Genomic DNA, 115,343 nt, shown 5'->3' on the forward strand with positions numbered 1-115,343 from the left:
CTCATCCATCATCAGGTTGAGCGACCATTCATCCAGCACCACATGGTGGAACAGCAGCGACAGCAGCTGCTGGCCGTTGTCCGCATCGCGCAGCAGCGTGACGCGCAGCGGCAGCTCGGCGGCCAGATCGAACCGGTGCTGGCCGGCGTCGGCCAACAGGGCGGAGGCGTTGCCCGCCGGCGTCTCGTGAGAGAAGCGGAACCATGAGTAATCCGGCAGTTCGGCGGCCGGCACCACCACCTGCACCACCTCGCCCTGCTGCTCGACAAAGCGTGAACGCAGCACGGTATGGCGAGTCATGACGTCGATAAACGCCTGATGCAGCGCCGTTTCATCCACCGCATCGAAGAAGCGCAGAGAGAACGGCAGGTTGAAAATCTCGTCATGGCCGAAGGCTTCATACACCTTCCACAGCGATTCCTGCGCCAGCGACAGCGGCGCCTGCGCGCGATCATGATCGTCGGCGGCGGCCACCGGGGCATTCGGCTGCGCGACGTTCAGACGTTTGGCGTAGCCCGCCAGCCCGCGCGCCGTCGGATGGCTGAACAGATCGTTAATGTTGATTTCGATCTGATGCAGGCTCAACAAGCGGCCGATCACCCGGGTGGCGACCAGCGAATGGCCGCCGCGATCGAAGAAGTCTTCATCCAGGGTCATTTCCGGCGCCGCCAGCGCCTCACGGAACTCCTGCAAAATCAGCGGTGCAACGCTTTCGTCTGCGTCACCGTTCGCCGCCGGCGCGGTAATCGCCGGGGAAGCGGCCTCAGCCGCTGGCAAGGCGACGGCAATTCGCTGCCCGGCCAGGAAGGCGCTGAACTGCTCCAGCAGGAACGGCGCCGCGTGCGGAGACAGACGCGGGTCGGTGACCAGCTCCAGCGTCAGCGCTTCCGCCTCGGGCAAGCCCAACAGCAGCGCCAGTTCAAACGGCGTATGCAGCGGCGGCAACAACAGGCGTTCGGCGTGAACGCCTTCCATGCACCAGTCCGCAGCCAGATCGTCACGCCAGGCCACCAGCAGCTGCGCCCGCTGCGGATCCGGCTGTTCGGCCACGGTCTGCGCCAGCAGCCGCTGCCCGACGTCGCCCTCGCCATGCAGCACGGTCAGGCGCATCAGCGGCGGCGCCGTCAGGCCAAGCTCCAGGCCGACGAACTCCGCCGTTTCTGCGGCCGGCACGCACAGCTGCACCGCTTGCCCGCCGGCCTGTGCGGCGACGAACTCGGCAAACCGCGCCGCCACCGCCGCCAGCAAGGCCCGCGGCGTGTCGTTGGCGGGCAACAGCGAGCGATCAATGCGCGTGACCACGCGCGCGCCCACCGGCGGCAACGCTGCAGCACGCGGCACCGGGCTGCGGTAATCCTGCAGCGAGACCGCCTGGCGCGCCCAGGGCAGTTGCGGCTCCGTGGTTTCCGCCAGCTCGACCGGCTCCGCCGCGAAAGGCAGAGGCATCACATCCCCGTTGTAACGGGCGGACAGCATCGCCGGCAGGTGGCGCCAAGGCAGCGTTTCCGCCAGGATGTCATGCAAGACCACGCCCAAAATCACGTCATCACCCGGCGTGAGCAACAGCAAGCCGCGCAGCGGCGCTTCGTTTTCCAGTTCAAACGGCGTTGCCTGCGCCTGCAGCAGGCAACCCATGGCGTGTTGTTCGTCCGCCACCTGACGCAGGCTCAGCGGCAACGGCGCCGAGCCGGCGGGGCGTTTAACCAGCCCGTTTTCGTCATCAAAAACATAGCGCACGTCCACGCCCGGCGTCTCCCGCACCAGCGCCTGCAGCGCCGCCGCCAGCCGGGCGATATCCACTTCCCCCGTCAGGCGCCAGGCCAGCGCCCGCTGCCCGCGTGCGTCACCCTGCTGCAGATGGGCGAACCATGCCCGCTCTTCGGCTTCGCTTACCGGCCGCTCGCCGTTGGCCGACGCCGCGCCCAGCGCCTGAAACGCGCTCTCCAGCCGCTGGGCCTCTTCATCGCTCAGAATGCTGTCAAAATCACCGATCACTGCGTTATCTCCTTTGCCCGGCCGTGCCGGGATAGCGCACAAAACGGGGGACATGCGTCCCCCGTCACCGCGATAGCGTTAGAAAGTCAGCTCAACCGCCGCGCCGATCAGGCGGCCGCGCTGGAGCGTCGCCGTGTAGATGTCATTGCTTCGGATCATCTCGCGGCGGTCGGAGTCAAACAGGTTCTTCGCATACAGCGTGGCGCGGCCGTAGTCGAAGGTGTAAGCCAGTTGGGCGTTGGCCGTCCAATAGGAGCCGATGCGCCCGCGCGAGTCGTTGTCGTATTGCGAATAGTAGGAGTCGGTGAACGCCACGTTGCTGCTCAGCTCCCACCCTTTCAGGAACTGATACTTGGCCCCCATGTTGGCGGTGTAAGCCGGCGCGCGCGCCAGCTCATGCCCTTCCACGCCGCTGCCCGAGAACTTTTTGATGTCGGTTTTCAGCAGGCCGAGGTTGCCGAACAGCTCGAAGTCCCAGCGCGGCTGCCAGGTGGCGCCGATTTCCGCCCCGTAGGTTTCCACCTTGTCGGCGTTGCGGATCACGCTGGAGTTCTCACCCAGCGAGTACGGCAGCTGCATGTCTTTGTAATCGTTGTAGAAGATGTTACCCGTCAGCACCACGTTGGCGTCTTTCAGGTGATGACGGGTGTACAGCTCGTAGTTCCAGACATACTCGGAACCGTAGGTGTAGCTGACCACCGGCGTGCCGATCGTGATGCCGCCACCGCCGGCGTTATAGCCGCGTGCGATCTTGGCGCCGTAGGTTTGGGTATCCGTCGGTTTCCAGGCCACGTCCAGCTTCGGCAGGAACACGGTGTAGGTTTCATCGAAGTCGATGCGCACCGCCTGGCTGCCGCCGTCGCGGCGACGCTGTTCGCGTTCCAGACGGCTGGCGGCGGTCACGTCCACCTGCGGCGTCAGCGCATAGGTCAGCTCGGCGAAAGCCGAATGGGTATCGGTTTTATCCTTGAAGGTCGAGCCGCCGAAAATGTTGACGAACTCATCCTGCGTGCCGTGGAAATAACGCAGCCCCGCCAGCCCGTGCAGACGGCTGTCCGCGCCGCCGAAGCGCACCACCGGCTCCACGTGAACTTCCTGGCCGTCGATCTCGGCATATTGGATGTTGTAAGCGGTAGGACGGTTGATGTTGAAATCGGTGTAGATAACGCGGTTTTCAAACGTCAGCGCATCGGAGGCCTCCCAGGCCAGATCCCAGATAGTGCTGTTCATGTTGCTTTTGAACACGGCGCGGCGCGGATCGTGACGCGGATTGGTCGGATGCGGCTGCGGGTTGAGGCTTTCGTTTTGCGGCGCGGTGCTGCCGAAGTGGTTAAAGGTCAGCTTGGTGGTCAGATCGCGCAGGCCGGCCGGATTGAACAACAGCTTGGCGCGGGCGGTGGTGGCTTCCACTTCACGCGGATCGCCCACTGGCGCATAGGCCGGCAGGTCAGCCTCGCTGCGGCGGCGCTGGCGATCGACGCTGACGCGGAACGCCAGCTGATCCTCCACCAGCGGGCCGGACGCCATGGCGGCCAACTGTGACGAGTGCTGGTTGCCGGCTCCGCCCTTGAAGGCGCTTTCCCATTCGAAGGTCGGGTCTTTACTGGCCATGACGATGGCGCCGGCGATGGCGTTGCGCCCCTGGATGTAGCTTTGCGGGCCGAGGAACACTTCGACGCGATCCAGATCCCACAGCGACTGCGGGCCGAACGCCTGTTCGTTATAGGTCAGCGAACGGCCGTCCAACGACAGATTGAGGCGCGGGCGGGTGCCGCTGAGGAAAGCATTGGCACCGACGTTCGGGCCGGAACCGTCGATACCGCGCACGGTCGGCAGTTCGTTGCCGATGCCCAGATCCACCACGTTGGGGGTCATGCGCAGCAGATCGGGGATCTGCACCGCGTCGGGCATCGAGGCGATGCGGTTGCTGTCGAACACCTGCACGCTGGAGCCGGTGTCGAAAATGGAACGTTTGATCTTCTCACCGGTGACCAGCAGCGTTTCCGCGTCCTGGTAGGTTTCGTTGCTCTTCGTTTCCGCCGCGTTGACGTTACCGATCGCCAGTGAACACACGCCTAAAAATACCGAGGAAAATGCCCCAATGGCTCTTAACCCCGCCTTTTCCCCGTTTCCTACGCTTTCATGCCGTTGAGCCGCAAAATGCTTGCCCATAGATGTCTTCTCCTTTCATCCCAGAGGTGCACAAAATTTGATTTTTTTTTACACAACCTACATCGACACTCACACAGACCATGACGCTGCGGCCTTCCCGGCCTTGCTGTTGCTTATCCCTGCGGCAAACCCATGTCTTTCGCGGCCGAACGGGCGCGGCCCGTCCACGGCCAAGCCGCCGGCGGAGCGGCCGACGGCTTGTATAAAAACGTAAAATAATGTTAAGAATGATAATATTTTGCATTTTCTAATGCAAATCATTATCAATAAAGGTGTGAGAGCGGCCACGATAACCGCCAGAAAACCTTATACTTTCGCAGGTAAAACAAGCGCTGCAATAACAGCCAATAATTACAATGCTAAGAATAATATGAATAAATTATTCACACCCAACCCCATGCCTGCCCGTTACAGCTAAAACCCCTTATAGATAGCACCCTCGCGTCAAATGGATCAAATAATAATAATTTTCATTCCTATTAACATTTGGATATATTCTTGCAGTCTCGTTGGCTGAATCAAAATGGATACCCGATGAAAGCTTTGACCACGATGCAGGCCGCCTATTGGGTTGGCCGACAGTCCGCTCCCCCTCTGGGCGGCATGGCCGCCCATCTTTATGCGGAATTCGACGGCGGCGAGCTGAACATCGCCCGGCTGCGCCAGGCCGTCGAGGCGTTGTACCTGCGTCATCCGCTGTTACGCCTGCGCATTACCGACGATGGCAGGCAGACGATCGCACCTCCCGGCTCCCGGCATACTTTGCATCTCGACGACTGGCGACACACCGATGAAGCGACGCTGGCGGCCGCGCTCGCCGCCAAACGCCGGGCGAAAAGCACCCAGCTGCTGCCGCTGGAACAGGGCGTTCCCTGCGACATCAGCCTGAGCCTGCTGCCGGAAGGGCGCAGCCGCTTGCACGTCGATCTCGACATGATCGCCGGCGATGCCATGAGCTTTCGCCTGCTGATGGAGGATCTGGCGGCGTTTTATCACCAGTGTCCGGCGGCGCCCTCCCATGACGCGCCGCCGGCCTACTTCGATCACCTAGAACGACGCGACGCCGACGAGGCGCTGCGTCAGCGGCGCGAACGCGGCCAGCGTTGGTGGCGTGCTCGCCTGGCGCAGGTGCCGCCGGCGCCGCGCCTGTTGCGCACGCCGGACCGCTGCCGCAGCGATCGTTTGGCCATACAGCTGAATGCAGAAGAAAGCCGCGCGCTGGAGAGTGTGGCCAAGCGGCACCACACCTCCCTCTCGACGCTGTTTCTGGCGCTGTTCGCGCTGGCCGTCGGCCAGGGGTGGAACATGACGCGCTTTCGGCTCAACGTGCCGCTGTTCCACCGCGAGAGCGAACGGGAGGACGCACATCGCCTCATCGGCGATTTCTCTAACCTGGTGCTGCTCGGCGTGGAACTGAACCCGACGGAAAACCTGAACGCCTTCTGCCGGCGCCTGATGACGCAGCTGGCGGAGCTGATCGAGCATGCGGATTACCCCGGCGTCAGCGTGATGCGCGATCTGTCGCGCCTGCACGGCAGCCTGCAGCCTTCGCCGGTGGTGTTTACCGCCGGTTTCGGCATCCGCGGCAAAACGCTGTTTTCCGAACGGGTCGCCAACACCTTTGGCCGTCTCGGTTGGGTGATCTCTCAGGGGCCGCAGGTGGCGCTGGATGCGCAGGTCGCCCACGTCGACGACGGCATTCTGATCAACTGGGACGTGCGGCTGGACGCGTTCCCCGAGCAGGTGCTGCCGCGCCTGCTGGCCTGTTACCGGGCGCTGCTGCACCTGGCCGCGCGGCAATCGGGGGCATTCGATCGCCCGCTGTCGCAGCTGCTGGCGCAATGCACGCCCGACGCGCTGGCGCAGCAGGCGCCGGTGCGCCAGGTGCTGCACCGGCTGCTGGCGCGGGTGGCTCCCGAGGCCAGTGTGCGCGACCACGACGATATCCGCCGGTTGGCCTTGCCGGATGCCGGGGTGAACGCGCTGCTGACGGTGCTCAACAAGTATCTGGCGGCGGCGCTGACGGCGCAGGATCTGACGGCGCATCCCTCCCCGGCTGCGCTGGCGGCGTTGATCTGCCAACGGTCGCCCGAGGCAGGAAGGCATGCGAAAACGCTGCTCGCCGCGCTGGCGCCGCAGCACTGAGATCGGTTTCCGGGCGCACGGCGCCCGGCTCGTTTTAATCGGTTAGCGACTATAGGGAAGTACCATGGAGACAGCTTTAACCGCACTGCAGCAGGCCTATCTTCTGGGCCGCAGCGATCGATGGCCGCTCGGCGGCGTGGCGATGCACGACTTTCGCGAATACCGCGCCCGGCAGCTGGACGTACCGCGCCTTGAAGCGCGCCTGACCGAGCTGGTACAGCACTACCCGGCGCTTCGCACCTGCATCGATGTGCAGCGCGGCACGCAGCACGTACGCCCGGAGGTGACGCTGCATCTGGATCGCCACGATCTGCGCGCCCTTGATGGCGAAACGTCGCAGCGCCAGGTCGAACAACTGCGCGAGCGTTACTCCCACCAGCGCCACGATCCGAGCCAACCGCTGTGGCGCATCGCCGTGATCCAACTTGCCGAACAGCAGGATCCGACGGGATCGCCGTACGATACGCTGATCTTTACCAGCTTTGATGCCTTGATCCTCGACGGCCAGGGGATCTCCACCGTGATCGCGCGCCTGTTCGACGATCGCCCTCTGACGTCGACCGCCGCCGCACTGCCGCCCCCCGCCGCATCGGCGGCGCAGCGCCAGGCCGATGCCGCCTACTGGCGTGAAAAGCTGCAAGATGTCACCACCCCGTCGGCACTGCCGTGGCGCGCCCCGCTCGCCAATCTCACCTCATCACGCTATCGCCGCGCCACCCTGACGCTGCCACGCGATACGGTAAAACAGCTTGGCCGCCTGGGATCGCCGCATGCGCTGCTGCGCAACAGCCTGCTGTCGGCGCTGGTCCTCGATACGCTGGCCCACTGGACCACCGACGGTGAGCTGTGCGTCGGGGTGCCGGTAGCGTTCCCCGCCGCCGATGGTGCCCTGGGCAACGCCTCCAGCTTCGTGGCGGTGCGCTATTCCCGTCACGGTGAAGACTTTATCCAGCGCGCGCAAGCCCTGCAGGACGATGTGCTCGGCGCGCTCGACCACCTGACGTTTTCCGGCGTCGATCTGGCGCGGCAGTTACTCGGCCAAAGCCAGGGCGGCCCGGCGCTGCCGGTGATCCTGACCAACTGTCTGGGTTGGGAAACGCTGCCGGCCGAGGCGCCGGTGCGCTTTCACGACGGCCTGACCCAAACGCCGCAGGTCGCCATCGATATTCGCCTGACGCTGGACAGCGAAAAAAACCTGCAGCTGTGCGTGGACTACGCCGAACAGGCGCTGCACGGCGAGCAGGTAGAAGCCATGCTGGCGGCGTTGCAGCGACGCATCCTGCGCAGTTGCCAACGCGCCGACCTGGCGATCGCGCCGCGAGATTTCATCGATCTGGCGCATTACCGCCACAACGACAGCGAAGCGAATTACGCGCCTTATCCTTATCTGGCGCAGCTGGCCGAGCGGCTGTTTGGCGCACAAAACGGCGGCAACGCGCTGATCTGCGGCGAACAGACGCTGACCTACCGCGAACTGGGCCAGCGGATCGCCACGGCGATCGCCAACCTGCAAAGCCGCGGCGTGCAGCCGGGCAACGTGGTGGCGTTGTATCTGCCGCGCAGCCCAGAACAGATCATCTTCAGCCTCGCCTGCGCCCTGCAGGGCGTGATCTGGGTGCCTATCGATATCAACTCACCGCCGGAACGCACCGCCTACCTGCTGGAGAACTGCCGGCCAACGCTGGTGGTGCACGGCGGCGATCTGGAGACGCCGATCGGCGTGACGCCGGCGATCCTGCTGGCGCCGACGGATCGCGCGCCTGCGCTGCCGGATGAACAGACGTTGGTGGAACGCAGCGCCAGCCTGGCCGCAAGCTACTACCTGTATACCTCCGGCACCACCGGCAAGCCCAAATGCGTGGTGCTCAACAACCGCGCCACCGCCAACGTTATCCACCAGACCCAGCAGCGCTGGGCGGTCACCGCCGACGACGTGTTCATTTCCGTCACGCCGCCGCACCATGACATGTCGATGTTCGATCTGTTCGGTTCGCTGTGCGCCGGCGCTACGCTGGTGCTGCCGGCGCCGCATCAGGAAAAAGACGCCATCAGCTGGAACCAGCTGGTGGAAAAACATCGGGTCAGCCTGTGGTGTTCGGTGCCGGCCATTCTGGAGATGCTGCTCACCTGCAAAACGGCCGACAGCCTGCGTTCGCTGCGCCTGGTGGCGCAAGGCGGCGACTACATCAAGCCGGCGACGGTGCAAACCCTGCGAACCCTGCGCCCGGATCTCGCGCTGTTCTCGCTCGGCGGGCCGACCGAAACCACCATCTGGAGCATCTGGCACCCGATCGCCCCGCAGGAGAGCGGCACCGTGCCTTACGGCCGCCCGCTGCCCGCCAACCGTTATTTCATCTGCCATGACGACGGCAGCCACTGCCCGGCCGGCGTGGTCGGCCGCATCCATACCGCCGGGGTGAACCTGGCGTTGGGCTACCTGGAGCAGGGGGAGCTGAAGCAGCACGATTTCATCACCCTCGAAGGGCCGGACGGACAACCGCTGCGCGCTTTCCGCACTGGCGATCAGGGCTACTACCGTGCGGACGGCAACATCATGTTCGCCACCCGGGTGAACGGCTATGTGAAGATCCGCGGCGTGCGCGTCTCGCTGCCGGAAATCGAAGACGTGCTGCGCCGCCATCCGGCGATCCTGGATATGGTGGTGGTGGATTATCCCAGCGGAGAGAACAACGAGGCGGCGCTCGGCGCCCTGTATCTGACCCGCGACGGCAAACCGCTGCCGCTGTCCGAGATCCGCGCCTTCGCCACCGGCTATCTGCCCTGTACCCATATTCCCACGCGCTTTATCCATGCCGAGGCGCTGCCGCTGTCCGCCAACGGTAAAACCGATCGCCATCGCATCCGCGCCGACCTGAGCCACCAGCAAACCGCGCCGGCGTTGAACGCCTGCGCGGCCCCGCCGCCGAACGCGCCGCTGGCGCGCAGCGCAGAGATCCTGACCATTTACTGGCAGGCGATCGGCGTGACCCCACGCCCGGAATGGGGGGAAGAGACGGCGTTTATCGCCATGGGGCTGAAGCTGCCGCATATCAAACAGGTGGCCTCACGCCTCAATGACGCTTTCGGCACCCGTCTGGTAAGCAGTTCGCTCTTGCCGTGCAAGAACGCGCGCGAAGTGGCGGCGTTGCTGGCCAGCTGAAGTCCTGCCACTCGGGCGGGAGCACCCTCCCGCCCGCACTTTCTCAGGCGGGCAACGCCGTCAGGGCCGCCAGCGGTTGCTCCCAGGCTTCCCGCTGCAGCGCACGCAACAGAAATTCTTGCAGCGCCTCGCCATAGTCCAGCGCATCCTCCGTCGGAAACTGCTCCAGATAGATATCGATATCCACCTGCAGATCGCGGGCGTCGGTGCGGCCACGATAAGTCAGGTTGAAACCGTCGCCCGAGCCGCCGGCCAATACGCTGCGCGTACCGCTGCAGCCGGTAAAACGGGGCGTATCGAAGGGTTGCACGTTGATGAAAGGGGAAATAAAGAAGCGCGAGTCCGGATCCACGCCGCGATCGGCGGCCAGTTGGCGCAGGCGGTAGCCGGCGTGGCTGCGCAGCTCCCGCAGCTGCTGCGTCAGTGTGGTGAGAAAGCTCCCCAGCGTCTCCGCTTGCGGCGGTGACACCAGCAGCGGCAGGGTATTGACCGCCAGCGAAGGCACGTTGGTGGCGGCATGCCCACGGCGATTCAGCGCCGGCATCCACATCGGCAGCGTATCGCCCTGCCGGGTACCGCGCGGCATCACCTGAAACAGCCAGGCCGCCGACAGCGCCACCAGCAAGTCGGGCCAATTGATGCCGCTGCGTTCCGACTGCTGCGCCAGACGTTGCGCGACTTCTGTCGGCAACCGACGGTTGACGCTCAAGCGTCGCACGCCATACTCCCTGCCGCCCTTGCGCACCGTCGGCAACGCCTGCGACGGCGGCAGATAGCTCTGCCAAAAGCGCCGATCGCGCTCGCATCGCTCAGAACCCGCGTAGGCCAGCTCGGCCTGTTGAAAGACATTAAAGGCACCCAGGGGCATACCCGCGCTACCCTCACCCAGATAGTGCGCGTATAACGCGGCGCAGCGGTGTTCGATCAGGGCCATACCGAAGCCATCAATCAGAATATGGTGCGCACGCACGTACCAGAGGTAGCGCTCCGGCTCCAGTTTGAGCAGCCAGGCTGCGGCTAGCGGTTCGCTGTGCAGCGCCCGGCGCTGCGCGATATCTTCGCGCATCAGGCTTTGCGCCGCCTGCCAGGGATCGCCGTGCGTTTGCAGATCGATGCGTTGCAATGGCGGTGTGCACTGTGGATCGTAACGTAACGACGGAGGAGCGTCCCCATGCCGCTCACCAAAGCGCAAGGCAAACGCCTGCGTCTCGGCGAGAGTGGTGGCGATCGCCCGGCAGAGCGTCTCTTCCTCTACCGCGCCACACAGTTCGGTGCAATGTGCGACGGTGGACAGAGTCTGCCCAGGGTGCAAGGTGTGTTCTTCCCAGAAATCAAGCTGCGCTGGCGCCAGCGGCAACCATTCAGAGGCCAAAGCGGTGTCCGACATGTTACCTACCTTTGATAAGCCTGAATAAAGACGCCGAACGGGCGTAACCCCACCGTTCAACGGCTTTGCGTGTCTCCATACATCATCAAATGAAAATGATAATAACATCTATTATCATTTCTATTAATTTGGTAACACTTTAGATTCTGTTAAGCGGGGATGCAAGTCGCGCAGTAGGACAGAGAAAAGAAAGTGGCCGGTTGAAGAGCCATAAAAACAAAACGCCCCGGCACAACTGCCTGGGGCGTTTTCAACGTCGGCGATACTCGGTAATTAGGCCTGGTTGGCCGGCTTCACCTTCTGCGCCAGGAACTCCGTTTCGTAGGCCAGCGCCTTCTTGCGATCAAACTGGTGCTCCCATTTGGCGATCACCAATACCGCCAGCGCGTTACCCACCACATTCAGCGCAGTGCGCGCCATATCCAGGATACGGTCCACGCCGGCGATGAACGCCAGGCCTTCCAACGGAATGCCGACGCTGCCCAGGGTGGCCAGCAGCACCACGAACGAGACGCCCGGCACGCCGGCGATCCCTTTCGAGGTCACCATCAGCGTCAGCACCAGCACGATCTCCTGCCCCAACGACAGCTCGATGCCGTACAACTGGGCAATAAAGATGGCGGCGATGCTCTGGTACAGCGTCGAGCCATCCAGGTTAAAGGAGTAACCCGTCGGCACCACGAAGCTGGTGATCGACTTGGGCGCGCCATAAGCCTCCATCTTTTCGATGATGCGCGGCAGCACCGTTTCCGAACTGGCGGTGGAATAAGCCAGGATCAGTTCGTCTTTCAGGATGCGGATCAGCGTCCAGATGCGCAGGTTGCACAGCCGGGCGACCGCCCCCAGCACCACCAGGGCGAAGAACGCAATGGCGAAGTACACCAGCACCACCAGCTTGGCCAGCGGCAGCAGCGAAGCGAAACCGAAGTTGGCTACCGTGACCGCAATCAGGCCAAACACCCCGATCGGCGCATAGCGCATAATCATGTGGGTGACTTTGAACATGCTCTCGGACACCGCCTTGAACACCTTCAGCAGCGGCTCTTTGGTCTCTTTCGGCAACGACGACAGCCCCAGACCGAACAGCACCGAGAAGAAGATAATCGGCAACATGTCACCCTTGGCCATCGACGAGAAGACGTTCGACGGGATCAGCGACAGAATGGTCGCCACCAGACTGTGCGAACCGCTTTGCACCTGTTCGGTGGTTTTCTCGTACTGCGAAATGTCCACCGTGGTCAGCGTCGACATATCGATGCCGTGGCCGGGTTGGAAAACGTTGGCCAAGGTGAGCCCCACCACGATGGCGACGGTGGTGATCACTTCGAAGTAGATAATGGTTTTCAATCCGATGCGGCCCAGCTTTTTCGCATCCCCCACGCCGGCAATACCGACGATCAGCGTGGAAATAACGATCGGCACCACAATCATCTTGATCAGACGAATAAAGATATCACCCGCCGGGCTGAGAATATTACTCACTAGCCACTCACGAGATTCGGTCTGGTTGTGCAATACCGCGCCAACAATAATACCCAGTACCAACGCGATCAGGATTTGCCAAGCCAGGCTAATTTTTACACTTTTCATACCCAAAAAGTCCTCAAAGACTCTTTGCGCCGTACAAAGTCGCAACACGGCGAAAAGAATACTTAATCATTTATTACAGGCTTATGTTAATTCAGTGGAAGCGTTCACCTGCCCTGGGTGCGACGCAGTATAAATCTGTATCATCCGGGCGGCATGCTCTGCAAGCCTTGATTTGTCAGGCTTGAGCGCTGAATCGAATCACAAAAATTTCGCGTAACTATTTCAAATGGCATAATTGCTTGTTATTAAAAACATAATTTTTCATATAATGAAGTACATAACCGCGCCGACGACGATTTTTTGAACGCGATTAAAATGCGTTATTCTTCGTCCATTCTGCATATTTAATCCGCATCATATGTTTATATTTTGTTACTCAAAAGTCAAATAAATGAGAATTGGCCGAGTGACACTTTCGTCCATAAATGCAGCGCCACTTTATATTTCGATTAAAAATCGAACGATACCGCAGGATGAATGCCACAGGATATTTCCCGAGTTTTCATCAGGAATTAAGCGTTAATAAAACGTTATTTCACGCGGTGCAGTCCATCGTTATATCGTGCTAATGCCAACTTAGAATATTAATAGCGAAAAACAACCCAAAAAGATTTATAGCGAGAAATAATGGCGGCCCTGATCGTATCTATTAATTTCGCGGCAGTTGAGTCCGTTTTGGTTTATTCTTTTTTGTTCTTTATATAAGTGTTTTTGGTTAAAAACGTGGGTTTATGAGGATTTAAGCGCCAAAGAGATAGATACGCCCTGCAAATGCGACAGAACGATTACAAATCAATATCTTTGTTGCGTGATCTGCCGCGCAAAAAAGAAACAAAGAATCGTAGCAAACTATACTTAACCTTCAGTTGACATATCATTAACAACTTCAAGGAGAAAAGCTATGAGCCAACTGCATAAACACGCTATTCCTTCTGCAATTGCAGAACGCGCCCTGATTAATCCGGCACAATACCAACAGTATTATCAACAGTCGGTTCAAGACCCAGAGGCTTTCTGGGGTGAGCATGGCAAAATCCTGGATTGGATCAAACCCTATACCAAAGTTAAAAATACCTCGTTCGATCCGGGCCACGTCAGCATTCGCTGGTTTGAAGACGGCACGTTGAACCTGGCGGCCAACTGCCTGGACCGCCATCTGGCCGAGCGCGGTGACCAAACCGCCATTATCTGGGAAGGCGATGACCCGACCCAATCCAAAAAGGTGACTTACAAACAGCTGCACCACGATGTCTGCCAATTCGCCAACGTGCTGAAACAGCTCGGCGTTAAAAAAGGCGACGTGGTGGCCATCTATATGCCGATGGTGCCGGAAGCGGCGGTCGCCATGCTGGCCTGCGCGCGCATCGGCGCCGTACATTCGGTGATCTTCGGCGGCTTCTCGCCGGAAGCCGTCGCCGGGCGCATTATCGACTCCAACGCCAAACTGGTGATCACCGCCGATGAAGGCCTGCGCGCCGGCCGCGCCGTGCCGCTGAAAAAGAACGTCGACGATGCGCTGAAAAATCCCGGCGTGGTCAGCGTGGCCAACGTGGTGGTATTCAAACGCACCGGTAAACCGGGCTACTGGCAGGAAGGGCGCGATCTGTGGTGGCATGAGCTGACCCAGGGCGTCTCCGCAGACTGCCCGCCGGAAGAAGTGAACGCCGAAGATCCGCTGTTCATCCTGTACACCTCCGGTTCGACCGGCAAGCCGAAAGGCGTGCTGCACACCACCGGCGGCTACCTGGTCTACGCTGCGATGACCTTTAAGTATGTGTTCGACTACCACGACGGCGACATTTACTGGTGCACCGCCGACGTGGGCTGGGTCACCGGCCACAGCTATCTGCTGTACGGCCCGCTGGCCTGCGGTGCCACCACGCTGATGTTCGAAGGCGTGCCTAACTATCCGGGCGTCAATCGCCTGTCGCAGGTGATCGACAAACACCAGGTCAACATTCTGTATACCGCGCCGACCGCCATTCGCGCGTTGATGGCCGAAGGCGACAAGGCGATCGAAGGCACCCGACGCGATTCGCTGCGCATCATGGGCTCGGTCGGCGAACCGATCAACCCGGAAGCCTGGGAGTGGTATTACAACAAGATCGGCAACGCGAGATGCCCGATCGTCGACACCTGGTGGCAAACCGAAACCGGCGGCTTCATGATTACCCCGCTGCCGGGCGCCACTGAGCTGAAAGCCGGTTCCGCCACGCGGCCGTTCTTTGGCGTACAGCCGGCGCTGGTCGATAACGTCGGCACGCCGCAGGAAGGCGCCTGCGAAGGCAACCTGGTGATCGTCGATTCCTGGCCGGGCCAGGCGCGCACCCTGTTCGGCGATCATGATCGCTTCGAGCAAACTTACTTCTCGACCTTCAAAGGCATGTACTTCAGCGGTGACGGCGCCCGCCGCGACGAGGACGGTTACTACTGGATCACCGGCCGCGTCGACGACGTGCTGAACGTCTCCGGCCACCGTCTGGGCACCGCCGAGATCGAGTCCGCGCTGGTATCGCACCCGAAAATCGCCGAAGCGGCGGTGGTCGGCATTCCTCACAACATCAAAGGCCAGGCGATCTACGCCTACATCACGCTGAACCACGGCGAAGAACCGACGCCGGAGCTCTATACCGAAGTGCGCAACTGGGTGCGCAAAGAGATAGGGCCGATCGCTACACCGGATGTGCTGCACTGGACAGACTCGCTGCCCAAAACGCGCTCCGGCAAGATCATGCGGCGCATCCTGCGCAAAATTGCCGCCGGCGACACCAGCAACCTGGGGGATACCTCCACGCTGGCGGATCCGGCCGTAGTCGACAAGCTGTTGGAAGAAAAACAATCAATGAAAGTGCCGTCATAATTTACGCCGCTTCAGGCCGCTCATTCGGATAACGCGCCGTTGAGCGGCCCTGGCGCGGCGTACTCTCTCAATACCGACTGGAGACACTCTGATGAATGACACCATTTATCAAGGGATTGAAGAAAACCCGCGCTTTAAAGAGCTGGTGAGAAAACGCGGCCGGTTCGCCTGGCTGCTTTCGCTGATTACGCTGGCGCTGTACGTCGGCTTTATTTTGTTGATCGCCTTCGATCCACAATGGCTCGGTACGCCGATCGCCGCCGGATCGACCATCACCCGCGGGATCCCGGTCGGCGTCGGGTTGATCGTGATCTCTTTCGTCTTGACCGGGATCTACGTGTTTCGCGCCAACGGCGAGTTCGATCGCCTCACCGCAGAGATCCTGCGCGAGGTGAAACAATGAAGCGCTTATTGTCCGCCGCCGCGCTGCTGTTACTGCCGGGCCTGGCCTGCGCCGACGCCATTGGCGGCGAGGTGCATCGCCAGCCGCTGAACATCCAGGCGATCGTGATGTTTATCCTGTTTGTCGGTGCCACCCTGTACATCACCTACTGGGCGTCCAAACGCACCCGTTCCCGTCAGGACTACTACACCGCGGGCGGGCGCATTACCGGCCTGCAAAACGGCCTGGCGATCGCCGGTGACTTCATGTCCGCCGCCTCGTTCCTCGGCATCTCCGCATTGGTCTACACCTCGGGCTATGACGGGCTGATCTACTCCATCGGCTTCCTCATCGGCTGGCCGATCATTCTGTTCCTGATCGCGGAACGCCTGCGCAATCTCGGCCGCTATACCTTCGCCGATGTCGCCTCTTACCGTCTGCAGCAGAAACCGATCCGCACCCTCTCGGCCTGCGGCTCGTTGGTAGTGGTGGCGCTATATCTGATCGCGCAGATGGTCGGCGCCGGCAAACTGATCCAGCTGCTGTTCGGGCTCAACTACCACGTGGCGGTGATCCTGGTCGGCATTCTGATGGTGCTGTACGTGCTGTTCGGCGGCATGCTGGCCACCACCTGGGTGCAGATCATCAAAGCGGTGCTGCTGCTGGCCGGCGCCAGCTTTATGGCGCTGATGGTGATGAAGTCGGTCAACTTCGACTTCAATACCCTGTTCGCCGAAGCGGTGAAGGTGCACCCGAAAGGCATCGCCATCATGAGCCCCGGCGGGCTGGTGTCCGATCCGATTTCCGCGCTGTCGCTTGGCCTGGCGCTGATGTTCGGCACCGCCGGCCTGCCGCACATCCTGATGCGTTTCTTCACCGTGAGTGACGCCAAGGAAGCGCGCAAGAGCGTGTTCTACGCCACCGGCTTTATCGGTTACTTCTATATCCTGACCTTTATCATCGGCTTCGGCGCCATCTTGCTGGTTAGCGCCAATCCGGCGTTCAAAGACGCCACCGGCGTGCTGCTGGGCGGGACCAACATGGCGGCGGTGCACCTGGCCAATGCCGTTGGCGGCAACTTCTTCCTCGGCTTTATCTCGGCGGTGGCGTTCGCCACCATTCTGGCAGTGGTTGCAGGCCTGACGCTGGCCGGCGCCTCGGCCGTGTCCCATGACCTGTACGCCAGCGTGATTAAAAATGGCAAGGCGACCGAGCGCGATGAGCTGAAGGTCTCCAAGATCACCGTCGTGGTATTGGGGCTGGTCGCCATTGCCCTGGGGATTTTGTTCGAGAAGCAGAATATCGCCTTTATGGTGGGGCTGGCGTTCTCCATCGCCGCCAGCTGTAACTTCCCTATCATTATCCTGTCGATGTACTGGTCGCGTTTGACGACTCGCGGCGCGATGATTGGCGGCTGGCTGGGTCTGTTAACGGCGGTGATTCTGATGATCCTCGGCCCGACGATCTGGGTGCAGATCCTCGGCCATGAGAAACCGATTTATCCGTATGAATACCCGGCGTTGTTCTCGATGATCGTGGCCTTTGTCGGCACCTGGCTGTTCTCGATCACCGACAGCTCGCTGGCCGGGCAGCAGGAGCGGGAACGCTTCCGGGCCCAGTTTGTCCGTTCGCAAACCGGGCTGGGCATCTCTCAGGGCAGCTCGCATTGATCGAATAATAAGTGAAAAAAGCAAACACACCCTAATCAAAGGCCCTTCGGGGCCTTTTCTCTGGCTCGCTGGCGGAGAATAAGGAGGAGGGGGAAAACCGCGCAGCGTAGCTGCGCTTTTTTACGTATTGCACATAGCAAAAAGCCCTGAACATCAGTTCAGGGCTTTCGGCTTTATTTGATGCCTGGCAGTGTCCTACTCTCGCATGGGGAGACCCCACACTACCATCGGCGCTACGGCGTTTCACTTCTGAGTTCGGCATGGGGTCAGGTGGGACCACCGCGCTATTGCCGCCAGGCAAATTCATTTTATTCCAACCGCTTCACTCTCGTGTCGCCATCAGAACCAATCTCGGAACTTCGCTGAAAATTATTCGTATCATCCTGATACTCACCCCTTCGGGGCCAACGCTCCGCGTTGTTCAAAATCGTTCCCGACGATTTTGTCTCTCTAAAAACACCTTCGGTGTTGTAAGGTTAAGCCTCACGGATCATTAGTACTGGTTAGCTCAATGCATCGCTGCACTTACACACCCAGCCTATCAACGTCTTAGTCTTAAACGTTCCTTCAGGGGCCTTAAAGGCCCAGGGAAGACTCATCTTGAGGCAAGTTTCGCGCTTAGATGCTTTCAGCGCTTATCTTTTCCGCACTTAGCTACCGGGCAATGCCATTGGCATGACAACCCGAACACCAGTGGTGCGTTCACTCCGGTCCTCTCGTACTAGGAGCAACCCCTCTCAATCTTCCAACGCCCACGGCAGATAGGGACCGAACTGTCTCACGACGTTCTAAACCCAGCTCGCGTACCACTTTAAATGGCGAACAGCCATACCCTTGGGACCTACTTCAGCCCCAGGATGTGATGAGCCGACATCGAGGTGCCAAACACCGCCGTCGATATGAACTCTTGGGCGGTATCAGCCTGTTATCCCCGGAGTACCTTTTATCCGTTGAGCGATGGCCCTTCCATTCAGAACCACCGGATCACTAAGACCTACTTTCGTACCTGCTCGAGCCGTCACTCTCGCAGTCAAGCTAGCTTATGCCTTTGCACTAACCTCACGATGTCCGACCGTGATTAGCTAACCTTCGTGCTCCTCCGTTACTCTTTGGGAGGAGACCGCCCCAGTCAAACTACCCACCAGACACTGTCCTCACCCCGGATTACGGGGCCGAGTTAGAACATCAAACATTAAAGGGTGGTATTTCAAGGATGGCTCCACGCAGACTGGCGTCCACGCTTCAAAGCCTCCCACCTATCCTACACATCAAGGCTCAATGTTCAGTGTCAAGCTATAGTAAAGGTTCACGGGGTCTTTCCGTCTTGCCGCGGGTACACTGCATCTTCACAGCGAGTTCAATTTCACTGAGTCTCGGGTGGAGACAGCCTGGCCATCATTACGCCATTCGTGCAGGTCGGAACTTACCCGACAAGGAATTTCGCTACCTTAGGACCGTTATAGTTACGGCCGCCGTTTACTGGGGCTTCGATCAAGAGCTTCGCCTTGCGGCTGACCCCATCAATTAACCTTCCAGCACCGGGCAGGCGTCACACCGTATACGTCCACTTTCGTGTTTGCACAGTGCTGTGTTTTTATTAAACAGTTGCAGCCAGCTGGTATCTTCGACTGGCTTCAGCTCCATCCGCAAGGGACTTCACCTACATGCCAGCGTGCCTTCTCCCGAAGTTACGGCACCATTTTGCCTAGTTCCTTCACCCGAGTTCTCTCAAGCGCCTTGGTATTCTCTACCTGACCACCTGTGTCGGTTTGGGGTACGATTTAATGTTACCTGGAGCTTAGAGGATTTTCCTGGAAGCAGGGCATCAACTACTTCTGCACCGTAGTGCATCGTCATCACGCCTCAGGGTTAGTATGCAACCGGATTTACCAGGTCACACCCCCTACACGCTTAAACCGGGACAACCGTCGCCCGGCTAGCCTAGCCTTCTCCGTCCCCCCTTCGCAGTAACACCAAGTACAGGAATATTAACCTGTTTCCCATCGACTACGCTTTTCAGCCTCGCCTTAGGGGTCGACTCACCCTGCCCCGATTAACGTTGGACAGGAACCCTTGGTCTTCCGGCGAGCGGGCTTTTCACCCGCTTTATCGTTACTTATGTCAGCATTCGCACTTCTGATACCTCCAGCAACCCTCACAGGCCACCTTCAACGGCTTACAGAACGCTCCCCTACCCAACAACGCCTAAGCGTCGCTGCCGCAGCTTCGGTGCATGGTTTAGCCCCGTTACATCTTCCGCGCAGGCCGACTCGACCAGTGAGCTATTACGCTTTCTTTAAATGATGGCTGCTTCTAAGCCAACATCCTGGCTGTCTATGCCTTCCCACATCGTTTCCCACTTAACCATGACTTTGGGACCTTAGCTGGCGGTCTGGGTTGTTTCCCTCTTCACGACGGACGTTAGCACCCGCCGTGTGTCTCCCGTGATAACATTCTTCGGTATTCGGAGTTTGCATCGGTTTGGTAAGCCGGGATGGCCCCCTAGCCGAAACAGTGCTCTACCCCCGAAGATGAGTTCACGAGGCGCTACCTAAATAGCTTTCGGGGAGAACCAGCTATCTCCCGGTTTGATTGGCCTTTCACCCCCAGCCACAAGTCATCCGCTAATTTTTCAACATTAGTCGGTTCGGTCCTCCAGTTAGTGTTACCCAACCTTCAACCTGCCCATGGCTAGATCACCGGGTTTCGGGTCTATACCTTGCAACTAATCGCCCAGTTAAGACTCGGTTTCCCTACGGCTCCCCTATACGGTTAACCTTGCTACAAAATATAAGTCGCTGACCCATTATACAAAAGGTACGCAGTCACACCACGAAGGTGCTCCCACTGCTTGTACGTACACGGTTTCAGGTTCTATTTCACTCCCCTCGCCGGGGTTCTTTTCGCCTTTCCCTCACGGTACTGGTTCACTATCGGTCAGTCAGGAGTATTTAGCCTTGGAGGATGGTCCCCCCATATTCAGACAGGATGTCACGTGTCCCGCCCTACTCATCGAACTCACGACCTGTGCATTTTAGTGTACGGGGCTATCACCCTTTACTGCGCGACTTTCCAGACGCTTCCACTAACACACAAGCCGATTCAGGTTCTGGGCTCCTCCCCGTTCGCTCGCCGCTACTGGGGGAATCTCGGTTGATTTCTTTTCCTCGGGGTACTTAGATGTTTCAGTTCCCCCGGTTCGCCTCATGCCACTATGTATTCATGACATGATAGTGTGTCGAAACACACTGGGTTTCCCCATTCGGGTATCGCCGGTTATAACGGTTCATATCACCTTACCGACGCTTTTCGCAGATTAGCACGCCCTTCATCGCCTCTGACTGCCTAGGCATCCACCGTGTACGCTTAGTCACTTAACCTCACAACCCGAAGATGTTTCCATCGTTCGCGCTGCAAACATTTGAGAGACTCTATGACAGGTTACTCTTTATCCCAGTACTTCTACGGAGGGATAAATTTCAGCCGTCATGTTTCAATTTTCAGCTTGTTCCAGATTGTTAAAGAGCAAAATACTTCGCAGCATACTGTCGCCAATATACTCTGAAGTATTGAAATACCGGACTATATGGTGGAGCTAAGCGGGATCGAACCGCTGACCTCCTGCGTGCAAGGCAGGCGCTCTCCCAGCTGAGCTATAGCCCCATACAGTCACGCGCAGTACCTTTTCCACTTCATGAGAAGTGGTAGGCCTGAGTGGACTTGAACCACCGACCTCACCCTTATCAGGGGTGCGCTCTAACCACCTGAGCTACAAGCCTATAAAGGTATTTCTGCTCGTTACTTTCTATCAGACAATCTGTGTGAGCACGCCACGCGAACTAATATCTTTAGGTAAGGAGGTGATCCAACCGCAGGTTCCCCTACGGTTACCTTGTTACGACTTCACCCCAGTCATGAATCACAAAGTGGTAAGCGCCCTCCCGAAGGTTAAGCTACCTACTTCTTTTGCAACCCACTCCCATGGTGTGACGGGCGGTGTGTACAAGGCCCGGGAACGTATTCACCGTAGCATTCTGATCTACGATTACTAGCGATTCCGACTTCATGGAGTCGAGTTGCAGACTCCAATCCGGACTACGACGTACTTTATGAGGTCCGCTTGCTCTCGCGAGGTCGCTTCTCTTTGTATACGCCATTGTAGCACGTGTGTAGCCCTACTCGTAAGGGCCATGATGACTTGACGTCATCCCCACCTTCCTCCAGTTTATCACTGGCAGTCTCCTTTGAGTTCCCGGCCGAACCGCTGGCAACAAAGGATAAGGGTTGCGCTCGTTGCGGGACTTAACCCAACATTTCACAACACGAGCTGACGACAGCCATGCAGCACCTGTCTCAGAGTTCCCGAAGGCACCAATCCATCTCTGGAAAGTTCTCTGGATGTCAAGAGTAGGTAAGGTTCTTCGCGTTGCATCGAATTAAACCACATGCTCCACCGCTTGTGCGGGCCCCCGTCAATTCATTTGAGTTTTAACCTTGCGGCCGTACTCCCCAGGCGGTCGATTTAACGCGTTAGCTCCGGAAGCCACGCCTCAAGGGCACAACCTCCAAATCGACATCGTTTACAGCGTGGACTACCAGGGTATCTAATCCTGTTTGCTCCCCACGCTTTCGCACCTGAGCGTCAGTCTTCGTCCAGGGGGCCGCCTTCGCCACCGGTATTCCTCCAGATCTCTACGCATTTCACCGCTACACCTGGAATTCTACCCCCCTCTACGAGACTCTAGCTTGCCAGTTTCAAATGCAGTTCCCAGGTTGAGCCCGGGGATTTCACATCTGACTTAACAAACCGCCTGCGTGCGCTTTACGCCCAGTAATTCCGATTAACGCTTGCACCCTCCGTATTACCGCGGCTGCTGGCACGGAGTTAGCCGGTGCTTCTTCTGCGAGTAACGTCAATTGATGAGCGTATTAAGCTCACCACCTTCCTCCTCGCTGAAAGTGCTTTACAACCCGAAGGCCTTCTTCACACACGCGGCATGGCTGCATCAGGCTTGCGCCCATTGTGCAATATTCCCCACTGCTGCCTCCCGTAGGAGTCTGGACCGTGTCTCAGTTCCAGTGTGGCTGGTCATCCTCTCAGACCAGCTAGGGATCGTCGCCTAGGTGAGCCATTACCCCACCTACTAGCTAATCCCATCTGGGCACATCTGATGGCAAGAGGCCCGAAGGTCCCCCTCTTTGGTCTTGCGACGTTATGCGGTATTAGCTACCGTTTCCAGTAGTTATCCCCCTCCATCAGGCAGTTTCCCAGACATTACTCACCCGTCCGCCGCTCGTCACCCAGGGAGCAAGCTCCCCCGTGCTACCGCTCGACTTGCATGTGTTAAGCCTGCCGCCAGCGTTCAATCTGAGCCATGATCAAACTCTTCAATTAAAAGCTTGATTTGCTTCCACTCGAGAAGCGATGCTCAAAGATTTACTGCATGAATTTTACTTCAGTTAGTCACTCTTCAAGACTTGATATTTTTTTGCATCCGAAGATGCTGGATATCGTCTTGTGGAGTGCCCACACAGATTGTCTGATAAATTGTTAAAGAGCAGTGAGTTAGGCGCTTTCGCTTGCTAACTCGAGGTGGCGTATATTACGCTTTCCTCTTTCAGAGTCAACCCTAATTTTCAGGATTTTTTCTCTGCGACCCCCGGATACTCTGTGAAGTTGTTCACATGTTCCGTGTCGATGGAGGCGCATTATAGGGAGTTCCTCGCAGGCCGCAACAGGTATTTTCAGCAAAAACGATCGTTCGCTGCATTCCACAGCAAAACCCCGCTTTATACCCACTTGCGCACAGTGTTATCCACAGATGCGATTTGTACGGAAAATTTACGAGCGCCACGCAAACGTTTTCGCTACAATTCCCCGCGACGAAACGATCCCCCTTTTTATGGGGGCGTTACCTGAATATGTGCCTGACCCTCCCTTTATAAGGCAAAAAACTGCGCTTTATAGACAGAACGAGGTGGACATTCACGTAACGCTCTTTAATTGCGACTCAAAGCCAAGGGATAAAACCATGCAACAACCTCGTCCAATCCGCCGGGCCCTGCTCAGCGTGTCTGACAAAACCGGTATCGTTGAATTCGCCGAAGCGCTTTCCCAGCGCGGCGTTGAACTGCTGTCCACCGGCGGCACCGCCCGTCTGCTGGCAGACGCCGGTCTGCCCGTTACCGAAGTTTCCGACTACACCGGCTTCCCGGAGATGATGGACGGACGAGTTAAGACCCTGCACCCGAAAGTCCACGGCGGCATTCTCGGCCGCCGCGGCCAGGACGACGCTGTCATGAATCAGCATGACATCAAGCCTATCGACATGGTGGTCGTCAATCTGTACCCATTCGCCCAAACCGTGGCGCGCCCGGATTGCTCGCTGGAGGATGCGGTCGAGAATATCGATATCGGCGGCCCGACCATGGTGCGCTCCGCCGCCAAGAACCATAAAGACGTCGCCATCGTGGTGAAGAGCAGCGACTACGCCGCCATCATTACCGAGATGGACAACAACGACGGCTCGCTGCGCTATGCCACCCGCTTCGATCTCGCCATCAAGGCCTTTGAACACACCGCCGCCTACGACAGCATGATCGCCAACTACTTCGGCGCGCTGGTGCCTGCGTACCACGGCGAGACCGAACAGCCGTCCGGCCGCTTCCCGCGCACCCTGAACCTCAACTACATCAAGAAGCAGGATATGCGCTACGGTGAAAACAGCCACCAGCAGGCCGCCTTCTATATAGAGGAAGAAGTAAAGGAAGCTTCTGTCGCGACCGCCGAACAGCTGCAGGGCAAAGCGCTGTCCTATAACAACATCGCCGATACCGACGCCGCGCTGGAATGCGTGAAAGAGTTCGACGAACCGGCCTGCGTGATCGTCAAGCACGCCAACCCTTGCGGCGTGGCGATCGGCGACGACATTCTGGCCGCCTACGAGCGCGCTTACCAAACCGATCCGACCTCCGCCTTCGGCGGCATCATCGCCTTTAACTGCGAGCTGGACGCCGCCACCGCGCAGGCGATCATCAGCCGCCAGTTCGTGGAAGTGATCATCGCGCCAAACGTCACCCAGGAAGCGCGCTCCCTGCTGGCCGCCAAACAGAACGTGCGCGTGCTGGCCTGCGGCCAGTGGCAGCAACGCGTGGCGGGGCTGGACTTCAAACGCGTCAACGGCGGGCTGCTGGTGCAGGATCGCGATCTGGGCATGGTGACCGCCGGCGATCTGCGCGTGGTATCAGAGCGCCAGCCGACCGAACAGGAACTGCGTGACGCGCTGTTCTGCTGGAAAGTGGCTAAGTTCGTGAAATCCAACGCCATCGTTTATGCGCGTGACAACATGACCATCGGCATAGGCGCCGGCCAGATGAGCCGCGTTTACTCCGCCAAGATCGCCGGCATCAAAGCGGGCGACGAAGGGCTGGAAGTGAAAGGCTCCGCCATGGCCTCCGACGCCTTCTTCCCGTTCCGCGACGGCATCGATGCCGCGGCGGCGGTTGGCATCACCTGCGTGATCCAGCCGGGCGGTTCGATCCGCGACGACGAAGTGATCGCCGCCGCCAACGAACACGGCATTGCGATGATCTTCACCGACATGCGTCACTTCCGCCATTAATTCCTTTTGCCGCGTGCGCTCCGGCGCACGCCATTCGTGGAGCTTCTGATGAACATTTTGATTATCGGCAACGGCGGGCGCGAACACGCGCTGGCCTGGAAAGCCGCCCAGTCTCCGCTGGCGGATAAAGTCTATGTTGCGCCGGGCAATGCCGGCACCGCGCTGGAAGCCAATCTGGAAAACGTGGCGATCGCCGCCACCGACATCCCCGCCCTGGTCGCTTTCGCCCAGAGCCATGACATCGGTCTGACCATCGTCGGGCCGGAAGCGCCGCTGGTGATTGGCGTGGTCGACGCCTTCCAGGCCGCCGGTCTGAAAATTTTCGGCCCGTCACAGGCCGCCGCACAGCTCGAAGGCTCCAAAGCCTTCACCAAGGATTTCCTGGCGCGCCACCGCATTCCGACCGCCGAATATGAAAACTTCACCGAGGTGGAGCCGGCGCTGGCCTACGTGCGCCGCAAAGGCGCGCCGATCGTCATCAAGGCCGATGGCCTGGCGGCCGGTAAGGGCGTGATCGTCGCGATGACGCTGCAGGAAGCGGAAGAGGCGGTGCGCGACATGTTGGCCGGCAATGCCTTCGGCGACGCCGGCCATCGCATCGTGGTGGAAGAGTTCCTCGACGGCGAAGAAGCCAGCTTCATCGTGATGGTCGACGGCGAGAACGTGGTGCCGATGGCCACCAGCCAGGACCACAAACGCGTCGGCGACGGTGACACCGGCCCGAACACCGGCGGCATGGGCGCCTATTCTCCGGCGCCGGTCGTGACCGACGAAATCCACCGGCGCGCCATGGATCAGGTGATCTGGCCGACGGTGCGCGGCATGGCGGCGGAAGGCAATACCTACGTCGGCTTCCTGTACGCCGGCCTGATGATCTCCGCCGACGGCCAGCCGAAGGTGATCGAATTCAACTGCCGTTTTGGCGATCCGGAAACTCAGCCGATCATGCTGCGCCTGCGCTCCGATCTGGTGGAACTGTGTCTGGCGGGCGCCGAAGGCCGTCTGAACGAGAAGAGCTCTGATTGGGACGAACGCCCTGCCCTTGGCGTGGTGCTGGCAGCCGGCGGTTATCCGGGTGACTATCGCAACGGCGAGGTTATCCAGGGGCTACCGCAGCAGGAAAGCGCCGACGGTAAGGTCTTCCACGCCGGCACACGCTTGCAGGGCGATGACGTCGTCACCAGCGGCGGCCGCGTGCTGTGCGTGACGGCGCTGGGCGATACCGTGGCGCAGGCGCAGCAACGCGCCTATCAGTTGGCGGAAGGCATTCAGTGGCCAGGCAGCTTCTGCCGCAAAGATATCGGTTATCGCGCGATTGCGCGCGGCAAATAATTTGACCTTTCATGATAATGACCAGAGGCTCCGCAGTGCGGGGCCTTTTTTATAGCTGGTCTTCTTTCGGTTCCCAGCTGCAGAAATCGTCGTTCGCCACCAGCAGCAGCTCGCTGCCTTCGGGCGCTTCCAGCCAGGCGACGCTCACCGGCCGGCTGCTGCTGCGGGCGCGTTTTTCGATCCAGGCGATGGCGGAGGCATCCAACCCGGGTTTTAAGCGCTGCCCGTCGCAGGTTTGCACCTCGCCCTGCATCCAACGCCCCTGCAGCAATTTGACCTTGCCGGCGCGCAGCGCATTGCTCACTTCGAGGATCCGTCGCGCCTGATATTGATACAGGGCGATTTCATCGCGGGTCAGCGGTTCGCGGCGTGTCGCCAGCTGGCGCTGCATAAAGCTCACCGTGCCATCGTCGGCAAAGCGCAGCTGAATGGAATCTCGATCGCCGTCGGCGTCGTTACGTTTGATTTGGCGCAGCACGTCGCCCTGATAGGTGTACAGCGTGGTAATGGTACCCGGGCCGCGGTAAGGGCTGTAAACGCTGACCAACACTTGCGGACGATGTTGCTCATCGTCTTTACGCCACAGACGTATCACGCCCTGATCGGCCACGAAGCCGCTGGCGGTAAAGCTGGGGATATCGGAATGGAAACTGCAGGCGCTCAGGCCGACGGCGATGCCAACGGCCATAAGCGCCCGACGAGTAAACAAAAGGGGCGCCATCGCCCCCCTGTTTAATCTTTTCACCGAGGCGCGGTCTTATTTAACGGCGTCTTTCAGTGCTTTGCCAGAAACGAACGCAGGCACGTTGGCTGCTGCGATTTTGATTTCTTTGCCAGTCTGTGGGTTGCGGCCAGTGCGCTCGCTACGATGGTTTACTTTGAAAGTACCGAAGCCAACCAATTGTACTGCATCACCTTCTTTCAGAGACTCAGTAATTGCAGCCAGGGTGGATTCCAGAGCCAGTTTAGCTTGTGCTTTGGAAAGGTCAGCCTTGTCCGCGATTACATCAATCAGTTGAGTCTTGTTCATAAGTTATCCTTACAGTGTGTTTATCGTTTGCAAAGCATCGAGTGCGACGGATATGCCGATTGACAGCACTCTCCTGCATACACGCACCGATAGCCACTTTTTTTACGCCCCCCAAATGTAGACCAGACAGGGTGCGGATGTGAAGCCTTAAGGCATGACAAATCAGGCGTTAAATCACGTTTTGTTGCCTTATTGCGCTAAATTTATCCCGATGTTGCTGACGCCCGCCTCCCGCAGGTCGGATCGCAGCCCCTTGATCAGGTCTATATCGCGCTCTTCACAGGCGTCCAACAGGCGGAAAATTTCCCATTGAATGTCCCATTCTTCCTCTACCGCAGGCAAACTTTCCAACTCTTCGTCGGTCATTTCCTTACCGGCTTGGGTCATTTCCAACATCGCCACGGTGCGAATCGATGTTTCACTGATGGCGATGGCGTGCTCCAACGTCTCCCCGCCGAGCCGCGAATGGATCAGTTCCCCTAATGCGATACAGGCATCAATTGCCGGGTAAACGCCGTAAAGATCGTAATCTTCCGCCGACGGAATCGCCTCTTCCAACTTCTCGAGCTGGCTGTCGAAGTTGACCTTGGCGTCCTTCACCACCAGCGTTTCCCACACCAAATCCAGAATGCGGCGATAAACCGCCGGATCGCCGAACTCGGTCTGTTTGCAGAACATCTGGTAATTCGGGTACATACGCTCGCACAAACTGGCCATAAAGGTCAAATGTTGCCAGCCCTCGAGCCGTTCCAGACGTAAATGAATCGGGTTACGTAGCATGCTTTACTCTCTTACGCGTTATCTGCGGCGCAGTGTACCCGAAATCGCTCATGGCGACACCTCCGGATGCTGCTGCAACCACCGCTGAAACGCCGGACGGCGCGAAGCGATGGCGTCGGCCCAACGGGTCGGCTCCGGCAAACGGTAGCCCGCCATGCAGCGCTGCACCCACGCCAGCGCGCTGTCGGCGCCCACGCGGTGACCGGTAGAGATGAACAGCGGGTTGCAACGCGCCTTGCTACGCCATACCCAGCCCAGCTGTTCTCCCTTATCTTCCAACGGCGACAGCGCGCCGACGGCGGCGTCCAGCGGCGCGAATTTGCCGCACAGGCGCTTCTTGGCCACGCCGATGGTCGGCACATCGACCAGCAGGCCGAAATGGCTGGCGACGCCGAGGCGCCGCGGATGTGAAACGCCGTGCCCATCGACGAAGATCAGCCCCGGTTTTTGCCGCAGCTGCCCCCAGGCGGCCAACAGCGCCGGGTATTCGCGAAACGACAGGAAACCCGGGATATAAGGCATGACGGTGGCGATGCGCGCCACCTGATACTCCACCAGCTCCAGCGACGGATAGCGCAGGATGGCGATGGCTGCGCGCGTCACCGCGCCCTCTTGCTCGAAGCCCACATCGGCGCCGGCGATGAACGCCGGCGGTTCGGCCGGCAGCTCGTCGTAGCGAATGACTTCAGCGGCGCGCCGCAGCTGTTCGGCGCGCAGAGCCGCCATATCGGTCACATCGGATCCTTAACGGTGGTATTTCGCCGACTGCGCGTGCACCGCCTCGACGAAGGCCCCGGCGTGCTCCGGCGGCACATCCTGATGGATGCCGTGGCCCAGGTTGAACACATGACCGTTGCCGTGGCCGAAACCGGCCAGAATGGTCTCCACTTCTTCCGCGATGCGCGCCGGAGAAGCATAAAGCATCGACGGATCCATATTGCCCTGCAGCGCCACTTTGTCGCCTACGCGACGGCGCGCGTCGGCGATGTCGGTGGTCCAGTCCAGCCCCAGCGCATCGCAGCCGGTGGCGGCCATCGCCTCCAGCCACTGCCCGCCGCCTTTGGTGAACAGCGTTACCGGCACGCGGCGGCCGTCGTTTTCACGCAGCAAGCCATCGACGATCTTGTGCATGTAGTGCAAAGAGAACTCGCGGTAATCGCGCCCGGTCAGCACGCCGCCCCAGGTGTCGAACACCATCACCGACTGCGCGCCGGCCTTGATCTGGGCATTGAGGTAAAGGATCACGCTGTCCGCCAGCTTGTCCAGCAACAGGTGCAACGTGGCCGGCTCGGCATACATCATCTTCTTCAGCTTGGTGAATGCCTTGCTGCTGCCGCCCTCAACCATATAGGTAGCCAGCGTCCACGGGCTGCCGGAGAAGCCGATCAGCGGCACTTCGCCCTTCAGCTCGCGGCGAATGGTGCGCACCGCGTTCATCACATAGCCCAGCTCCACTTCCGGATCGAACACCGGCAGTTTGTCGACGTCGGCGCGGCAGGTGACGGGGGAGCTGAAACGCGGGCCTTCGCCGGCTTCAAAGTACAGGCCGAGCCCCATGGCGTCGGGAATGGTGAGAATGTCGGAGAACAGGATGGCGGCGTCCAGCGCGTAGCGGCGCAGCGGCTGCAGCGTAACCTCGCAGGCCAGCTCCGCGTTCTTGCACAGCGACATAAAATCACCGGCCTGGGCGCGAGTCGCCTTATACTCCGGTAAATAACGACCGGCCTGGCGCATCATCCATACGGGGGTCACATCCACCGGCTGACGCAACAGCGCGCGCAGGTAACGATCGTTCTTCAACTCAGTCATTTATGGGGCTCCCTTAATAATCTGCCGGCCATTGTACATTATTCTGCCCGGCACAGCGCCACGGTGTCCTCAATCAAGCGGCGCGCCACGGTGCCGGGCGGCGGCAACAGCGGCAGTTGGTCGTAACGATACCAGCCGGCATTGAGCAGCTCCTTGGGATCGTGACGAATCTCACCCTGGTGGTAATCGGCCATAAAGGCCATCATCAGCGAGTGCGGAAACGGCCAGGGTTGTGACGTGACGTAGCGCAGGTTCTTGATTTCAATATTGCTCTCTTCCATCACTTCGCGCGCTACCGCTTGCTCCAGCGTTTCGCCCACTTCAACGAAACCGGCCAGCACCGTGTGAATGCCGCCGCGATGGCGCACGTGCTGCGCCAGCAGGATCTGATCGTCGCGCCGAATGGCGACGATCACGCAGGGCGCGATCTGCGGGTAGTAGCGCTCCTTGCAATGGCCGCACAGGCAGGCGCTTTCGGTGCGGCTGAGGTGCATCTCATGGCCGCAGTAGCCGCAATAGCGATGGGAGCGGTAGAAATCCGCCAACTGCACGCCGCGCCCGGCCAGCTGGAACAGACCACGATCCTGATCCAACAACTGACGCACCGACCCCATCTCCCGCGGCATCGCCTGGCGCACCAGCCAGACCGGCGCGCCCTCCCACTCACCGATGGTGCGCGCCATGTGGCCCTGCAGCCCGAGGGCGGCGGCGGTCCCCGACGGCAATTCACCGTTCGGTAACCAAAGTTTGCTTTCATGGCTGACGATCCACCAGCCGTTTTCATTGCCCGTTAATGCAAGTTCCATATCGTTGTTGCACAACCTCAGCTTCACTGGCACTCTACAAATCGGCTTTGTTACATTTTAATAACTTACCGGTTACTTTTGTTACTTACACGGAGTCAAACATGCTCAACCGTTTGGAAAGGCTGACTCAGCGCGTTGGCGGTAGTAATGAATTAGTTGATCAATGGCTTCAGGCCCGCAAGCAGTTGCTGGTCGCCTACTGCACGCTGGTAGGCCTCAAACCGAATAAAGAAAAGCATACGCCGCTGAATGAAAAAGCGCTGGAGAACTTTTGCCATAACCTGGTGGATTACCTCTCCGCAGGGCATTTTCATATCTATGACAGAATTATCAAACAAGTGGAAGGCGCAGCCAGTCCGAAAATGTCGCTGGCGGTGAACATCTACCCCAAGCTATGGGCCAATACCGAACAGATCATGGCGTTCCACGATCGCTATACCGAAGTGGATATCGATCAGGAGGTTTGTCTGGAATTCCATCAGGCCTTGTCGGATATCGGCGAAACGCTGGCGGCGCGCTTTGCGCTGGAAGATAAGCTGATCCTGCTGGAAGCGGAAGCCACGCAGCAACCGCTGCCGGACCAGGCGCTGGATCCGGCGCGTTAAAATTTTATAGTTTTTTTTCTTATCCCTCCTATACTGGGGGGCATCTTGTCGGAGTGCCTAGCGCCTGATTTGTTCATCGAATCAGCCAGGCTGAGACCGTTAATTCGGGATCCGCGGAACCTGATCGGGTTAATACCCGCGAAGGGAACAAGAGTAATCTATCGCCACAGACACGGCCTTCCCCTTGCGGGCGCCCTGCCTTATCGGCCACCATCATTACTCCCTCCGAGCTCCAGACAAGCAACTTTCCCAACCCAACACACTGGTAGGAACTTGCTATGTCTAACGTTAATCCACCGCGCGCCCGTAAAGCGCAACGCGAAGCCGCCCAGCAGTTTATCGACACCCTGCAAGGCATGGCTTTCCCAAACTCACGCCGCATCTACCTGCAGGGTTCGCGCCGCGATATCCAGGTGCCGATGCGTGAAATTCAGCTCAGCCCGACCCTGGTCGGCGGCAGCAAAGATAACCCGCAGTATGAACAGAACGAGGCGATCCCGGTGTATGACACCGCCGGCCCGTACGGCGATCCACAGGCCGAGCTCGACGTGCACGCCGGCCTGGCCAAGCTGCGCGCCGGCTGGATCGACGCACGCGGCGATACCGCCACCCTGAGCGGCGCCAGCTCCGGCTTCACCCAGCAGCGGCTGGCGGACGAAGGTCTCGATCACCTGCGTTTCGAACACCTGCCGCTGCCGCGCAAAGCGCTGCCGGGCAAGTGCGTAACCCAGTTGCACTACGCCCGCGCCGGCATCGTCACCCCGGAGATGGAATTCATCGCCATCCGTGAAAACATGGGGCGCGAACGCATTCGCGGCGAGGTGCTGCGCCACCAGCATCCGGGCCAGGGCTGGGGCGCCAACCTGCCGGACAACATCACGCCGGAGTTCGTGCGCCAGGAAGTGGCCGCCGGCCGCGCTATCATTCCCGCCAATATCAACCACCCGGAGGCGGAGCCGATGATCATCGGCCGCAATTTCCTGGTGAAGGTGAACGCCAATATCGGCAACTCGGCGGTCACGTCGTCGATCGAAGAAGAAGTGGAGAAACTGGTGTGGTCCACCCGCTGGGGCGCAGACACCGTGATGGATCTCTCCACCGGCCGCTATATTCACGAAACCCGCGAATGGATCCTGCGCAACAGCCCGGTGCCCATCGGTACGGTGCCTATTTATCAGGCGCTGGAGAAGGTCAACGGCGTGGCGGAAAACCTCACCTGGGAGATGTTCCGCGATACGCTGCTGGAACAGGCGGAACAAGGGGTCGACTACTTCACCATCCACGCCGGCGTGCTGCTGCGCTACGTGCCGATGACCGCCAAACGCCTGACCGGCATCGTGTCGCGCGGCGGCTCGATCATGGCCAAATGGTGTCTGTCGCACCATCAGGAAAACTTCCTCTATCAGCACTTCCGTGAAATCTGCGAGATCTGCGCCGCCTACGATGTCTCGCTGTCGCTCGGCGACGGCCTGCGCCCCGGCTCGATTCAGGACGCCAACGACGAAGCCCAGTTCGCCGAACTGCATACGCTGGGCGAGCTGACCAAAATCGCCTGGGAATACGACGTGCAGGTGATGATCGAGGGCCCGGGCCACGTGCCGATGCAGATGATCCGCCGCAACATGACCGAAGAGCTGGAACACTGCCACGAAGCGCCGTTCTACACCCTCGGTCCGCTGACCACCGACATCGCCCCGGGCTATGACCATTTCACCTCCGGCATCGGCGCGGCGATGATCGGCTGGTTCGGCTGCGCCATGCTGTGTTACGTCACGCCGAAAGAACACCTCGGCCTGCCGAACAAAGAGGACGTCAAACAGGGCCTGATCACCTACAAGATCGCCGCTCACGCCGCCGATCTGGCCAAAGGCCATCCGGGCGCGCAGATCCGCGATAACGCCATGTCCAAGGCGCGTTTCGAATTCCGCTGGGAAGATCAGTTCAATCTGGCGCTCGATCCGGCCACCGCGCGCGCCTATCACGACGAAACCCTGCCGCAGGAATCCGGCAAGATCGCCCACTTCTGCTCGATGTGCGGACCAAAATTCTGCTCGATGAAGATTTCACAAGAGGTGCGCGACTACGCCGCCGCCCAAGAGGCCGCCAAACCGATCGAGGTGCAGCTGACCGGTATGGAGAAAATGTCCGCCGAGTTCCGCGCCCGCGGCAGCGAGCTGTATCACAGCGCCGGCAATTTGCAGGAGGAGACCAGCAATGACTGATATCACGACGCCCTTCCCGGCGACGCCCTACAAACTGGGGCTCTACCCGGTCGTCGACAGCGTGGAATGGATCGCTCGCCTGCTGGAGGCCGGCGTCACCACCATCCAGTTGCGCATCAAGGACTTGCCTGACGAGCAGGTCGAAGAGGATATCGCTGCCGCCATCGCGCTGGGCCGGCGTTATCAGGCGCGGCTGTTCATCAACGACTACTGGCGGCTGGCGATCAAGCACGGCGCCTACGGCGTACATCTGGGCCAGGAAGATCTCGATACCACCGATCTGGCGGCCATTCACCGCGCCGGGCTGCGGCTGGGGGTCTCCACCCATGACGACGCCGAACTGGCGCGCGCGCTGGCGGTGAAACCGTCCTACATCGCGTTGGGGCACATCTTCCCCACTCAGACCAAAGACATGCCTTCGGCGCCACAGGGGCTGGCGGAGTTGAAACGCCACATCGCCGGTTTGGCGGATTACCCGACGGTGGCGATCGGCGGGATCAGTATCGATCGCGTGCCGGCGGTGCTGGCGTGCGGCGTCGGCAGCGTGGCGGTGGTCAGCGCCATCACCCAGGCACCGGACTGGCGCGCGGCGACGACCGAGCTGCTGCGGCTGATCGAAGGCGAGGATCCGAACGATGCTTAACGATCAGGAATTCCTGCGCTACAGCCGCCAGCTGCTGCTGGAGGACGTCGGCCCGGAAGGCCAGGAGAGACTCAAGCGCGCCACGGTGCTGATCGTCGGTTTAGGTGGGCTCGGTTCCCCGGCTTCGCTGTATCTGGCCGCCGCCGGCGTCGGCACGCTGCTGCTGGCCGACGACGACCAGCTGCACGTCACCAACCTGCAACGGCAAATCCTCTACCGCAGCGCCGATACCGCCACCGGCAAGGCGGCGCTGGCGCAACGCCACCTGCAGGCGCTGAACCCGTTGGTGGAATCCATCCCGCTGGCGCAGCGGCTGCAAGGGCAAGCGCTGCGCGACGCGGTCGCCCGCGCCGATCTGGTGCTGGACTGCTGCGACAATATGGCGACCCGCCATGAGGTCAATGCCGCCTGCATCGCCGCCGCCAAGCCGCTGATCAGCGGCAGCGCGGTCGGCTTCAGCGGCCAGCTGCTGGTGCTCGAGCCGCCCTATGCGCACGGCTGCTACGCCTGCCTGTACCCGGAGCAGGAAGAGCCGCAGCGCAACTGCCGCACCGCCGGGGTACTCGGCCCGGTGGTGGGCGTGATCGGCACTCTGCAAGCGCTGGAGGCCATCAAGATGCTGGCCGGCATGCCTTCTTCCCTCAGCGGTAAACTGCGGCTGTTCGACGGCAAGCAGCAGAGCTGGAGCACGCTGCAACTGAGCCAGGCCCGTGCCTGCCCGGTATGCGGAGGCGCGGCATGAAGATCCGTTTAAACGACCAACCGCTGGAGCTGCCGCAGCCGCTCAGCGTCGCCGCCCTGCTGGCCCAGCTGGAACGCCACCAGCCGGGTACCGCGCTGGCGATCAACCAAACCATCATCCCGCGCGCCGACTGGGCCGACCATCAGGTGCAGGACGGTGACGACATTTTGCTGTTTCAAGCGATCGCCGGAGGCTGACATGCTGAAAATCGCCGATACCACTTTTACCTCGCGCCTGTTCACCGGCACCGGCAAGTTCGCCACCCCGGCGCTGATGTTGGAGGCGCTGGCGGCCTCCGGCTCACAGCTGGTGACCATGGCCATGAAGCGCGTCGATCTGCGCGGCGGCAACGACGCCATTTTGGCGCCGCTGCAACAGTTGGGCGTCAGGCTGTTGCCCAATACCTCCGGCGCCAAAACGGCCGCCGAAGCGGTATTCGCCGCCCGGCTGGCGCGTGAAGCGCTCGGCACCCACTGGGTGAAGCTGGAGATCCACCCCGATGTGAAATACCTGCTGCCGGATCCGATAGAAACGCTGAAGGCGGCGGAAACGCTGGTGAAAGACGGTTTTGTGGTGCTGCCCTACTGCGGCGCCGATCCGGTGCTGTGCAAACGGCTGGAAGAGGCGGGCTGCGCGGCGGTGATGCCGCTCGGCGCCCCTATCGGTTCCAACCGCGGTCTGCGCACCCGCGACTTCCTCGAGATCATCATCGAACAGGCCAAGGTGCCGGTGGTGGTCGACGCCGGCATCGGCGCGCCAAGCCATGCGCTGGAAGCGATGGAGCTGGGCGCCGACGCGGTGCTGGTGAACACCGCCATCGCCGTGGCGCGCGACCCGGTGCAAATGGCGCGGGCGTTTCGCCTGGCGCTGGAGGCCGGCGAATTGGCGCGCAGCGCCGGATTGGGCCCGAGCCAGCGCGGTGCGGTCGCCTCTAGCCCGCTGACCGCCTTCCTCAGCCAGCCAGAGGAGGCACAGTGATGGCCGACGATTTCAGTAGCCGCTGGCAACAGCTGGATTGGGACGACATTACGCTGCGCATCAACGGCAAAACCGCGCGCGACGTGGAACGCGCGTTGAACGCCGACAAGCTGACGCGCGACGACTTTATGGCGCTGATCTCCCCCGCCGCCGCGCCGTATCTGGAACCGCTGGCGCAGCGCGCGCAGCAGCTGACCCGTCAGCGATTCGGCAACGTCGTCAGCTTCTATGTGCCGCTGTATCTGTCCAACCTGTGCGCCAACGACTGCACCTACTGCGGCTTTTCGATGAGCAACCGCATCAAGCGCAAAACGCTGGATGCGGCGGAGATCGCCCGCGAGTGCGCAGCCATCCAGGCGCTGGGGTTCGAACATCTGTTGCTGGTCACCGGCGAGCATCAGACCAAGGTCGGCATGGACTATTTCCGCCAGCACATCCCGGCGATCCGCCGACACTTCAGCTCGCTGATGATGGAAGTGCAGCCGTTGGCGCAGGAGGAATACGCCGAACTGAAAACGCTGGGCCTGGACGGCGTGCTGGTGTACCAGGAAACCTACCATCCGGCCACCTATCTGCAGCATCACCTGCGCGGCCAGAAGCAGGATTTCCATTGGCGCCTGGCCACGCCGGATCGCCTGGGGCGCGCCGGGATCGACAAGATCGGCATCGGTGCGTTGATCGGCCTGTCCAACAGTTGGCGCACCGACTGCTACCTGCTGGCGGAACATCTGTTTTACCTGCAGCAAACCTACTGGCAGAGCCGCTACTCGATCTCGTTCCCGCGCCTGCGCCCCTGCGCCGGCGGCATTGAACCGGCGTCGATCATGAGCGAGCCTCAGCTGGTGCAACTGATCTGCGCCTTCCGGCTGTTCGCGCCGGACGTTGAGCTGTCGCTGTCTACGCGTGAGTCGCCGTACTTCCGCGATCATATGATCCCGGTGGCGATCAACAGCGTCAGCGCCGGATCCAAGACGCAGCCCGGCGGCTATGCCGATGACGTGCCGCCTGAGCTGGAACAGTTCGAGCCGCACGACGGCCGCACGCCGCAGCAGGTCGCCGAGGCCATCAGCAACGCCGGGCTGCAGCCGGTGTGGAAAGACTGGGACGGTTATCTGGGACGCGGCGCGCAATAAGCGGCAACGTTTACCGCCGCGTGAAGAAAACGCTGGAGCGGCCGCGCAATGCCGAACGGTGGTGCTGGCGCCGGCAGGCCCGCCGGCTATAGTGACCTTGCCGGCCGCCAGACCCGGCGGCGGCCGGGGCCGTCTCCCTCTCGATGGCCCCGCCTTATCCCATCCCGGATCGCGCACAGACGCTCTTGCGCGACTCCGGGCCCTCTCCGCAGCAACGCGCATATGGCGTATCGCGGCCTGTAAGGGTGTACGGGCAGGTGCCTTGTCGGCTAAAGGACTGTGGCATAACGGTGCTCGGCACTCACTCAGCGGTGAGACTCATAGGACGCTGTTGCGGCAGAAAAGTGGGGAAAGAGGAAAAAAAGAAGGTACAGCGACGAAGAGAGGTTCGAGTAGCCATCCCCGGTGCTGCCAATGGCCCTGGTGTCGGCCGCGGATCTTTTTGCCGCCTGCTCCCTGCTTACGGACAAGAGCAGGCGGTTTATTTTGTGAGACTGGCACCCCCCCAGGACGCGAATCACACAGTATGTGCGCTAATTAACCACATAAACGGCTAAATGTGAATGTCTTTTGAGTGTTTTTTTATTTGTCATCGAGTGTGTTTTGAGTTTGCCAAGGAAAATCAAACTGATATCACCGCAATAACCGAGGCTTCATCTATAATCCAGCACGGGTCCTCACGCAGGTTTTCCAACGCTCGCGGTTAACATCAAAAAAGCCAAGGTTGTCATGAAGAAAACGCCAAATTACATCGATGCAATCAGCGCGTTGCTCACTCTGAAAGGAGTTGGCGACAGAAAACATGCCTCCACGATGGCCAACATACTGAACCTTCAGTACAACAGCGCCAAACAGAAGCTGGATGGCAAAAGGGGCATCACCCTCGATGAAGTCAAAAAGGTTTTCCAGTATTTCAACGAGCCGTTTGCCGGCCAAAGGACACATAACGGCGTGTTTATCATGAACAGCATTCACAAGCGCTGTAACATTGAGGTCGACGAGCGCCCGGTCACGCAAGCGGACAACGACGAAACTTACGCCTACAAAAAGGACGATCTTTTCATCATCAACACCAATCGGGAATATGCAGCCGATGCACCGCTGTATAAAGTCAACAAGATAGACTTTCTGCCGGCCCCGCGCATCGCGATCCTGGATAATGACGGCGATATTCTCGAGCTGTTGAAGAAGATCGCCAGCCGCTACGGCATCGAGGCTGAGACCTTTCAGACGGCGGACGCCATGCTGGCCGCGCTGGAGCAGCAGTCCTTTGAGGCGTTTATTTTGGACTGGCTGTTGGACTTCGGCGAGACTTCCGAACGCGTGGTGAAGAAAATTAAAGACGCCCTCGATCCGCACGCCCGCATCATCATTCTGACCGGCCAGCTGAATCACTACGAGAAAAACATCGGCGATATGATCCTGCACTATGACGTGCACCTGGTGGAAAAACCGACCAAGCCGCTGATTATCTCTTCGCTATTGCTGTCGAACCTATTCTTTAATTAGTTTGACCGGAATGCGGATCAAAAACGATGAGCCACCCCCTTCGACGGATTTGACCTTGATGGTGCCTTTCATCGTCGTGACGTAATTTTTGATAATGGTCAGCCCCAGCCCTAATCCCTGCCGCGTCTCCCTTTCTACCCCCTGATTGAACGCCTTATATAACCGATCCAGATTATCGACGTTAAACCCGATGCCGGTGTCTTTTACCCGTAAATACAGATTGCCGTGACACACCTTCACATTGAGGGCGATCGCGCCGTGGTGGGTAAACTTATCCGCGTTGCTGAGCAGGTTGGCCAATATTCGGTAGAGCTTGTATTTATCAGAACCAATCAGGCCGGCATAAGACGAACGGTGGATCACGAGGCGATTGCCTCGCCCGGCGCCGATGCCGGTTACGGCATCGTCCACCACCTCATTCAGCCGGAAGGTGGAAATATTGATTTTAACTTCTCCCATCTCAAGCCGAGAATAATCCATCACCTCGCGCGTTTGTTCGGCGATCTTGTTACCGTGATAGGAGATCAGGCGGGCTTCTTTTTTCAACTCTTCCTGCGCCAGCTCATGTTCCATGATATCCGCGGCAATGACGATGGCCTGGGTCGAGCCGGCGATCTCGTGGTAGATGGAAGAGATAAAGATGTTCTTGTTCTTGATGATCTCTTTCAACGAGAAGGCGTTTCTCAGCACCAGGAACATCATCAGGAACACTAAAATCAGCGAAAAGAGGGCGAACATCTCGGCTTTACTCGAGTTGTCCTGGATGATGCCTTTCACTTCGGTAAAGTTTTTAATCTGTATCCGATAAATAATTTCCTGGATATCGACCAGCGTACCCTCGATATCATCCATATAAGAGAGAATGTCCGCCTTGTTTTTCAGCCCCACCAGCAAGCCGGCAGAAAGATCGTCCAACGTGCGATACTGCTGCTTCAGCAGCGCAACATTTTTGATGAACTCGTCGTCGTAGTAAAAAGAGTCGCTGAAGGTCGAACGGCTCTCCAGGATCTGAATCTTCGAGTAGAAGATTTTCTTTTTGATCTGGAAGGCGTCGTAGTCGTTGTTTTCACTGAGCAACAGCGCGATTTTGGTCCTTTCAAACGCCAGAAACAGGATCTCGGCCACCGAGTAGTTGTCCAGATTGGGCTCGATCTGCTTATAGCGCTCTTTTACGCCGCCGAAGTTAATGGCAATCAACAAAATCAATAAGGAGAAGATGGCAACCAACGCGATAAGAGTACCGATCAGTTTTTTGCTCATCTTATTTCAGCTCCAACCGTTTCACTTGCCAGACGGTTTTCGCATTCACATCCAGGTTATTCAGCTCGGCATAACCATCGCGCGGATAAATAATGGCGAACGGCCCCAGCTCACCAACGTCGATCGGCTTGCCGCCGCGCTGGTAGGCGACGATCACACGGTATTTAATCATCTCGTCAATCGGCATCGAATAGGAGTAATCATCCCAGGCGAAAGCGCGCACCGACTGGCCTTTCAGGTGGTAGGCTTTCACTAACTCTGCAAGCTCCACGCCGGTGAACGTATCTTCCGGGGTGAAATTGGTCGAGGTTTTAATCGTGTGATGCGGCATCGCCTCCAGCATCTGCCTGGTTATCTTGATCTTCTCACCATCGAGCGGTTTCAGGTAAAAATAGTCAACGGCCGCATACAGCGGTGCGCTGAACAGCGAAAGCAGCAGTAACGTCATCAATCCTTTGATTGTCATTATTCACCCTCTTTGCGTTTCACCAGTTCGGCCTGGCCGAACTCATCCTGCCCGACCACGGCCCAGCCGTGATGTTGATAAAAGCCTTCGGCTTTGGAGCCCGGATCGGTGGTTAAGTGGATCGCTTCGGCGCCGCGCTCAAACATCCAGGCGGTGACTCGCGCCAACAAGGCGGAGCCGATCCCCTTCGACTGGTATTCCGGCTTCACGAACAGGCCGCCGATCAGCGGTTCAGGGATGAATAACCCGAAGCCAACGCCGGCATAGTCGTCGCCATGCTTGCAGATCCAGCCGCCGCCCTGGTTGATGTCCTCCAGCGCCTGCCTGCGCTGCAGATACTGGATCTGATGCGGATGCAGCAGGTTTTCTTCAACGGAAAAGCGGATCTCATACAGGTAAGGCAGGTGTTGCGCCGTCAATTTTTCGAAGGTAATGAGGCTGTCCATGTTCGCACTGTCCTTGGTTGTCTTGGTAAAAGCGCCGGTCAATTTCTGCTGTAACCATAGTAGCAAAGTTTGCTCTGCCCCGGCATGAGGCGAAAAAAAACCGCCCCCGAGGGAGCGGTTTATCTGGCAATGGGCCCGGCATGCCGGGCCCGCGGCGCGGATGACGATTACTCGTCGTCGCTGCCGCCCAGGCCTGCGTTGAGCAGCTCGGCCAGGTTAGCCGTCGCTTCTTCCGCGCTGACTTGCGGAACAACCGGCGCTTCACCCTGAGCACGGCGACGCATGCGATCCTGATGATAAGCGTAACCGGTACCGGCTGGGATCAGACGGCCCACGATGACGTTCTCTTTCAGGCCACGCAGTTCATCACGCTTGCCGGCTACGGCAGCTTCGGTCAGAACGCGCGTCGTTTCCTGGAACGATGCGGCGGAGATGAAGGACTCGGTCGCCAAGGATGCCTTGGTGATACCCAGCAGATCGCGCGAGAAGGTTGCCGCGATTTTACCTTCAGCTTCCAGCTGACGGTTGGCAATCTTGACGCGAGACACTTCAGCCTGCTCGCCTTCCAGGAACTCGGAGCCACCAGCGCTAACGATGGTGCCTTTACGCAGCATCTGACGAACGATAACTTCGATGTGCTTATCGTTAATCTTAACGCCTTGCAGACGGTAAACTTCCTGCACTTCGTTGGTGATGTAGCGGGTAACCGCATGCACGCCACGCAGACGCAGAATGTCGTGCGGAGACTCTGGGCCGTCGGAAACGACGTCGCCACGTTCCACCACTTCGCCTTCGAACACGTTGAGCTGACGCCATTTCGGAATCATCTCTTCGTAAGCGTCGCTGCCGTCCAGCGGAGAGATCACCAGGCGACGTTTGCCTTTGGTCTCTTTACCGAACGAGATAATCCCGCTGATTTCAGCCAGGATTGCCGGCTCTTTCGGACGACGCGCTTCGAACAGGTCGGCAACGCGCGGCAGACCACCGGTAATATCCTTGGTACCGCCGGATTCCTGAGGAATACGCGCCAGGGTATCACCCGCACCGATCTGAATGCCGTCTTCCAGCTGAACGATCGCTTTGCCCGGCAGGAAGTATTGAGCAGGCATATCAGTACCTGGGATCAATACGTCTTCGCCCTGAGCGTCAACGATTTTCAGTGCCGGACGCAGGTCTTTACCGCTACCGGTACGCTCTGCGCTGTCCAGAACAACCAGAGAAGACAAACCGGTCAGTTCGTCGGTCTGACGAGTAATCGTCTGGCCGTCGACCATGTCGGCGAAGCGAATGAAGCCGCTGACTTCACTGATGACCGGCATGGTGTGCGGATCCCAGTTAGCGACGGTTTCGCCGCCGTTAACTTCTTCACCGTCGCCTTTGCCCATCACGGCGCCGTAAGGCACCTTGTAGCTTTCTTTGGTACGGCCGAATTCGTCGATCAGTTTCAGTTCGGTGTTACGCGAGGTGATCACCAGCTTGCCTGCGGCGTTCATAACGAACTTCGCGTTGCTCAGCTTGATGCTACCCTTGTTTTTCACCTGAATGCTGGATTCAGCAGCCGCACGAGATGCCGCACCACCGATGTGGAACGTACGCATCGTCAGCTGTGTACCCGGCTCACCGATGGACTGTGCCGCGATAACGCCGATGGCTTCGCCTTTGTTGATGATGTGGCCACGTGCCAGGTCGCGACCATAGCAGTTAGCACACACACCGAAGTCGGTTTCACAGCTCACCACGGAACGGACTTTAACGCTGTCGACAGAGTTCTCTTCCAACAGGTCACACGCCTTCTCGTTCAGCAGGGTGTTGCGTGGCACCAGAATGTCCGCCGTACCCGGCTTGAGGACGTCTTCTGCCGTCACACGGCCCAGAACGCGTTCACGCAGCGGCTCTTTCACGTCGCCACCTTCGATAACCGGAGTCATCAGGATGCCGTCGTGGGTGCCACAGTCGTCTTCGGTCACCACCAGGTCCTGCGCCACGTCAACCAGACGACGGGTCAGATAACCGGAGTTCGCGGTTTTCAGTGCGGTATCCGCCAGACCTTTACGAGCACCGTGGGTGGAGATGAAGTACTGGAGTACGTTCAGACCTTCACGGAAGTTCGCGGTGATTGGCGTTTCGATGATGGAGCCGTCCGGCTTCGCCATCAGACCACGCATACCGGCCAGCTGACGAATCTGAGCGGCGGAACCACGCGCACCGGAGTCGGCCATCATAAAGATGCTGTTGAAGGAAACTTGCTGTTCCACTTCGCCGTCACGGTTAACCACGTCTTCTACCGACAGGTTTTCCATCATCGCTTTCGCAACGCGTTCGTTCGCGGCAGCCCAGATATCGATCACTTTGTTGTAGCGTTCGCCGGCGGTAACCAGACCAGACTGGAACTGCTCCTGGATCTCGGCAACTTCGGTTTCCGCTTCTTCGATGATCTCCGCTTTCTTGGCCGGGATAACCATGTCGTCGATACCTACGGAAGCGCCGGAACGGGCTGCGTAAGCAAAACCGGTGTACATGATCTGGTCAGCAAAGATTACGGTCGGCTTCAGGCCCAGGATGCGGTAACAGGTGTTCAGCATCTTGGAGATCGCTTTCTTGCCCAAAGGCTGGTTAACGATCGCGTACGGCAGACCTTTCGGTACGATCATCCACAGGATGGCGCGGCCGATGGTGGTGTCGATGATGCTGGTCTGAGAAGTCCATTCGCCTTCGGCGTTCTTGACGTCTTCGGTGATACGCACTTTAACGCGTGCATGCAGAGACGCCAGGCCTGCGCGGTAAACGCGCTCAGCTTCTTTGGAACCGTTCAGCACCATGCCTTCGCCCTTGGCGTTAACACAGTCGCGGGTCATGTAGTACAGACCCAGTACAACGTCCTGAGAAGGAACGATGATTGGCTCGCCGTTCGCTGGGGACAGGATGTTGTTGGTGGACATCATCAGCGCACGCGCTTCCAGCTGGGCTTCCAGCGTCAGCGGTACGTGAACGGCCATCTGGTCACCATCGAAGTCGGCGTTATAGGCCGCACAAACCAGCGGGTGCAGCTGGATCGCTTTACCTTCGATCAGAACCGGTTCAAACGCCTGGATACCCAAACGGTGCAGGGTTGGTGCACGGTTCAGCAGTACCGGGTGTTCGCGGATCACTTCGTCCAGGATATCCCAAACGACGGCTTCTTCACGCTCAACCATTTTCTTGGCGGCTTTGATGGTGGTGGCCAGGCCACGCAGCTCCAACTTGCCGTAGATGAACGGTTTGAACAGCTCCAGCGCCATCTTTTTAGGCAGACCGCACTGATGCAGACGCAGGTATGGACCTACGGTGATTACGGAACGGCCGGAGTAGTCAACGCGTTTACCGAGCAGGTTCTGACGGAAACGACCCTGCTTACCTTTGATCATGTCGGCCAAAGATTTCAGAGGACGTTTGTTGGAACCGGTGATGGCACGACCGCGACGGCCGTTATCCAGCAGGGCGTCTACCGCTTCTTGCAGCATACGCTTTTCGTTGCGCACGATGATGTCAGGCGCAGCCAGATCCAGCAGGCGTTTCAGACGGTTGTTACGGTTGATCACGCGGCGATACAGATCGTTCAGATCCGACGTCGCGAAACGGCCGCCATCCAGCGGAACCAGCGGACGCAAATCCGGCGGCAGTACCGGCAGCACGGTCAGGATCATCCACTCCGGCTTGTTACCGGACTGTACGAACGCTTCCAGCAGCTTGATACGCTTGGTCAGCTTCTTGCGCTTGGTTTCGGAGTTGGTTTCGTTCAGCTCTTCACGCAGCTGCTCGCACTCGGCTTCCAGATCCATGTTTTTCAACAGGGCCTGAATGGCTTCCGCACCCATCTTGGCGTCGAATTCGTCACCGAACTCTTCCAGCGCGTCCAGATACTGCTCTTCAGTCAGGATCTGACGGCGCTCGAGGTTGGTCATACCACCTTCGACCACCACATAGGATTCGAAGTACAGTACGCGTTCGATGTCACGCAGCGGCATATCCAGCAGCAAACCGATGCGGGATGGCAGCGATTTCAGGAACCAGATGTGCGCAGTCGGGGAAGCCAGCTCGATGTGGCCCATGCGCTCACGGCGCACTTTGGTCTGGGTCACTTCAACGCCGCACTTCTCACAGATCACGCCGCGGTGTTTCAAGCGCTTGTACTTACCGCACAGGCACTCGTAATCTTTTACCGGCCCGAAGATACGGGCGCAGAAAAGGCCGTCACGCTCTGGTTTGAACGTACGGTAGTTAATGGTTTCCGGCTTCTTAACTTCACCGAACGACCACGAACGGATCATGTCTGGCGAGGCCAGAGCAATCTTGATCGCATCAAACTCTTCGGTCTTAGTTTGCGCTTTCAGAAACTTCAATAAGTCTTTCACGGATTGGCTCCTGTCGGAGTTAAACCTGTTGGGTACCCACAACCGCAGTAGGTACCCGTGTGACCTGAACAACCACCCTCAGGCTCCCTTAGGCGGGGAGCCTGAGCCGGCATGACGATTACTCGTCTTCCAGTTCGATGTTGATGCCGAGCGAGCGGATTTCTTTCAACAGTACGTTGAAGGATTCCGGCATGCCTGGCTCCATCCGGTGGTCGCCATCCACGATGTTTTTGTACATCTTGGTACGGCCGTTAACGTCATCCGACTTAACGGTGAGCATTTCCTGCAGGGTATAAGCCGCGCCGTATGCTTCCAGTGCCCACACTTCCATCTCACCGAAGCGTTGACCACCGAACTGCGCTTTACCACCCAGAGGTTGCTGAGTAACCAAGCTGTAAGAACCGGTTGAACGGGCGTGCATTTTATCGTCAACCAAGTGGTTCAGTTTCAGCATGTACATATAGCCAACAGTAACCTGGCGCTCGAATTGCTCACCGGTACGGCCATCGAACAGCGTGATCTGACCGGAGGTCGGGATACCACCCATTTCCAGCAGCTTCTTGATTTCAGTCTCTTTCGCACCGTCAAACACCGGCGTTGCGATCGGCATACCTTTTTTCAGGTTCTCTGCCAGACGCAGCACTTCGTCGTCGCTGAAGGTGTTCAGGTCAACTTTCTGGCAAACGTCGTCGCCCAGATCGTAGGCCTTCTGGATGAACTCACGCAGCTTGGCCACTTCCTGCTGCTGCTTCAGCATCTGGTTGATCTTCTCACCGATGCCTTTCGCAGCCATACCCAGGTGGGTTTCCAGGATCTGACCGATGTTCATACGTGATGGTACGCCCAGCGGGTTCAGTACGATGTCAACCGGCGTGCCGTTTTCATCGTAAGGCATATCTTCGATCGGGTTGATCTTGGAGATAACACCCTTGTTACCGTGGCGGCCCGCCATCTTGTCACCCGGTTGGATCTGACGTTTAACGGCCAGATAAACCTTGACGATTTTCAGCACGCCCGGCGCCAGATCGTCGCCCTGAGTGATCTTACGACGCTTGGCTTCCAGCTTCTTCTCGAAGTCGGATTTCAGTTCGTCGTACTGCTCAGCCAGCTGCTCCAGCTGGTTTTGCTTCTCTTCGTCGGTCAGGCCCAGTTCCAGCCAGCGATCGCGCGGCAGCTTGCTCAGCTTGTCGGCTTCGATGCCACCGGCAACCAGCACCGCGTGGATACGTGCGAACAGACCGGCTTCCAGGATCTGCAGTTCTTCAGTCAGGTCTTTCTTCGCCTGCTTCAGCTGCATCTCTTCGATTTCCAACGCGCGCTTGTCTTTTTCCACGCCATCGCGGGTGAAGACCTGCACGTCGATAACCGTACCGGAAACGCCGTTCGGCACACGCAGAGAAGAGTCTTTAACGTCAGACGCTTTCTCACCGAAGATCGCACGCAGCAGTTTCTCTTCCGGCGTCAGCTGGGTTTCGCCTTTAGGCGTTACCTTACCGACCAGAATGTCGCCGCCGGTCACTTCAGCACCGATATACACGATACCGGATTCATCCAGCTTGGAGAGCGCCGCTTCACCCACGTTAGGGATGTCGGCGGTGATCTCTTCAGGCCCCAGCTTGGTGTCGCGAGACACGCACGCCAGTTCCTGGATGTGGATGGTGGTGAAGCGATCTTCCTGCACCACGCGCTCGGAGACCAAGATGGAGTCTTCGAAGTTGTAGCCGTTCCAAGGCATGAACGCTACGCGCATGTTCTGGCCCAGTGCCAGTTCGCCCAGGTCTGTCGATGGGCCATCCGCCAGCACGTCGCCGCGCTCGATTGGCTCACCCAGATTCACACACGGCATCTGGTTGATGCAGGTGTTCTGGTTAGAACGGGTGTACTTGGTCAGGTTGTAAATATCGATACCTGCTTCGCCCGGGTACATCTCGTCTTCGTTAACTTTGATAACGATACGGGAAGCATCCACGTACTGGATCACACCGCCGCGTTTGGCAACGGCGGTTACGCCGGAGTCAACCGCTACAGCGCGTTCCATACCGGTACCGACCAGCGGCTTGTCAGCGCGCAGGGTTGGTACGGCCTGACGTTGCATGTTCGCACCCATCAATGCACGGTTGGCGTCATCGTGTTCCAGGAATGGAATCAGTGAGGCACCAACGGAAACAACCTGTTGGGTGGATACGTCCATGTAGTCAACCTGGTCGCGGCTGAACAGGCTTGATTCGCCTTTGCTGCGGCAGGTGACCAGGTCTTCTACGAAGCGGCCTTCTTCATCCAGGTTGGAGTTCGCCTGGGCGATAACGAAGTTGCCTTCTTCAATAGCAGACAGGTAGTTGATCTCATCGGTCACCACGCCGTCACGCACGCGGCGGTACGGGGTTTCCAGGAAGCCATACTCGTTAGTCTGTGCGTACACGGACAGGGAGTTGATCAGACCGATGTTTGGACCTTCCGGCGTTTCGATTGGGCACACGCGGCCGTAGTGGGTCGGGTGTACGTCTCGAACTTCAAAGCCGGCGCGCTCACGGGTCAGACCGCCCGGGCCCAGTGCAGAGATACGACGCTTGTGCGTGATCTCGGACAACGGGTTGTTCTGGTCCATGAACTGGGACAGCTGGCTGGAGCCGAAGAACTCTTTCACCGCCGCCGAAATCGGTTTGGCGTTGATCATGTCCTGAGGCATCAGGGTATCCAGATCGCCCAGAGACAGACGCTCTTTCACCGCACGCTCAACACGCACCAGACCTACGCGGAACTGGTTCTCGGCCATTTCGCCGACGGAGCGGATACGACGGTTGCCCAAGTGGTCGATATCGTCCACTTCGCCCTTGCCGTTACGGATATCGATGAGCTTCTTCATCACTTCGATGATGTCGTCTTTGCTCAGGATGCCCGAACCTTCGATCTCGTCGCGCAGCAGAGAACGGTTGAACTTCATACGGCCGACCGCGGACAGATCGTAGCGGTCTTCGGAGAAGAACAGGTTCTCGAACAGGCTTTCGGCAGCTTCGCGCGTTGGCGGCTCACCAGGACGCATCATGCGGTAGATTTCTACCAGCGAGCTCAGACGATCGTTGGTCGGATCGACACGCAGCGTTTCAGAGATATACGCGCCGTGATCCAGATCGTTGGTGAACAGCGTTTCGATGCGCTTGTGGCCGGACTGGCTCAGCTTGGCCAGCAGATCCAGCGACAGCTCCATGTTGGCTGCGCAGATCAGTTCGCCGGTATTGGTATCGATATAGTCTTTCGCGACCACTTTGCCCGCGATGTACTCTACCGGTACTTCAATGCTCTGAATGTCGTCTTTTTCCAGCTGACGGATATGACGGGCGGTGATACGACGGCCTTTCTCTACGTAGATCTTGCCGTTGGCTTCGATATCGAACGAAGCGGTCTCACCACGCAGGCGCTCAGGCACCAGCTCCATCTGCAGCTTGTTGTCGCGGATTTCGAAGACGATCTTGTCAAAGAACAGGTCGAGGATCTGTTCAGTGGTGTAGTTCAGCGCGCGCAGAATGATGGTCGCAGGCAGTTTGCGGCGACGGTCAATACGCACGAACAGGTTGTCTTTCGGATCGAACTCGAAGTCCAACCATGAACCGCGGTAAGGGATGATGCGTGCGTTGTACAGCACTTTACCCGAGGAGTGGGTTTTACCCTTATCGCTGTCGAAGAATACGCCAGGACTACGGTGCAACTGAGATACGATAACCCTCTCAGTACCGTTGATCACAAAGGTGCCGTTTTCGGTCATGAGCGGAATTTCGCCCATGTAGACTTCTTGTTCCTTGATGTCTTTGACCGTACCTTCAGGCGCTTCGCGCTCATAGATAACCAGGCGCAGTTTTACGCGCAGCGGTGCAGAGAACGTCACACCACGGATCTGGCACTCTTTGACGTCGAAGACCGGCTCACCAAGACGGTAGCTAACGTATTGCAGCTCCGAATTGCCACTGTAGCTCTGGATAGGGAAAACAGAACGGAATGCGGCTTCAAGGCCGTACTGCCCTTCTGGATCTTGCTCGATAAACTTCTGGAACGAGTCAAGCTGGATAGAAAGGAGATATGGTATGTCCAGCACTTGTGGACGTTTACCAAAATCCTTACGAATACGTTTTTTCTCGGTATAGGAGTAAACCATAGGGTTCCTCAGCTCGCTGATCAGTGACCCAATCTGTCCGTCCGATTAGGGACAGTTCATGCAACACCGTTTTGTCGACCGGAAAGCGGGAACACTTTCCGCAATGTCTCTTGCTATCACGCTTAAACCATTTCATCGCGCCTTCCCCCAGAACTCCTGGTAGTGCAAAGACCGCGGTATATTAAGTCGTCAATAGAAACAAACATTGGGAGGCGAAACCAGCAGCCAAACAGTGTGAAACGCTACTGGCGCCCTACAGCGCAAAAAGGCTGGTGACTAAAAAGTCACCAGCCATCAGCCTAAAAGACTAGGCTGCAACCGGAAGGGTTGGCTTATTTAACTTCAACTTCTGCGCCAGCTTCTTCCAGAGATTTTTTCAGAGCTTCTGCGTCATCTTTGCTCACGCCTTCTTTCAGAGCGGCTGGAGCAGATTCAACCAGGTCTTTAGCTTCTTTCAGACCCAGGCCGGTAGCGCCACGTACTGCTTTGATAACAGCAACTTTGTTAGCGCCTGCAGCTTTCAGGATAACGTCGAATTCAGTTTTCTCTTCAGCAGCTTCAGCTGGGCCAGCAGCTACAGCTACAGCAGCAGCAGCAGAAACGCCGAATTTTTCTTCCATAGCGGAAACCAGTTCAACAACGTCCATTACGGACATAGCGGCAACTGCTTCCAGGATTTGGTCTTTAGTGATAGACATAACAATTGTTCCTAAAATTCAGAAATAGTTTAAATACGTTAGCAAAGGCTAAGAAAGAGTGGCTTACGCCGCTTCTTTCTGATCGCGTACTGCAGCCAGAGTGCGAACCAGTTTGCCGGCAGCGGCTTCTTTCATGGTTGCCATCAGGCGTGCGATCGCTTCTTCGTAAGTTGGCAGCGTCGCCAGGCGGTCGATTTGCGCCGCTGGGATCAGCTCACCTTCAAAGGCCGCAGCTTTAACCTCGAATTTTGCATTCGCTTTCGCGAACTCTTTGAACAGACGAGCAGCAGCGCCCGGGTGTTCGTGAGAGAATGCAATCAAGGTTGGACCGACAAACGTGTCTTTCAGGCATTCGAATGGAGTGCCTTCAACTACGCGACGCATCAGGGTGTTGCGAACAACACGCATGTAAACGCCAGCTTCACGACCTGCTTTACGCAGTTCAGTCATTTTATCTACGGTAACGCCGCGGGAATCCGCAACAACCGCAGACAGCGCGCCTTTGGCTACTTCGCTGACTTCAGCAACAATCGCTTGTTTGTCTTGAAGATTTAATGCCATTAGCTTTTTGCTCCTGGATTAGCCGGGGAAAATCCCCGGAACTCACTTCACTCGGCGCTTTGTAAAACGCCACGCCGAGCGGCTTAACACGGTGAGCAGAATCCAGCAAAGACATTCTTTTATAAAAAAGAAAAATTTTCTTAGGCTCTGTCACCGTCTACGCAGGAAGGATTAAGTATCTCGCGATACACCTGCGGTCTTGGACGGAGGCCTGGATAGGCCAGGCTCCAACCGAAAAATCTTTGTTTTGCCTACGGCATAGCCAATAGCAAAACCTTGGGGCATAAGATTCTAGACAAATCTCGGCCCCAAGTCAAAGCGATAATCGCAAGTGCGATTAGTTCGCTGCGGCAGACAGACCGCTCTGATCGATAGCAACGCCAGCACCCATGGTGGTGGAGAGGCTAACTTTCTTGATGTACATACCTTTCGCCTGAGAAGGTTTTGCTTTTTTCAGCGCAACCAGCAGGGCTTCCAGGTTTTCTTTCAGTTTGTCTGCGTCGAAATCAACCTTACCGATGGTGGTATGGATGATGCCGTTTTTGTCGTTACGGTAGCGAACCTGACCTGCTTTAGCGTTTTTCACAGCTTCAGCAACGTTCGGAGTAACGGTACCCACTTTCGGGTTTGGCATCAGGCCACGTGGACCCAGGATCTGGCCCAGTTGACCAACAACGCGCATTGCATCCGGGGAAGCAATAACAACGTCGAAGTTCATTTCGCCTTTCTTGATCTGCTCAGCCAGATCGTCCATACCTACCAGCTCTGCGCCTGCAGCTTTCGCAGCTTCAGCGTTAGCGCCTTGGGTAAATACGGCAACGCGAACGGAACGACCGGTGCCGTGTGGCAGAACGGTAGCGCCACGAACGTTTTGGTCAGATTTACGAGCGTCGATGCCGAGGTTAACGGCAACGTCAACGCTTTCTACGAATTTAGCGGTGGCCAGCTCTTTCAGCAGAGCAACAGCTTCAGTGATGTCATACTGTTTAGTAGCATCAACTTTGTCACGGATCACGCGCATGCGCTTGGTCAGCTTAGCCATCTCTTAATCCTCCACTACCAGGCCCATGGAACGAGCGGTACCTTCGATGGAGCGAGTCATCGCTTCAACGTCAGAACCAGTCATGTCCGCAGCTTTGGTTTCTGCGATTTCACGTACCTGAGCACGGGTCACTTTACCTACTTTGTCTTTGTTCGGCTTACCGGAACCAGACTTGATACCAGCCGCTTTTTTCAGCAGAACTGCTGCTGGCGGGGTTTTGGTAACGAAAGTGAAGGAGCGATCAGAATAAACGGTGATAACAACCGGAATCGGCAGACCTTTCTCAACGCTGTCAGTTTTAGCGTTGAATGCCTTACAGAATTCCATGATGTTAACGCCCTGCTGACCCAGAGCTGGACCCACTGGTGGGCTCGGGTTAGCCATACCAGCTGCAACTTGCAGCTTAACGTAGGCTTGTACTTTCTTAGCCATTTAAATTTCCTCGGTTTGGGTAGTATCGCCTCGTGAGAGGCTCCCCGTGTTTAACCTCGCCGGACAGACATCAGGCAAGGCATCTAAAAACAAAAGGCGCGAAATTGTAGTTCAATTTCGCGCCTTTGACAAGCGGCAACGGACCGCTTATTGCTGATTATTCGATCAGCCTTTTTCAACCTGGCTGAAGTCCAGTTCCACCGGCGTTGCACGGCCGAAGATGGAAACGGAAACTTTCAGGCGGCTCTTCTCGTAATCGACTTCTTCGACCACGCCGTTGAAATCGGCAAACGGGCCGTCGTTGACGCGCACCAGCTCGCCCGGTTCGAACAGCGTTTTCGGACGCGGTTTGTCACCGACCTGCTGCAGGCGGTTCATGATCGCATCAACTTCTTTATCGCTGATCGGCGCAGGACGGTCAGACGTACCGCCGATGAACCCCATGACACGCGGTACGCTGCGCACCAGGTGCCAGCTGGCGTCATTCATCACCATCTGCACCAGCACATAGCCAGGGAAGAATTTACGCTCGCTCTTGCGACGCTGGCCACCACGGATTTCAACCACTTCTTCCGTAGGCACCATCACTTCGCCGAACAGCTCTTCCATATCGTGCAGTTTGATGTGTTCACGCAGCGATTGCGCTACGCGACCTTCAAAACCGGAAAACGCCTGAACGACGTACCAACGTTTTTTTGGAGCTTCAGACATTTTAGAACCTCAGGCCAGTAATAAACGACACCAGACGGACCAGAATACCATCCAGCCCCCACAGAATCAGTGACATCACGGCGGTTACCGCGGCAACGATCAACGTGGTGTGTAGCGTTTCCTGACGAGTTGGCCAAATCACTTTACGTACTTCGGTACGCGCTTCACGGGCAAACGCAACGGTGGCTTTGCCTTTGGTGGTCATCAGAGCCACTGCACCTGCAACGGCGATGATCAGCACAACTGCCAGCGCGCGCAATGGCAGGCTTAAATCACGGTAGTAATAGTTACCGACAATAGCCACAACCAACAGAACGGCGACGATCAGCCACTTTGCCGCTTCCAGGCCGCGTCCGCTCCCTTGAGCCTCGGTATTCGCACTCATAAACCAACCTGTCACAATGATGATTCAGAACAAACAACTTTGCCTCGCATTGCGAGGCAAACCAAACCGATCGGATACCGCGCGAGCGATATCCCGGTGTTTTACGCCATGACGTATTCAGTCAATACGGTTTAAGAGCCCATCTCACCAATGATTATGACTGCAAAATCGCTGATGAGATAGGTTCTAGTTCACAGCGTAGAAAAAGGGCATCAAATGATGCCCTTTTACCGCGTGTCGCGTCAAACTTTATCAGCGATTAAGCGATAACTTTAGCAACAACACCAGCGCCTACAGTACGGCCGCCTTCACGGATTGCGAAACGCAGACCGTCATCCATCGCGATTGGGTGAATCAGGGTTACAACCATGTTCACGTTGTCGCCTGGCATTACCATCTCTACGCCTTCTGGCAGTTCGATGGTACCGGTCACGTCAGTAGTACGGAAGTAGAACTGTGGACGGTAGCCTTTGAAGAATGGCGTGTGACGACCACCTTCATCTTTGCTCAGGATGTACACTTCAGATTCGAACTGGGTGTGCGGCTTGATGGAGCCTGGCTTAGCCAGTACCTGACCACGTTCGATTTCTTCACGTTTGATACCACGCAGCAGAACACCTACGTTCTCACCAGCACGGCCTTCGTCCAGCAGTTTGCGGAACATTTCAACGCCAGTACAGGTAGACTTAACGGTGTCTTTGATACCAACGATTTCAACTTCTTCGCCAACTTTGATGATACCGCGCTCAACACGACCGGTAACAACGGTACCACGACCGGAGATGGAGAATACGTCTTCGATTGGCAGCAGGAACGGCTTGTCGATTGCACGCTCTGGCTCTGGGATGTAGCTGTCCAGGGCTTCGGCCAGTTCGATGATTTTCGCTTCCCACTCAGCTTCGCCTTCCAGCGCTTTCAGCGCGGAACCGCGGATTACTGGCAGGTCGTCGCCTGGGAAGTCGTAAGCGGACAGCAGTTCGCGAACTTCCATTTCTACCAGTTCCAGCAGCTCTTCATCATCAACCATGTCGCATTTGTTCATGAATACGATGATGAAAGGAACGCCAACCTGACGACCCAGCAGGATGTGCTCACGAGTCTGAGGCATTGGGCCGTCAGTCGCAGCTACTACCAGGATCGCGCCGTCCATCTGAGCAGCACCGGTGATCATGTTTTTCACGTAGTCGGCGTGCCCTGGGCAGTCAACGTGCGCGTAGTGACGAGTCGGGGTGTCATACTCAACGTGGGAGGTGTTGATGGTGATACCACGAGCTTTTTCTTCTGGCGCGTTATCGATCTGGTCGAAAGCACGTGCAGAACCGCCGTAGGTTTTAGCCAGTACGGTAGTGATCGCTGCAGTCAGGGTAGTTTTACCGTGGTCAACGTGGCCGATAGTACCGACGTTAACGTGCGGTTTTGTACGTTCAAACTTTTCTTTAGACATCGATTGTCCCTCTAAGACACGGATAAATCGGTGGTATCACCACATCAACCAAGCATTTGCTCGTTGAATCCAGAACAGAAAGAAAATCAGGGGGCGAGAAATTAAGAAGTGGTGCTGATAGGCAGATTCGAACTGCCGACCTCACCCTTACCAAGGGTGCGCTCTACCAACTGAGCTATATCAGCACATCTTGGAGCGGGCAGTGGGAATCGAACCCACATCATCAGCTTGGAAGGCTGAGGTAATAGCCATTATACGATGCCCGCATCCTGGAACTCGGCTACCTGATTTTTCTGTAGAATTTTGGGATGGAGCAGGATTGTTCATCACTCGGCTCGCATCCTTCGGGCCGGCTGCGCCTTGCGCTGCACAGCTCGAACCTTGCCGAAGGCTTTCGCCCTCTCCTCCCGCCATCAACCGTTGCGGTATTTATCGCATCTCAGTTAATCGCCGAAGGCAAGATTTGGTGGTGGGGGAAGGATTCGAACCTTCGAAGTCTGTGACGGCAGATTTACAGTCTGCTCCCTTTGGCCGCTCGGGAACCCCACCAGATTTTAACTACTTGTGACTTGAATGGTGCCGGCTACCGGAATCGAACTGGTGACCTACTGATTACAAGTCAGTTGCTCTACCTACTGAGCTAAGCCGGCATCAAGTGCAGCGCATTCTAGGTAGAGCGGGCGACCTATGCAACAAAAAAATTGCTTTACGCGCACTTTCGCTCATAAATCAGTCAATTTTGCATACTGTCATGCAATTTGCAGCCTGCGGCGTGCAAACATTCATCACTCGCGGCAATCATTCTCTACAATTTTATCCACTTTTTGCAAGCCTTGAGCGCCGCTTTCTCCGTGTCGGGCTTCTCAAAACACTTAACCCGCGCTGGTAAACTGTGAGCGGGATCGATGCACCAAAAAGGGGATACCTGCCCCGGACTGCGGCGTGGGCTACACTGATCCCTCGCCCTTTTGCCGTTGCTATGCCTTTCGCCGCTGTGGCTCAGTTATTGCTTCTCTTCATTACCCCCATCCCAGGAGGAATGACCGATGAAAATAGTGCCTATCAACGCCGCTACGCTCCCAATTTACCGCGATGAATTGGCCCGCCTGTTGACCGATGCCGTCACGCACGGCGCTTCTGTCGGTTACGACACCTTAATTCCTCACGAAGACGCCGAGAGCTACTTCCACAGTCTGCGACCGGCCCTGGCCAAAGGTGAGCTGCTGCTGTGGATTGCCCGTGACGATCGCGGCGTCGTTGGCACCGTGCAACTCGAACTTTGCCAGAAGCCGAACGGCCGTAATCGTGCGGAGGTGGTAAAGCTGTTGGTGCATAGCCGTGCTCGCCGCAACGGCGTAGGTCAGGCTCTGATGAAGACGCTGGAGTACGCGGCACTGCAGCAGCAACGCGGGCTATTGTATCTGGATACGCAGGCCGGTTCGGCGGCAGAAGCGCTTTATCGCAGCCTGGGTTATCGCTGTTTGGGTGAGCTGCCGGATTATGCAGCGGGTCCCGATGGGCATTACCATCCGACCGTCATTTATTACAAACGTCTGTTCACCGTAAATCAGCCTTCGCGCGCCATCGCCAGTTAGTCTTCAGGCGGTATCCGGCTCTGATGATACCGCCTTGTAACCCCGCTTTATCAACTGCGCGCCGCTTCGCACAATTGACATAAACTGCTGCCTATCGACAACTTTTGCGAAAAAAGTCTACGCCAAAAACGAAGCTGTCTATAATATGCAGCTTGTTTATTCTCTGGAGTTGGCGTCCGGCGCCTTTCCCAACCTGCGTTAACAGGCAGAATTTGGCTTATGATAAAAAGAGATCAATCTTTAGCAACGCCTTACCTACAGTTCGATCGTACCCAATGGGCTGCGTTGCGAGATTCGGTGCCGCTGACGTTGTCGGAAGAAGAGATCGTTAAACTGAAAGGGATTAACGAAGATCTCTCGTTGGAAGAAGTTGCGCAGATTTATCTGCCGCTGTCACGGCTGTTGAACTTCTATATCAGTTCCAACCTGCGTAGGCAGGCGGTGCTCGAGCAATTCCTCGGCACCGACGGGCAAAAGATTCCCTATGTCATCGGCATCGCCGGCAGCGTAGCCGTAGGTAAGAGCACAACCGCACGTCTGTTGCAGGCGTTGTTGAGCCGTTGGCCAGAACACCGCAGCGTTGAGTTGATCACGACCGACGGCTTCTTGCACCCTAATAAGGTGCTGAACGAACGCGGCCTGATGAAGAAAAAAGGCTTCCCGCAGTCTTACGATATGCATAGCCTGGTGAAATTCGTGTCGGAAGTGAAATCCGGCGCCAAACGCGTCACCGCCCCGGTTTATTCCCATTTGATCTATGACGTTGTACCCGAAGGTAATAAAGTCATCGAGCAACCGGATATTCTGATCCTGGAAGGGCTTAACGTGTTGCAAAGCGGTATGGATTATCCTCACGATCCGCATCGCGTATTCGTTTCCGACTTTGTCGACTTCTCTATATATGTCGATGCGCCGGAAACGCTATTACAAAGCTGGTATATCAATCGTTTTCTGAAATTCCGTCAGGGCGCATTTTCCAATCCCGATTCTTATTTCCATAATTATTCAAAATTGCCGGAACCGGAGGCGATTAATATCGCCACGCAATTATGGAATGAAATTAACGGATTGAATTTGCAGCAGAATATACTGCCCACCCGTGAACGCGCCAGCCTGATAATGACCAAAAGCGCTAACCACGCCGTTGAAAGCGTGCGTTTAAGAAAGTAAGCCTACCGATCGATTCAGGGGACGTTACTGTCCCCTTGTCTTTTCTCACTATTCCGCGCTGCGCAGCGATATCTCGCCACCGATGAAGGGCTTGATCTCCCCGTCCTGTTCCAGCAGCAGTGCGCCCTGTGAATCGATTCCGCGGGCGATACCCACAATCTGCCGCTCGCCAATCAGCAGCTTGACCGGCCTGTCGATAAAGTTATCCAGGGTACGCCAGCGACCGATAAAGGGCGCGAGTCCGTCTATCTCAAACTGTTTCAATGACTGACGCAGTTCATTAAGCAAGGTTGCAGCCAGTTCATTGCGATCGATCTGAATTCCCGCTTCCTGTAGGTTAATCCATCCCTGAGTAATGGCGCTGGCATTGGTATCACGCATCGCCAGGTTGATGCCGGCGCCGATGACCAGTTGAGCCGCATCGCCGGTTTTTCCCGTCAGTTCGACCAGGATCCCCGCTAATTTACGATCGTTCAGATAAAGATCGTTAGGCCACTTCACGCGCACATCAGCCGCACCGAGGCGCTGCAAGACCTCCGCCATCACCATCCCGATCACCAGGCTAAGCCCCATAGCCGCTGCCGGCCCCTGCTCCAGTCGCCAGAACATCGACAGATATAAATTAGCGCCGAATGGCGAGATCCACTGCCGCCCGCGGCGCCCTCGTCCAGCCTGTTGGTATTCAGCGACGCAGGCATCACCAGAGTGCAATTCGTCGATGCGGTCCAGCAAGTATTGGTTGGTGGAATCGACCACCGGCAACACGCTTACACGCTTGTCTTCCAGCAGGCTGAGGATTCGCTTGGCTTCCAACAGCTGGATGGCGCCAGGCAGGCTATAGCCTTTTCCGGGCACGGTAAAGACATCCAGTCCCCATTCGCGAATGGTCTGAATATGCTTATTGATCGCCGCGCGACTCATGCCCAGTGACTCACCGAGGTGTTCACCGGAATGGAATTCGCCGTCAGCCAGCAGCGCGATCAGTTTTAACGGAACCTTGGTATCTTTCATGACAGTACCGCCACGGCATTCAGTTCACCGGTCGCGCCAATAAAACGCACCTCAGGTTCCAGCCACACGCCGAATTTATCAGCCACCGTCTTGCGTACGTGGCGCGCCAACGCCACCACATCCTGACTGTGGGCGTTGGCGATGTTCACCAGCACCAGCGCTTGTTGGCGGTGTACCGCAGCGCCACCGATACGATATCCTTTCAGTTCGCATTGATCGATAAGCCATCCGGCGGCCAGCTTCACCTGGCCATCCTGCTGTGGATAATGCGGCATACCGGGATATTGAGCGATGAGTTCTGCGGCTTTCTCTGCGTTCACCAGCGGATTCTTGAAGAAGCTGCCGGCATTGCCGGTTTCACGCGGATCGGGCAGCTTGCTGCGGCGCATGGCGCATACGGATTCAAATACCTGAAGTGGCGTCACCGTGGCAGGATCCAGCTTGGCCAGATCGCCGTAGCTCAATTTGGGTTGCCACTGTTTGTTGAGACGCAGACCCAGCCCAACAATGACATGTCCGGTCTGGAAACGGTGTTTGAAAATACTTTCCCGGTAGCCAAAACCACACTCGGCAGCCGGAATACGATCGATAGCGCCGGTAGAGAAGTCCAGCAGATCGACATACTCGCAGACGTCTTTCAATTCGACGCCGTAGGCGCCGATGTTCTGGATAGGGGCGGAACCGGCCAATCCAGGAATCAACGCCAGGTTTTCCAGACCGCAGATCCCGGCCTGTAGCGTATATTGCACCAGGTCATGCCAATTTTCACCGGAGCTGACGTGGAGATACCAGGCATCGTTATCTTCCCGAACATCAATACCCTTCAACTGATTGACCATTACTGTGCCAGAAAAATCCTCCAGGAACAGCACGTTGCTACCTTCACCGAGAATCAGCAACGGCTCCTGACGCTTGCGCGTTTGTTGCCACACCTTGAGCATCAGCTCAATTCTATCGGCCATGATCAGGTGCGCTGCGTTGACCGGGAGCGCAAACGTATTGTGGTTTTTTAAAGACGCGCTTTCAGTAGACATAACGTTCAGTACCTATACGGAAATAATCTTCCGCCTAGTCTACTCGATTCGAGGCGTCTGGCTAATATTTGTTTTAATTAACGTGAAATTTATCGACTAATACACTGAAGAATTAAGATTTATCTTTGATATAACCGGATAATTCTCATCAGTCTGTTCATAGATAGATATTTTTATTATTTAAATAATAATCTGGAACTATCAATTATATATTTAGTTGGCTATTTCCCTAGCAAAGAAACATTATGCTTCCTTATAAGGATAAGCTACATATGCCCAAAAAGGCATTTTTCAAAGTAATAGATACTGTCAGGATATTTATTTTACGCATAGCAAAAAGCCCTGAACGTCAGTTCAGGGCTTTCGGCTTTATTTGATGCCTGGCAGTGTCCTACTCTCGCATGGGGAGACCCCACACTACCATCGGCGCTACGGCGTTTCACTTCTGAGTTCGGCATGGGGTCAGGTGGGACCACCGCGCTATTGCCGCCAGGCAAATTCGTTTTATTCCAACCGCTTCACTCTCGTGTCGCCATCAGAACCAATCTCGGAACTTCGCTGAAAATCTCTCTAAAAACACCTTCGGTGTTGTAAGGTTAAGCCTCACGGATCATTAGTACTGGTTAGCTCAATGCATCGCTGCACTTACACACCCAGCCTATCAACGTCTTAGTCTTAAACGTTCCTTCAGGGGCCTTAAAGGCCCAGGGAAGACTCATCTTGAGGCAAGTTTCGCGCTTAGATGCTTTCAGCGCTTATCTTTTCCGCACTTAGCTACCGGGCAATGCCATTGGCATGACAACCCGAACACCAGTGGTGCGTTCACTCCGGTCCTCTCGTACTAGGAGCAACCCCTCTCAATCTTCCAACGCCCACGGCAGATAGGGACCGAACTGTCTCACGACGTTCTAAACCCAGCTCGCGTACCACTTTAAATGGCGAACAGCCATACCCTTGGGACCTACTTCAGCCCCAGGATGTGATGAGCCGACATCGAGGTGCCAAACACCGCCGTCGATATGAACTCTTGGGCGGTATCAGCCTGTTATCCCCGGAGTACCTTTTATCCGTTGAGCGATGGCCCTTCCATTCAGAACCACCGGATCACTAAGACCTACTTTCGTACCTGCTCGAGCCGTCACTCTCGCAGTCAAGCTAGCTTATGCCTTTGCACTAACCTCACGATGTCCGACCGTGATTAGCTAACCTTCGTGCTCCTCCGTTACTCTTTGGGAGGAGACCGCCCCAGTCAAACTACCCACCAGACACTGTCCTCACCCCGGATTACGGGGCCGAGTTAGAACATCAAACATTAAAGGGTGGTATTTCAAGGATGGCTCCACGCAGACTGGCGTCCACGCTTCAAAGCCTCCCACCTATCCTACACATCAAGGCTCAATGTTCAGTGTCAAGCTATAGTAAAGGTTCACGGGGTCTTTCCGTCTTGCCGCGGGTACACTGCATCTTCACAGCGAGTTCAATTTCACTGAGTCTCGGGTGGAGACAGCCTGGCCATCATTACGCCATTCGTGCAGGTCGGAACTTACCCGACAAGGAATTTCGCTACCTTAGGACCGTTATAGTTACGGCCGCCGTTTACTGGGGCTTCGATCAAGAGCTTCGCCTTGCGGCTGACCCCATCAATTAACCTTCCAGCACCGGGCAGGCGTCACACCGTATACGTCCACTTTCGTGTTTGCACAGTGCTGTGTTTTTATTAAACAGTTGCAGCCAGCTGGTATCTTCGACTGGCTTCAGCTCCATCCGCAAGGGACTTCACCTACATGCCAGCGTGCCTTCTCCCGAAGTTACGGCACCATTTTGCCTAGTTCCTTCACCCGAGTTCTCTCAAGCGCCTTGGTATTCTCTACCTGACCACCTGTGTCGGTTTGGGGTACGATTTAATGTTACCTGGAGCTTAGAGGATTTTCCTGGAAGCAGGGCATCAACTACTTCTGCACCGTAGTGCATCGTCATCACGCCTCAGGGTTAGTATGCAACCGGATTTACCAGGTCACACCCCCTACACGCTTAAACCGGGACAACCGTCGCCCGGCTAGCCTAGCCTTCTCCGTCCCCCCTTCGCAGTAACACCAAGTACAGGAATATTAACCTGTTTCCCATCGACTACGCTTTTCAGCCTCGCCTTAGGGGTCGACTCACCCTGCCCCGATTAACGTTGGACAGGAACCCTTGGTCTTCCGGCGAGCGGGCTTTTCACCCGCTTTATCGTTACTTATGTCAGCATTCGCACTTCTGATACCTCCAGCAACCCTCACAGGCCACCTTCAACGGCTTACAGAACGCTCCCCTACCCAACAACGCCTAAGCGTCGCTGCCGCAGCTTCGGTGCATGGTTTAGCCCCGTTACATCTTCCGCGCAGGCCGACTCGACCAGTGAGCTATTACGCTTTCTTTAAATGATGGCTGCTTCTAAGCCAACATCCTGGCTGTCTATGCCTTCCCACATCGTTTCCCACTTAACCATGACTTTGGGACCTTAGCTGGCGGTCTGGGTTGTTTCCCTCTTCACGACGGACGTTAGCACCCGCCGTGTGTCTCCCGTGATAACATTCTTCGGTATTCGGAGTTTGCATCGGTTTGGTAAGCCGGGATGGCCCCCTAGCCGAAACAGTGCTCTACCCCCGAAGATGAGTTCACGAGGCGCTACCTAAATAGCTTTCGGGGAGAACCAGCTATCTCCCGGTTTGATTGGCCTTTCACCCCCAGCCACAAGTCATCCGCTAATTTTTCAACATTAGTCGGTTCGGTCCTCCAGTTAGTGTTACCCAACCTTCAACCTGCCCATGGCTAGATCACCGGGTTTCGGGTCTATACCTTGCAACTAATCGCCCAGTTAAGACTCGGTTTCCCTACGGCTCCCCTATACGGTTAACCTTGCTACAAAATATAAGTCGCTGACCCATTATACAAAAGGTACGCAGTCACACCACGAAGGTGCTCCCACTGCTTGTACGTACACGGTTTCAGGTTCTATTTCACTCCCCTCGCCGGGGTTCTTTTCGCCTTTCCCTCACGGTACTGGTTCACTATCGGTCAGTCAGGAGTATTTAGCCTTGGAGGATGGTCCCCCCATATTCAGACAGGATGTCACGTGTCCCGCCCTACTCATCGAACTCACGACCTGTGCATTTTAGTGTACGGGGCTATCACCCTTTACTGCGCGACTTTCCAGACGCTTCCACTAACACACAAGCCGATTCAGGTTCTGGGCTCCTCCCCGTTCGCTCGCCGCTACTGGGGGAATCTCGGTTGATTTCTTTTCCTCGGGGTACTTAGATGTTTCAGTTCCCCCGGTTCGCCTCATGTCACTATGTATTCATGACATGATAGTGTGTCGAAACACACTGGGTTTCCCCATTCGGGTATCGCCGGTTATAACGGTTCATATCACCTTACCGACGCTTTTCGCAGATTAGCACGCCCTTCATCGCCTCTGACTGCCTAGGCATCCACCGTGTACGCTTAGTCACTTAACCTCACAACCCGAAGATGTTTCCATCGTTCGTGCTGCAAACATTTGAGAGACTCTATGACAGGTTACTCTTTATCCCAATACATCTACGGGGGGACAAATTTCAGCCGTCACGTTTCAATTTTCAGCTTGTTCCAGATTGTTAAAGAGCAATATCTTAAACATGACTCGGAAGTCATCTTTAAGATATGGTGTATCGTCAGATACTGAAGACCGCCGCTTTCACCGGGTGGGTCGGAAGCTTGGCGTCCCCTAGGGGATTCGAACCCCTGTTACCGCCGTGAAAGGGCGGTGTCCTAGGCCTCTAGACGAAGGGGACACGACACCGTACTTTTATGACGCTTTTGCTCGTTACTTTTTCATCAGACAATCTGTGTGAGCACGCCACGCGAACTAATATCTTTAGGTAAGGAGGTGATCCAACCGCAGGTTCCCCTACGGTTACCTTGTTACGACTTCACCCCAGTCATGAATCACAAAGTGGTAAGCGCCCTCCCGAAGGTTAAGCTACCTACTTCTTTTGCAACCCACTCCCATGGTGTGACGGGCGGTGTGTACAAGGCCCGGGAACGTATTCACCGTAGCATTCTGATCTACGATTACTAGCGATTCCGACTTCATGGAGTCGAGTTGCAGACTCCAATCCGGACTACGACGTACTTTATGAGGTCCGCTTGCTCTCGCGAGGTCGCTTCTCTTTGTATACGCCATTGTAGCACGTGTGTAGCCCTACTCGTAAGGGCCATGATGACTTGACGTCATCCCCACCTTCCTCCAGTTTATCACTGGCAGTCTCCTTTGAGTTCCCGGCCGAACCGCTGGCAACAAAGGATAAGGGTTGCGCTCGTTGCGGGACTTAACCCAACATTTCACAACACGAGCTGACGACAGCCATGCAGCACCTGTCTCAGAGTTCCCGAAGGCACCAATCCATCTCTGGAAAGTTCTCTGGATGTCAAGAGTAGGTAAGGTTCTTCGCGTTGCATCGAATTAAACCACATGCTCCACCGCTTGTGCGGGCCCCCGTCAATTCATTTGAGTTTTAACCTTGCGGCCGTACTCCCCAGGCGGTCGATTTAACGCGTTAGCTCCGGAAGCCACGCCTCAAGGGCACAACCTCCAAATCGACATCGTTTACAGCGTGGACTACCAGGGTATCTAATCCTGTTTGCTCCCCACGCTTTCGCACCTGAGCGTCAGTCTTCGTCCAGGGGGCCGCCTTCGCCACCGGTATTCCTCCAGATCTCTACGCATTTCACCGCTACACCTGGAATTCTACCCCCCTCTACGAGACTCTAGCTTGCCAGTTTCAAATGCAGTTCCCAGGTTGAGCCCGGGGATTTCACATCTGACTTAACAAACCGCCTGCGTGCGCTTTACGCCCAGTAATTCCGATTAACGCTTGCACCCTCCGTATTACCGCGGCTGCTGGCACGGAGTTAGCCGGTGCTTCTTCTGCGAGTAACGTCAATTGATGAGCGTATTAAGCTCACCACCTTCCTCCTCGCTGAAAGTGCTTTACAACCCGAAGGCCTTCTTCACACACGCGGCATGGCTGCATCAGGCTTGCGCCCATTGTGCAATATTCCCCACTGCTGCCTCCCGTAGGAGTCTGGACCGTGTCTCAGTTCCAGTGTGGCTGGTCATCCTCTCAGACCAGCTAGGGATCGTCGCCTAGGTGAGCCATTACCCCACCTACTAGCTAATCCCATCTGGGCACATCTGATGGCAAGAGGCCCGAAGGTCCCCCTCTTTGGTCTTGCGACGTTATGCGGTATTAGCTACCGTTTCCAGTAGTTATCCCCCTCCATCAGGCAGTTTCCCAGACATTACTCACCCGTCCGCCGCTCGTCACCCAGGGAGCAAGCTCCCTTGTGCTACCGCTCGACTTGCATGTGTTAAGCCTGCCGCCAGCGTTCAATCTGAGCCATGATCAAACTCTTCAATTAAAAGCTTGATTTGCTTCCACTCGAGAAGCGATGCTCAAAGATTTACTGCATGAATTTTACTTCAGTTAGTCACTCTTCAAGACTTGATATTTTTTTGCATCCGAAGATGCTGGATATCGTCTTGTGGAGTGCCCACACAGATTGTCTGATAAATTGTTAAAGAGCAGTGCCGAGAAACTCATCGGCGCGGGCTGCGTATACTACGCTTTTCGCCCGGAGAGTCAAGCGTTTATTTCGCCTTCTTCTCGCTGACCCGGCGGCTTGTCAGTCGTTGTTCCCGGTCAGTGGAGGCGCATTATAGGGAGTTCTCGGCAGGCCGCAACCCCTAATTGCAAAAAACTTTTCAAGCGCGGATTTTTTCGGCAAAACGCTGGCCAAACCCGCGTTTTTGTCACTTTTCGTACTGGATCTGGCTAAATTCCTGGGCGAAACGATCGACCTGCTGCCAATCTGTGTACTCCACTTCCTTACTGGTATCCGTTTCACCGCCCGTCATACGCATAATAAATTGAATCATGATGCGGTCGAACCAGCGATAGCGCGGATACCGCAATGCGCCGGCAAACACCGCACACTGTTTTGGCTGCCACGGCGAGGCCAGCAGGAACTTGCGGGTATAAGCGTTGGTTTGCGGCGAGCGCTTTTCCGGTTTACGAGCGGTCAGGTTCACGGCGAAGAAGGCGCTCGGCATCCTATTCAGCTGTTCGGCATGGCGCTTAACGAATTTATCCAGTACCGGATTAAAGTGCCCGTAACGGATAGAAGCACCGATCATCACCTGCTGGTACTGACTAAGGTCGACCTGTTCCGCCTGCAGCAGATCAATCACCTCACAACGCAGCGTGTCCTGCAACTTGCTTGCTATATAAGAAGCGATAGCACGTGTTTGCCCGTCACGGCTCAAATAAAGTATCAATGCCTTCATGGCGTACTCCTTATATCAGGCTCACTCACGCCAAAAAGTTGGCGTGAACAGCACCAGCAATGTAAACACTTCCAGGCGCCCGAACAGCATCGTCACCACCAGGATCCACTTGGCCGCCGCCGGCATCGTGGTGAAGTTATCTGCCACCACGCCCAGGCCGGGGCCAAGGTTATTGAGTGTTGCCGTCACTGCGGCGAACGCGGAAAAATCGTCAACGCCGGTGGCAATGATCGCCAGCATGCTGACGATAAACACCAGCGCATAGGCGGAGAAGAATCCCCACACCGCTTCCAGAATACGTTCCGGCAGTGCGCGATTGCCCAATTTGATGGTATAGACCGCGTTGGGGTGCACCAGCCTTTTCAACTCTCGCGAGCCCTGCAGGTACAGAAGCAGAATACGGATCACCTTCAGGCCGCCTCCGGTCGAGCCAGCGCAGCCGCCGATGAACGCCGAGCACAGCAACAACATCGGCAGGAACAGCGGCCACTTGGCGATGCTGTCGGTCGTAAAACCGGCCGTGGTCGCCATCGATACCACCTGGAAGAACGCCTGATTGAGCGTTTCCATACCGCTCTTATAGACGCCATGTCCCCAGAGCACCAACGTGCATACCACCACCAGCGTCAACTGAACGAAGATGAACATGCGGAATTCAGGATCGCGCCCGTACACCTTCAGACTACGGCCGCTTAGCAAAGCGAAGTGCAGGCCGTAGTTACAGCCGGAAATCAGCAGGAACACGGCGATGATGGTGTTGATAGTCGGACTGGCGTAATAACCGATACTGGCGTCGTGGGTAGAAAACCCGCCAATGGCGATGGTCGAGAAACTGTGGCCGATGGCGTCGAACACCGACATCCCGGCCCCCCAGAGCGCCAGCGCACAGGCGACGGTCAGCAACACATAGATTAGCCACAGGGTTTTGGCTGTTTCGGCGATGCGTGGACGCATCTTGTTATCTTTCAGCGGCCCGGGCATTTCCGCTCGATACAGCTGCATGCCGCCGACGCCAAGTATCGGCAGTATCGCCACCGCCAACACGATGATCCCCATCCCGCCCATCCATTGCAGCATTTGGCGATAGAACAGGATGGCCTTCGGCAACGAGTCCAGCCCCACCAGCGTCGTTGCGCCAGTAGTCGTCAATCCCGAGAAGGATTCAAAGAAGGCGTCGGTCAGCGACAAGTTGGGCCGTTCCGAAAACAGGAACGGCAATGCCCCCACGCTGCCCAGCACGGTCCAGAACAGCACGACAATCAGGAAGCCTTCACGCGGCTTCAGCTCGTGTTTCTGTTTGCGGTTCGGCCACCACAGCATCAGACCGATGGTCAGCGCCACGAAGAAGGTTTGGCTGAACGCGCGCCCCGCCCCATCGCGGTAAATCAATGCCACCAGGCCGGGAATAAACATCGTCCCGGAGAACAGGATGACCAGCAGACCAACGATACGGGTTATGGCGCGAAAATGCATTTCAGCACGATCCTTAGCAATTCAATTGGGAGGAATTATTGCGAAATGGGGGTTAATTGCAAATTACCGCGACTGAGATCACGCAATTTATTCCCAAACAGTTCGACCTCGGTGGCCGGCAACGCCAGATGCAGCACGACGGCGGCGCCGTATTCGCCCTGCAGGATCCGACCTGCGGTTTGCTGCAGCAAGTTCTCCACCAACGCCAACTGCGCATAGTCGCACTGCAAGATATATTCGGCTTCCGGCACCTTTTGTGCCAACGCCAACTGCTTCAACGCCTGTTGAACACCGTTGCCATAGGCTTTCACCAGCCCGCCGGTGCCCAGCTTGACGCCGCCATAGTAACGCACGACCACGGCGGTCACTTCACCGATGCCGCTCCCCATCAGCTGCGCGAGGATCGGTTTGCCGGCGGTGCCCGACGGCTCTCCGTCGTCTGAGAACCCCAGTTGCTGCGAGTCATCGGGGCTGCCGGCGACGAAAGCCCAACAATGGTGTCGCGCCGCCGGATGCTCATCCCGCACCTGCTGAATAAACGCCTTTGCCGCTTCTACCCCGCTGGTCGGCGCCAGCAGGGTGATAAAACGGCTCTTCTTTATTTCTTCGGTAAAGCAGGTGGCTTCCGCCGGTATCGGGTAAGGCCGCATCAGGCCAGGTTCAGATCGCGCGTCATGTTCTCGATGCGCTTTTCGTGGATCACGATGTTGTCTTCGATACGGATGCCGCCATACGGCTTCAGCGCATCGATACGATCCCAGGCGAAGTGCTGCTTGAATTCACCGCTGCGCCACGGTGCCAACAGAGACTCGATGAAGTACAGACCTGGCTCGATGGTCAACACCATGCCCGGCTGCAACACGCGGGTGCAACGCAGGAATGGATACTTGGACGGCGCCGGCAGATGGGTGCCTTGCTCGTCCTGCATAAAGCCGGCGGCGTCGTGCACCTGAAGGCCCAGCGGATGGCCCAGCCCGTGCGGCAGGAACGGCGTGGTAATACCCGTTTCAACCATCGCCTCTTCGCTGAGGCCGTTCACCAACTTGTGATTCTTGAGCAGCTTGGCGATGCGCTGATGCATTTGCACATGGTAGTCGGTATAGCGCACGCCGGGCTTGATGGTGTCGATCAGCGCCAGCTGTTCACCATTGAGATCTTTCACCAAGTGGGCGAACTCGCTGCCGCTTTGCGCCGCGTAGGTGCGGGTCAGATCGGCGGCATAGCCGTTATATTCCGCGCCGGCGTCGATAAGGAAACTCAGGGGTTCGGCCGGCGGCTGATGATCCAGCTTGGTGTAGTGCAGTACCGAAGCGTGTTCGTTCAGCGCTACGATGTTGTCGTAAGGCACGTCGGTATCGCGGTGGCCTGTCGCCGTCAGGTAGGCCAGGTTGATGTCGAACTCGCTCATACCGGAGAGGAACGCCTCATGCGCCGCACGATGGCCGGTTACCGCCGTCTTCTGCGCTTCGCGCATGCAGGCCAGCTCGTAGCCGGTTTTGATAGAACGGTGGAAATCCAGGTAGTTCAACACCGCTTTCGGGTTGATGTTTTCAGAAGAAATGCCGAGATCGCGTGCGCGCTGTTGCGCATAACCGATATAGCCCACGCGCTCGCGCTGCGGCGGAAGCTGCTGGGCGATGGCGTCGGCGTTGGCCAACGGCATCAATTCAAGGGATTTGGTCCAGAAACTGTCCGGCAGCGGCTCTACGCTGTGCCAGTAGTCGACCGGGGAGTAGAACCACAGCTTCGGCTTATTGACACCGTCGATCCACAACCAGCAGTTCGGCACCGACGTCACCGGCACCCAGGCTTTGAAATGCGCGTTCACTTTGAACGGATAGCTATGGTCGTCCAAAAATACCTTTTGCAGCTCACCGGAGTGAATCAGCAGCGCATCCAACTTGTTGCGCTCCAGCACTTCGCGCGCGCGTTTTTGCAGCTCTGCCAGGTGGTCGTTATACAAAGAAGCCAGCGTTTCCATCACAGTACCCTTATGCCTTAGCACGAAAGAAGTCATCTTAACACAGCGCTCCGGCGCACCAACCTCATCGCGTTGGGCATGCGGAGCAGCTCGCAATTCCCTGCAAATGCCGTTACATCCGCAGCTTAACCATTAACCAGCCGCCCAAACCGAGCAGCGCTATCGCCAGCGCCCACAGGCCATGGTGTTCCAACAACACCGCGCCAGCCGCGGCGACGCCCGCCAGACACTGCTGCAGAAAGCCACACAGCGCCATCGCATAGGCGCCGTACTCTTTGGCATCGCTGACGGCCATCGCCATGCTGTTGGGAAACAGCACCGCCTGGCCAAAAATGGTCAGGCAATACAGCGCGATGAACAGCGCCATACCGGAAAGGCCGGCCAGAATGCCGCTCCACCACAACAGCAGGATCGCCGCCGTCGCCAGAGCCACGATACCGCTGCCGGTTTGCATCAGTTTTTTCCCGCCGACACGCGCCACCGTGCGGTTCACTGTCAGCGCCCCGCTGAAGTAGGCGACGCCGATCACCAGCCCCAGGGCACCGAACGCCGTGACGTTGAGACCAAAACCCTGCTGCATGACGAACGGACTCACCTCCTGCAATGTCACCGTGGTGGCGAAGCCCAATCCGCCGACGCAGGCCGGCCAGAAGAACCCCGGCCGCCGCAGGATGGCAAAGTAGGTTGCCGCCATCGCCGGGCGCACGCCCCCTGCCCGTCCCGCCTCCAGCGGCAGCGTCGCCATCAGCGCCAGAATGATCAAACCGGTGGCGCCCATCAGGACGAAGCCCATCTGCCAGTGCGAATATTGGCTGAGCAGGCCGCCGATAAACTGCCCCCCGCCCAGCGCGGTGATGAAAGCGATGGAGAGCACCGACAGACGGCGCGCCAGCTCATCACCGCTCCAGTTATCCCGCACGATGATACGCGCAATGATCGCCGCACCACCGGCACCCACACCTTGCAGCGCACGCAGCGCCAGTAATTGGGTACCGTTGCTGCACAGCGCCAACAGTCCGCTGCAGCCAATGAAAAGCAGCAGGGAAAGCGTCAGCGGCGCTCGGCGGCCAAAGCGATCGGCAGCCGCGCCCCAGAACAGCACCGGTAAGGCAGCGCCGATGACGAAGATCGAAATGGACAGCTCGGTGGCGCGCCGGCTCATCGCCAGCTCGCGCATCACCGTCGGCAGCGAAGGCAGATACACGGTCGTCGCCATCTGCGCCATAAACACCAACAGACACGCCAGCGTCATGGTTCTGGCGGGAATGCTCCATAAGCCGCTGCGTTTGACACAAACCGCCTTAGTCATGCCTAACCTCGTCTGAATGATAAATCGCTGCAGGCAAGTGTATGAGGGCCGACAACCACCAGCAAATGCCGATAGCACATAAAATATAACTCCGTTTTAAATCAAAACACTAACTTGGTGAGATGTGATCAGACCAGCAAATATGCAATCTCTCATTTGCATATTTTTAACATAAAAACCACACTCCTCTTCATCTGGTCATACCAGATCATACGCTGATTCAGGAGATAGACATGCTCTACCAAGGCGAAACATTACAACTGCACTGGCTCGATAACGGCATTGCCGAGCTGGTGTTCAACGCATCAGGCTCGGTCAACAAGCTGGACACCCGCACCGTCGCCAGCCTGGGCGAGGCGCTCACCGTGCTGGAAAACCAGCCTGAGCTCAAGGGGCTGCTGCTGCGCTCCACCAAAGCCGCATTTATCGTCGGCGCCGATATCACCGAATTCCTTTCTCTGTTTGCCGCACCGGCTGAAAAGCTGCACGAGTGGCTGGTATTCGCCAACAACGTCTTTAACCGGCTGGAAGATTTGCCGGTACCGACCATTTCGGCCATTAACGGCTATGCGCTCGGCGGCGGTTGCGAATGCATTCTGGCGACCGATTTCCGCGTCGCCTCGCCGGACGCGCGCATCGGCCTGCCGGAAACCAAATTGGGCATCATGCCGGGCTTCGGCGGTTCCGTCCGTCTGCCACGCCTGCTGGGTAACGACAGCGCGCTGGAAATCATCGCCGCCGGCAAAGACGTCAGCGCCAAAGACGCGTTGAAAGTCGGCCTGGTCGATGCGGTAGTGGCGCCGGAAAAACTGGCCGAAGCGGCGCTCAACATGCTGCAACAGGCGATCGACGGCAAGCTGGACTGGCGCGCCGCGCGTCAACCTAAGCTGGAGCCGCTGAAACTCAGCCCGATTGAAGCGGCGATGAGCTTCACCACCGCCAAAGGCATGGTACTGCAGACCGCCGGTAAACATTACCCGGCGCCGATGACCGCGGTGAAGACCATTGAAGCCGCCGCCAAGCTGGGCCGCGATGAAGCGCTGAAACTGGAAACCGCCAGCTTCGTGCCGTTGGCCCGCTCCAACGAAGCGCGCGCGCTGGTCGGCATCTTCCTTAACGATCAGTTCGTGAAGGGCCAGGCGAAAAAGCTGGCCAAGAATGTGGATGCGCCAAAACAGGCGGCGGTGCTGGGCGCCGGCATCATGGGCGGCGGTATCGCTTACCAATCGGCGCTGAAAGGCGTACCGGTGATCATGAAGGACATCAGCGACAAGTCGCTGACGCTGGGCATGAGAGAAGCGGCCAAGCTGCTCAACAAGCAGCTGGAGCGCGGCAAGCTGGATGGCCTGAAAATGGCGCAGGTGCTGTCGACCATTCAGCCGACGCTGGACTATGCCGGCATCGAGCGCGCGCAGGTGATCGTTGAGGCGGTCGTCGAGAATCCGAAAGTCAAAGCCGCCGTGCTGTCGGAAGTGGAAGGCCTGATCGGTGAAGACACCGTTCTGGCGTCGAACACCTCGACCATTCCGATTAATCACCTGGCAAAATCGCTGAAGCGCCCGCAAAACTTCTGCGGCATGCACTTCTTTAACCCGGTGCACCGCATGCCGCTGGTTGAAATCATCCGCGGCGAACAGACCAGCGATGACACCATCGCCAAAGTGGTGGCCTACGCCAGCCGCATGGGCAAAACGCCGATCGTGGTGAACGATTGCCCGGGCTTCTTCGTCAACCGCGTGCTGTTCCCGTACTTCGCCGGCTTCAGCCTGCTGCTGCGCGACGGCGCCGACTTCCGTCAAATCGATAAAGTGATGGAAAAACAGTTCGGCTGGCCGATGGGCCCGGCCTACCTGCTCGACGTCGTGGGCATCGACACCGCGCACCACGCGCAGGCCGTGATGGCCGCCGGTTTCCCGGATCGCATGAGCAAAGACTACCGCGACGCCATTGACGTGATGTTCGACAACCAGCGCTTCGGTCAGAAAAATCAACTGGGCTTCTACCGCTACAGCCAGGACAGCAAAGGCAAACCGCGCAAGGACAACGATGAGCAGACCGATGCGCTGCTGGCCGAAGTGAGCCAACCGCGCCAGACCATCAGCGACGAAGAAATCATCGCGCGCATGATGATCCCGATGATCAACGAAGTGGTGCGTTGCCTGGAAGAAAATATCGTCGCCAGCCCGGCCGAAGCCGATATGGCGTTGGTCTACGGCATCGGTTTCCCTCCGTTCCACGGCGGCGCGTTCCGCTACCTGGATACGCTCGGCACCGCCAACTACGTTGAGCTGGCCCAGCGTTACGCACACCTCGGCGCCCTGTACCAGGTGCCGGCCGGTCTGCGCGCCAAGGCCGAACGCAATGAAAGCTACTACCCGGTGGCGACACCGCTGTCCGACGTCGCTACCCGCCAACCGGCATGAGGTCATAAAGATGGAAAACGTAGTTATTGTTGATGCCGTACGCACGCCGATGGGCCGCTCCAAGGGCGGCGCATTCCGCCAGGTACGCGCCGAAGATCTCTCCGCTCACCTGATGCGTGAAGTGCTGAGCCGCAATCCGGCGCTGGACGCCGCCGAGATTGATGACATTTACTGGGGCTGCGTGCAGCAGACGCTGGAACAAGGCTTCAACATCGCCCGCAACGCCGCGCTGCTGGCCGAGATCCCGCACCGCGTGCCGGCGGTGACCGTCAACCGCCTGTGCGGCTCTTCGATGCAGGCGCTGCACGACGCGGCACGCGCCATCATGGTGGGCGACGCGCACATCAGCCTGATCGGCGGCGTGGAACACATGGGCCATGTGCCGATGAATCACGGCGTGGATTTCCATCCGGGCCTGAGCCGCAGCGTGGCCAAGGCCGCCGGGATGATGGGGCTGACCGCCGAAATGCTGGCCAAGATGCACAACATCAGTCGCCAGATGCAGGATGAATTTGCCGCCCGCTCCCACCAGCGCGCGCATGCAGCAACGCTGGCCGGTTACTTTAAAAACGAGATCATACCGACCAACGGCCACGACGCCGACGGCGTGCTGACCCGTTACGATTTCGATGAAGTCATTCGCCCGGAGACCACCGTCGAAAGCCTGTCGGCCCTGCGCCCGGCGTTCGATCCGGTCAACGGCACCGTCACCGCCGGCAGCTCCTCCGCCCTGTCGGACGGTGCTTCCGCCATGCTGCTGATGAGCGAATCGCGCGCCAAAGCGCTCGGTTTGAAGGCCCGCGCCCGCATCCGCTCGATGGCGGTCGTCGGCTGCGATCCGTCCATCATGGGCTACGGCCCGGTGCCGGCCAGCAAGCTGGCGCTGAAACGCGCCGGTCTGAGCGTGCAGGACATCGATCTGTTCGAGCTGAACGAAGCGTTCGCCGCCCAGTCGCTGCCGTGCATCAAGGATCTGGGGCTGATGGACAGCATCGACGACAAGATTAACCTGAACGGCGGCGCCATCGCGCTCGGCCACCCGCTGGGGTGTTCCGGCTCCCGCATCTCGACCACCCTGTTGAACAACATGGAACGTCGCGACGCGCAGTTCGGCCTGGCGACCATGTGCATCGGCCTGGGCCAGGGTATCGCCACCGTGTTTGAACGCGTTTAGCTGTGTCTATCTTGGGATGACCGCGTCACCACTTCAAATCGCGGCATCCCGCCAAGTTTAGTTGCCGTTCTTCCCGCCTGTCAGGGGCGGGTTTTTTATGCCTGAAATTTGCCGACGCCCAAATAAAAACGGGGCGACCCTCGGCCACCCCGTTCACTGCGCATCGCCTGTGTCAGATAAACGAAAACGCGTCGCCAAACATATGCGCTTCCAGCGCGCCGCGCTCGGCGCAGAAACGCTCGCGGGCGATTTTCGCCATCTCGAAACGCCCGGCGATGTAAATGTCATGCTCCGCCAGCGTGCCGAAATCCTGCAGCACCGCGCTAAGCACGGTGCCGCTGCGGCCACGCCATTCAGCCTCCGGCTGCTCGACCACTGGGATCACCTTCAGATTCGGATGCTGCAACGACAGCGCTTCCAGCTCGCTCAAATCGTACAGGTGCTTCAGCTCACGCCCGCCCCAGTAGATTGAAATGTCGCGATCCGGCTGCTGCTCCAGCGCGGTCAACAGGATTGAACGCGCGTAAGAGAAACCGGTGCCGCCGGCGATCAGCACCAACGGACGGCTGCCCTCTTCCCGCAGCCAGGCGTCGCCATGCGGCACGTCAACGGTGATCGCCTGCTCTTTCAGGATGCGATCCATCACCGCCATGGCGTACAGATTCAGCTCCGAAGCGCCGATATGCAGCTCGATGTAATCTTGCTGCGTCGGGGTTGATGCCAGTGAGAACGGGCGCTTGTCGCGCTCATCCATCACCACCATCAGATATTGCCCTGCCTTGAAAGAAAACGGCTGTTCGGGCACCAGACGTACCCGATAAACCGTATCGGTAATGGCCTCTACCGAGGTCACTTTACAGCTCAATATTGTCATGCGTTCCCTCTGTCGGGTCATCAATGCAAAGCTGAGAACAGGGCCTGACGCTATAACGTCGGTTCCCTGTCACTGAAGATTGCGAGCTCATCCCAGATTTCGTCGACGCGCGCACGTACCTTTTCATCCATCTGAATCGGACGGCCCCATTCGCGATCGGTTTCACCCGGCCATTTATTGGTGGCGTCCAGCCCCATCTTCGAACCCAGGCCGGAAACCGGCGAGGCGAAGTCCAGATAGTCGATCGGCGTATTCTCCACCAGAACAGTATCCCTTGCCGGATCCATTCGTGTGGTGATCGCCCAAATCACGTCGTTCCAGTCGCGCGCATTGACGTCATCGTCACAGACGATAACAAATTTGGTGTACATAAACTGCCGCAGGAACGACCAGACGCCCATCATCACGCGTTTCGCGTGGCCGGCGTACTGTTTTTTCATGGTCACTACCGCCAGACGGTACGAGCACCCTTCCGGCGGCAGATAGAAATCGACGATTTCCGGGAACTGCTTTTGCAGGATCGGCACGAACACTTCATTCAGCGCCACGCCCAGGATCGCCGGCTCATCCGGCGGCCGGCCGGTGTAGGTCGAGTGGTAGATCGCGTTGCGGCGCTGGGTGATGTGGGTGACGGTGAACACCGGGAACTGGTCGATTTCATTGTAGTAACCGGTGTGGTCGCCGTAGGGGCCTTCCGGCGCCATTTCACCCGGCTCGATATAGCCTTCAAGCACGATTTCGGCGCTGGCGGGCACTTCCAGATCGTTGGAAAGGCACTTGACCACTTCGGTTTTATTGCCGCGCAGCAGCCCGGCAAAGGCGTATTCAGACAGGGTATCCGGCACCGGCGTGACCGCACCGAGGATGGTAGCGGGATCGGCACCCAGCGCCACCGCGACCGGGAAACGCTCGCCCGGGTGCGCCTGGCACCACTCCTGATAATCCAGCGCGCCACCGCGATGCGACAGCCAGCGCATGATCACTTTATTCTTGCCCAGCACCTGCTGGCGATAGATGCCGAGGTTTTGCCGTTCCTTATGCGGGCCGCGGGTCACCGTCAGCCCCCAGGTGATCAGCGGCGCAGCGTCTTCCGGCCAGCAGTGCATCACCGGAATACGGCTGAGATCGACATCGTCACCCTGCCATACCTGCTCCTGACAAGGCGCGGATCCCAGCACCTTGGTCGGCATGTTCAGCACCTGCTTGAACTTTGGCATTTTGTCGAACAGATCGCGGAAGCCTTTCGGCGGCTCCGGTTCTTTGAGGAACGCCAGCAGTTTGCCGACTTCGCGCAGCGCGCTGATGTCTTCCTGCCCCATGCCCATCGCCACGCGATTGGCGGTGCCGAACAGGTTACAGAGCACCGGCATGTCATACCCTTTCGGGTTTTCAAACAGCAGTGCCGGACCGCCCGCTCGCAGGGTGCGATCGGCAATCTCCGTCATTTCCAGGTAAGGATCGATCGGCTGGCTGATGCGTTTTAGTTCCCCTCTCTTCTCCAGCAACGAGAGGAAATCGCGTAAGTCACGGTATTTCATGCTGATCATTATAACGGCCAGTGGGGAGGGCATTATAAGCCCTCTTCACGGTTGTTGCTGCAATTTTGTTAACGCCGCCCGCCGCCGGGTGGCCCTCAGCCGCAGTTGAACGGCACCAGCGCAGCCAGCGCGCGCGTATCCTGATATTCACGCGTCTCCTCACCGTGGCGGAACACCTTGAAGCCCTGCCCGTTAGCGCTGAAGTAACGCAGCGCATTGCCTTCAACGTGCAGCAGGCTACCTTCACGCAGCGCCACCACCGACTCGCTTGGATTGACCGCGCAGAACTCCGCCAGGCGCTCGTCACGGGTTTCGCCCATGTGGCCGCTGATATGTGCGTCGATGTAGTGCGGGTTGATCTGCACCGGGAACAGCCCCAGCGCCGGCAGCACCACGCTGCAGCGCACCGGCATGTCATTGGTGGTGCGAATGCTCGGCGTGGCCACGTTGCAACCGGCGCTCCAGCCGACGTAAGGCACTTCACGCTCGCGCACCGCGCGCTGGATGGGCACGATCAGGCCTTGTTCGTGCAGCATTTGGTTCAGCAACCAGGTATTGCCGCCGCTGACCAAAATGCACTCCGCCTGCGCGATCGCCGCCGCCGGCGAAGCGGCGTGGTGGATGCTGGTGACTTCGATGCCCAGCGTTTGCGCCAGTTCCTGCGCACGCTGGTCGTAGTCGTAACGGATCAGGGCGTAAGGGATAAAGACGGCGGATTTGATGCCGCGACGCGCAATCATCGCCAGCAGTTGGCTTTTGGCGTACCCCAGCAGCTCGGCTTCGCCAGACAGCTTGCCGTTGCTCAACAGAAACAGCTCCATTTCTTTCCCTCTCGGTCAAAACGATGAATAGCGTCACAGCCGGCGGCGCAGCGCCTGCCATACTGTGACGGTAACAAATTTTTAGCCCTCTGTTATACCAGCACCGTATCGATAAGTGTGTGACCCCTCGCTAATAGCCGCAGATTCATAGAGATAGGTGATGTTACACACTGAAACTTGCATCACTATGTATCCGGAATAGCTTTTGATATGCTTACCGGCTGGCAGAAAGGCATGTGAAATTATGGAATCCTGGTATCTACTTTATTGCAAACGCGGTCAGCTGTTGCGGGCGCAGGAACATCTGGAGCGGCAGCAGGTAAACTGCCTCAGCCCGATCATCACGCTGGAAAAGATCGTGCGTGGTAAGCGTATCGCGGTCAGCGAACCCCTGTTTCCCAACTATCTGTTTGTGGAGTTCGATCCGGAGCGCATTCACACCACCACCATCAGCGCCACCCGTGGCGTCAGCCACTTCGTGCGTTTCGGCACGTTGCCGAGCGTCATCCCGAGCAAGGTGATCGATGAGCTGCGCACGCACGCCAGCGAAACCTATGTCGATCCGGAAACCCCACAGCCAGGGGATACCGTTCTGATCGTCGACGGCGTGTTCGAAGGGCTGCAGGCGATCTACACCGAACCGGACGGCGAGGCGCGTTCCATGTTGTTGCTGAACCTGATCAACAAGCAGGTCAGTCAAAGCATCGACAACCGACAGTTCCAGAAGATGTAATGCAAAAGGCGCCCTCAGGCGCCTTTTTGTTGGCTCATTTTGCGCTTAGCGACGCATCGCATCGTCGTGCAGCCACTGCGCGACACGCTTGGCGAAGTAGGTCAGCACGCCGTCGGCGCCGGCGCGTTTGAAGCACATCAACGATTCCATCACCGCAGGTTGCTCCTGCAGCCAGCCGTTCTGAATCGCCGCCATATGCATGGCGTACTCGCCGGACACCTGATAAGCGAAGGTTGGCACACCGAAGGTATCCTTCACGCGGCGCACGACGTCGAGGTACGGCATGCCCGGTTTCACCATCACCATGTCCGCACCTTCCTGCAGATCCTGCGCAATCTCCTGCAGCGCTTCGTCGCTGTTAGCCGGATCCATCTGATAGGTCTTCTTGTTGCCGCCCTTCAGGTTGCCGCTGGAGCCCAACGCATCGCGGAACGGGCCGTAGTAGCAGGAAGCATACTTGGCGGAGTAGGCCATGATTTGGGTATTCACCAGGCCCTGCAATTCCAGACGATCGCGGATCGCCCCGATGCGGCCGTCCATCATGTCGCTCGGTGCCACGATTTCCGCGCCCGCTTCGGCATGGGACAGCGCCTGACGCACCAGAATGTCTTTGGTCACGTCGTTAATCACATAACCCTGCTCATCGATCACCCCGTCCTGCCCATGCGTGGTGTAGGGATCGAGCGCCACGTCGGTCAGAATGCCCAGTTCAGGCACCGCGTCTTTCAGCGCGCGCACCGTGCGCTGTACCAACCCTTCCGGGTTATAGGCTTCTTCCGCATGCAGCGATTTCAGGCTCGGTTCGATCACCGGGAACAGGGAAATCACCGGCACGCCAAGTTTGGCGATGGTTTCCGCTTCCTTCACCAGCAGATCGATCGTCATGCGTGATACGCCCGGCATCGAGGCCACTTCTTCCTGGCGGTTGCTGCCTTCCATGACAAACACCGGATAAATCAGGTCGTTGACCGTCAGTTGATTCTCGGCCACCAGGCGGCGGCTGAAGTCGTGACGGCGCACGCGGCGCATACGGCGACCAGGGAAGGTGCCCGGAAATGCATAGCTCATAGTTTTCTCCTAGCTCAAACCAGCCGGAATAGCCGGCGGGCGTTCTCATCGGTTTTTTGCCCCAGCCATTGCGGCTCTTCCTGCCGCCAGACGGCGACCTGCTGCACGATATGGGGCAGGAAACAGGGTTCGTTGCGGCGAGATGCGGGTTTAGGCTGTAAATCCCGGGGCAACAGATAAGGGGCGTCCGTTTCCAGCAGCAGACGCTCGGCCGGGATCTGCGGCAACAGGGCACGCAATTCCAGGCCGCGCCGCTCGTCGCAGACCCAACCGGTAATCCCGATCGACAGGCCCAACGACAGGCAGCTTGTTAATTCTTCGGCGGTGCCGGTGAAGCAGTGCACCACGGCCGCGGGCAGTTTATCCAACCACGGCGTCAGTAGCTCGGCAAAACGTGCGTGTGCGTCGCGGCAATGAAGAAACACCGGCAGCGCCAACTCCGCCGCCAGCGCCAGCTGCGCGGTGAACGCCGCTTCCTGCTGTACGGGCGTCGAGAAGTTGCGATTAAAATCCAGGCCGCATTCGCCGATCGCCGCCACTTCAGGGCGTGCGGCTAACGCATAAATCTGCTCGGCAGTGTGTTCATCCCAACCGCTGGCGTAATGCGGATGCACACCGGCGGTAGACCAACCGTAGCCCGCATGTTGCTGCGCCAATTCCGCCGCTTCGCGGCTCTCCGGCAGATCGGTGCCGGTAATCAACATCCCGGTCACCCCTGCGGTGCGGGCGCGCTCCACCACCGCCTGGCGGTCTTTGGCGAATTGGCTGCTGGTGAGATTAACGCCGATATCAAACATGATTTTTTCCAAAGCAAAAGCCGCCCAATGGGCGGCTTCGCAATCAAGATGGATCAGGGAGCTGGCGGTTCGTCACCCTCGTCTTCTTCTTCCGCCTGCGGACGACGTTTGCCGGTATAGAAGCGGGCGAAGAACACCCCCACTTCAAACAGCAGATACATCGGTATTGCCAACAGGGTTTGCGAGAACACGTCCGGCGGCGTCAACAGCATGCCGACCACAAACGCGCCAACCAACACATACGGCCGTTTCTTCTTCAGATCTTCCGGCGAGGTGACGCCACTCCAGCACAGCAGAATGATGGCGACCGGCACTTCGAAAGCGACGCCGAACGCCATAAACAGCGCCATGACGAAATCGAGGTAGTTTTTGATGTCGGTGGCAATGGTCACCCCCATCGGCGCGGTCTTGGCAAAGAAGCCGAAGGCCAGCGGGAACACGATGAAGTAGGCGAAAGCCATGCCGAGGTAGAACAGCAGGCTGCTGGACACCAGCAGCGGCATCATCAGGCGGCGTTCATGCTTGTACAGCGCCGGCGCGATGAATGCCCACACCTGATACAAAATCATCGGCGCGGAGACGAACACCGAGACGATCATGGTCAATTTGATCGGCGTAAAGAACGGTGACGCCACGTCGGTAGCGATCATGCTCGCCCCGGCCGGCAGCTGCTTGAGCAGCGGCGCAGAGACCAACTGGTAGATGTCGTTGGCGAAAAACACCAGCACCACGAACACCGCCAGCACGCAAATAATCGAGTTAAGCAGCCGCTTGCGCAGCTCTATCAGATGACTGATAAGGGGTTGGGTATCTTCAACAGCCATGTATTAACGATCGCCACTAGGTTGGTGAGACGCTGGGGTTTTATCCGCAACAGGTTCGACAGGTGCCGGCGCGGTTTCCGCCGGCGCTTTAGCCGGTTGCGCCGCCACCGGCGCGACGGCTTCAGGTTCCGCTGCCGGTTTTGGCGCGGCGGCGGGCGCACTGGCGCGGGTTGCCGCTTCCGCCGGCGTCACGCCGTCGTGCAAGGCTTCCGGATCGGTGATCTGCGGGTTATGAATGGTGTTCGCCAGCTCTTCTTTCTCGCCCTGGTAGGTGCGTTTCAATGATTCCGCCGCGTCTTTCAGCTCATCCATCGACGCCTTCAGTTCCGGCGTCAGGTTCTGCAGGCCGGCCTGTTCCGCTTTTTTCAGGCTGTCCTGCAGCTCCTGCAGCTTCAGCTCCTGAGACAGTTCGTGCTGCACCGAGGCCGCCAGCGAGCGCAGCGCGCGGATCCAGCCCGATACCGTTCTGACCGCGACCGGCAAGCGTTCCGGCCCCAGAACAACCAGGCCGATCACCAGCACCAGCAGCAGCTCACTAAACCCAATGTCAAACACGGTTTATACCTGCTCTTTGTTCTTCGACTCTTCCGGTTTCACTTCCGGCTGCTTATCGGTAATAGGCTTGGCCGAGAAGTCAGCGTCATCCAGGCTGCTTTTCTCAGCCGTGTTGGGGGTCGACGGCGTATCGTCGCCGATCGCCTTCTTGAAGCCCTTGATCGAGGCGCCGAGATCGGAGCCCAGCGTGCGCAGTTTTTTGGTACCGAACAACAGCACCACGATCACTGCGATGATCAACAATTGCGTAATACTAATACCGCCCATTTTAATTACCTCTAATTTTAAAGGGTCTTTTAAAGCCAGCCCGCATTATAGAGCCGACTTTACCAGAGTAACGAATTAAATCAGGTGGTTCGCTTCCAGCCAATCACCCAGCATACGATGCCGGCGGCCATCATCCAGGCGGGAAACACCTCGATTTGCCCCAGCAGCAACAGCGTGCCGCTTACCAACAGTGTAGCGCCAACGCCGAACAAATAACGTGACTGCCCCTGACGAACCCGCTGAGCCTGCATCTGGTTGGTCAGCTTATCAACGCTTTGTTGCAACAGTTTATGCTGCTGCAAGCTATCGTAAAACAGCTCGGGCAGTTCCGGCAGCTTCTCCGCCCAGAACGGCGCTTTCTCTTTCAGCGCACGCACCACGGCGGGAATGCCGACCTGATCGCGCAGCCAGCTCTCGAGGAACGGCTTGGCGGTGGTCCACAGATCCAGCTGCGGATAGAGCTGACGCCCCAGTCCTTCAACATACAGCAAGGTCTTCTGCAATAACACCAGCTGCGGCTGCACTTCCATATTGAAGCGTCGCGCGGTGTTGAACAGGTTCAGCAGCACGTTGCCGAAGGAAATCTCCGCCAGCGGCTTCTCGAAAATCGGCTCGCACACGGTGCGGATGGCGAATTCGAAGTCTTCCACGTTGGTGTCGCGCGGCACCCACCCGGAGTCGACGTGCAGTTCCGCCACCTTGCGGTAATCACGGTTGAAGAAGGCGATGAAATTTTCCGCCAGGTAGCGTTTATCATCCTTGTTCAGCGAACCGACGATGCCGCAGTCGATGCCGATGTAGCAAGGATCTTCCGGATGTTCGTAGCTGACGAAAATATTACCGGGATGCATGTCCGCATGGAAGAAGCTGTCGCGGAAGACCTGGGTAAAGAACACCTGGACGCCGCGTTCCGCCAACAGTTTCATGTTGGTGCCCTGCTGTTCCAGCGTGGCGATGTCCGAGACCGGAATGCCGTAAATGCGCTCCATCACCAATACGCTTTCGCGGCAGTAGTCGGAATAAACTTCCGGTACGTACAGCATTGGGCTGCCGTCGAAATTGCGGCGCAGCTGAATGGCGTTAGCCGCTTCGCGCAGCAGGTTCAATTCGTCCAGTAGAGTTTTCTCATACTCGCGTACCACTTCGCGCGGGCGCAGACGGCGGCCGTCCGGCAACAGCTTCGGCACCCAGCCTGCCAACCGGTACATCAGACGCACGTCGGCCTTGATGATCGGCCCGATATCCGGCCGGATCACCTTCAGCACCACTTCCTGGCCGGTGGTTTTCAACCGCGCGGTATGCACCTGCGCGATCGAGGCAGAGGCCAGCGGCTGCTGATCGAAGTCATCGAACCAGGTCTCCAGCGGGCCGCCCATCGCCAGCTCGATATGCTTACGCGCCAACGCGCCATCGAAAGGCGCCACCCGATCCTGCAGCAGCGTCAGCTGATCGGCAATGTGCGGCGGGAACAGATCGCGACGGGTCGACATCATTTGGCCGAACTTGATCCAGACCGGCCCCAGTTCCTGCAGCGCCAGCCGCAGACGTTCACCCAGCGGTTTGTCCTTGTGCCGATTCGGCATCCAGAACAGCAGCCGGCGGCCAAAGCGCAGCGGCAGCGTCAACCGCATTTTAGGGATCAGCTCGTCCAGCCCGTAGCTGAGAAAAACGCGGACGATAAAATACAAACGGCGCAGTTCGCCTGGGGTCATCGCTTGCCCTCCAACTTGTCCATGCGGGCAATCAGCGCTTCCGCGCTGCGGGCGAGTACGTCAACTTCTTCGTTGAACCACACCACTTCCAGCGGCCCCGGCGCCAGGCGCCACTCTTCTGTCAACGCCTCAGCCATGTCTTGCTGCCGGCGCATAAAGCCGGCTTTCAGCAGCGAGGCGCCTTTTCCCAGCGCCTGTGTAATGCCTTGGGCGGCGATATCGCCGATGTAGGGCGCCAGCCACTCCGCCGGATCCCACTCCGCCAGATCGAGCAGGCCAACCAGCTGTTGCACCACCTGAATATCGCCTTCCACTGTCAATTCGCCGCTGCGCATCAGCACCGGCAACTGCTGGCGATCGCGCAGCTTCAGCAAGGAGGGAATGCGGCTACGCACGGTGCAATCGGCGCTGTCTTCAGACTGCCCCAGCACATCCACGCGCAGTTCGCTGAACACCAGCACCAGCGGCGAAGCCAACTCTTCCAGTTCGATGCGCAGCACCTTGCCCACCAGGCGTTGGCGGGCGGCTTTCATGCTGCGATCGCGAAACAGCAGGTTATTCAGCGAGGTTTCCAGCGCACCGGTCAGCAGAGGGGTAAACAGCATCGGCATCTCCCTCTCAGAACTTGAAGCCGCGATGCAGGGCGACAATACCACCGGTCAGGTTGAAATAGGTGACGTTTTCAAAACCGGCGTTGCCCATCATGCCCTTCAGGGTTTCCTGATCGGGGTGCATGCGGATCGATTCCGCCAGGTAGCGGTAGCTGTCCGGATCTTTCACCACCAGCTCGCCGATCTTCGGCAGCACGTGGAAAGAGTAGGCGTCATAGGCTTTGCTCAGCGGCGCCAGCAGCGGCTTGGAGAATTCCAGCACCAGCAGACGGCCGCCCGGCTTCAGCACGCGGAACATCGAGCGCAGCGCTTTGTCTTTGTCAGTGACGTTACGCAGGCCAAAGGAGATGGTGATGCAATCGAAGTAATTGTCCGGGAACGGCAGCGCTTCGGCGTTGGCCTGCACGTAATTGATGTTGCCGACGATGCCGCGATCGCGCAGCTTCTCGCGCCCCATCTTGAGCATCGAATCGTTGATGTCCGCCAGCACCACCTGCCCCTGCTCGCCCACCATGCGGGAGAACTTGGCGGCCAGGTCGCCGGTACCGCCGGCCAGATCCAGCACGCGCTGCCCGCGGCGCACGCCGCTGCAGTCAATGGTGAAACGCTTCCAGATACGGTGAATACCGAACGACATCAGGTCGTTCATCACGTCATACTTTGCCGCTACCGAATGGAAAACGTCCGCCACCATGGCCTGTTTTTCGTCTCTAGCGACGGTGCGAAAACCGAAATCGGTGGTTTCCTGCGATTGATCTGCCATTGTCCTGCCTGCTATTCAGTCAATTTTGTGTGGATGAGTGTACCAGAAGCCCGGTGAATACCCCACCTCGCCACGGCCTCAGCCGTGCGAAACGAAGCCCGGCTCCCCGGCGGTATCGTCATCGTCGTTCGTCTGCGGCAGCGCGGCGACATCATCGTCGTTCGCCTCTTCCGCTTCATCGTGTTGCGCGCCGGCTTGCTGCGCCAGCAGCGGGTTTATCGGCCGTTTGACCTCAACCCCCAACGCGCGGAAACCTTCAATTTGGCCGATAAGATTACCACGGCCTTCGCTCAGTTTGTTCATCGCCTGACGATAACTGCCCTGCGCCTTGTCCAGGCTCTGCCCCAGCGCGGACATATCGTCCACGAACAGCCGCATCTTGTCATACAGTTTCGCCGCGCGATCGGCGATGCGCTGGGCGTTCTGGCTCTGATGCTCATAGCGCCACAGGTTGGTGATGGTACGCAGCGCCACCAGCAACGTGGTCGGGCTGACCAGCATGATGTTGTGCTTAAGCGCTTCGCTGATCAGCTCCGGCTCGCGATCGATAGCCAGCAGGAAGGCAGGCTCGACCGGAATGAACATCAGCACATAATCCAGCGAACGCAGCCCCGGCAGCTGCTGATAGTCCTTGCGGCCCAGCATGCGGATGTGGCCGCGCAGCGAGGCGATATGTTCGCTCAGCGCCGCTTCGCGCTCCGCCTCATCCTCGCCGTTGAAATAGCGCTCGTAGGCGATCAGCGACATCTTGGCGTCAATCACTACATCCTTACCCTGCGGCAGGCGCACGATCACATCGGGCTGCATGCGGCTCTGATGATCCACCCGCACGTTGACCTGCGTTTCATACTCATGTCCTTCGCGCAGGCCGGAAGCCTCCAGCACCCGGCTCAGCACCACCTCGCCCCAGTTGCCCTGCGTTTTGTTGTCGCCTTTCAGCGCCTTGGTGAGGTTGATCGCCTCGCGCGCCATCTGCGCGTTCAACTGCTGCAGATTGCGTATCTCGTGCGTCAGCGTATGGCGCTCCCGCGCCTCCTGGCCAAAGCTGTCCTGCACCTGCCGGCGGAAACCGTCCAGCTGTTCGCGCAGCGGCAACAGTAAACGATCCAAACTTTGCTTATTTTGCTCGTCCACCTTGCGGCCGCTGTGTTCAAAAATGCGGTTGGCGAGATTTTCAAACTGGGTGGTGAGCCGCTGTTCGCTGTTGATAAGCAGGCGCTGCTTCTCCTCCGCTGCCATACGCGTCTCTTCCAGACGGATGGTGACTTCGCGCAGTTCGGCTTCCTGCGCGCTGTTAACCTCGCGCTGGGCGCGCAGCTCCTGATTGAGCAGCTCGCATTCGTTGCGCCAATGGTTGAGCTGTTGCAGCTTCTCATGTCCGGCCGCCAGTTGGCTGTGCAGATTGCGCAGCTCCAGCTCGCTCTGGCGCGACTGCTGCTCGTGGCGCTGCAGCGTTTCCTGTCGCGCCGCCGTTTCCTGCTGCGCCTGCTGCAACGCTTGCTCCAGCAACCGCAGCTCGGTTTCATGTTGCGCATGCGTCTGCTGCACCCGCAGACTGGCGATCAGCCACCCCAACAGCATGCCGATCGCTACGCCGCCAATCCCATAAATCAGACTGGTATCCACCCTGCCTCCTGTTGCACCTTGCCGTTGCGGCGTTTTGCACGCCCATTGCCCGTCACGTTAAGGGGAGGCTGTATGGATGTCCAGCCTGATTTTGCCGGCCGCGCACAATATTGCGCGGCGCTGCGCAATTTAGCGAGAAATCAACCCAGCCACTGGCTGAGCCACTTGATGCCGAACGCCCCCGGCGCCAGAATGCCGAACGCCCAGATCATCGCCGACGTGACGTTGGCCAGTTGGAAATAGCGCTGCGGCATGCCGCAAATGCCGCCCACCAACGGCACCACGGCGCGCAGCGGGCCGAAGAAGCGGCCGATGAAAATGCCCAGCACGCCCCAGCGTTCAAAGAAGGCGTGGCCGCGCGCCAGCAGCTGCGGATTGCGCGACAGCGGCCACATATGGGCCACGCGATCCTGATAGTGATAGCCGATCCAGTAAGAGAGCCAGTCGCCGAAAAACGCCCCGGCGGCGGCGGCGGCCCAAATCGGCCAAAAGGCGATGCCGCTTTCGCCGATCAGCGCGCCCAGCGCCAGCAGGATCACCGTGGCCGGCAGCAGCAGCGACAAAAACGCCAGCGACTCGCCGAACGCCAGGAAGAAGATGATGGGAATGGCCCAGCCTTCGTGCTGACGCACGACGTCGCTGACCCAGTTGATAACGTCATTGAGGCTCAATACGGGGCTCCTGATACGCGATGGTTCGCCGCCTAGGATAAGCCGGGGCGAGTTAAACCCCGGTTAAACACGCAGCGATTTACTCGAGGTAGAACGCCTGCAGCGCTTCGCGCTGGGCCGCGCCCAGACCGTATTCCGCTTCCAGCCAGCGGTCGGTGGAGCCGTATTGCTGACGGATGCAGCCCAGCGCCGTCATCAGGAACTCCTCGCGCGCGCTGAGCACGTAGGCGAATTGCTCCAGCGCCGCCGCATTCAGCTTGATAGAGAGCTGATCCAGCATCTGCTCGCGGAAAGTGGCCAGCGTGGTTTCAGTCAGCAGATAGTCTTCCAGCACCGTCGCTTCGTCGGCCCCCAGCGCGAACAGCACCAGTGCCGAACCGACCCCGGTGCGATCCTTGCCGACTGCGCAGTGCTGCACGATCGCGCCGCCGCCGGGGTTGCTCAGCAGCTGCGCCAACCGCTGATAGGCCACATTGCCGAACGGCAGGCGGCGATACAGTTCCAGCATGAACGCGCGGGCGTCGAAAGCGGCCAGCGTTTCGTTGGTGAGCTTCTCCAGGTTGGCGTTGACTTCGCTGCTCAGCGGGTTGGCCGGCACGTGATGATAGTCGGCGCCATTCCACAGAATATCCGGTTTGGCCTGCACTTCGTCGGCATCGCGGTAGTCCAGCACCGAACGCACCGGCACGCCGGCGAGAAAGGCGCAGTCGTTTTCCGTCAGCCGCTCGAGGGAACCGGAACGAAACAGCAGGCCGCGCTTGATGCGGCGCCCGTCGGCCACGCCGTTGCCGCCGAAGTCACGGAAATTAATGCCGCCGTCGAGCGGCGCAAGCGAAGGATGAAGCAGGATCTGGGCGGTCATAAACGTCCTCATTGTTTTTGTTATGACAACGCGCGGCGGCCATCGGCGCAGCGCTGAGGAGTATCACCGTAACAGATTAGTCGCGAATGGAAAAACGGGCCGCGGCGGCGGCCCGTTGAGGGAAGGCGATTACAGCAGACGGCGGGCAGCGTCCACCACGATCTGCACCGCTTTGCTTTCGGTGTTTTTCATGGTCTCGGCGTTCGGGATCTCTTGCTGGGTGCGGTTGACGATCACCCCAGCCACCATGCCGGCACGCAGGCCCTGGCTAGCGCACATGGTCAGCAACGTGGCGGATTCCATTTCATAGTTCATCACGCCCATCGCCTGCCACTCTTCCATCGAGCCTTTAAAACGGCTGACCACGCGGCCGGAGTAGGTGTCGTAACGTTCCTGGCCCGGGTAGAAGGTATCGGAAGAGGCGGTTACGCCAATGTGGGTGGTCGCGCCGCTGGCTTTGGCCGCTTCCACCAGCGCGGTGGTGCAGGCGAAGTCCGCAACCGCCGGGAACTCCATCGGCGCAAAGTGCAGGCTGGCGCCGTCGAGGCGTACCGCCGCCGTAGTCACCAGCACGTCACCGACGTTGATATTGGCCTGAATGGCGCCGGTGGTGCCGATGCGCAGGAAAGTGCGAATACCCAGCTGCGCCAGCTCTTCCACCGCGATAGAGGTAGAGGGGCCGCCAATACCGGTGGAGCAGACGATCACCGCCTTGCCGTCCAGCTCTGCGCGCCAGGTGGTGAATTCACGATGGGAGGCCAGATGCACCGGATTTTCCATCAGCTTGGCAATCTTCTCTACGCGCTGCGGATCGCCCGGCACGATGGCAAGCTGGGCCCCTTGTAAATCGTTCTTGGTGAGGCCGAGATGAAAAACGTCAGACTGAGACATACGAGACTCCTCATGGATCATGTTTATTGGGAGGAACAAAAAAGCACTCTACTGAAAATCGCCGCTTAATTTCGTGACGATAGTCACTATGAAAAGAGAAACAAATTACATGCTACATATTTTTTGTGATTTTTATCACAAAAAATCACTATCACTATAAGGCATCCAGAATGCACCGCTAAACCTCAGTCTAGCCGACAAACCTTGCAGCTCCCTGCCCGTTGGTTGCCGGCTGAAACTATTTAGCTCATCAATCCGAAATAACTCCATCTTATCGGTTGCTTAGGGGCAAAAAAGCCCTCTAACGCACCTTATGGCACTTACGCGGGCCAAAACGCGTAATAACATGATAAAAAGCGCTTAAAAATGCCGCAAAGCCAGATAATTAGCCGTTTTTTATCGACTTGTCCGAAAGTGCGCCACGCAGCGCCAATAATGGGTAATCTTTCCTATAGTTAATCTCAGCGCTTTTTTCTATTGCACGGAGACCGCAATGAAAACCGAACATGTGATGACATTAGAACAGGCTCAGGGGGGATTCGCCCCGGCCGCCGCGCCGTTGGCCGCCTCCGCGATTATCACCGACGAACAGGGCATTCATGCCGGGCAAACGACCATCCCTTCTCAGGGCGACGCGCTGCCGGCCTACGTCGCCAAACCCGCCGATCAGAGCGGCCCCTTTCCCATCGTGCTGGTGGTGCAGGAAATCTTCGGCGTCCATGAGCACATTCAGGATCTGTGCCGTCGCCTGGCCAAGCAGGGCTATCTGGCGATCGCGCCCGAGCTCTATTTTCGCCAGGGCGATGCCAACGACTACAGCGATATCGGCGAGCTGTTCCAGCAGTTGGTGACCAGGGTGCCGGATCGTCAGGTGCTGTCGGATCTGGATCACGCCGCGCACTGGGCTATCCGCCACGGCGGCGACGCCGGCAAGCTGGCGATCACCGGCTTCTGCTGGGGCGGTCGCATTACCTGGCTGTACGCGGCGCACAACCCGCAGTTGAAGGCGGCGGTCGCCTGGTACGGCAAACTGGTCGGCGAGAAAACGCTGAATTCACCGAAGCATCCGGTCGATGTCGCCACCCACCTGTCGGCGCCGGTACTGGGGCTGTATGGCGGGCAGGACAGCGGCATTCCGCTGGAGACGGTGGAAACCATGCGCCAGGCGATACGCGCCGCCAACGCCGAGGCCGAAATCGTGGTGTACCCCGAGGTTGGGCATGCGTTCAACGCCGATTATCGTCCCAGCTACAACGCCGAAGCGGCGCAAGACGGCTGGCAACGCATGCTGGCGTGGTTCGCCCAGCACGGCGTCAAGTAACCTCCCCCGCATAAAAAAGGGCGCCGAAGCGCCCAATCATCACACCAGTCAATCTGTAAGCGGCGGAGCTCATCCGCCGCACGCCATCACGCCTGCTCGCGCAGGCGCTGCGCCGCCAATACCATGTTGGCCAGCGACTGCCGGGTTTCCGGCCAACCGCGGGTTTTCAGGCCGCAGTCCGGGTTAACCCACAGGCGTTCCGCCGGGATGTTCTGCGCCGCTTTACGCAGCAGCGCTTCGATCCATTCCACGCTCGGCACGTTCGGCGAGTGGATATCGTAGACGCCCGGCCCGATTTCGTTCGGGTATTCGAACTCTTTGAAGGCTTCCAGCAGATCCATATCGGAACGCGAGGTCTCGATGGTGATCACGTCGGCGTCCAGCGCGGCGATGGAGTCCATGATGTCGTTGAACTCGCAGTAACACATGTGGGTGTGGATCTGGGTGTCATCCTGCGCCACGGCGGCGTTCAGTTTGAAGGCGTCCACCGCCCAGTTCAGGTAGGCGGCCCAGTCGGATTGGCGCAGCGGCAGCCCCTCGCGCAGGGCGGGTTCGTCGATCTGAATGATGCCGATGCCGGCTTTTTCCAAATCTTCCACCTCGTCGCGCAGCGCCAGCGCAATCTGCTTGGCAATCACTTCACGGGTCACGTCTTCACGCGGGAACGACCAGCACAGGATGGTCACCGGCCCGGTCAACATGCCTTTCACCGGCTTGTCGGTCAACGACTGGGCGAATTTGGCCCATTCGACGGTAATGGCTTCCGGGCGGCTGACGTCACCGATGATCACCGGCGGCTTCACGCAGCGGGAGCCGTAGCTCTGCACCCAGCCGTTCTGGGTAAACACGAAGCCGTCGAGGTTCTCGCCGAAATATTCCACCATGTCGTTGCGCTCGGCTTCACCGTGCACCAGCACGTCCAGCCCGAGGCGCTCCTGCTCAACGATCGCCTGTTTGATGTGCTCTCCAATGCTGGTGCGGTAGTTGTTGCCGTCCAAACGGCCCTGTTTGAAATCCAGGCGCAGGCCGCGGATCTCGGTGGTTTGCGGGAACGAACCGATGGTGGTGGTCGGCCAGGCCGGCAGGTTGAAACGTTCGCGCTGCGCCCTGGCGCGCTCGGCGTAAGCGCTGTGGCGCTCGCTGTCCTGCGCAGTGATCGCGGCCAGACGGCGCTCAACCTGCGCATTGTGTACACGGCTCGACTGACGGCGGGCGCGGATCGGTGCGCTGTAGGCGTCCAGTTCGGCTTGCTTCGCCGCGTCAGGCGCGTTCAGCGCCGCAGCCAGCAGCGCCAACTCGGCGCATTTTTGTAGAGCGAAGGCGAACCAGCTTTTCACTTCTTCATCCAGACGGCTTTCCACGCTCAGGTCGATCGGGCTGTGCAGCAGTGAACAGGAGGAGCCAATCCACAACGGGCGGGTGCCCACCAGCGGCTGAAGACGTTCGAACCAGCGGCTCAGATCGGCGCGCCAAACGTTGCGGCCGTTGATCACGCCCAGCGACAGCAGCCAGTCTTGCGGCAATGCGGCGCTCAGCGCGGCGATATCGTCGTGACCGGCGACCAGATCGACGTGCAGCCCCTGTACCGGCAGCGTGCGAACCGTATCGAGGTTGTGGCCGACGCTGTCGAAATACGTGGTCAACAACAGCTTAACCTGCCCCTGCAGCGCTTCGTAAGCCGGTTTAAAGGCGTCCAGCCAGGCCTGCGGCAGCTCCAGCACCAGCGCAGGCTCGTCAATTTGCACCCACTCGACGCCGCGTTTCGCCAGTTCGGCCAGCACTTGCTGGTAAACCGGCAGAATGTCTTTCAGCAGCGACAGGCGATCGAACGGCTCGCCCTTCACTTTACCCAGCCACAGATAGGTCACCGGGCCCAGCAGCACCGGTTTGATGCGGTGACCAAGCGCCAGCGCTTCGTCCACTTCATCCAGCAGCTGGGTCCAGCCCAGCTTGAACTGCTGGCCTTGTTGGAACTCGGGCACCATGTAGTGGTAGTTGGTGTTGAACCATTTGGTCATTTCTGCCGCGGCCGCCGGCTCGCCGGTCGGTGCGCGGCCACGGCCGATGCGGAACAGCGTGTCCAGATCGATCGAGCCATCCGCATTCTGATGGCGCGCCGGCACGTTGCCCAGCAGCAGGCTGGTGGTCAACACATGATCGTACCAGGCGAAATCGCCGACCGGCACCAAATCCACCCCGGCCTGCTGTTGCTGTTGCCAATGGCGAGCGCGCAGCTCGCGGCCAACCGCCAACAGCTCTTCCTGCGTTGAGTTGCCAGCCCAGTAGCTTTCCTGAGCTTTTTTCAGCTCACGTCGTAGCCCAACGCGAGGAAAACCCAGTGTGTGATTCAAAATTGCCATCGTCTTATTCCCCATTTAGCCGTCCAGATGTTTACACATCCATAATCAGCAGGTACTGTATTAACCACAAGCGCAATTTATTCACTGTCAATGTGAAGGACTCTCATGATCGAACTGAAACATTTACGGACGCTGCAGGCCCTGCGCAGCAGCGGTTCGCTGGCGGGGGCGGCGGCCCAACTTCATCAGACGCAGTCTGCCCTGTCGCACCAGTTCAGCGATCTTGAGCAACGTCTGGGCTTCAAGCTGTTCGTGCGCAAGAGCCAGCCGCTGCGCTTCACCGCCCAGGGCGAGATCTTGCTGCAGCTGGCGGAACAGGTGCTGCCGCAAATCTCACAGGCGCTGCAGGCCTGCCACGAGCCGCACCAAACCACGCTGCGCATCGCCATCGAATGCCACAGCTGCATTCAGTGGCTGACGCCGGCGCTGGACAATTTCCGCCAGCGTTTCCCGCAGGTGGTGATGGACTTCACCTCCGGCGTGACTTTCGATCCGCAGCCGGCCCTGCAACAGGGCGAGCTGGATCTGGTGATGACGTCGGATATCCTGCCGCGCAGCGGCCTGCACTATTCGCCGATGTTCGATTTCGAGGTGCGTCTGGTGCTGGCGCCGGATCATCCGCTGGCCGGCAAGCCGCACATCGAGCCGGCAGACTTGAGCGATGAAACGCTGTTGATTTACCCGGTGCAGCGCCAGCGGCTGGATATCTGGCGGCATTTCCTGCAGCCGGCGGGCGTCAACCCGGCATTGAAGAACGTCGATAACACGCTGCTGCTGATCCAGATGGTCTCGGCGCGGATGGGGATTGCGGCGCTGCCGCATTGGGTGGTGGAGAGTTTCGAACGGCAGGGGCTGGTGGTGACCAAAACCCTGGGTGACGGCCTGTGGAGCCGCCTGTACGCCGCCGTGCGCGACGGCGAACAGCGCCAGGCGGTGACCGAAGCCTTTATCCGCTCGGCCCGCCAGCACGCCTGCGATCATCTGCCGTTCGTGCGCGACGCGGCACGCCCCGGCGCGACCGGCGCCAAAGCATTGGCGGCCGGCGTATAAACTGTCGCCCTCCCGTTTAGCCGAGCTGTTTCGGCGCCACCCAGCGGCGGTGCACCCACAGCGAAGCGACGATCACCGCCCCGCCGATGATAAAGCTCGGCCAGTGCGGCTGTTGCTGCCAGATGGCAAGGTTGACCAACAAGCCGGCCGGCACATGCATGTTGTTCATGATGCCGAGCGTGCCGGCATCCACCTGCGTCGCGCCGTAGTTCCACATGAAATAGCCCAGCCCCGACGCCACCACGCCCAGCCAGATCAGCACGCCCCACTGCAGATTGGTCGTCGGCAGCTGCTGCGGATTGCCCCACAGGAACCAGGCCACCACCGCCACCACCGCCGCCCCCAGGTAGAACCAGGAAAAGGCGGTGTGCTGCGGCAAGGGGTGCACTTCCATCAGGCGCTTATAGCCGACCATGCCGATGGCGAAGCTGATGTTCGCCGCCTGCACCAACAGCAGCCCCCACCAGAAGTGTTCGCTCAGTTGGTGATAGCGAATGATCGCCGCGCCCAGCACCGCCAGCAGCGCGCTGAACACATAGCCCCAGCGTAAACGTCGGCCGCTCAGTAAGTCGTAGATCAGCGTGATGTACAGCGGCGTCAACACGGTGAACAGCAGGAATTCGGGTACCGTCAGGTAGAGATAGGCGCGGAAGCTGAACAGATACATGATGCCCAGTTGGAAGGCGCCCACCAGCATATACAGCAGGATCACCCTGGGCTTGATATTGCGCCAGCGCAGGAACGGCAGGAACACCAGCGCCGCCAGCCCGATGCGCACCAGCGCCGAAAACCCGCTGTCGACCTGACCCGCCAAATACTCGCCGATCAGGCTAAAAGAAAACGCCCACAGAATGGTGGTGATAACCAAGAGCAGCACGATGGGTTCATCCTAGCAATTCATAAACCGCGATTGTAACGGAAGATGGGCACCGCGTTGGCGAAAAGGCGGTTTACATTTGAACAAAATACAAACTACCAGCAAAATTTCACCGCTGGGTTAGGCTTAATAAAAAAGCGAGGTAACCATCATGAAAACGTCTCACATCCTGTTCGCTCTGCTGTTGCTGCCCGGCCTGGCTGCAGCGGCCAACGGCGTAACCGATCTGCGTTCACAGCAGCAGCTTCTCAACCAAAACAGCCAACAGGCGCAGCAACAGCGCTTGTTGAACAACCGGCAGATGGATCAACGCCGCCTGCAACAACAGCGACAGTTCGACAATCAACGGCAACAGCTGTTGCAAACCACGCCGAACGGCGGCCAGCTGCTGCCTAACGGCAACCAGCCGCGCGATCCGTTCAACCGTACCGCGCCGGCGGTGCCGCAGGCCCCGCTGCCGGCTACGCCCGCACGCCCATAACGGTGAGGATCAGCGGCGTGGTGATCGCCGCCAGCACGGTGGACATCACCAGGCTGGTGGCGGCCGGGCCGGTGAGCGTATTGAACTGGCGCGACATCAGGTAGACATTCACCCCCACCGCCATTGAGCCCAGCAGCACCACCACGCGGGTCTCCATCGGCGGCAGATCCATCATCCAGGCCAGCAGCCAAATCACCAACGGCTGTACCAGCAACTTCAGCACGCAGATGGCGCTGCTCAGTTGCCAGCCTTCGCTGATGCGGTACTCGGCGAGCCCCATGCCAAGCACCACCAGCGACAGCGGCGCCGCCACCTGGCCGAGCATGCTGACCGGCCGATCGACGAAGTCCGGCAGCGGCAGGCCGGTCAGGCTAAACAGCGTGCCGGACAAAATGCCGACGATCAGCGGGTTGGTCAGCACGCTGCGCGCGGTTTTAGCAAAGCCCCCCAGCGTCGGCGAGCCGTTGCGCGCCCATTCGATCGACACCGTGACCAGCGTCCACAGGATCAGGCCGTTGAACACCAGCACCAGCGCCACCGACGGGATCGCCGCCTGCCCCAGCATCACGCTGGCGATCGGTAAACCGAGCATCACGTTATTGGAGAAAATACCGCCCAGCGCAAACACCGACCCGGCGACGCCATCCAGCCGGAAAAGGTACCGGGCAACCAGGCGGCCGAGCACGAACACGATCAGGCAACTGCCGAAGAACGCGATCAACAGCCGGGCATCGACCGCCGGACGCTGCGAGAAGTCGCACATCATGCGAAACAGCATGGCGGGCAAGGCGAGGGAAAACACAAAGCGCGTCAGGCCATCGGTGATGCTGGCGGGCCATTTCCCCCAGCGAATCAGCCCATAACCCAACGCGATCAGGACGAACAGCGGTAATGACAGCACCATCTGGTGCCACAGTGACAGGATAAAGCCAGGCATCGCATTCCTTCCGGTGGTGCGGCGGCAAGGCTTGTCGTCGCAGGATTCATCGGCGCCGGATTAGAACTCCGGGCCAATCAAATCTATCCGGTCGGTGCAAATGCAGTCAACGCCCCAGTCGAGCAGCAGGCGCGCGCGATCAGGCTGGTTAACGGTGTACACCAGAATGCGCAGACCGGCGTCTTTCAACGCTTTCACCCGCTCGGCGGTCAGCGCCTTGTGGTCGATATGCAGCGAGACGCAGTCCAGACGTTCGGTCAGCTCGCGCCAGTTGTCGTCCCAGTCCTCCAGCAGCAAGCCGCGCGGCAAATCCGGCACGGTGCGTTGCGCCGCCGCCAGCGCTTCCACCGAGAAGGAGGAGAGCAACGGGTCGGTCTGCCCTTGCCACAGCAGCCGCGCCGCCAGCGCCACCACCCGGCCGGTTTCGTCGTCGCTGCCGGTGGTCGGTTTGATCTCGATATTGGCCATCAGGCCGTGTTCCCGGCAGCGTTCCGCCACCTCCGACAGCAGCGGCAGCCGCTCGCCCTTGAAGGCCGAGCTGTACCAGTTGCCGGCGTCCAGCTGCACCAGCTTATCCCACGGCAGCTCGCCCGCCACGCCCCAGCCGTTGCTGGTGCGATCCAGCGTATCATCATGCAGCAGGAAAATTTGTCCGTCCTGCGCCAGTTTGGCGTCGAACTCGATCATCTTGTGGCCGTGGCGCGCGCCGACGTCGATCGCCGCCAGGGTATTTTCCGGCGCCAGAGAACCGCCGCCGCGGTGGGCAACGATATGAGGGTAAGGCCAGGGTCTCGTCATCAATCCATCCGTAATCCGCTGTGGGTGTCAAAGAAGTGCAGCGCCTGAGCAGGCAGCTGCAAATATAGCGTACTGCCCGCCGTCGGCAAGGTTTCATGCGACAGCCGCGCGATCACCCCGTGACCGCCCCACTGGCCGTGCGCCAGATTGTCGGCTCCCAGCAGTTCCAGCGTCTGCAGCTGCAGCGGCACGCCCTGGCCTTGCGCCACCAATTGAATATGCTCCGGCCGAATGCCCAGCGTCAACGGCCGCCCCGCCCACTGCGGCTTGGCCGCCGGCAACGGCAGCGCCATGCCGTCCGCCAACAGCAGCTGGCCGCCGTCGGCGCTCAGGGTGCCGGGCAGCAGGTTCATCGCCGGCGAGCCGATAAAGCCGGCGACGAACAGCGAAGCCGGCCGTTGGTACACTTCACTCGGGGTGCCGATCTGCTCCGCCACGCCCTTATTCATCACGATCACCCGCTGCGCCAGCGTCATCGCCTCCACCTGGTCGTGAGTCACGTACAGGCTGGTGGTTTTCAGACGGCGGTGCAGCTGTTGCAGCTCCAGGCGCATCTGCACCCGCAGCTTGGCGTCCAGGTTGGACAGCGGCTCATCAAACAGGAATACCGCCGGTTCGCGCACGATGGCGCGCCCCATCGCCACGCGCTGGCGCTGGCCGCCGGAAAGTTCGCGCGGTTTGCGCTTGAGCAGCGGCTCCAGCTCCAGGATGCGCGCCGCTTCCTCCACCCGCTGGCGGATATGCTCCTTGCCGAAACCGCGGATCTTGAGGCCGTAAGCCATGTTGTCGTACACGCTCATGTGCGGATAGAGCGCGTAGTTCTGAAACACCATCGCGATACCGCGATCCTTGGGCTCCAGATCGGTCACGCGCCGGGTATCGATATAGATATCGCCGCTGGTAGTGCGCTCCAGCCCGGCCACCATGCGCAGCAGCGTGGACTTGCCGCAGCCGGACGGGCCGACCATCACGATGAACTCACCGTCCGCCACGTCGAGGTCGATCTGTTTGATCACCGGCGTTTTACCGTCGTAAGACTTGGTGACCGCCTGTAGTTTTAATCCTGCCATCGTCGTTATTTCTCGCTATCAACCAGACCGCGCACAAACCAGCGCTGCATCAGAAGCACCACCGCCAGCGGTGGCAATAAAGTCAGAATCATCGCCGCCATCACCTGGTTCCACTGGGTCGGCGCGCCGGAAGTGGAGATCATGCTCTTGATGCCCGCTACCGCGGTGCCCATCGAGGCGTCGCTGGTGATCAGGATCGGCCACAGGTATTGGTTCCAGCCGTAGATAAAGGTGATGACGAACAGCGCCGCCAGATTGGTTTTCGACAGCGGCAACACGATGTCCCAGAAGAAACGCATCGGCCCGGCGCCGTCGATGCGCGCCGCCTCCAGCAGCTCATCCGGCAGCGTCATGAAGAACTGGCGCAGCAGGAAAGTGGCGGTAGCCGAGGCCATCAGCGGCAGCGTCAGGCCGGTATAGCTGTCCAGCAGGTTGAGGTTGGAGATCACCTCCACCGTCGGGAAAATACGCACTTCCACCGGCAGCATCAGGGTGAGGAAAATCAGCCAGAAGAACAGGCTGCGCAGCGGAAAGCGGAAGTACACGATGGCGTAAGCCGACAGCACCGACACCGCGATTTTGCCGCAGGTGATCGCCAGCGCCATGATCACGCTGTTGAGCAACAGCAGCGAGAACGGCACCTTGAGGTTGCCCACGCCGCCCTGCCAGATATTGCGGATGTTCTCCCACAGGTGGCCGCCGGGCACCAGCGTCATCGGCACCTGAAACACCTGTTTGTCGTCCAGCGTGGCGGCGACAAAGGCCACGTACAGCGGGAACAGCACCACCAGCACGCCGATAATCAGCATCACATGGCTGAAGATGTCCAGCCCGCGTCGATTCTCAATCATTGGTAGCGCACCTTACGTTCAACGAAGCGGAACTGGATCACCGTCAGGCCGATCACCAGCAACATCAGGATCACCGACTGCGCGGCGGAGCTGGAGAGATCCAATCCGGCGAAGCCTTCGCGGTAGATCTTGTAGATCAACGTGGTGGTGGACTGCACCGGCCCGCCGCCGGTGGCGGCGTCGATCACCGGGAAGGTATCGAAGAAGGCGTACACCAGATTGACCACCAGCAGGAAGAAGCTCACCGGCGCGATCAGCGGCAGCACCAGATGGAAGAAACGCCGCACCGGGCCGGCGCCGTCGATGGCCGCCGCCTCCACCAGCGAACGCGGGATCGACTGCAGCGCCGCGAGGAAAAACAGGAAGTTATAGCTTATCTGCTGCCATACCGAGGCCAGCACCACCAGGAACATCGCCTGGCCGCTGTTTTGCGCATGGTTCCAGTTATAACCCAGCCCATTGAGGAAGTGGGTGATCAACCCCAGACCGGGGTTGAACAGAAAGATCCACAGCACCGCCGCCACCGCCGGCGCCACCGCGTAGGGCAGGATCATCAGCGTGCGATAGAGGCGGCTGCCGCGCAGCACGTAGTCCACCAGCGCAGCGAAGAACAGCGAGACCGCCAGCCCGATGCCCGCCACCAGGAAGCTGAAGATCAGCGTGGTGTAGAACGAGTCGAGGTAGTAAGGATCCTGGAACAGCTGCTTAAAGTTATCCAGCCCGACAAACTGGCTGGACAGGCCGAACGGATCGAGACTCTGCACCGAATACCACAGCGCCTCGCCGGCGGGCCATAAAAAGAAGACGGCGGTAATCAGCAGCTGCGGCAGCACCAATGCATAGGGCAACCAGCTGCAGCCGAAACCGGGACGGGAAGATGACATAGCAGTTAAACCATTAATCGGGCACGGAAGGATCGGCGTGAAGACGCGAGCCCGGTCCGCCGGGCCCGCGACGCAGGGTTATTTGGTTGATGCTTCGAAGCGACGCAGCAGCACGTCACCGCGCTGCACGGCGGCGTCCAACGCCTGCTGAGGCGTTTTCTTGCCGGTCCACACGCCTTCCAGCTCCTCATCCACCACGCTGCGGATCTGCGGCATGTTGCCCAGGCGCAGGCCCTTGGTGAACGGCAACGGCGGCTTGTTCAGCATCTGGCGAGTGGCGACGTCGGCGCCCGGGTTCTTGTCATAGAAGCCCTGCTGCTTGGTCAGGTCGTAAGCCGCGGTGGTGATCGGCAGATAGCCGGTCTTCTGGTGCCATTCGGCGGCGATTTCCGGTTGCGCCAGGTACTGCAGGAACTCGGCCACGCCCTTGTAGGTGGCGGCGTCTTTGCCGTTCATCACCCACAGGCTGGCCCCGCCAATGATGGCGTTCTGCGGCGCGTTTTTCGCGTCGGCATCGTAAGGCATCATGCCGACGCCGTAGTTGAATTTGGCGTAGTGCTTGATGTCCGCCAGCGAACCGGAAGAGGCGGTGGTGATGGCGCAATCGCCGTTGTAGAACTTCTCGGTGGATTCGTCTTTGCGGCCGAAGTAGGTGAAATCACCCTTCTTGTTCATCGCTTCGAGCAGCGCGATATGCTTGACCTGCAGCGGTTGGTTGAACTCCAGCTTGGCACTGGTGCCGCCGAAACCGTTGTTTTCACTGGCGAACGGCACGCCGTGCCAGGCGCTGAAGTTCTCCAGTTGGATCCAACCTTGCCAGCCGCTGGCGTAACCGCACTTCATGCCGGCTTCGCGCAGCTTGGCGGTATCCGCCGCCAGTTCCTGCCAGGTTTTCGGCGGTTGATCCGGGTTCAGGCCGGCCTTTTTGAAGGCGTCTTTGTTGTAGTACAGCACCGGCGTGGAGCTGTTGAACGGCTGCGACAGCAGATGGCCGCTCTTGTTGTCGGTGTAATAGCCGGCCACCGTCGGCACGAACACCGATTCGTCGAAGTTGATGCCGGCCTCTTTAAACACTTCGTAGACCGGCTTGATGGCTTTGCTGGCCATCATGGTGGCGGTGCCCACTTCGTAAACCTGCAAGATCGCCGGCGCCTTGCCGGAGCGGTAAGCGGCGATGCCCGCCGCCAGGCTCTGTTCGTAGTTGCCTTTATAAACCGGCACAATCTTGACGTCGCTGTGCGACTGGTTGAAGCGATCCGCCAGAGAGTCCACTTCTTTACCCAGTTCGCCTTCCATCGAATGCCAGAACGGGATTTCTGTCGCCGCCAGCGCCTGGGCGCTGACCGCCAGGGTCAATGCGACGCACAGCGTGGTTTTGCGAATAGCGTAGGTGAGCATGCCTAACTCCTGAAAAAGCTGGTGTAAAAGCGCGTGAGCGAAAAGAATCAGTTTTTTGTTCGGAAGCTAACATGCCATGCGCGGATGACAGAAAAATAACCGTTAGATGACAGCCACATGACGGCAAGGTGAAGTGAAGATGGCGGTTTGATGTCGGCGGCGGGCATCAGCTCCGCCGCCGCGAGGCTTATAGCGAACGGCGCAGGCGCGCCACCGCTTCTTGCATCTGCTGCTCGGTGGCAGTGGCGAACGACAGGCGGAAGGTCGAACGATCCGGGTTGTCGGAGAAGAAGTATTCCCCCGGCACGAACACTACGCCCTGCTGCAGCGTGGTGTTCAGCCATTCGGTGGCGTTGAACGGCTGGCGGAAACGCGCCCATAGGAACATGCCACCCTTCGGTTTATCGAAGGTGATGTAGTCGCCCAGCTCCTGCTCCACCAAACCGGCCAGGATCTCACCCTTCTGTTTGTAGGCGGCGCGGATCTTCTCGATCTGGGCCGGCAGGCGATCCAGGCCGAGGTAGCATTCGACGATGCTCTGCGACAGGGCGCTGGCGTGCAGATCCGCCGCCTGTTTGATGATCGCCACTTTATGCAGCAGGAACGGCGGCAGGATCGCCCATCCCAGGCGCAGGCCCGGCGCCAGGATCTTGGAGAAGGTCGAGGTATAGATGATGTGGTCGGTATTGCCCAGCACCCGCTGCGACACCTGATGCAGCGTCGGGTGGCGCTCTTCGGTGAAACGCAGCTCGCCGTACGGATCGTCTTCGATGATCAGGAAGTTATGTTCGGCGGCCAGCTTCACCAGCAGTTCGCGGCGCGCGGCGCTGAGGGTGATGCCGCTCGGGTTGCCGAAGTTCGGCACCACGTACACGCCCTTGATACGCTGGGTTTTCAGCAGCTCGGCCAGCTCTTCCACCACCATGCCGTCGCTGTCGGACGAGACCGACATGATGTTGGCTTCCGCCAGTTCCAGCGTTTGCAGCGCCGCCAGGTAGGTCGGGCGCTCCACCACGAACACGTCGCCCGGGTTGACGATGGCGCGCATCACCAAATCCAGTGCCTGCTGAGAACCGGCGGTGACCATCACCTCTTCCGCGCGCGCGGTGACGCCGCGCTCGGCGCACAGCGCGCAAATGCGCTCACGCAGCAGCGGGCTGCCCTCGGTCAGGCCATACTGGAACGCGCTTTTCGGCTGTTCGGTGATCGCCTGCTGGGTGGCAATGCTCAATCCTTCGAAATCGAACAGCGCATCAGAGGGGATGCCGCCCGCCAGCGAAATGACGTGTTCCATCTTGCTGTGCTTAAGCAATTCACGGATGGCCGAACTTTTTACGTTAACGATGCGCTGCGCGAGTAACCCTTCTGTCTTCATTTCTTCTTCTCGTACCTGATTATTTTAATTCGTAGGGGGGCGGATTAACCGCCCAGATACGCCGACCTCACTGCTTCGTTGGCTAACAATGCAGCCCCCGTATCTTCCAACACCACGCGGCCGTTTTCCAGCACATAACCGCGGTCCGCCAATTTCAGCGCCTGATTGGCGTTTTGCTCCACCAGGAAGATAGTCATGCCCTCTTCCCGCAGCTGCTGAATGATGTCGAAGATCTGCTGGATGATGATGGGCGCCAGCCCAAGCGAAGGTTCGTCGAGCAGCAGCAGCTTCGGCTGGCTCATCAGCGCGCGGCCGATGGCCAGCATTTGCTGTTCGCCGCCGGACATGGTGCCGGCACGCTGGCTTCGGCGCTCCAGCAGGCGCGGGAACAGCGTGAACACCCGTTCGATGCGCTGTTGATACTGGTGACGATCGGCGAAGAAGCCACCCATCGCCAGGTTTTCTTCCACCGTCATGCGCGAGAAGACGCGCCGCCCTTCAGGTACGATCGCCACCGCTTCACGCATGATGCGCGAGGTTTGCCACTGGGTAATGTCCTGGCCCTGAAAGACGATGCTGCCTTCGCTGGCGCGCGGTTCGCCGCACAGGGTGCCGAGCAGCGTGGTTTTACCGGCGCCGTTGGCGCCGATTAACGTCACGATTTCGCCCTGACTTATCGTGAGACTGACCTGATGCAGCGCCTGAATTTTGCCGTAATGGGCGGATACCTGATTGAATGACAACATATTATTCTTCGCCCAAATAAGCCCGGATCACGTCCGGGTTGTTACGGATCTCCGCCGGTGTGCCCTGCGCCAGCGGCGTGCCCTGATTCACCACGTAAATGCGATCGGAAATGCCCATCACCAGCTTCATGTCGTGCTCGATCAGCAGCACCGAGACCTTATGCCGATCGCGCAGCTCGACGATCAGATGATCCAGCTCGTCGGTCTCTTTCGGGTTGAGGCCGGCGGCCGGTTCGTCCAGCATCAGCAGCTCCGGCCGGGTCACCATGCAGCGGGCGATCTCCAGCCGACGCTGCTGCCCGTAGGCCAGGTTGCCCGCCGAACGGTTGGCCATCGATAGCAGGCCGACGCGCTCCAGCCACTCCGCCGCGCGCGCCAGCGCCTCGGCTTCGGCGCGGCGGAAGGCCGGGGTTTTCAGCAACCCGGCGAACACGCCGCTTTTCAGGTGCTGATGCTGCGCCACCAGCAGGTTCTCAATCACCGTCATTTCACGGAACAGCCGCACATGCTGGAAGGTGCGCACCACGCCCATGCGGGCAATGGCCTGCCCCGCCAGCCCTTCCAGATGGCGATCGCGCAATTTGATGGTGCCGCCGCTCGGGCGGTAGAAACCGGTCAGGCAGTTAAACACCGTGGTTTTACCGGCGCCGTTGGGGCCGATCAGCGAGACAATTTCGCCTTCATTGAGCGTCAACGCCACATTGTTGACCGCCAGCAGCCCGCCGAAACGCATCGACAGGCCTTCCACCTGAAGTAAAGGTTGAACGCTCATGCCTGTTCCCCCTTGCCCGCGTGAATGTCCGCCGCCTGCAGCTTCAGCTGCGGCCGTTTCATCGGCAACAGCCCCTGCGGCCGCCAAATCATCATCAGCACCATCAGCGCACCCAGCAGCAACATGCTGTATTCATTCAGATCGCGCATCAGCTCGCGCGACACCACCAGCAGGATCGCCGCCAGAATGACCGCGAACTGCGAGCCCATGCCCCCCAACACCACGATCGCCAATACGAAGGCCGACTCGACGAAGGTGAAGGATTCCGGGCTGACGAAACCCTGGCGCGCGGCGAACAGCGTGCCGGCAAACCCGGCGAAGGCGGCGCTGATGGTAAAGGCGGTCAGCTTGATGCGCGTCGGGCTGAGGCCCAGCGAGCGGCAGGCGATCTCGTCTTCACGCAGCGCTTCCCAGGCGCGCCCGAGCGGCATGCGCAGCAGGCGGTTGATAACGAACAGCGTCAGCACCACCAGCAGCAGCGCCACCAGGTACAGGAACACGATGCGATCGCTCGGATCGTATTTCAGGCCGAAGAAGTTATGGAAGGTATCCCAGCCGCCGTCGCGCACGCTGCGGTTAAATTCCAGGCCGAAAAAGGTCGGTTTCGGGATCTGGCTGATGCCGTTCGGCCCGCCGGTGATCTCGGTATTGTTCAGCAACAGGATGCGCACGATCTCGCCGAAGCCGAGCGTCACGATCGCCAGGTAGTCGCCGCGCAGCCGCAGCACCGGGAAACCGAGCAGGAAGCCGAAGGCGGCGGTGACGATACCCGCCAGCGGCAGGCTCTCCCAAAATCCGAAACCGTAATAGTGATTCAGCAGCGCGTAGGTGTAGGCGCCGATGGCGTAGAAACCGCCGTAGCCGAGCACCAGCAGACCGGACAGGCCCACCACCACGTTGAGGCCGAGGCCCAGCATCACGTAGATCAGCGTCAGGGTGGCGATATCCACCGTGCCGCGCGACACCAGGAACGGCCAGGCGACCGCCGCGACGATGAGCAGAGCCGCCAGCAGCTTTTGCCGCGGCGTGGTGCCGTCGAAGCTCGGCAGCACGAACGCCGGGCCGGAGACCTTTTTCAAGCCCTGCTGCAGCAGCGGGCGCAACAGCTGGAAGAAAAAGACGATGACGCAGCCGATGCCGATCCACATCCAGCGCACTTCCGCCGCGCCGTGCACCACCAGTTTGGTGCCGTCCAGGCTGAGCTGCATGCCCATCAGGAACGAAGCCATCACGAACAGCACCGCCGTGGCGATCAGCGCATTAAGCAGATTGAGTTTCATACTTTCTCAACCTCCGGACGCCCAAGAATGCCGGTCGGCATGATCAGCAGCACCACGATCAGCAACGCGAACGACACCACGTCTTTGTATTCGGTGCTCAAATAAGCGGAGGTCAGCGCTTCCGCCACGCCCAGCACCAGGCCGCCGATCATCGCGCCGGGAATGCTGCCGATGCCGCCCAGGACCGCAGCGGTAAAGGCTTTCATACCGGCCATAAAGCCGATGTAAGGGTTGATGACGCCGTAGAACTGGCCGAGCAACACCCCGGCCACCGCCGCCATCACCGCACCGATGACGAAAGTCAGCGAGATCACCCGGTCGGTGTTGATGCCCAGCAGGCTGGCCATCTTCAGATCTTCCGCGCAGGCGCGGCAGGCGCGGCCCATGCGTGAATAGCGGATAAACAGCGTCAGCGCCAGCATCGCCAGGAAGGTCACGAGCCAGATGGTCAGCTGCATGGTGCTGATGGTGGCGGCGAAGCCGTTGCTTTCCCCCAGCACCCACTGGCCGGTCACCAGGCTGGGCAGCGCCAGATCGCGCGAACCCTGCGTCAGGCTGACGTAGTTTTGCAGGAATATCGACATGCCGATGGCCGAGATCAGCGCAATCAGGCGCTTGGAGTTGCGCACCGGCTTGTAGGCCACCCGCTCGATGCTCCAGCCGTAGGCGCTGGCGATGACGATCGAGACCAGGAACGCGGCGCCGATCAGCAACCAGCCGACGTCGATGCCGAGCATCATCAGGGCGGCGATAACGATAAAGGAGACATAGCTGCCGATCATGTACACCTCGCCGTGGGCGAAGTTGATCATGCCGATGATGCCGTAAACCATGGTGTAACCGATGGCGATCAATGCATAGGTGCTGCCCAACGTTAAGCCGTTGAACATCTGCTGCAGAAAATAGAGGAGCTGCTCTGACATACTCTGAACCCTTGGCTGCGAAACCCGCCGACGGAGAACCGGCGGGTAAAGGGAGACGGGGCCGGCAAGCCGACCCGCCGGGCGCAGCGGGCTGCGCCCCACCCTAATCATTATGGCTTATTTGATCGGTGTGGACGTGCCGTTGGCATGCCATTCGAACACGCCGAACTCGAAGCCTTTCAGATCGCCCTTGTCATCCCAGGTCAGCGGCCCCATCACGGTGTCCACCGGCTTGCCGGTTTTCAGATCCTTGACGATGTCCGCCGGCTCCTGGCTGCCGCTGCGCTCCATCCCGGTGGTCAGCGACTGCAGCGCGGCATAGGTGGTCCAGACGAACGGGCCGGTCGGATCCAGCTTCTTGGCCTTCAGCGCATCGACGATCGGCTGGTTGGCGGGCACCTGATCGTAGCGTTTCGGCAGCGTCACCAGCATGCCTTCCGAGGCGGCGCCGGCGATGTTGGACAGCGAGGAGTTACCCACGCCTTCCGGCCCCATGAAGCGGGTGGTCAACCCGGCCTGTTTGGCCTGACGCAGGATCTGGCCCATTTCCGGGTAGTAACCGCCGAAATACACGAAATCGATATTCTCTTTCTTCAGGCGCGCCACCAGGGTGGAGAAGTCTTTGTCGCCGGCGGTGATGCCTTCGAACATCGCCACTTCGGTACCCTGTTTTTTCAGGCTGTCGCGCACCGAGCGCGCCAGGCCTTCGCCGTATTGCTGCTTATCGTGCACCACGGCGATGCGCTTCGGCTTGATGTCGCTGAGGATGTATTTGGCGGCGGTCGGGCCCTGATCCGAATCCAGACCGGTGGTGCGCAGGATCATCTTGTAGCCGCGAGTAGTCAGATCGGCGTTGGTGGCCGCCGGGGTAATCATGATCACGCCTTCGTCTTCATAGATATCGGACGCCGGCTGGGTGGAAGAGGAACACAGGTGGCCAATCACGTAGCGAATGCCGTCGTTGATCACCTTGTTGGCGACCGCAACCGCCTGTTTCGGATCGCAGGCGTCGTCGTATTCCACGCCGACCAGCTTGTCGCCCTTGATGCCGCCCTTGGCGTTGATGTCGGCGATCGCCTGGCGCGCGCCGGTAAACTCCATGTCGCCATACTGCGCGACCGGGCCGGACATCGCCCCGACGATCGCCACCTTGATGTCTTTCGCCATAGCCGCCTGGCTCATGGCCATCGCAATGCAACCCGCCAGCAGTGCCTTACCTGTTGTTAATTTCATCCGCAAATCCCCATCTGTCGTTGTGAACGTACCTGTTGTGTTTGCCTGCGCCCGATCGTTATTGACCGCTTTTGTTATAAGTAATAATGATTTAGGCAATTTGTCGGCATTATTTTCTAATAAGACTTTATTTTTCATGCCATTAAACAGGAATTTTCTGCTGCAAATCAACTTCATCAGGCAGAAACAAGCGGTGTAAACAGGATAAAATTCGAATTAAATCTGCGCCGTTTACCTTGAGGCGTAGCGCGTTGTGCTGGTTAACAATCCCTTTACTAACTATTTACTCGGAAAATGCCCCGTGCAAAAAACATATTGCACAGTAATCGTACAGAAAAACTTACACAACGCTCTGCACAAGATCTATTACACTGTCGGCATCATTTAGCTGCGCGGAAATTCTGCATGAAACTGACCATCGAGCGCCTGACCGCGCTGTCCCCGCAAGACCTTATCGATCTCGGTAAAATTTGGCCGCATCAGCAGCCGGAACAGTGGCAGAGCTGGTTGAGCGGCGGCAAGGCGCTGTTCGCCGCCCGCTTCAACGAGCGTCTGCTGGGCGCGGTGAAAATTGCGCTGCAGGATGACCGCGCCGAGCTGCAGGACTTGCTGGTGCGCGAAGTGACGCGCCGCCGCGGCGTCGGTCTTTACCTGGTGCAGGATGCGCAGCGTCAGCTGCCGCAGGTCGCTCACTGGCAGCTGTCGACCGCCGGCCTGGCACCGCGCGAACGCGGGGAAGTCGAGAACTTCATGCGCGCCTGCGGCTTCGCACCGCAGGGCGATCTCTGGCAAAAATGAAACGCCGGTTGGCGGCGCTGGTCTTGATTGCGCTGGGGCTGGCGGCCGCGTTCCTCGGGCGCCAGCAGGCGCTGCGCCTGGCCTCAGACTGGGATCAGCAGGTTTATGTCTGGCAGCGGGTCTGGACGCCGCAGCACGCCGATGCGCTGGCGCACAGCCGCGATCTGTTCGCCGGGCTGCGGGTGCTGGCGCTGCAGGTGCATCCACGCGAGGGCTGGCGGGAAATCCCGGCCGACCTGCGCTTATTGCAACAGGATGGCCGCCCGCTCTGGCTGGTGGCGCGCCTCGACGGCCAGCTGCCGCAGCTGGACCAGGAAGCCATTATCCAGCGGCTGCTGGCGCTCGCCCAACGCTGGCAGGCGGCCGGGCTGCCCGTCACCGGCGTCGAGATCGATCATGACGCCGCCACCGCCCGCCTGCCGGACTACCAACGCTTTCTGCAGCGGCTGCGCCAACGCCTGCCCGCCGCTTTGCAACTCGGCATCACCGCCCTGCCGGCCTGGATCGGCTCGCCCGACCTGCCCGGCGTACTGCAACAGGCCGACAGCTCCGTCCTGCAGGTGCATGCGGTGCTCTCGCCGCAGCAGGGGCTGTTTGACGGCTCCTTGGCGCTACGCTGGGTGCGGCAGTACGCCGCCGTCACACCGAAGCCGTTTCGCGTCGCGCTGCCGGCTTATGGCATGGCGCTGCTGGGTTTTGATGCACAGGGCGCGCAGGTGGAGAGCGAATCCTCGCTGCGCGTGGCCGGCAACGGCCGCGAACTGACGGTCGCGCCGCAGCAGATCGCCGATTTTCTGCAAACGCTGGCACAGCAAACGCCGCCCCGGCTGCGCGGCATTATCTGGTTCCGCTTGCCACTGGCGGACGATCGGCGTGCCTGGTCGCTCGCCACGCTGCGAGCGGTGATCGAACGGCGGCCGCTGAATGTCGACTGGCAGGTAAAATTTAGGCCTCAGCCACAGCAAAACGGGCTGTATGATCTGATAATTCATAACAACGGGCCGGTGGACGCCCCGCTGCCGCAAGAAGTCATCATCCGCGCCGACGACTGCCTGGCGGCGGACGCGGTCGGCAACTACCGGCTGGAATCCGCACCGCAACGGCAACGCTTTATTCGCATCAGCGGCGATCAGCTGCGCGCCGGGCAATCCCGGCCGCTGGGCTGGCTGCGCTGCCAACAACTGACGCCAGGAGGCACCCTTGTCACACCTTGATACGCGCGCGGCACGGAACACCCGCCGCTTTCTTCCGCTGGCCATGCTGATCGGCGCCGCGCTGGCGCTGCCGCTGAACGGCTATGCCTGCGGCCCGGATTTTCCTAACCGGCTGCTGATCGACCGCAACGGCACCCTGCTGTATATGCCGGAGGGCAATTTCGCCTTCGAAGCCGGCCGGCTGGTGCCGGCGGACAGTCAGTTGCCGCACTGGCAGGCCCCGCCGCCGCCGATGCCGCCGAAACCGATGCCGCAATCGCCGGAAACGATAGCGATCGGCAAAATGCGCGCCGCCAAAACGGTGGAAGAGGCTGACGCCGTCAATACGCAGGGGTTGTCCAACGCTGCGCGTCTCTATCAACTGGGCGCCGTGGCTTTCGCCAGCCACGATCCGCGCGCCGCAGACTATTTCCAGCAGGTGCTGAAGCTACCGGCCGCCGAGCAGGGCGATTGGGGGCTGCGGGCGCAGTATTCGCTGGGGCGGGTACTGATGGCGGACCACGGGACGCCGGTGAACGAATCCGGTGAAGCGGCCCCCGCCGCCGAGCACCCGCCAAAAGCCGCGCTTGAACAGGCGCTGGCTGCATTCCAGCAGGTGATCGATCGGGTGAAAAACGGCGCCGCCGATCCCGATCAGCTGGCGCTGAGCAGCCTTGGGCAGCAGGCGCGCATCCACCTGTGGCTGGGTGAGGTCGCCCCCGCCGCCCACCTGTACGCACAGCAGGCGGCGCAGGGCGATCCGAGCGGCGGGCAGTCGCTGCAGTACGTCTCCAGCTTCCTGGTCAACCCCGACCATTTGGACACGCTGAAACAGATTATCGGCGATCCGTTGATCCAACAGCTGGTGACCATTGAGCTGTTCGCCCGCAGCGGCAACCTGCAAATGGCGGATACCGACGGCAACGGCCGCTCCGCACAAATCATCAACCAGATCCTGACGCTGCTGGACGGCTCAGTGAAAAGCGGCTTCGCCGGCAGCGATCGGCTGGCGGCATTGGCTTACCGCTCCGGGCAGTACCCGATGGCGGCAAGCCTGCTGAAAAACGCCGGCGACAGCGGCCTGGCGTGGTGGCTGCGCGCCAAAATGGCGCTGCGCGACGGCGATGTGAAAGCCGCCACCGCCGCCTACGCCAAGGCGGCAAGCGCGTTCCCCGCCGACGAAAGCTGGGGCGAGCAACGCAACGCCGACTTCGTTGCGGAAACCATCGTGCCCGAATGCCGGGTGGCCGGCGAACAGGCCATCCTGGCGCTGAACCGCGGCGACTATCTGCAGGCGATGGACCTGCTGTATCGCGGCAAGGCGCTCTATTGGGCCGACGTGGCCGACGTGGCGGAGCGAGTGCTGACCGTCGATGAGTTGAAAGGCTTTGTCGATAAGCACGCCCCGGCGCCGACGACGCCGCTCAAGCCGGTTAACCCGGACGACTACGGCGGCCAGCAGATCACGCCGGAAGTGCAGCTGCGCGAACTGCTGGCGCGGCGGCTGATGCGCGTCGGAAGAGCTCCGGAGGCGCTGGCCTACTTCGATATCCCCAACTACCGGCAGGCGGCGCAGCAGTACGCCGACGAGCTTAAGGCCGCCAAGGACAAATCCGCCGCACCGCTGGCGCGTGCGCAGGCTTACTATCGCGCCGCCAACCTGCTGCGCGCCCAGGGGCTGGAGTTTACCGGCTACGAAATGACGCCGGACTACGCCATCTATGGCGCCGGCTATTCCTATCTGGGGGATGCGTTCGATACTCGCGAGCTGAAGCACAAAAGTTGGATCGACAGCGCGGAAGCGGTACGCGCCAAGGCGGCGCTACCGGCGGAAGACAACCGTTTCCTGCACTATCGCTGGCAGGCGGTTGGGCTGGCGCAGCAGGCGGCCGATCTGCTGCCGCCGAAGAGCCAGGCCTATGCCGCCGTGCTGTGTAACGCCGCCAGCTGGGTTATCAAGCGCGACGCCAAAACCGGCCGGGCGCTTTATCAGCGCTACATCAACACCGGCACCCGCTACCCGTGGGCGGCGAAATTCGGCTACGACTGCCCGGCGCCAGACTTTGCCGCCGTGGCGCCATAGCGCCGGATTTCAGGCACTAAAAAGCCCGGCTTGCCGGGCTTTTTTATCGAATCTCGCATCGACTCAGGCTTCGATCGCCATTTTCAGTTTCTTCATGGCGTTCTTTTCCAGCTGGCGCACGCGTTCGGCGGAAACGCCATACTGATCGGCCAGCTCCTGCAGCGTCGACTTGTTGTCGTCGTCCAGCCAACGGGCGCGAATGATATGCTGGCTGCGCTCGTCCAGACCTTCCAGCGCATAGGCCAGTTTGTCTGCGGCGTTGCTTTCCCAGTTATCTTCCTCGATGCCTTCGGCGAAGTCCGAGCTCTTGTCCTGCAGGTACAGCACCGGCGCCATCGACTGGCCGTCGCGGGCCTCGTCGTCCGGAGTCGGATCGAACGTCATGTCCTGCGCCGCCATACGAGATTCCATCTCGCGCACGTCTTTGCTGGTTACGCCCAGCTCACGGGCCACCAGTTCCACTTCATCCTGGTTGAACCAACCCAAACGCTGCTTGGTTTTGCGCAGGTTAAAGAACAGCTTGCGCTGCGCTTTGGTGGTCGCCACTTTCACGATGCGCCAGTTGCGCAATACGTACTCGTGGATTTCCGCCTTAATCCAATGCACCGCAAAGGAAACCAGACGCACGCCGACTTCAGGGTTGAAGCGGCGAACGGCTTTCATCAGGCCGATATTGCCTTCCTGAATCAGATCCGCCTGCGGCAGACCATAGCCTGAATAGTTGCGGGCAATATGAGCGACAAAGCGCAGGTGAGACAGGATGAGCTGCTTAGCGGCATCCAGATCGCCCTGATAATGCAGCCGTTCAGCCAGCTCCCGCTCTTCCTCTGCCGTCAGCATCGGATAGGCGTTGGCTGCCCGGATATAGGCTTCCAAGCTACCTTGGGGTACTAAGGCTAAAGTTTGCATTTCTTTGGTCATTCAAACCCTCTCTATGAGAATACAAAATCATGCAGGTGATTATTACAGCGGGGAAATGATTGATTCTACGGCAGTTGCTGAAGCAAAAGCGGTTCCACACGCCGGGCACCTTAACATTTGCTGCAATTTTTGACCGTATTCCGCCCCAGAAGTTCACCCTTTTTTGCAAGCATTGTTGCTGACAATACGTGACGAAGGTGCAGGCCGATAGGGAATTTGTGCGCTAAGAAGAGAGGGATGGTGCTGACTTCGCTTGAGGTCACTCTTCTCCCGCAACGCGATCAAAAGCAGCAGGAGAAGAGTATACCAAAAAAATCTTACTGTGGTGTAAATCGGCGTAAATGTTGCACCGTCGCCAGCCAGGCGGCGATCCAGCCGATCATCGCGGAGATGATCAGCAGCAGCAGCGCCTCATCCCAGCCCAGCCCGTGCAGGGTGAAGGTGGTGCCGAATACCTTGGCTACCCCGGCGACCACCGACTCCAGTTGCCATACCAGCGCCCCGGACAACACCAGCGACAGCAGCGCGCCGGCAAAGCCCAGCATCGCCCCGCCGTTGAGGAACGGCCGCAGGATAAAACCGTCGGTGGCGCCGATCAGTTTCATCACGTTGATGGTGTCGCGACGGCTGAAGATGCTCAGACGCACGCTGTTGCCGATCACCAGGAACACCGCCACGATCATCAGCACGCCGATGATCGCCGCAATCTGGCCCGCCAGCCCGGTCAGCGCCGCCAGGCGGGCAAACCAGCTGTCATCCATACGCACTTCTTCCACGCCCTGCACCGCCGCCACGCGATCGCGCAGGGTGTTGAGGGTGTCCGAACTCTGGAAGCTCAGCTTCGGCGTGACGATCGCCACCGCCGGCAGCGGGTTCTCTTCCAGCATGTCCAGCGCGCCGCCAAAGCCCGACCAGTTGCGGAACTCGCCGCGCGCTTCTTCACGCGACAGGTAATTGACCTTCTCCACGCCGGCTTCCGCCTTGATGGCGTCGAGCACTTTCAGCGCGGCGTCGTCATCGAGCGATTTATCCAGATAGACGGTCAGCTGCGGCGTTGGATACCACTGGCTGGCCGCGGTGCTGACGTTTTTCCACACGATGTAGCACACGCTCGGCAGCGTCAGGGAAATGGCGATCACCATCACCGTCAGCAGCGTCGCCAACGGCTGACGCAGCATGTCTTTGATGGCGTTCATCCAGGCGTAACGCCACTGTTCGCGCCAGCCGCCGCGCAGCGCCTTGCTCTTGGCGGTTTTTGCGTTATTGGCCATGGTGAGCGCCTCCTTGCATGCGGCCCTGGCTCAGCGTCAGGATGCGGTAATTGCGGCGGGCGATAAGCCCGGTGTCGTGCGTCGCCATCAGAACGGTCACGCCGACGCGGTTGAATTCTTCAAACAGGCGCAAAATGCCTTCCGACAGCGCATCGTCCAGGTTACCGGTCGGTTCATCCGCCAGCAGCACCGCCGGCTTGTTCACCACCGCACGGGCGATGCCCACACGCTGCTGCTCACCGCCGGACAGCTGAATCGGGAAGTTTTTCGCTTTATCCAGCAAACCGACCTTGTCCAGCGCGGCGGAAACGCGGCGGCGGATATCTTCGGTGCTGGCGCCGGCGATGATCAGCGGCATCGCCACGTTGTCATACACCGTGCGATCCAGCAGCAGGTGGTGATCCTGGAAGATCATGCCGATCTGCCGGCGCAGGAACGGCACCTCGCGGTTTTTCAAACGGCTGATGTCGTGGCCGCCAAACCAGATGTGGCCGGCGCTGGGCCGTTCGATACCGCAAATCAGTTTCAGCAGGGTACTTTTCCCCGCGCCGGAATGGCCGGTCAGAAACGCCATCTCCGCCGGGCGCAGATGGAAATCAACCCCCTGCAGCGCTTGCCGTCCGCCCAGATAAGCTTTACTGACCTGTTCAAAGCGAATCATCCGTATTAATCCTCTCGGGCAAAAAGTGCCTCAATAAAATCGTCAGCCTTAAACGGCCGCAAATCTTCGATGCCTTCCCCGACGCCGATATAGCGGATCGGGATACCGAACTGATCGGCGATGGCGAAGATCACCCCGCCCTTGGCGGTACCGTCCAGTTTAGTCAGCGTGATGCCGGTTAAGCCCACGGCCTCATTAAATAATTTCGCCTGACTGACCGCATTCTGGCCGGTGCTGGCATCGAGCGTCAGCATAACCTCATGGGGGGCCTGGTCGTCCAGTTTTTTCATGACGCGGACGATCTTCTTCAGCTCTTCCATCAGGTGCGATTTGTTCTGCAGACGGCCGGCGGTATCGGCGATCAACACATCGATGCCGCGCGCCTTGGCGGCCTGCACCGCATCGAAGATCACCGAAGCGGAATCCGCGCCGGTATGCTGCGCCACCACCGGAATGCGGTTGCGTTCACCCCACACCTGCAGCTGCTCCACCGCCGCGGCGCGGAAGGTGTCCCCCGCCGCCAGCATCACCGACTTGCCTTCCGCCTGGAACTGGCGCGCCAGCTTGCCGATGGTGGTGGTTTTACCCACGCCGTTCACGCCGACCATCAGGATGACATACGGGGTTTTCCCGCTGACATCCAGCGGCTGATCGACCTTGGCCAGAATTTCGGACATTTCCTCCTTCAGCTTGCCGTACAGCGCTTCGGCGTCTTTCAGCTGCTTGCGGCTGGCGTGCTGGGTCAGGGAGGTGATGATCTTGCGCGTGGTGTCCACGCCAACGTCGGCGATCAGCAGCTGTTCTTCCAGCTCGTCGAACAGGTCGTCGTCGATCTTTTTACCGCGGAACAGCCCCATAAAGCCGGAGCCGAGGTTCTGCTTGGTCTTCAGCAGGCTGCGCTTCAGGCGCGCGAAGAAGCCCTCTTTGGTCGGGCGCTCCTGCTCTTGCGCAGCGGCCGGCACGACGGGTTCCAGCGGCTCTTCTTCCGCTTCCGGCTCTGGCTCAACGACCAGCTCGGGTTCGATGACCGGCTCGGGCTCGATGACCGGCTCGGGTTCGACGACCGGCTCAGGCTCAACGACCGGCTCAGGCTCAACGACCGGCTCAGGCTCAACGACCGGCTCAGGCTCAACGACCGGCTCAGGCTCAACGACCGGCTCAGGCTCAACGACCGGCTCAGGCTCAACGACCGGCTCAGGCTCAACGACCGGCTCGGGTTCGACGACCGGCTCAGGTTCGATGACTGGCTCGGGTTCGACGACCGGCTCGGGTTCGGTAACAGGTTGCTGCTGCGCCGCCACCTGTTCGGTGACGCTGACGATCTCTTCGGCCAGCGCTTGCGCCGCCGGATG

At 58.8% G+C, this 115,343-nt stretch carries 87 protein-coding genes, 7 tRNA genes, 6 rRNA genes, 1 other RNA gene, 1 pseudogene and 1 riboswitch (2 of these 103 running past the window's edge); of the genes and pseudogenes, 26 read left to right on the top strand and 76 right to left on the bottom strand.

Going from position 1 to position 115,343, the window contains the following annotated elements; all coding sequences use genetic code 11:
* Nucleotides 1–1,995 (bottom strand): annotated as a pseudogene (locus ACMGF9_RS22190) (condensation domain-containing protein); it reaches 914 nt to the left of the window's first position.
* 78 nt (nucleotides 1,996–2,073) lie between these two features.
* Nucleotides 2,074–4,167, bottom strand: a complete 2,094-nt coding sequence (locus ACMGF9_RS22195; RefSeq protein WP_414160428.1) for a TonB-dependent receptor — start codon at nucleotides 4,165–4,167, stop codon at nucleotides 2,074–2,076.
* 534 nt (nucleotides 4,168–4,701) lie between these two features.
* Between ACMGF9_RS22195 and ACMGF9_RS22200 the strand changes: the two genes are divergently transcribed.
* Both ACMGF9_RS22200 and ACMGF9_RS22205 read left to right on the top strand, forming a co-directional pair.
* Nucleotides 4,702–6,312: a condensation domain-containing protein gene (locus ACMGF9_RS22200; RefSeq protein WP_414160429.1), complete on the top strand. Its 1,611-nt coding sequence runs from the start codon at nucleotides 4,702–4,704 to the stop codon at nucleotides 6,310–6,312.
* Nucleotides 6,313–6,376: 64 nt separating this feature from the next.
* A complete protein-coding gene (locus ACMGF9_RS22205) occupies nucleotides 6,377–9,472 on the top strand; it encodes an amino acid adenylation domain-containing protein (protein ID WP_414160431.1) in 3,096 nt (1,031 codons plus the stop codon).
* Nucleotides 9,473–9,515: 43 nt separating this feature from the next.
* Here ACMGF9_RS22205 and ACMGF9_RS22210 read toward each other — a convergent pair whose 3' ends face one another.
* Together ACMGF9_RS22210 and gltP are read right to left on the bottom strand one after the other, a co-directional pair.
* The gene (locus ACMGF9_RS22210) at nucleotides 9,516–10,859 is read right to left on the bottom strand and encodes a condensation domain-containing protein (RefSeq protein ID WP_414160432.1); all 1,344 of its coding nucleotides are present in this window, start codon (nucleotides 10,857–10,859) and stop codon (nucleotides 9,516–9,518) included.
* Nucleotides 10,860–11,132: 273 nt separating this feature from the next.
* On the bottom strand, nucleotides 11,133–12,449 hold the full coding sequence (gltP, locus tag ACMGF9_RS22215) for a glutamate/aspartate:proton symporter GltP (protein ID WP_015376334.1): 1,317 nt from the start codon (nucleotides 12,447–12,449) through the stop codon (nucleotides 11,133–11,135).
* Nucleotides 12,450–13,350: 901 nt separating this feature from the next.
* Between gltP and acs the strand changes: the two genes are divergently transcribed.
* The 3 genes from acs (at nucleotide 13,351) to actP (ending at nucleotide 17,361) form a co-directional block, all read left to right on the top strand.
* A complete protein-coding gene (acs, locus tag ACMGF9_RS22220) occupies nucleotides 13,351–15,309 on the top strand; it encodes an acetate--CoA ligase (RefSeq protein WP_004930044.1) in 1,959 nt (652 codons plus the stop codon).
* Between the two features lie 91 nt (nucleotides 15,310–15,400).
* Nucleotides 15,401–15,712, top strand: coding sequence for a DUF485 domain-containing protein (locus ACMGF9_RS22225; protein ID WP_004930047.1), 312 nt, complete (start codon nucleotides 15,401–15,403; stop codon nucleotides 15,710–15,712).
* Nucleotides 15,709–17,361, top strand: coding sequence for a cation/acetate symporter ActP (gene actP, locus ACMGF9_RS22230; protein WP_414160433.1), 1,653 nt, complete (start codon nucleotides 15,709–15,711; stop codon nucleotides 17,359–17,361). The genes ACMGF9_RS22225 and actP overlap by 4 nt, the downstream gene beginning before the upstream one ends.
* 182 nt (nucleotides 17,362–17,543) lie before the next feature.
* On the opposite strand, the gene rrf (ACMGF9_RS22235) is transcribed toward actP, so the two are convergent.
* The 5 genes from rrf (ACMGF9_RS22235) to ACMGF9_RS22255 form a co-directional block, all read right to left on the bottom strand.
* Nucleotides 17,544–17,659 (bottom strand): 5S ribosomal RNA (gene rrf / locus ACMGF9_RS22235).
* Between the two features lie 174 nt (nucleotides 17,660–17,833).
* Nucleotides 17,834–20,741 (bottom strand): 23S ribosomal RNA (locus tag ACMGF9_RS22240).
* 207 nt (nucleotides 20,742–20,948) lie between these two features.
* A tRNA-Ala gene (locus ACMGF9_RS22245) sits at nucleotides 20,949–21,024 on the bottom strand.
* A gap of 39 nt (nucleotides 21,025–21,063) precedes the next feature.
* Nucleotides 21,064–21,140, bottom strand: a tRNA-Ile gene (locus tag ACMGF9_RS22250).
* A 74-nt stretch (nucleotides 21,141–21,214) separates the two neighbouring features.
* A 16S ribosomal RNA gene (locus ACMGF9_RS22255) occupies nucleotides 21,215–22,756 on the bottom strand.
* The 16S, 23S and 5S rRNA genes sit together here with 2 tRNA genes alongside, the layout of an rRNA operon.
* 637 nt (nucleotides 22,757–23,393) lie before the next feature.
* Here ACMGF9_RS22255 and purH point away from each other — a divergent pair.
* Nucleotides 23,394–24,983 (top strand): bifunctional phosphoribosylaminoimidazolecarboxamide formyltransferase/IMP cyclohydrolase, encoded by a 1,590-nt coding sequence (purH, locus tag ACMGF9_RS22260; protein ID WP_414160434.1) that lies wholly within the window; start codon nucleotides 23,394–23,396, stop codon nucleotides 24,981–24,983.
* A gap of 48 nt (nucleotides 24,984–25,031) precedes the next feature.
* Nucleotides 25,032–26,315, top strand: coding sequence for a phosphoribosylamine--glycine ligase (purD, locus tag ACMGF9_RS22265; protein ID WP_004929872.1), 1,284 nt, complete (start codon nucleotides 25,032–25,034; stop codon nucleotides 26,313–26,315).
* A 49-nt stretch (nucleotides 26,316–26,364) separates the two neighbouring features.
* Here purD and ACMGF9_RS22270 read toward each other — a convergent pair whose 3' ends face one another.
* The 6 genes from ACMGF9_RS22270 to nudC all read right to left on the bottom strand — a co-directional run bounded on the left by ACMGF9_RS22270 (nucleotide 26,365) and on the right by nudC (nucleotide 30,740).
* On the bottom strand, nucleotides 26,365–27,036 hold the full coding sequence (locus ACMGF9_RS22270) for a DUF1481 domain-containing protein (RefSeq protein WP_015376330.1): 672 nt from the start codon (nucleotides 27,034–27,036) through the stop codon (nucleotides 26,365–26,367).
* A gap of 36 nt (nucleotides 27,037–27,072) precedes the next feature.
* Nucleotides 27,073–27,345 (bottom strand): nucleoid-associated protein HU-alpha, encoded by a 273-nt coding sequence (gene hupA, locus ACMGF9_RS22275; protein WP_004929874.1) that lies wholly within the window; start codon nucleotides 27,343–27,345, stop codon nucleotides 27,073–27,075.
* A 189-nt stretch (nucleotides 27,346–27,534) separates the two neighbouring features.
* Complete coding sequence (locus tag ACMGF9_RS22280) at nucleotides 27,535–28,125, bottom strand: YjaG family protein (protein ID WP_004929875.1); 591 nt, start codon at nucleotides 28,123–28,125, stop codon at nucleotides 27,535–27,537.
* 48 nt (nucleotides 28,126–28,173) lie between these two features.
* Nucleotides 28,174–28,860: a deoxyribonuclease V gene (gene nfi / locus ACMGF9_RS22285; protein ID WP_021505241.1), complete on the bottom strand. Its 687-nt coding sequence runs from the start codon at nucleotides 28,858–28,860 to the stop codon at nucleotides 28,174–28,176.
* A gap of 9 nt (nucleotides 28,861–28,869) precedes the next feature.
* A complete protein-coding gene (gene hemE / locus ACMGF9_RS22290) occupies nucleotides 28,870–29,934 on the bottom strand; it encodes a uroporphyrinogen decarboxylase (RefSeq protein WP_004929877.1) in 1,065 nt (354 codons plus the stop codon).
* A 38-nt stretch (nucleotides 29,935–29,972) separates the two neighbouring features.
* Nucleotides 29,973–30,740 (bottom strand): NAD(+) diphosphatase, encoded by a 768-nt coding sequence (gene nudC / locus ACMGF9_RS22295; RefSeq protein ID WP_118892720.1) that lies wholly within the window; start codon nucleotides 30,738–30,740, stop codon nucleotides 29,973–29,975.
* Between the two features lie 101 nt (nucleotides 30,741–30,841).
* Here nudC and ACMGF9_RS22300 point away from each other — a divergent pair, with 101 nt between their 5' ends.
* The 8 genes from ACMGF9_RS22300 to ACMGF9_RS22335 all read left to right on the top strand — a co-directional run bounded on the left by ACMGF9_RS22300 (nucleotide 30,842) and on the right by ACMGF9_RS22335 (nucleotide 38,572).
* Nucleotides 30,842–31,345: an Rsd/AlgQ family anti-sigma factor gene (locus ACMGF9_RS22300; protein ID WP_004929879.1), complete on the top strand. Its 504-nt coding sequence runs from the start codon at nucleotides 30,842–30,844 to the stop codon at nucleotides 31,343–31,345.
* Between the two features lie 39 nt (nucleotides 31,346–31,384).
* Nucleotides 31,385–31,509, top strand: a riboswitch (TPP riboswitch).
* Between the two features lie 114 nt (nucleotides 31,510–31,623).
* A complete protein-coding gene (thiC, locus tag ACMGF9_RS22305) occupies nucleotides 31,624–33,567 on the top strand; it encodes a phosphomethylpyrimidine synthase ThiC (RefSeq protein WP_015376326.1) in 1,944 nt (647 codons plus the stop codon).
* Nucleotides 33,560–34,210, top strand: coding sequence for a thiamine phosphate synthase (thiE, locus tag ACMGF9_RS22310; protein ID WP_118892547.1), 651 nt, complete (start codon nucleotides 33,560–33,562; stop codon nucleotides 34,208–34,210). The genes thiC and thiE overlap by 8 nt, the downstream gene beginning before the upstream one ends.
* Nucleotides 34,203–34,952 (top strand): HesA/MoeB/ThiF family protein, encoded by a 750-nt coding sequence (locus tag ACMGF9_RS22315; RefSeq protein ID WP_015376324.1) that lies wholly within the window; start codon nucleotides 34,203–34,205, stop codon nucleotides 34,950–34,952. Before thiE ends, ACMGF9_RS22315 begins: the two co-directional genes overlap by 8 nt.
* Nucleotides 34,949–35,149, top strand: a complete 201-nt coding sequence (gene thiS / locus ACMGF9_RS22320) for a sulfur carrier protein ThiS (RefSeq protein ID WP_015376323.1) — start codon at nucleotides 34,949–34,951, stop codon at nucleotides 35,147–35,149. The genes ACMGF9_RS22315 and thiS overlap by 4 nt, the downstream gene beginning before the upstream one ends.
* A 1-nt stretch (nucleotide 35,150) precedes the next feature.
* Nucleotides 35,151–35,930, top strand: coding sequence for a thiazole synthase (locus ACMGF9_RS22325; protein WP_118892548.1), 780 nt, complete (start codon nucleotides 35,151–35,153; stop codon nucleotides 35,928–35,930).
* Complete coding sequence (gene thiH, locus ACMGF9_RS22330; RefSeq protein WP_118892549.1) at nucleotides 35,930–37,063, top strand: 2-iminoacetate synthase ThiH; 1,134 nt, start codon at nucleotides 35,930–35,932, stop codon at nucleotides 37,061–37,063. The genes ACMGF9_RS22325 and thiH overlap by 1 nt, the downstream gene beginning before the upstream one ends.
* Before the next feature lie 729 nt (nucleotides 37,064–37,792).
* Nucleotides 37,793–38,572 carry a helix-turn-helix domain-containing protein gene (locus ACMGF9_RS22335; RefSeq protein WP_033631531.1) on the top strand — a complete coding sequence of 260 codons (780 nt, stop codon included), beginning with the start codon at nucleotides 37,793–37,795 and terminating at the stop codon, nucleotides 38,570–38,572.
* On the opposite strand, the gene ACMGF9_RS22340 is transcribed toward ACMGF9_RS22335, so the two are convergent.
* From ACMGF9_RS22340 to ACMGF9_RS22420, 17 genes are all read right to left on the bottom strand, one after another.
* Entirely contained in the window at nucleotides 38,558–39,832 is a 1,275-nt protein-coding gene (locus tag ACMGF9_RS22340; protein ID WP_044030296.1) for a sensor histidine kinase, read from the bottom strand. The genes ACMGF9_RS22335 and ACMGF9_RS22340 overlap by 15 nt on opposite strands.
* A gap of 1 nt (nucleotide 39,833) precedes the next feature.
* Entirely contained in the window at nucleotides 39,834–40,298 is a 465-nt protein-coding gene (locus ACMGF9_RS22345) for an oxidoreductase (protein WP_076740205.1), read from the bottom strand.
* Nucleotides 40,298–40,744 (bottom strand): GNAT family N-acetyltransferase, encoded by a 447-nt coding sequence (locus ACMGF9_RS22350; protein ID WP_016929429.1) that lies wholly within the window; start codon nucleotides 40,742–40,744, stop codon nucleotides 40,298–40,300. Before ACMGF9_RS22350 ends, ACMGF9_RS22345 begins: the two co-directional genes overlap by 1 nt.
* Nucleotides 40,745–40,911: 167 nt before the next feature.
* A complete protein-coding gene (gene rpoC, locus ACMGF9_RS22355; protein ID WP_004929899.1) occupies nucleotides 40,912–45,135 on the bottom strand; it encodes a DNA-directed RNA polymerase subunit beta' in 4,224 nt (1,407 codons plus the stop codon).
* Between the two features lie 118 nt (nucleotides 45,136–45,253).
* Nucleotides 45,254–49,282, bottom strand: coding sequence for a DNA-directed RNA polymerase subunit beta (gene rpoB / locus ACMGF9_RS22360; protein WP_004929900.1), 4,029 nt, complete (start codon nucleotides 49,280–49,282; stop codon nucleotides 45,254–45,256).
* Between the two features lie 332 nt (nucleotides 49,283–49,614).
* Complete coding sequence (gene rplL / locus ACMGF9_RS22365) at nucleotides 49,615–49,980, bottom strand: 50S ribosomal protein L7/L12 (RefSeq protein ID WP_004929903.1); 366 nt, start codon at nucleotides 49,978–49,980, stop codon at nucleotides 49,615–49,617.
* A gap of 63 nt (nucleotides 49,981–50,043) precedes the next feature.
* Entirely contained in the window at nucleotides 50,044–50,541 is a 498-nt protein-coding gene (gene rplJ, locus ACMGF9_RS22370; RefSeq protein ID WP_004929905.1) for a 50S ribosomal protein L10, read from the bottom strand.
* A gap of 337 nt (nucleotides 50,542–50,878) precedes the next feature.
* Nucleotides 50,879–51,583 (bottom strand): 50S ribosomal protein L1, encoded by a 705-nt coding sequence (rplA, locus tag ACMGF9_RS22375; protein WP_004929908.1) that lies wholly within the window; start codon nucleotides 51,581–51,583, stop codon nucleotides 50,879–50,881.
* Between the two features lie 3 nt (nucleotides 51,584–51,586).
* Nucleotides 51,587–52,015, bottom strand: coding sequence for a 50S ribosomal protein L11 (gene rplK, locus ACMGF9_RS22380; RefSeq protein WP_015376316.1), 429 nt, complete (start codon nucleotides 52,013–52,015; stop codon nucleotides 51,587–51,589).
* Between the two features lie 165 nt (nucleotides 52,016–52,180).
* A complete protein-coding gene (nusG, locus tag ACMGF9_RS22385; RefSeq protein WP_004929914.1) occupies nucleotides 52,181–52,726 on the bottom strand; it encodes a transcription termination/antitermination protein NusG in 546 nt (181 codons plus the stop codon).
* 1 nt (nucleotide 52,727) lies between these two features.
* Complete coding sequence (gene secE, locus ACMGF9_RS22390; protein ID WP_004929916.1) at nucleotides 52,728–53,111, bottom strand: preprotein translocase subunit SecE; 384 nt, start codon at nucleotides 53,109–53,111, stop codon at nucleotides 52,728–52,730.
* Nucleotides 53,112–53,370: 259 nt separating this feature from the next.
* Nucleotides 53,371–54,555: an elongation factor Tu gene (gene tuf, locus ACMGF9_RS22395; protein WP_015376315.1), complete on the bottom strand. Its 1,185-nt coding sequence runs from the start codon at nucleotides 54,553–54,555 to the stop codon at nucleotides 53,371–53,373.
* Nucleotides 54,556–54,664: 109 nt separating this feature from the next.
* Nucleotides 54,665–54,740, bottom strand: a tRNA-Thr gene (locus tag ACMGF9_RS22400).
* Between the two features lie 6 nt (nucleotides 54,741–54,746).
* Nucleotides 54,747–54,821, bottom strand: a tRNA-Gly gene (locus ACMGF9_RS22405).
* A 36-nt stretch (nucleotides 54,822–54,857) separates the two neighbouring features.
* Nucleotides 54,858–54,973: non-coding RNA, RtT sRNA (locus ACMGF9_RS22410), on the bottom strand.
* 46 nt (nucleotides 54,974–55,019) lie between these two features.
* Nucleotides 55,020–55,104, bottom strand: a tRNA-Tyr gene (locus tag ACMGF9_RS22415).
* Between the two features lie 25 nt (nucleotides 55,105–55,129).
* Nucleotides 55,130–55,205 (bottom strand) — tRNA-Thr (locus tag ACMGF9_RS22420).
* Between the two features lie 396 nt (nucleotides 55,206–55,601).
* On the opposite strand from ACMGF9_RS22420, the gene ACMGF9_RS22425 reads away from it, so the two are divergent.
* Together ACMGF9_RS22425 and coaA are read left to right on the top strand one after the other, a co-directional pair.
* On the top strand, nucleotides 55,602–56,150 hold the full coding sequence (locus ACMGF9_RS22425; RefSeq protein ID WP_004929422.1) for a GNAT family N-acetyltransferase: 549 nt from the start codon (nucleotides 55,602–55,604) through the stop codon (nucleotides 56,148–56,150).
* A 219-nt stretch (nucleotides 56,151–56,369) separates the two neighbouring features.
* Nucleotides 56,370–57,320 carry a type I pantothenate kinase gene (coaA, locus tag ACMGF9_RS22430; RefSeq protein ID WP_025304936.1) on the top strand — a complete coding sequence of 317 codons (951 nt, stop codon included), beginning with the start codon at nucleotides 56,370–56,372 and terminating at the stop codon, nucleotides 57,318–57,320.
* A gap of 48 nt (nucleotides 57,321–57,368) precedes the next feature.
* Here coaA and birA read toward each other — a convergent pair whose 3' ends face one another.
* The 11 genes from birA to ACMGF9_RS22485 all read right to left on the bottom strand — a co-directional run bounded on the left by birA (nucleotide 57,369) and on the right by ACMGF9_RS22485 (nucleotide 70,498).
* Complete coding sequence (gene birA / locus ACMGF9_RS22435) at nucleotides 57,369–58,331, bottom strand: bifunctional biotin--[acetyl-CoA-carboxylase] ligase/biotin operon repressor BirA (protein WP_004929427.1); 963 nt, start codon at nucleotides 58,329–58,331, stop codon at nucleotides 57,369–57,371.
* The gene (murB, locus tag ACMGF9_RS22440) at nucleotides 58,328–59,365 is read right to left on the bottom strand and encodes a UDP-N-acetylmuramate dehydrogenase (protein WP_004929433.1); all 1,038 of its coding nucleotides are present in this window, start codon (nucleotides 59,363–59,365) and stop codon (nucleotides 58,328–58,330) included. The genes birA and murB overlap by 4 nt, the downstream gene beginning before the upstream one ends.
* Nucleotides 59,366–59,743: 378 nt before the next feature.
* Nucleotides 59,744–59,859: ribosomal RNA gene (rrf, locus tag ACMGF9_RS22445) — 5S ribosomal RNA — on the bottom strand.
* 98 nt (nucleotides 59,860–59,957) lie between these two features.
* Nucleotides 59,958–62,865, bottom strand: a 23S ribosomal RNA gene (locus tag ACMGF9_RS22450).
* Between the two features lie 239 nt (nucleotides 62,866–63,104).
* Nucleotides 63,105–63,180 (bottom strand) — tRNA-Glu (locus tag ACMGF9_RS22455).
* An 88-nt stretch (nucleotides 63,181–63,268) separates the two neighbouring features.
* Nucleotides 63,269–64,810 (bottom strand): 16S ribosomal RNA (locus tag ACMGF9_RS22460).
* A 391-nt stretch (nucleotides 64,811–65,201) separates the two neighbouring features.
* On the bottom strand, nucleotides 65,202–65,735 hold the full coding sequence (gene hemG / locus ACMGF9_RS22465; RefSeq protein ID WP_031300082.1) for a menaquinone-dependent protoporphyrinogen IX dehydrogenase: 534 nt from the start codon (nucleotides 65,733–65,735) through the stop codon (nucleotides 65,202–65,204).
* Between the two features lie 21 nt (nucleotides 65,736–65,756).
* Nucleotides 65,757–67,208: a Trk system potassium transporter TrkH gene (trkH, locus tag ACMGF9_RS22470; RefSeq protein ID WP_004934492.1), complete on the bottom strand. Its 1,452-nt coding sequence runs from the start codon at nucleotides 67,206–67,208 to the stop codon at nucleotides 65,757–65,759.
* Nucleotides 67,209–67,243: 35 nt separating this feature from the next.
* Nucleotides 67,244–67,858 carry an IMPACT family protein gene (locus ACMGF9_RS22475; RefSeq protein ID WP_004934489.1) on the bottom strand — a complete coding sequence of 205 codons (615 nt, stop codon included), beginning with the start codon at nucleotides 67,856–67,858 and terminating at the stop codon, nucleotides 67,244–67,246.
* Nucleotides 67,858–69,189 (bottom strand): Xaa-Pro dipeptidase, encoded by a 1,332-nt coding sequence (gene pepQ, locus ACMGF9_RS22480; protein ID WP_004934485.1) that lies wholly within the window; start codon nucleotides 69,187–69,189, stop codon nucleotides 67,858–67,860. Before pepQ ends, ACMGF9_RS22475 begins: the two co-directional genes overlap by 1 nt.
* Before the next feature lie 112 nt (nucleotides 69,190–69,301).
* Nucleotides 69,302–70,498: an MFS transporter gene (locus ACMGF9_RS22485; protein ID WP_076741128.1), complete on the bottom strand. Its 1,197-nt coding sequence runs from the start codon at nucleotides 70,496–70,498 to the stop codon at nucleotides 69,302–69,304.
* Between the two features lie 233 nt (nucleotides 70,499–70,731).
* Between ACMGF9_RS22485 and fadB the strand changes: the two genes are divergently transcribed.
* Nucleotides 70,732–72,921: a fatty acid oxidation complex subunit alpha FadB gene (gene fadB / locus ACMGF9_RS22490; protein WP_015376310.1), complete on the top strand. Its 2,190-nt coding sequence runs from the start codon at nucleotides 70,732–70,734 to the stop codon at nucleotides 72,919–72,921.
* 10 nt (nucleotides 72,922–72,931) lie between these two features.
* Nucleotides 72,932–74,095, top strand: coding sequence for an acetyl-CoA C-acyltransferase FadA (gene fadA, locus ACMGF9_RS22495; RefSeq protein ID WP_004934476.1), 1,164 nt, complete (start codon nucleotides 72,932–72,934; stop codon nucleotides 74,093–74,095).
* A gap of 172 nt (nucleotides 74,096–74,267) precedes the next feature.
* Here fadA and fre read toward each other — a convergent pair whose 3' ends face one another.
* The 3 genes from fre to pepE all read right to left on the bottom strand — a co-directional run bounded on the left by fre (nucleotide 74,268) and on the right by pepE (nucleotide 77,328).
* A complete protein-coding gene (gene fre / locus ACMGF9_RS22500) occupies nucleotides 74,268–74,969 on the bottom strand; it encodes an NAD(P)H-flavin reductase (protein ID WP_004934474.1) in 702 nt (233 codons plus the stop codon).
* 50 nt (nucleotides 74,970–75,019) lie between these two features.
* Nucleotides 75,020–76,540 carry a 4-hydroxy-3-polyprenylbenzoate decarboxylase gene (gene ubiD, locus ACMGF9_RS22505; RefSeq protein ID WP_015376309.1) on the bottom strand — a complete coding sequence of 507 codons (1,521 nt, stop codon included), beginning with the start codon at nucleotides 76,538–76,540 and terminating at the stop codon, nucleotides 75,020–75,022.
* Nucleotides 76,541–76,602: 62 nt separating this feature from the next.
* Complete coding sequence (gene pepE, locus ACMGF9_RS22510) at nucleotides 76,603–77,328, bottom strand: dipeptidase PepE (RefSeq protein WP_033631520.1); 726 nt, start codon at nucleotides 77,326–77,328, stop codon at nucleotides 76,603–76,605.
* Nucleotides 77,329–77,572: 244 nt separating this feature from the next.
* Between pepE and rfaH the strand changes: the two genes are divergently transcribed.
* Nucleotides 77,573–78,061: a transcription/translation regulatory transformer protein RfaH gene (rfaH, locus tag ACMGF9_RS22515; RefSeq protein ID WP_015376307.1), complete on the top strand. Its 489-nt coding sequence runs from the start codon at nucleotides 77,573–77,575 to the stop codon at nucleotides 78,059–78,061.
* 45 nt (nucleotides 78,062–78,106) lie between these two features.
* On the opposite strand, the gene hemB is transcribed toward rfaH, so the two are convergent.
* From hemB to udp, 12 genes are all read right to left on the bottom strand, one after another.
* Nucleotides 78,107–79,129 carry a porphobilinogen synthase gene (gene hemB, locus ACMGF9_RS22520; protein WP_004934463.1) on the bottom strand — a complete coding sequence of 341 codons (1,023 nt, stop codon included), beginning with the start codon at nucleotides 79,127–79,129 and terminating at the stop codon, nucleotides 78,107–78,109.
* 14 nt (nucleotides 79,130–79,143) lie between these two features.
* Nucleotides 79,144–79,926: a 3'-5' ssDNA/RNA exonuclease TatD gene (tatD, locus tag ACMGF9_RS22525; protein WP_414160437.1), complete on the bottom strand. Its 783-nt coding sequence runs from the start codon at nucleotides 79,924–79,926 to the stop codon at nucleotides 79,144–79,146.
* A gap of 53 nt (nucleotides 79,927–79,979) precedes the next feature.
* Nucleotides 79,980–80,750 (bottom strand): Sec-independent protein translocase subunit TatC, encoded by a 771-nt coding sequence (gene tatC / locus ACMGF9_RS22530; RefSeq protein ID WP_004934456.1) that lies wholly within the window; start codon nucleotides 80,748–80,750, stop codon nucleotides 79,980–79,982.
* A 3-nt stretch (nucleotides 80,751–80,753) separates the two neighbouring features.
* Nucleotides 80,754–81,305, bottom strand: a complete 552-nt coding sequence (gene tatB, locus ACMGF9_RS22535; RefSeq protein ID WP_021504797.1) for a Sec-independent protein translocase protein TatB — start codon at nucleotides 81,303–81,305, stop codon at nucleotides 80,754–80,756.
* 3 nt (nucleotides 81,306–81,308) lie between these two features.
* Nucleotides 81,309–81,572 carry a Sec-independent protein translocase subunit TatA gene (tatA, locus tag ACMGF9_RS22540; protein WP_004934452.1) on the bottom strand — a complete coding sequence of 88 codons (264 nt, stop codon included), beginning with the start codon at nucleotides 81,570–81,572 and terminating at the stop codon, nucleotides 81,309–81,311.
* Between the two features lie 80 nt (nucleotides 81,573–81,652).
* The gene (ubiB, locus tag ACMGF9_RS22545; protein ID WP_004934451.1) at nucleotides 81,653–83,284 is read right to left on the bottom strand and encodes a ubiquinone biosynthesis regulatory protein kinase UbiB; all 1,632 of its coding nucleotides are present in this window, start codon (nucleotides 83,282–83,284) and stop codon (nucleotides 81,653–81,655) included.
* Nucleotides 83,281–83,889: a ubiquinone biosynthesis protein UbiJ gene (gene ubiJ, locus ACMGF9_RS22550; protein WP_414160438.1), complete on the bottom strand. Its 609-nt coding sequence runs from the start codon at nucleotides 83,887–83,889 to the stop codon at nucleotides 83,281–83,283. Before ubiJ ends, ubiB begins: the two co-directional genes overlap by 4 nt.
* A 13-nt stretch (nucleotides 83,890–83,902) precedes the next feature.
* The gene (gene ubiE, locus ACMGF9_RS22555) at nucleotides 83,903–84,658 is read right to left on the bottom strand and encodes a bifunctional demethylmenaquinone methyltransferase/2-methoxy-6-polyprenyl-1,4-benzoquinol methylase UbiE (RefSeq protein ID WP_004934443.1); all 756 of its coding nucleotides are present in this window, start codon (nucleotides 84,656–84,658) and stop codon (nucleotides 83,903–83,905) included.
* Nucleotides 84,659–84,736: 78 nt separating this feature from the next.
* Nucleotides 84,737–86,284, bottom strand: coding sequence for a DNA recombination protein RmuC (rmuC, locus tag ACMGF9_RS22560; RefSeq protein WP_015376303.1), 1,548 nt, complete (start codon nucleotides 86,282–86,284; stop codon nucleotides 84,737–84,739).
* 140 nt (nucleotides 86,285–86,424) lie between these two features.
* Nucleotides 86,425–86,955, bottom strand: a complete 531-nt coding sequence (locus ACMGF9_RS22565; protein ID WP_004934438.1) for a DedA family protein — start codon at nucleotides 86,953–86,955, stop codon at nucleotides 86,425–86,427.
* A 79-nt stretch (nucleotides 86,956–87,034) separates the two neighbouring features.
* Nucleotides 87,035–87,817, bottom strand: a complete 783-nt coding sequence (locus tag ACMGF9_RS22570; protein ID WP_015376302.1) for a tyrosine-protein phosphatase — start codon at nucleotides 87,815–87,817, stop codon at nucleotides 87,035–87,037.
* A 129-nt stretch (nucleotides 87,818–87,946) separates the two neighbouring features.
* Entirely contained in the window at nucleotides 87,947–88,708 is a 762-nt protein-coding gene (gene udp / locus ACMGF9_RS22575) for a uridine phosphorylase (RefSeq protein ID WP_004934432.1), read from the bottom strand.
* Nucleotides 88,709–89,201: 493 nt separating this feature from the next.
* Between udp and ACMGF9_RS22580 the strand changes: the two genes are divergently transcribed.
* On the top strand, nucleotides 89,202–90,029 hold the full coding sequence (locus ACMGF9_RS22580) for a dienelactone hydrolase family protein (RefSeq protein ID WP_004934429.1): 828 nt from the start codon (nucleotides 89,202–89,204) through the stop codon (nucleotides 90,027–90,029).
* An 86-nt stretch (nucleotides 90,030–90,115) separates the two neighbouring features.
* On the opposite strand, the gene metE is transcribed toward ACMGF9_RS22580, so the two are convergent.
* The gene (gene metE, locus ACMGF9_RS22585; protein WP_414160439.1) at nucleotides 90,116–92,404 is read right to left on the bottom strand and encodes a 5-methyltetrahydropteroyltriglutamate--homocysteine S-methyltransferase; all 2,289 of its coding nucleotides are present in this window, start codon (nucleotides 92,402–92,404) and stop codon (nucleotides 90,116–90,118) included.
* Between the two features lie 90 nt (nucleotides 92,405–92,494).
* Between metE and metR the strand changes: the two genes are divergently transcribed.
* Entirely contained in the window at nucleotides 92,495–93,439 is a 945-nt protein-coding gene (gene metR / locus ACMGF9_RS22590) for an HTH-type transcriptional regulator MetR (protein WP_015376299.1), read from the top strand.
* A gap of 16 nt (nucleotides 93,440–93,455) precedes the next feature.
* On the opposite strand, the gene ACMGF9_RS22595 is transcribed toward metR, so the two are convergent.
* Nucleotides 93,456–94,316, bottom strand: coding sequence for a carboxylate/amino acid/amine transporter (locus tag ACMGF9_RS22595; protein WP_015376298.1), 861 nt, complete (start codon nucleotides 94,314–94,316; stop codon nucleotides 93,456–93,458).
* Nucleotides 94,317–94,467: 151 nt separating this feature from the next.
* Between ACMGF9_RS22595 and ACMGF9_RS22600 the strand changes: the two genes are divergently transcribed.
* Entirely contained in the window at nucleotides 94,468–94,797 is a 330-nt protein-coding gene (locus ACMGF9_RS22600) for a hypothetical protein (RefSeq protein WP_016929457.1), read from the top strand.
* Here ACMGF9_RS22600 and ACMGF9_RS22605 read toward each other — a convergent pair.
* From ACMGF9_RS22605 to ACMGF9_RS22660, 12 genes are all read right to left on the bottom strand, one after another.
* Nucleotides 94,778–95,734 carry an AEC family transporter gene (locus ACMGF9_RS22605; protein WP_015376296.1) on the bottom strand — a complete coding sequence of 319 codons (957 nt, stop codon included), beginning with the start codon at nucleotides 95,732–95,734 and terminating at the stop codon, nucleotides 94,778–94,780. The two genes, ACMGF9_RS22600 and ACMGF9_RS22605, sit on opposite strands and share 20 nt — an antisense overlap.
* A 60-nt stretch (nucleotides 95,735–95,794) precedes the next feature.
* Nucleotides 95,795–96,532 carry a glycerophosphodiester phosphodiesterase gene (gene ugpQ, locus ACMGF9_RS22610; protein ID WP_015376295.1) on the bottom strand — a complete coding sequence of 246 codons (738 nt, stop codon included), beginning with the start codon at nucleotides 96,530–96,532 and terminating at the stop codon, nucleotides 95,795–95,797.
* The gene (locus tag ACMGF9_RS22615; RefSeq protein WP_021504802.1) at nucleotides 96,532–97,602 is read right to left on the bottom strand and encodes a sn-glycerol-3-phosphate import ATP-binding protein UgpC; all 1,071 of its coding nucleotides are present in this window, start codon (nucleotides 97,600–97,602) and stop codon (nucleotides 96,532–96,534) included. Before ACMGF9_RS22615 ends, ugpQ begins: the two co-directional genes overlap by 1 nt.
* 5 nt (nucleotides 97,603–97,607) lie before the next feature.
* Nucleotides 97,608–98,453, bottom strand: coding sequence for a sn-glycerol-3-phosphate ABC transporter permease UgpE (gene ugpE, locus ACMGF9_RS22620; RefSeq protein ID WP_004934403.1), 846 nt, complete (start codon nucleotides 98,451–98,453; stop codon nucleotides 97,608–97,610).
* Nucleotides 98,450–99,337, bottom strand: coding sequence for a sn-glycerol-3-phosphate ABC transporter permease UgpA (gene ugpA / locus ACMGF9_RS22625; RefSeq protein ID WP_015376293.1), 888 nt, complete (start codon nucleotides 99,335–99,337; stop codon nucleotides 98,450–98,452). The genes ugpE and ugpA overlap by 4 nt, the downstream gene beginning before the upstream one ends.
* 78 nt (nucleotides 99,338–99,415) lie before the next feature.
* A complete protein-coding gene (ugpB, locus tag ACMGF9_RS22630) occupies nucleotides 99,416–100,735 on the bottom strand; it encodes a sn-glycerol-3-phosphate ABC transporter substrate-binding protein UgpB (protein ID WP_004934396.1) in 1,320 nt (439 codons plus the stop codon).
* A 187-nt stretch (nucleotides 100,736–100,922) separates the two neighbouring features.
* Nucleotides 100,923–102,110 carry a PLP-dependent aminotransferase family protein gene (locus tag ACMGF9_RS22635; protein WP_099982196.1) on the bottom strand — a complete coding sequence of 396 codons (1,188 nt, stop codon included), beginning with the start codon at nucleotides 102,108–102,110 and terminating at the stop codon, nucleotides 100,923–100,925.
* 44 nt (nucleotides 102,111–102,154) lie between these two features.
* Nucleotides 102,155–102,856, bottom strand: a complete 702-nt coding sequence (gene livF / locus ACMGF9_RS22640; RefSeq protein ID WP_015376292.1) for a high-affinity branched-chain amino acid ABC transporter ATP-binding protein LivF — start codon at nucleotides 102,854–102,856, stop codon at nucleotides 102,155–102,157.
* A gap of 1 nt (nucleotide 102,857) precedes the next feature.
* Nucleotides 102,858–103,628 (bottom strand): high-affinity branched-chain amino acid ABC transporter ATP-binding protein LivG, encoded by a 771-nt coding sequence (gene livG / locus ACMGF9_RS22645; protein WP_015376291.1) that lies wholly within the window; start codon nucleotides 103,626–103,628, stop codon nucleotides 102,858–102,860.
* A complete protein-coding gene (locus ACMGF9_RS22650) occupies nucleotides 103,625–104,908 on the bottom strand; it encodes a high-affinity branched-chain amino acid ABC transporter permease LivM (protein WP_049241602.1) in 1,284 nt (427 codons plus the stop codon). The genes livG and ACMGF9_RS22650 overlap by 4 nt, the downstream gene beginning before the upstream one ends.
* Nucleotides 104,905–105,831, bottom strand: a complete 927-nt coding sequence (livH, locus tag ACMGF9_RS22655; protein WP_015376290.1) for a high-affinity branched-chain amino acid ABC transporter permease LivH — start codon at nucleotides 105,829–105,831, stop codon at nucleotides 104,905–104,907. Before livH ends, ACMGF9_RS22650 begins: the two co-directional genes overlap by 4 nt.
* Nucleotides 105,832–105,948: 117 nt before the next feature.
* Entirely contained in the window at nucleotides 105,949–107,064 is a 1,116-nt protein-coding gene (locus ACMGF9_RS22660; RefSeq protein WP_004934358.1) for a branched-chain amino acid ABC transporter substrate-binding protein, read from the bottom strand.
* A 405-nt stretch (nucleotides 107,065–107,469) separates the two neighbouring features.
* Here ACMGF9_RS22660 and panM point away from each other — a divergent pair, with 405 nt between their 5' ends.
* From panM to ACMGF9_RS22675, 3 genes are read left to right on the top strand one after another with little or no spacing between them, the layout of a single operon-like run.
* The gene (panM, locus tag ACMGF9_RS22665) at nucleotides 107,470–107,862 is read left to right on the top strand and encodes an aspartate 1-decarboxylase autocleavage activator PanM (RefSeq protein WP_015376288.1); all 393 of its coding nucleotides are present in this window, start codon (nucleotides 107,470–107,472) and stop codon (nucleotides 107,860–107,862) included.
* Complete coding sequence (locus tag ACMGF9_RS22670) at nucleotides 107,859–109,076, top strand: DUF3142 domain-containing protein (RefSeq protein WP_414160440.1); 1,218 nt, start codon at nucleotides 107,859–107,861, stop codon at nucleotides 109,074–109,076. The genes panM and ACMGF9_RS22670 overlap by 4 nt, the downstream gene beginning before the upstream one ends.
* Nucleotides 109,077–109,119: 43 nt before the next feature.
* On the top strand, nucleotides 109,120–111,138 hold the full coding sequence (locus tag ACMGF9_RS22675; protein WP_411295620.1) for a hypothetical protein: 2,019 nt from the start codon (nucleotides 109,120–109,122) through the stop codon (nucleotides 111,136–111,138).
* Nucleotides 111,139–111,201: 63 nt separating this feature from the next.
* Here ACMGF9_RS22675 and rpoH read toward each other — a convergent pair whose 3' ends face one another.
* The 4 genes from rpoH to ftsY form a co-directional block, all read right to left on the bottom strand.
* Nucleotides 111,202–112,059, bottom strand: a complete 858-nt coding sequence (rpoH, locus tag ACMGF9_RS22680) for an RNA polymerase sigma factor RpoH (protein WP_004934345.1) — start codon at nucleotides 112,057–112,059, stop codon at nucleotides 111,202–111,204.
* Nucleotides 112,060–112,376: 317 nt separating this feature from the next.
* Complete coding sequence (gene ftsX, locus ACMGF9_RS22685) at nucleotides 112,377–113,330, bottom strand: permease-like cell division protein FtsX (protein ID WP_004934340.1); 954 nt, start codon at nucleotides 113,328–113,330, stop codon at nucleotides 112,377–112,379.
* Nucleotides 113,320–113,991, bottom strand: a complete 672-nt coding sequence (gene ftsE, locus ACMGF9_RS22690; protein ID WP_004934337.1) for a cell division ATP-binding protein FtsE — start codon at nucleotides 113,989–113,991, stop codon at nucleotides 113,320–113,322. The genes ftsX and ftsE overlap by 11 nt, the downstream gene beginning before the upstream one ends.
* Before the next feature lie 5 nt (nucleotides 113,992–113,996).
* Nucleotides 113,997–115,343, bottom strand: partial view of a signal recognition particle-docking protein FtsY gene (gene ftsY / locus ACMGF9_RS22695; RefSeq protein ID WP_414160441.1) — the 3' portion only. It continues 267 nt past the right edge of the window; the window shows 1,347 of its 1,614 coding nt (coding positions 268–1,614); its start codon lies off the right edge, out of view — the gene reads right to left on this strand; its stop codon occupies nucleotides 113,997–113,999.

The organism is Serratia sp. BNK-23 (genome assembly GCF_047456145.1).
GTDB lineage: Bacteria > Pseudomonadota > Gammaproteobacteria > Enterobacterales > Enterobacteriaceae > Serratia > Serratia nematodiphila.

What these genes read in the sequence shown, in the direction of transcription:
- ACMGF9_RS22195 (WP_414160428.1), bottom strand. Translation starts at nt 4,167, where the DNA reads ATGGGCAAGCATTTTGCGGCTCAACGGCATGAAAGCGTAGGAAACGGG.
- ACMGF9_RS22200 (WP_414160429.1), top strand. Translation starts at nt 4,702, where the DNA reads ATGAAAGCTTTGACCACGATGCAGGCCGCCTATTGGGTTGGCCGACAG.
- ACMGF9_RS22205 (WP_414160431.1), top strand. Translation starts at nt 6,377, where the DNA reads ATGGAGACAGCTTTAACCGCACTGCAGCAGGCCTATCTTCTGGGCCGC.
- ACMGF9_RS22210 (WP_414160432.1), bottom strand. Translation starts at nt 10,859, where the DNA reads ATGTCGGACACCGCTTTGGCCTCTGAATGGTTGCCGCTGGCGCCAGCG.
- gltP (WP_015376334.1), bottom strand. Translation starts at nt 12,449, where the DNA reads ATGAAAAGTGTAAAAATTAGCCTGGCTTGGCAAATCCTGATCGCGTTG.
- acs (WP_004930044.1), top strand. Translation starts at nt 13,351, where the DNA reads ATGAGCCAACTGCATAAACACGCTATTCCTTCTGCAATTGCAGAACGC.
- ACMGF9_RS22225 (WP_004930047.1), top strand. Translation starts at nt 15,401, where the DNA reads ATGAATGACACCATTTATCAAGGGATTGAAGAAAACCCGCGCTTTAAA.
- actP (WP_414160433.1), top strand. Translation starts at nt 15,709, where the DNA reads ATGAAGCGCTTATTGTCCGCCGCCGCGCTGCTGTTACTGCCGGGCCTG.
- purH (WP_414160434.1), top strand. Translation starts at nt 23,394, where the DNA reads ATGCAACAACCTCGTCCAATCCGCCGGGCCCTGCTCAGCGTGTCTGAC.
- purD (WP_004929872.1), top strand. Translation starts at nt 25,032, where the DNA reads ATGAACATTTTGATTATCGGCAACGGCGGGCGCGAACACGCGCTGGCC.
- ACMGF9_RS22270 (WP_015376330.1), bottom strand. Translation starts at nt 27,036, where the DNA reads ATGGCGCCCCTTTTGTTTACTCGTCGGGCGCTTATGGCCGTTGGCATC.
- hupA (WP_004929874.1), bottom strand. Translation starts at nt 27,345, where the DNA reads ATGAACAAGACTCAACTGATTGATGTAATCGCGGACAAGGCTGACCTT.
- ACMGF9_RS22280 (WP_004929875.1), bottom strand. Translation starts at nt 28,125, where the DNA reads ATGCTACGTAACCCGATTCATTTACGTCTGGAACGGCTCGAGGGCTGG.
- hemE (WP_004929877.1), bottom strand. Translation starts at nt 29,934, where the DNA reads ATGACTGAGTTGAAGAACGATCGTTACCTGCGCGCGCTGTTGCGTCAG.
- nudC (WP_118892720.1), bottom strand. Translation starts at nt 30,740, where the DNA reads ATGGAACTTGCATTAACGGGCAATGAAAACGGCTGGTGGATCGTCAGC.
- ACMGF9_RS22300 (WP_004929879.1), top strand. Translation starts at nt 30,842, where the DNA reads ATGCTCAACCGTTTGGAAAGGCTGACTCAGCGCGTTGGCGGTAGTAAT.
- thiC (WP_015376326.1), top strand. Translation starts at nt 31,624, where the DNA reads ATGTCTAACGTTAATCCACCGCGCGCCCGTAAAGCGCAACGCGAAGCC.
- thiE (WP_118892547.1), top strand. Translation starts at nt 33,560, where the DNA reads ATGACTGATATCACGACGCCCTTCCCGGCGACGCCCTACAAACTGGGG.
- ACMGF9_RS22315 (WP_015376324.1), top strand. Translation starts at nt 34,203, where the DNA reads ATGCTTAACGATCAGGAATTCCTGCGCTACAGCCGCCAGCTGCTGCTG.
- thiS (WP_015376323.1), top strand. Translation starts at nt 34,949, where the DNA reads ATGAAGATCCGTTTAAACGACCAACCGCTGGAGCTGCCGCAGCCGCTC.
- ACMGF9_RS22325 (WP_118892548.1), top strand. Translation starts at nt 35,151, where the DNA reads ATGCTGAAAATCGCCGATACCACTTTTACCTCGCGCCTGTTCACCGGC.
- thiH (WP_118892549.1), top strand. Translation starts at nt 35,930, where the DNA reads ATGGCCGACGATTTCAGTAGCCGCTGGCAACAGCTGGATTGGGACGAC.
- ACMGF9_RS22335 (WP_033631531.1), top strand. Translation starts at nt 37,793, where the DNA reads ATGAAGAAAACGCCAAATTACATCGATGCAATCAGCGCGTTGCTCACT.
- ACMGF9_RS22340 (WP_044030296.1), bottom strand. Translation starts at nt 39,832, where the DNA reads ATGAGCAAAAAACTGATCGGTACTCTTATCGCGTTGGTTGCCATCTTC.
- ACMGF9_RS22345 (WP_076740205.1), bottom strand. Translation starts at nt 40,298, where the DNA reads ATGACAATCAAAGGATTGATGACGTTACTGCTGCTTTCGCTGTTCAGC.
- ACMGF9_RS22350 (WP_016929429.1), bottom strand. Translation starts at nt 40,744, where the DNA reads ATGGACAGCCTCATTACCTTCGAAAAATTGACGGCGCAACACCTGCCT.
- rpoB (WP_004929900.1), bottom strand. Translation starts at nt 49,282, where the DNA reads ATGGTTTACTCCTATACCGAGAAAAAACGTATTCGTAAGGATTTTGGT.
- rplL (WP_004929903.1), bottom strand. Translation starts at nt 49,980, where the DNA reads ATGTCTATCACTAAAGACCAAATCCTGGAAGCAGTTGCCGCTATGTCC.
- rplJ (WP_004929905.1), bottom strand. Translation starts at nt 50,541, where the DNA reads ATGGCATTAAATCTTCAAGACAAACAAGCGATTGTTGCTGAAGTCAGC.
- rplA (WP_004929908.1), bottom strand. Translation starts at nt 51,583, where the DNA reads ATGGCTAAGCTGACCAAGCGCATGCGCGTGATCCGTGACAAAGTTGAT.
- rplK (WP_015376316.1), bottom strand. Translation starts at nt 52,015, where the DNA reads ATGGCTAAGAAAGTACAAGCCTACGTTAAGCTGCAAGTTGCAGCTGGT.
- nusG (WP_004929914.1), bottom strand. Translation starts at nt 52,726, where the DNA reads ATGTCTGAAGCTCCAAAAAAACGTTGGTACGTCGTTCAGGCGTTTTCC.
- secE (WP_004929916.1), bottom strand. Translation starts at nt 53,111, where the DNA reads ATGAGTGCGAATACCGAGGCTCAAGGGAGCGGACGCGGCCTGGAAGCG.
- tuf (WP_015376315.1), bottom strand. Translation starts at nt 54,555, where the DNA reads ATGTCTAAAGAAAAGTTTGAACGTACAAAACCGCACGTTAACGTCGGT.
- ACMGF9_RS22425 (WP_004929422.1), top strand. Translation starts at nt 55,602, where the DNA reads ATGAAAATAGTGCCTATCAACGCCGCTACGCTCCCAATTTACCGCGAT.
- coaA (WP_025304936.1), top strand. Translation starts at nt 56,370, where the DNA reads ATGATAAAAAGAGATCAATCTTTAGCAACGCCTTACCTACAGTTCGAT.
- birA (WP_004929427.1), bottom strand. Translation starts at nt 58,331, where the DNA reads ATGAAAGATACCAAGGTTCCGTTAAAACTGATCGCGCTGCTGGCTGAC.
- murB (WP_004929433.1), bottom strand. Translation starts at nt 59,365, where the DNA reads ATGTCTACTGAAAGCGCGTCTTTAAAAAACCACAATACGTTTGCGCTC.
- hemG (WP_031300082.1), bottom strand. Translation starts at nt 65,735, where the DNA reads ATGAAGGCATTGATACTTTATTTGAGCCGTGACGGGCAAACACGTGCT.
- trkH (WP_004934492.1), bottom strand. Translation starts at nt 67,208, where the DNA reads ATGCATTTTCGCGCCATAACCCGTATCGTTGGTCTGCTGGTCATCCTG.
- ACMGF9_RS22475 (WP_004934489.1), bottom strand. Translation starts at nt 67,858, where the DNA reads ATGCGGCCTTACCCGATACCGGCGGAAGCCACCTGCTTTACCGAAGAA.
- pepQ (WP_004934485.1), bottom strand. Translation starts at nt 69,189, where the DNA reads ATGGAAACGCTGGCTTCTTTGTATAACGACCACCTGGCAGAGCTGCAA.
- ACMGF9_RS22485 (WP_076741128.1), bottom strand. Translation starts at nt 70,498, where the DNA reads ATGACTAAGGCGGTTTGTGTCAAACGCAGCGGCTTATGGAGCATTCCC.
- fadB (WP_015376310.1), top strand. Translation starts at nt 70,732, where the DNA reads ATGCTCTACCAAGGCGAAACATTACAACTGCACTGGCTCGATAACGGC.
- fadA (WP_004934476.1), top strand. Translation starts at nt 72,932, where the DNA reads ATGGAAAACGTAGTTATTGTTGATGCCGTACGCACGCCGATGGGCCGC.
- fre (WP_004934474.1), bottom strand. Translation starts at nt 74,969, where the DNA reads ATGACAATATTGAGCTGTAAAGTGACCTCGGTAGAGGCCATTACCGAT.
- ubiD (WP_015376309.1), bottom strand. Translation starts at nt 76,540, where the DNA reads ATGCCCTCCCCACTGGCCGTTATAATGATCAGCATGAAATACCGTGAC.
- pepE (WP_033631520.1), bottom strand. Translation starts at nt 77,328, where the DNA reads ATGGAGCTGTTTCTGTTGAGCAACGGCAAGCTGTCTGGCGAAGCCGAG.
- rfaH (WP_015376307.1), top strand. Translation starts at nt 77,573, where the DNA reads ATGGAATCCTGGTATCTACTTTATTGCAAACGCGGTCAGCTGTTGCGG.
- hemB (WP_004934463.1), bottom strand. Translation starts at nt 79,129, where the DNA reads ATGAGCTATGCATTTCCGGGCACCTTCCCTGGTCGCCGTATGCGCCGC.
- tatD (WP_414160437.1), bottom strand. Translation starts at nt 79,926, where the DNA reads ATGTTTGATATCGGCGTTAATCTCACCAGCAGCCAATTCGCCAAAGAC.
- tatC (WP_004934456.1), bottom strand. Translation starts at nt 80,750, where the DNA reads ATGGCTGTTGAAGATACCCAACCCCTTATCAGTCATCTGATAGAGCTG.
- tatA (WP_004934452.1), bottom strand. Translation starts at nt 81,572, where the DNA reads ATGGGCGGTATTAGTATTACGCAATTGTTGATCATCGCAGTGATCGTG.
- ubiB (WP_004934451.1), bottom strand. Translation starts at nt 83,284, where the DNA reads ATGACCCCAGGCGAACTGCGCCGTTTGTATTTTATCGTCCGCGTTTTT.
- ubiJ (WP_414160438.1), bottom strand. Translation starts at nt 83,889, where the DNA reads ATGCTGTTTACCCCTCTGCTGACCGGTGCGCTGGAAACCTCGCTGAAT.
- ubiE (WP_004934443.1), bottom strand. Translation starts at nt 84,658, where the DNA reads ATGGCAGATCAATCGCAGGAAACCACCGATTTCGGTTTTCGCACCGTC.
- ACMGF9_RS22570 (WP_015376302.1), bottom strand. Translation starts at nt 87,817, where the DNA reads ATGACCGCCCAGATCCTGCTTCATCCTTCGCTTGCGCCGCTCGACGGC.
- udp (WP_004934432.1), bottom strand. Translation starts at nt 88,708, where the DNA reads ATGTCTCAGTCTGACGTTTTTCATCTCGGCCTCACCAAGAACGATTTA.
- ACMGF9_RS22580 (WP_004934429.1), top strand. Translation starts at nt 89,202, where the DNA reads ATGAAAACCGAACATGTGATGACATTAGAACAGGCTCAGGGGGGATTC.
- metE (WP_414160439.1), bottom strand. Translation starts at nt 92,404, where the DNA reads ATGGGGAATAAGACGATGGCAATTTTGAATCACACACTGGGTTTTCCT.
- metR (WP_015376299.1), top strand. Translation starts at nt 92,495, where the DNA reads ATGATCGAACTGAAACATTTACGGACGCTGCAGGCCCTGCGCAGCAGC.
- ACMGF9_RS22600 (WP_016929457.1), top strand. Translation starts at nt 94,468, where the DNA reads ATGAAAACGTCTCACATCCTGTTCGCTCTGCTGTTGCTGCCCGGCCTG.
- ACMGF9_RS22605 (WP_015376296.1), bottom strand. Translation starts at nt 95,734, where the DNA reads ATGCCTGGCTTTATCCTGTCACTGTGGCACCAGATGGTGCTGTCATTA.
- ugpQ (WP_015376295.1), bottom strand. Translation starts at nt 96,532, where the DNA reads ATGACGAGACCCTGGCCTTACCCTCATATCGTTGCCCACCGCGGCGGC.
- ACMGF9_RS22615 (WP_021504802.1), bottom strand. Translation starts at nt 97,602, where the DNA reads ATGGCAGGATTAAAACTACAGGCGGTCACCAAGTCTTACGACGGTAAA.
- ugpE (WP_004934403.1), bottom strand. Translation starts at nt 98,453, where the DNA reads ATGATTGAGAATCGACGCGGGCTGGACATCTTCAGCCATGTGATGCTG.
- ugpA (WP_015376293.1), bottom strand. Translation starts at nt 99,337, where the DNA reads ATGTCATCTTCCCGTCCCGGTTTCGGCTGCAGCTGGTTGCCCTATGCA.
- ugpB (WP_004934396.1), bottom strand. Translation starts at nt 100,735, where the DNA reads ATGCTCACCTACGCTATTCGCAAAACCACGCTGTGCGTCGCATTGACC.
- ACMGF9_RS22635 (WP_099982196.1), bottom strand. Translation starts at nt 102,110, where the DNA reads ATGAAGACAGAAGGGTTACTCGCGCAGCGCATCGTTAACGTAAAAAGT.
- livF (WP_015376292.1), bottom strand. Translation starts at nt 102,856, where the DNA reads ATGTTGTCATTCAATCAGGTATCCGCCCATTACGGCAAAATTCAGGCG.
- livG (WP_015376291.1), bottom strand. Translation starts at nt 103,628, where the DNA reads ATGAGCGTTCAACCTTTACTTCAGGTGGAAGGCCTGTCGATGCGTTTC.
- ACMGF9_RS22650 (WP_049241602.1), bottom strand. Translation starts at nt 104,908, where the DNA reads ATGAAACTCAATCTGCTTAATGCGCTGATCGCCACGGCGGTGCTGTTC.
- livH (WP_015376290.1), bottom strand. Translation starts at nt 105,831, where the DNA reads ATGTCAGAGCAGCTCCTCTATTTTCTGCAGCAGATGTTCAACGGCTTA.
- ACMGF9_RS22660 (WP_004934358.1), bottom strand. Translation starts at nt 107,064, where the DNA reads ATGAAATTAACAACAGGTAAGGCACTGCTGGCGGGTTGCATTGCGATG.
- panM (WP_015376288.1), top strand. Translation starts at nt 107,470, where the DNA reads ATGAAACTGACCATCGAGCGCCTGACCGCGCTGTCCCCGCAAGACCTT.
- ACMGF9_RS22670 (WP_414160440.1), top strand. Translation starts at nt 107,859, where the DNA reads ATGAAACGCCGGTTGGCGGCGCTGGTCTTGATTGCGCTGGGGCTGGCG.
- ACMGF9_RS22675 (WP_411295620.1), top strand. Translation starts at nt 109,120, where the DNA reads ATGCTGATCGGCGCCGCGCTGGCGCTGCCGCTGAACGGCTATGCCTGC.
- rpoH (WP_004934345.1), bottom strand. Translation starts at nt 112,059, where the DNA reads ATGACCAAAGAAATGCAAACTTTAGCCTTAGTACCCCAAGGTAGCTTG.
- ftsX (WP_004934340.1), bottom strand. Translation starts at nt 113,330, where the DNA reads ATGGCCAATAACGCAAAAACCGCCAAGAGCAAGGCGCTGCGCGGCGGC.
- ftsE (WP_004934337.1), bottom strand. Translation starts at nt 113,991, where the DNA reads ATGATTCGCTTTGAACAGGTCAGTAAAGCTTATCTGGGCGGACGGCAA.